Annotated in this window: 97 protein-coding genes and 1 tRNA gene (1 of these 98 running past the window's edge); 38 read left to right on the top strand and 60 right to left on the bottom strand. The window is 45.9% G+C overall.

The window, feature by feature from the left end:
- The 9 genes from QEP07_RS14185 to QEP07_RS14145 form a co-directional block, all read left to right on the top strand.
- Window positions 1-831, top strand: the 3' portion of a protein-coding gene (locus QEP07_RS14185) for an ATP-binding cassette domain-containing protein (RefSeq protein ID WP_285010826.1). Its footprint begins 648 nt before the window's first position; the window shows 831 of its 1,479 coding nt (coding positions 649-1,479); its start codon lies beyond the left edge, outside the window; it ends in the stop codon at window positions 829-831.
- A 10-nt stretch (window positions 832-841) separates the two neighbouring features.
- The gene (gene leuB / locus QEP07_RS14180) at window positions 842-1,933 is read left to right on the top strand and encodes a 3-isopropylmalate dehydrogenase (RefSeq protein ID WP_285010825.1); all 1,092 of its coding nucleotides are present in this window, start codon (window positions 842-844) and stop codon (window positions 1,931-1,933) included.
- 9 nt (window positions 1,934-1,942) lie between these two features.
- Entirely contained in the window at window positions 1,943-3,115 is a 1,173-nt protein-coding gene (locus QEP07_RS14175; RefSeq protein ID WP_256007188.1) for a 2-isopropylmalate synthase, read from the top strand.
- An 11-nt stretch (window positions 3,116-3,126) separates the two neighbouring features.
- Window positions 3,127-4,374, top strand: coding sequence for a threonine ammonia-lyase IlvA (ilvA, locus tag QEP07_RS14170; RefSeq protein WP_256007187.1), 1,248 nt, complete (start codon window positions 3,127-3,129; stop codon window positions 4,372-4,374).
- Between the two features lie 71 nt (window positions 4,375-4,445).
- On the top strand, window positions 4,446-4,859 hold the full coding sequence (locus tag QEP07_RS14165; RefSeq protein WP_285010824.1) for a hypothetical protein: 414 nt from the start codon (window positions 4,446-4,448) through the stop codon (window positions 4,857-4,859).
- A 167-nt stretch (window positions 4,860-5,026) separates the two neighbouring features.
- A complete protein-coding gene (locus QEP07_RS14160) occupies window positions 5,027-5,269 on the top strand; it encodes a helix-turn-helix domain-containing protein (RefSeq protein WP_256007185.1) in 243 nt (80 codons plus the stop codon).
- 16 nt (window positions 5,270-5,285) lie between these two features.
- Complete coding sequence (locus QEP07_RS14155) at window positions 5,286-6,581, top strand: hypothetical protein (protein WP_285010823.1); 1,296 nt, start codon at window positions 5,286-5,288, stop codon at window positions 6,579-6,581.
- A 155-nt stretch (window positions 6,582-6,736) separates the two neighbouring features.
- Window positions 6,737-7,129, top strand: a complete 393-nt coding sequence (locus tag QEP07_RS14150) for a hypothetical protein (RefSeq protein ID WP_256007183.1) — start codon at window positions 6,737-6,739, stop codon at window positions 7,127-7,129.
- A gap of 56 nt (window positions 7,130-7,185) precedes the next feature.
- Window positions 7,186-8,352, top strand: coding sequence for a DUF4934 domain-containing protein (locus tag QEP07_RS14145; RefSeq protein WP_285010822.1), 1,167 nt, complete (start codon window positions 7,186-7,188; stop codon window positions 8,350-8,352).
- Between the two features lies 1 nt (window position 8,353).
- On the opposite strand, the gene QEP07_RS14140 is transcribed toward QEP07_RS14145, so the two are convergent.
- The 14 genes from QEP07_RS14140 to QEP07_RS14075 all read right to left on the bottom strand — a co-directional run bounded on the left by QEP07_RS14140 (window position 8,354) and on the right by QEP07_RS14075 (window position 21,111).
- Complete coding sequence (locus tag QEP07_RS14140; RefSeq protein WP_285010821.1) at window positions 8,354-9,349, bottom strand: ABC transporter ATP-binding protein; 996 nt, start codon at window positions 9,347-9,349, stop codon at window positions 8,354-8,356.
- 29 nt (window positions 9,350-9,378) lie between these two features.
- Window positions 9,379-10,194: an outer membrane beta-barrel protein gene (locus QEP07_RS14135; protein WP_285010820.1), complete on the bottom strand. Its 816-nt coding sequence runs from the start codon at window positions 10,192-10,194 to the stop codon at window positions 9,379-9,381.
- Between the two features lie 22 nt (window positions 10,195-10,216).
- Window positions 10,217-10,927 carry a hypothetical protein gene (locus QEP07_RS14130; RefSeq protein ID WP_285010819.1) on the bottom strand — a complete coding sequence of 237 codons (711 nt, stop codon included), beginning with the start codon at window positions 10,925-10,927 and terminating at the stop codon, window positions 10,217-10,219.
- Complete coding sequence (locus QEP07_RS14125) at window positions 10,917-11,483, bottom strand: RNA polymerase sigma factor (protein WP_285010818.1); 567 nt, start codon at window positions 11,481-11,483, stop codon at window positions 10,917-10,919. The genes QEP07_RS14130 and QEP07_RS14125 overlap by 11 nt, the downstream gene beginning before the upstream one ends.
- A gap of 55 nt (window positions 11,484-11,538) precedes the next feature.
- Entirely contained in the window at window positions 11,539-12,084 is a 546-nt protein-coding gene (locus QEP07_RS14120) for a CopD family protein (protein WP_285010817.1), read from the bottom strand.
- Window positions 12,085-12,092: 8 nt separating this feature from the next.
- Window positions 12,093-13,115: a uroporphyrinogen decarboxylase gene (gene hemE / locus QEP07_RS14115; RefSeq protein WP_285010816.1), complete on the bottom strand. Its 1,023-nt coding sequence runs from the start codon at window positions 13,113-13,115 to the stop codon at window positions 12,093-12,095.
- A gap of 11 nt (window positions 13,116-13,126) precedes the next feature.
- Window positions 13,127-13,642, bottom strand: a complete 516-nt coding sequence (locus QEP07_RS14110; RefSeq protein ID WP_285010815.1) for a tetratricopeptide repeat protein — start codon at window positions 13,640-13,642, stop codon at window positions 13,127-13,129.
- Window positions 13,642-14,346 (bottom strand): response regulator transcription factor, encoded by a 705-nt coding sequence (locus tag QEP07_RS14105; RefSeq protein ID WP_256007174.1) that lies wholly within the window; start codon window positions 14,344-14,346, stop codon window positions 13,642-13,644. Before QEP07_RS14105 ends, QEP07_RS14110 begins: the two co-directional genes overlap by 1 nt.
- Window position 14,347: 1 nt before the next feature.
- Entirely contained in the window at window positions 14,348-15,214 is an 867-nt protein-coding gene (locus QEP07_RS14100) for a sensor histidine kinase (protein WP_285010814.1), read from the bottom strand.
- A gap of 35 nt (window positions 15,215-15,249) precedes the next feature.
- Window positions 15,250-16,623 carry a glutamate-1-semialdehyde 2,1-aminomutase gene (hemL, locus tag QEP07_RS14095; RefSeq protein WP_285010813.1) on the bottom strand — a complete coding sequence of 458 codons (1,374 nt, stop codon included), beginning with the start codon at window positions 16,621-16,623 and terminating at the stop codon, window positions 15,250-15,252.
- 1 nt (window position 16,624) lies between these two features.
- Window positions 16,625-17,590 (bottom strand): porphobilinogen synthase, encoded by a 966-nt coding sequence (gene hemB / locus QEP07_RS14090; RefSeq protein WP_256007171.1) that lies wholly within the window; start codon window positions 17,588-17,590, stop codon window positions 16,625-16,627.
- 11 nt (window positions 17,591-17,601) lie between these two features.
- Complete coding sequence (gene hemC / locus QEP07_RS14085; RefSeq protein WP_285010812.1) at window positions 17,602-19,179, bottom strand: hydroxymethylbilane synthase; 1,578 nt, start codon at window positions 19,177-19,179, stop codon at window positions 17,602-17,604.
- Between the two features lie 24 nt (window positions 19,180-19,203).
- Window positions 19,204-20,433 carry a glutamyl-tRNA reductase gene (hemA, locus tag QEP07_RS14080; protein ID WP_256007169.1) on the bottom strand — a complete coding sequence of 410 codons (1,230 nt, stop codon included), beginning with the start codon at window positions 20,431-20,433 and terminating at the stop codon, window positions 19,204-19,206.
- Window positions 20,434-20,598: 165 nt separating this feature from the next.
- Window positions 20,599-21,111: a DUF2911 domain-containing protein gene (locus QEP07_RS14075; RefSeq protein ID WP_285010811.1), complete on the bottom strand. Its 513-nt coding sequence runs from the start codon at window positions 21,109-21,111 to the stop codon at window positions 20,599-20,601.
- A 114-nt stretch (window positions 21,112-21,225) separates the two neighbouring features.
- Between QEP07_RS14075 and QEP07_RS14070 the strand changes: the two genes are divergently transcribed.
- Window positions 21,226-21,474, top strand: coding sequence for a hypothetical protein (locus tag QEP07_RS14070; protein ID WP_285010810.1), 249 nt, complete (start codon window positions 21,226-21,228; stop codon window positions 21,472-21,474).
- Window positions 21,475-21,478: 4 nt separating this feature from the next.
- Here QEP07_RS14070 and QEP07_RS14065 read toward each other — a convergent pair whose 3' ends face one another.
- The 4 genes from QEP07_RS14065 to QEP07_RS14050 form a co-directional block, all read right to left on the bottom strand.
- Window positions 21,479-22,291, bottom strand: a complete 813-nt coding sequence (locus tag QEP07_RS14065; protein WP_285010809.1) for an alpha/beta hydrolase — start codon at window positions 22,289-22,291, stop codon at window positions 21,479-21,481.
- Between the two features lies 1 nt (window position 22,292).
- On the bottom strand, window positions 22,293-23,159 hold the full coding sequence (locus QEP07_RS14060) for an ROK family protein (protein ID WP_285010808.1): 867 nt from the start codon (window positions 23,157-23,159) through the stop codon (window positions 22,293-22,295).
- A gap of 128 nt (window positions 23,160-23,287) precedes the next feature.
- Window positions 23,288-23,533, bottom strand: coding sequence for a DUF1456 family protein (locus tag QEP07_RS14055; protein ID WP_256007164.1), 246 nt, complete (start codon window positions 23,531-23,533; stop codon window positions 23,288-23,290).
- A gap of 1 nt (window position 23,534) precedes the next feature.
- Window positions 23,535-24,854 (bottom strand): DEAD/DEAH box helicase, encoded by a 1,320-nt coding sequence (locus QEP07_RS14050; RefSeq protein WP_285010807.1) that lies wholly within the window; start codon window positions 24,852-24,854, stop codon window positions 23,535-23,537.
- Between the two features lie 154 nt (window positions 24,855-25,008).
- Here QEP07_RS14050 and QEP07_RS14045 point away from each other — a divergent pair, with 154 nt between their 5' ends.
- Window positions 25,009-25,482 carry a ribonuclease H-like YkuK family protein gene (locus tag QEP07_RS14045; protein ID WP_285010806.1) on the top strand — a complete coding sequence of 158 codons (474 nt, stop codon included), beginning with the start codon at window positions 25,009-25,011 and terminating at the stop codon, window positions 25,480-25,482.
- A 4-nt stretch (window positions 25,483-25,486) separates the two neighbouring features.
- Here QEP07_RS14045 and QEP07_RS14040 read toward each other — a convergent pair whose 3' ends face one another.
- The 3 genes from QEP07_RS14040 to QEP07_RS14030 all read right to left on the bottom strand — a co-directional run bounded on the left by QEP07_RS14040 (window position 25,487) and on the right by QEP07_RS14030 (window position 28,577).
- A complete protein-coding gene (locus tag QEP07_RS14040) occupies window positions 25,487-25,957 on the bottom strand; it encodes a hypothetical protein (RefSeq protein ID WP_285010805.1) in 471 nt (156 codons plus the stop codon).
- A gap of 161 nt (window positions 25,958-26,118) precedes the next feature.
- Window positions 26,119-27,180 carry a porin gene (locus QEP07_RS14035; RefSeq protein ID WP_256007160.1) on the bottom strand — a complete coding sequence of 354 codons (1,062 nt, stop codon included), beginning with the start codon at window positions 27,178-27,180 and terminating at the stop codon, window positions 26,119-26,121.
- A gap of 35 nt (window positions 27,181-27,215) precedes the next feature.
- The gene (locus tag QEP07_RS14030; protein ID WP_256007159.1) at window positions 27,216-28,577 is read right to left on the bottom strand and encodes an ammonium transporter; all 1,362 of its coding nucleotides are present in this window, start codon (window positions 28,575-28,577) and stop codon (window positions 27,216-27,218) included.
- A 313-nt stretch (window positions 28,578-28,890) separates the two neighbouring features.
- Between QEP07_RS14030 and QEP07_RS14025 the strand changes: the two genes are divergently transcribed.
- Window positions 28,891-29,373 carry an SRPBCC family protein gene (locus QEP07_RS14025; RefSeq protein ID WP_256007158.1) on the top strand — a complete coding sequence of 161 codons (483 nt, stop codon included), beginning with the start codon at window positions 28,891-28,893 and terminating at the stop codon, window positions 29,371-29,373.
- Here the strand turns inward: QEP07_RS14025 and mnmL are convergent.
- Complete coding sequence (gene mnmL / locus QEP07_RS14020) at window positions 29,352-30,308, bottom strand: tRNA modification radical SAM protein MnmL/YtqA (protein ID WP_256007157.1); 957 nt, start codon at window positions 30,306-30,308, stop codon at window positions 29,352-29,354. The two genes, QEP07_RS14025 and mnmL, sit on opposite strands and share 22 nt — an antisense overlap.
- A gap of 248 nt (window positions 30,309-30,556) precedes the next feature.
- On the opposite strand from mnmL, the gene QEP07_RS14015 reads away from it, so the two are divergent.
- The gene (locus tag QEP07_RS14015; RefSeq protein WP_285010804.1) at window positions 30,557-31,018 is read left to right on the top strand and encodes a hypothetical protein; all 462 of its coding nucleotides are present in this window, start codon (window positions 30,557-30,559) and stop codon (window positions 31,016-31,018) included.
- Between the two features lie 273 nt (window positions 31,019-31,291).
- On the opposite strand, the gene QEP07_RS14010 is transcribed toward QEP07_RS14015, so the two are convergent.
- From QEP07_RS14010 to surE, 10 genes are all read right to left on the bottom strand, one after another.
- Window positions 31,292-31,795, bottom strand: a complete 504-nt coding sequence (locus QEP07_RS14010; RefSeq protein WP_285010803.1) for a GNAT family N-acetyltransferase — start codon at window positions 31,793-31,795, stop codon at window positions 31,292-31,294.
- A gap of 3 nt (window positions 31,796-31,798) precedes the next feature.
- The gene (locus tag QEP07_RS14005; protein WP_256007154.1) at window positions 31,799-32,176 is read right to left on the bottom strand and encodes a DoxX family protein; all 378 of its coding nucleotides are present in this window, start codon (window positions 32,174-32,176) and stop codon (window positions 31,799-31,801) included.
- 154 nt (window positions 32,177-32,330) lie between these two features.
- Window positions 32,331-33,746, bottom strand: a complete 1,416-nt coding sequence (locus QEP07_RS14000; protein ID WP_285010802.1) for a glycoside hydrolase family 125 protein — start codon at window positions 33,744-33,746, stop codon at window positions 32,331-32,333.
- Window positions 33,747-33,750: 4 nt separating this feature from the next.
- Window positions 33,751-36,015 (bottom strand): GH92 family glycosyl hydrolase, encoded by a 2,265-nt coding sequence (locus QEP07_RS13995; RefSeq protein ID WP_285010801.1) that lies wholly within the window; start codon window positions 36,013-36,015, stop codon window positions 33,751-33,753.
- Between the two features lie 175 nt (window positions 36,016-36,190).
- On the bottom strand, window positions 36,191-37,723 hold the full coding sequence (locus QEP07_RS13990; RefSeq protein ID WP_285010800.1) for a RagB/SusD family nutrient uptake outer membrane protein: 1,533 nt from the start codon (window positions 37,721-37,723) through the stop codon (window positions 36,191-36,193).
- Window positions 37,724-37,735: 12 nt separating this feature from the next.
- Window positions 37,736-40,930, bottom strand: a complete 3,195-nt coding sequence (locus QEP07_RS13985; protein ID WP_285010799.1) for a SusC/RagA family TonB-linked outer membrane protein — start codon at window positions 40,928-40,930, stop codon at window positions 37,736-37,738.
- A 381-nt stretch (window positions 40,931-41,311) separates the two neighbouring features.
- The gene (locus QEP07_RS13980; RefSeq protein ID WP_256007149.1) at window positions 41,312-42,994 is read right to left on the bottom strand and encodes a RagB/SusD family nutrient uptake outer membrane protein; all 1,683 of its coding nucleotides are present in this window, start codon (window positions 42,992-42,994) and stop codon (window positions 41,312-41,314) included.
- 10 nt (window positions 42,995-43,004) lie between these two features.
- Window positions 43,005-46,031 (bottom strand): SusC/RagA family TonB-linked outer membrane protein, encoded by a 3,027-nt coding sequence (locus tag QEP07_RS13975; protein WP_285010798.1) that lies wholly within the window; start codon window positions 46,029-46,031, stop codon window positions 43,005-43,007.
- 284 nt (window positions 46,032-46,315) lie between these two features.
- Entirely contained in the window at window positions 46,316-47,422 is a 1,107-nt protein-coding gene (gene lpxB, locus QEP07_RS13970; protein ID WP_285010797.1) for a lipid-A-disaccharide synthase, read from the bottom strand.
- Window positions 47,422-48,264 carry a 5'/3'-nucleotidase SurE gene (surE, locus tag QEP07_RS13965; protein WP_285010796.1) on the bottom strand — a complete coding sequence of 281 codons (843 nt, stop codon included), beginning with the start codon at window positions 48,262-48,264 and terminating at the stop codon, window positions 47,422-47,424. The genes lpxB and surE overlap by 1 nt, the downstream gene beginning before the upstream one ends.
- A gap of 75 nt (window positions 48,265-48,339) precedes the next feature.
- Between surE and QEP07_RS13960 the strand changes: the two genes are divergently transcribed.
- Window positions 48,340-51,273: a M16 family metallopeptidase gene (locus QEP07_RS13960; protein WP_285010795.1), complete on the top strand. Its 2,934-nt coding sequence runs from the start codon at window positions 48,340-48,342 to the stop codon at window positions 51,271-51,273.
- 90 nt (window positions 51,274-51,363) lie between these two features.
- Here QEP07_RS13960 and QEP07_RS13955 read toward each other — a convergent pair whose 3' ends face one another.
- The 3 genes from QEP07_RS13955 to QEP07_RS13945 all read right to left on the bottom strand — a co-directional run bounded on the left by QEP07_RS13955 (window position 51,364) and on the right by QEP07_RS13945 (window position 54,441).
- A complete protein-coding gene (locus QEP07_RS13955; protein ID WP_256007144.1) occupies window positions 51,364-51,549 on the bottom strand; it encodes a CsbD family protein in 186 nt (61 codons plus the stop codon).
- Between the two features lie 64 nt (window positions 51,550-51,613).
- Entirely contained in the window at window positions 51,614-53,509 is a 1,896-nt protein-coding gene (gene acs, locus QEP07_RS13950) for an acetate--CoA ligase (RefSeq protein ID WP_285010794.1), read from the bottom strand.
- A 71-nt stretch (window positions 53,510-53,580) separates the two neighbouring features.
- Complete coding sequence (locus QEP07_RS13945) at window positions 53,581-54,441, bottom strand: alpha/beta hydrolase (protein WP_285010793.1); 861 nt, start codon at window positions 54,439-54,441, stop codon at window positions 53,581-53,583.
- A 77-nt stretch (window positions 54,442-54,518) separates the two neighbouring features.
- On the opposite strand from QEP07_RS13945, the gene QEP07_RS13940 reads away from it, so the two are divergent.
- Entirely contained in the window at window positions 54,519-55,688 is a 1,170-nt protein-coding gene (locus QEP07_RS13940) for a pyridoxal phosphate-dependent aminotransferase (RefSeq protein ID WP_285010792.1), read from the top strand.
- Between the two features lie 9 nt (window positions 55,689-55,697).
- Window positions 55,698-56,549, top strand: a complete 852-nt coding sequence (locus QEP07_RS13935; protein ID WP_285010791.1) for a prephenate dehydrogenase — start codon at window positions 55,698-55,700, stop codon at window positions 56,547-56,549.
- 204 nt (window positions 56,550-56,753) lie between these two features.
- Here the strand turns inward: QEP07_RS13935 and QEP07_RS13930 are convergent, their stop codons facing one another.
- From QEP07_RS13930 to QEP07_RS13900, 7 genes are all read right to left on the bottom strand, one after another.
- Window positions 56,754-57,872: a TlpA disulfide reductase family protein gene (locus QEP07_RS13930; protein ID WP_285010790.1), complete on the bottom strand. Its 1,119-nt coding sequence runs from the start codon at window positions 57,870-57,872 to the stop codon at window positions 56,754-56,756.
- A 29-nt stretch (window positions 57,873-57,901) separates the two neighbouring features.
- On the bottom strand, window positions 57,902-59,446 hold the full coding sequence (locus QEP07_RS13925) for a PKD-like family lipoprotein (RefSeq protein WP_285010789.1): 1,545 nt from the start codon (window positions 59,444-59,446) through the stop codon (window positions 57,902-57,904).
- Between the two features lie 21 nt (window positions 59,447-59,467).
- Window positions 59,468-60,319: a DUF4843 domain-containing protein gene (locus QEP07_RS13920; RefSeq protein WP_285010788.1), complete on the bottom strand. Its 852-nt coding sequence runs from the start codon at window positions 60,317-60,319 to the stop codon at window positions 59,468-59,470.
- 15 nt (window positions 60,320-60,334) lie between these two features.
- On the bottom strand, window positions 60,335-61,810 hold the full coding sequence (locus tag QEP07_RS13915) for a RagB/SusD family nutrient uptake outer membrane protein (protein ID WP_285010787.1): 1,476 nt from the start codon (window positions 61,808-61,810) through the stop codon (window positions 60,335-60,337).
- Between the two features lie 18 nt (window positions 61,811-61,828).
- Entirely contained in the window at window positions 61,829-65,134 is a 3,306-nt protein-coding gene (locus QEP07_RS13910; protein WP_285010786.1) for a SusC/RagA family TonB-linked outer membrane protein, read from the bottom strand.
- A 205-nt stretch (window positions 65,135-65,339) separates the two neighbouring features.
- A complete protein-coding gene (locus tag QEP07_RS13905) occupies window positions 65,340-66,494 on the bottom strand; it encodes a FecR family protein (RefSeq protein ID WP_285010785.1) in 1,155 nt (384 codons plus the stop codon).
- Between the two features lie 61 nt (window positions 66,495-66,555).
- The gene (locus QEP07_RS13900) at window positions 66,556-67,149 is read right to left on the bottom strand and encodes an RNA polymerase sigma factor (RefSeq protein ID WP_285010784.1); all 594 of its coding nucleotides are present in this window, start codon (window positions 67,147-67,149) and stop codon (window positions 66,556-66,558) included.
- A gap of 318 nt (window positions 67,150-67,467) precedes the next feature.
- Between QEP07_RS13900 and rpmB the strand changes: the two genes are divergently transcribed.
- From rpmB to QEP07_RS13860, 8 genes are all read left to right on the top strand, one after another.
- Window positions 67,468-67,701, top strand: a complete 234-nt coding sequence (rpmB, locus tag QEP07_RS13895; RefSeq protein WP_256007126.1) for a 50S ribosomal protein L28 — start codon at window positions 67,468-67,470, stop codon at window positions 67,699-67,701.
- Window positions 67,702-67,741: 40 nt separating this feature from the next.
- Window positions 67,742-67,924, top strand: a complete 183-nt coding sequence (rpmG, locus tag QEP07_RS13890; RefSeq protein ID WP_256007125.1) for a 50S ribosomal protein L33 — start codon at window positions 67,742-67,744, stop codon at window positions 67,922-67,924.
- A gap of 12 nt (window positions 67,925-67,936) precedes the next feature.
- On the top strand, window positions 67,937-68,098 hold the full coding sequence (locus QEP07_RS13885) for a DUF4295 domain-containing protein (protein ID WP_256007123.1): 162 nt from the start codon (window positions 67,937-67,939) through the stop codon (window positions 68,096-68,098).
- Window positions 68,099-68,169: 71 nt separating this feature from the next.
- A complete protein-coding gene (gene ftsY, locus QEP07_RS13880; RefSeq protein ID WP_256007122.1) occupies window positions 68,170-69,135 on the top strand; it encodes a signal recognition particle-docking protein FtsY in 966 nt (321 codons plus the stop codon).
- A gap of 5 nt (window positions 69,136-69,140) precedes the next feature.
- Window positions 69,141-70,475: a 30S ribosomal protein S12 methylthiotransferase RimO gene (gene rimO, locus QEP07_RS13875; RefSeq protein WP_285010783.1), complete on the top strand. Its 1,335-nt coding sequence runs from the start codon at window positions 69,141-69,143 to the stop codon at window positions 70,473-70,475.
- Window positions 70,476-70,522: 47 nt separating this feature from the next.
- The gene (gene bshC / locus QEP07_RS13870; protein WP_285010782.1) at window positions 70,523-72,118 is read left to right on the top strand and encodes a bacillithiol biosynthesis cysteine-adding enzyme BshC; all 1,596 of its coding nucleotides are present in this window, start codon (window positions 70,523-70,525) and stop codon (window positions 72,116-72,118) included.
- Complete coding sequence (locus tag QEP07_RS13865; RefSeq protein ID WP_285010781.1) at window positions 72,115-73,197, top strand: Ldh family oxidoreductase; 1,083 nt, start codon at window positions 72,115-72,117, stop codon at window positions 73,195-73,197. The genes bshC and QEP07_RS13865 overlap by 4 nt, the downstream gene beginning before the upstream one ends.
- A gap of 21 nt (window positions 73,198-73,218) precedes the next feature.
- A complete protein-coding gene (locus QEP07_RS13860; protein WP_285010780.1) occupies window positions 73,219-73,707 on the top strand; it encodes a hypothetical protein in 489 nt (162 codons plus the stop codon).
- Window positions 73,708-73,760: 53 nt separating this feature from the next.
- On the opposite strand, the gene QEP07_RS13855 is transcribed toward QEP07_RS13860, so the two are convergent.
- The 8 genes from QEP07_RS13855 to QEP07_RS13820 all read right to left on the bottom strand — a co-directional run bounded on the left by QEP07_RS13855 (window position 73,761) and on the right by QEP07_RS13820 (window position 84,687).
- Window positions 73,761-75,665: a SusD/RagB family nutrient-binding outer membrane lipoprotein gene (locus QEP07_RS13855; RefSeq protein WP_285010779.1), complete on the bottom strand. Its 1,905-nt coding sequence runs from the start codon at window positions 75,663-75,665 to the stop codon at window positions 73,761-73,763.
- A 16-nt stretch (window positions 75,666-75,681) separates the two neighbouring features.
- On the bottom strand, window positions 75,682-78,810 hold the full coding sequence (locus tag QEP07_RS13850; protein ID WP_285010778.1) for a SusC/RagA family TonB-linked outer membrane protein: 3,129 nt from the start codon (window positions 78,808-78,810) through the stop codon (window positions 75,682-75,684).
- A gap of 11 nt (window positions 78,811-78,821) precedes the next feature.
- The gene (locus QEP07_RS13845) at window positions 78,822-80,102 is read right to left on the bottom strand and encodes an ROK family transcriptional regulator (RefSeq protein WP_285010777.1); all 1,281 of its coding nucleotides are present in this window, start codon (window positions 80,100-80,102) and stop codon (window positions 78,822-78,824) included.
- 276 nt (window positions 80,103-80,378) lie between these two features.
- A complete protein-coding gene (lepB, locus tag QEP07_RS13840) occupies window positions 80,379-81,578 on the bottom strand; it encodes a signal peptidase I (RefSeq protein WP_285010776.1) in 1,200 nt (399 codons plus the stop codon).
- Window positions 81,579-81,581: 3 nt separating this feature from the next.
- The gene (dapB, locus tag QEP07_RS13835; RefSeq protein WP_285010775.1) at window positions 81,582-82,325 is read right to left on the bottom strand and encodes a 4-hydroxy-tetrahydrodipicolinate reductase; all 744 of its coding nucleotides are present in this window, start codon (window positions 82,323-82,325) and stop codon (window positions 81,582-81,584) included.
- Window positions 82,326-82,340: 15 nt separating this feature from the next.
- Complete coding sequence (locus QEP07_RS13830; RefSeq protein WP_285010774.1) at window positions 82,341-82,958, bottom strand: DUF5683 domain-containing protein; 618 nt, start codon at window positions 82,956-82,958, stop codon at window positions 82,341-82,343.
- Entirely contained in the window at window positions 82,958-83,872 is a 915-nt protein-coding gene (locus tag QEP07_RS13825; protein ID WP_285010773.1) for a ParB/RepB/Spo0J family partition protein, read from the bottom strand. Before QEP07_RS13825 ends, QEP07_RS13830 begins: the two co-directional genes overlap by 1 nt.
- A gap of 11 nt (window positions 83,873-83,883) precedes the next feature.
- Window positions 83,884-84,687, bottom strand: coding sequence for a ParA family protein (locus QEP07_RS13820; RefSeq protein ID WP_256007110.1), 804 nt, complete (start codon window positions 84,685-84,687; stop codon window positions 83,884-83,886).
- A 178-nt stretch (window positions 84,688-84,865) separates the two neighbouring features.
- Here QEP07_RS13820 and QEP07_RS13815 point away from each other — a divergent pair, with 178 nt between their 5' ends.
- Window positions 84,866-85,387: an NADPH-dependent FMN reductase gene (locus QEP07_RS13815; protein ID WP_256007109.1), complete on the top strand. Its 522-nt coding sequence runs from the start codon at window positions 84,866-84,868 to the stop codon at window positions 85,385-85,387.
- Here QEP07_RS13815 and QEP07_RS13810 read toward each other — a convergent pair.
- On the bottom strand, window positions 85,374-85,829 hold the full coding sequence (locus QEP07_RS13810; protein WP_256007108.1) for a substrate-binding domain-containing protein: 456 nt from the start codon (window positions 85,827-85,829) through the stop codon (window positions 85,374-85,376). The two genes, QEP07_RS13815 and QEP07_RS13810, sit on opposite strands and share 14 nt — an antisense overlap.
- A gap of 18 nt (window positions 85,830-85,847) precedes the next feature.
- Between QEP07_RS13810 and QEP07_RS13805 the strand changes: the two genes are divergently transcribed.
- The gene (locus QEP07_RS13805; protein WP_350223379.1) at window positions 85,848-87,506 is read left to right on the top strand and encodes an ABC transporter substrate-binding protein; all 1,659 of its coding nucleotides are present in this window, start codon (window positions 85,848-85,850) and stop codon (window positions 87,504-87,506) included.
- Between the two features lie 8 nt (window positions 87,507-87,514).
- Here the strand turns inward: QEP07_RS13805 and leuS are convergent, their stop codons facing one another.
- Both leuS and QEP07_RS13795 read right to left on the bottom strand, forming a co-directional pair.
- On the bottom strand, window positions 87,515-90,331 hold the full coding sequence (gene leuS, locus QEP07_RS13800) for a leucine--tRNA ligase (protein ID WP_285010772.1): 2,817 nt from the start codon (window positions 90,329-90,331) through the stop codon (window positions 87,515-87,517).
- Between the two features lie 91 nt (window positions 90,332-90,422).
- Window positions 90,423-90,800 carry a hypothetical protein gene (locus QEP07_RS13795; protein ID WP_285010771.1) on the bottom strand — a complete coding sequence of 126 codons (378 nt, stop codon included), beginning with the start codon at window positions 90,798-90,800 and terminating at the stop codon, window positions 90,423-90,425.
- Between the two features lie 91 nt (window positions 90,801-90,891).
- On the opposite strand from QEP07_RS13795, the gene QEP07_RS13790 reads away from it, so the two are divergent.
- The 7 genes from QEP07_RS13790 (at window position 90,892) to QEP07_RS13760 (ending at window position 97,807) form a co-directional block, all read left to right on the top strand.
- The gene (locus QEP07_RS13790; RefSeq protein ID WP_285010770.1) at window positions 90,892-91,770 is read left to right on the top strand and encodes a cell division protein FtsX; all 879 of its coding nucleotides are present in this window, start codon (window positions 90,892-90,894) and stop codon (window positions 91,768-91,770) included.
- A complete protein-coding gene (locus QEP07_RS13785) occupies window positions 91,770-91,994 on the top strand; it encodes a DUF3098 domain-containing protein (RefSeq protein ID WP_285010769.1) in 225 nt (74 codons plus the stop codon). The genes QEP07_RS13790 and QEP07_RS13785 overlap by 1 nt, the downstream gene beginning before the upstream one ends.
- 7 nt (window positions 91,995-92,001) lie before the next feature.
- Window positions 92,002-92,796 (top strand): undecaprenyl-diphosphate phosphatase, encoded by a 795-nt coding sequence (locus QEP07_RS13780; protein ID WP_285010768.1) that lies wholly within the window; start codon window positions 92,002-92,004, stop codon window positions 92,794-92,796.
- Window positions 92,796-93,518: a tRNA pseudouridine(55) synthase TruB gene (truB, locus tag QEP07_RS13775; RefSeq protein ID WP_285010767.1), complete on the top strand. Its 723-nt coding sequence runs from the start codon at window positions 92,796-92,798 to the stop codon at window positions 93,516-93,518. Before QEP07_RS13780 ends, truB begins: the two co-directional genes overlap by 1 nt.
- A 13-nt stretch (window positions 93,519-93,531) precedes the next feature.
- Window positions 93,532-94,467: a bifunctional riboflavin kinase/FAD synthetase gene (locus QEP07_RS13770; protein WP_285010766.1), complete on the top strand. Its 936-nt coding sequence runs from the start codon at window positions 93,532-93,534 to the stop codon at window positions 94,465-94,467.
- 76 nt (window positions 94,468-94,543) lie between these two features.
- Window positions 94,544-96,766: a cation:proton antiporter domain-containing protein gene (locus QEP07_RS13765; RefSeq protein ID WP_285010765.1), complete on the top strand. Its 2,223-nt coding sequence runs from the start codon at window positions 94,544-94,546 to the stop codon at window positions 96,764-96,766.
- Window positions 96,767-96,769: 3 nt separating this feature from the next.
- Window positions 96,770-97,807, top strand: a complete 1,038-nt coding sequence (locus QEP07_RS13760) for a DUF2157 domain-containing protein (protein WP_285010764.1) — start codon at window positions 96,770-96,772, stop codon at window positions 97,805-97,807.
- 4 nt (window positions 97,808-97,811) lie between these two features.
- Here the strand turns inward: QEP07_RS13760 and QEP07_RS13755 are convergent, their stop codons facing one another.
- Together QEP07_RS13755 and uvrA are read right to left on the bottom strand one after the other, a co-directional pair.
- Window positions 97,812-98,393, bottom strand: coding sequence for a LysE family transporter (locus QEP07_RS13755; RefSeq protein ID WP_285010763.1), 582 nt, complete (start codon window positions 98,391-98,393; stop codon window positions 97,812-97,814).
- 71 nt (window positions 98,394-98,464) lie between these two features.
- Window positions 98,465-101,269, bottom strand: coding sequence for an excinuclease ABC subunit UvrA (uvrA, locus tag QEP07_RS13750; protein WP_285010762.1), 2,805 nt, complete (start codon window positions 101,267-101,269; stop codon window positions 98,465-98,467).
- 258 nt (window positions 101,270-101,527) lie between these two features.
- Between uvrA and QEP07_RS13745 the strand changes: the two genes are divergently transcribed.
- From QEP07_RS13745 to recA, 3 genes are all read left to right on the top strand, one after another.
- Window positions 101,528-102,103 carry an RNA polymerase sigma factor gene (locus QEP07_RS13745; RefSeq protein ID WP_256007095.1) on the top strand — a complete coding sequence of 192 codons (576 nt, stop codon included), beginning with the start codon at window positions 101,528-101,530 and terminating at the stop codon, window positions 102,101-102,103.
- A 351-nt stretch (window positions 102,104-102,454) separates the two neighbouring features.
- Window positions 102,455-103,126, top strand: coding sequence for an endonuclease III (nth, locus tag QEP07_RS13740; RefSeq protein WP_285010761.1), 672 nt, complete (start codon window positions 102,455-102,457; stop codon window positions 103,124-103,126).
- Window positions 103,127-103,217: 91 nt separating this feature from the next.
- Window positions 103,218-104,216, top strand: a complete 999-nt coding sequence (gene recA, locus QEP07_RS13735) for a recombinase RecA (protein WP_256007093.1) — start codon at window positions 103,218-103,220, stop codon at window positions 104,214-104,216.
- A 275-nt stretch (window positions 104,217-104,491) separates the two neighbouring features.
- Here the strand turns inward: recA and tsaD are convergent, their stop codons facing one another.
- Window positions 104,492-105,493, bottom strand: coding sequence for a tRNA (adenosine(37)-N6)-threonylcarbamoyltransferase complex transferase subunit TsaD (gene tsaD, locus QEP07_RS13730; RefSeq protein WP_285010760.1), 1,002 nt, complete (start codon window positions 105,491-105,493; stop codon window positions 104,492-104,494).
- A gap of 191 nt (window positions 105,494-105,684) precedes the next feature.
- Here tsaD and QEP07_RS13725 point away from each other — a divergent pair, with 191 nt between their 5' ends.
- The gene (locus QEP07_RS13725) at window positions 105,685-109,992 is read left to right on the top strand and encodes a translocation/assembly module TamB domain-containing protein (RefSeq protein ID WP_285010759.1); all 4,308 of its coding nucleotides are present in this window, start codon (window positions 105,685-105,687) and stop codon (window positions 109,990-109,992) included.
- Window positions 109,993-109,999: 7 nt separating this feature from the next.
- Here the strand turns inward: QEP07_RS13725 and QEP07_RS13720 are convergent, their stop codons facing one another.
- From QEP07_RS13720 to QEP07_RS13710, 3 genes are all read right to left on the bottom strand, one after another.
- On the bottom strand, window positions 110,000-111,211 hold the full coding sequence (locus QEP07_RS13720) for a bifunctional 3,4-dihydroxy-2-butanone-4-phosphate synthase/GTP cyclohydrolase II (RefSeq protein ID WP_285010758.1): 1,212 nt from the start codon (window positions 111,209-111,211) through the stop codon (window positions 110,000-110,002).
- Between the two features lie 110 nt (window positions 111,212-111,321).
- Window positions 111,322-112,743, bottom strand: a complete 1,422-nt coding sequence (locus QEP07_RS13715) for an LptF/LptG family permease (protein ID WP_285010757.1) — start codon at window positions 112,741-112,743, stop codon at window positions 111,322-111,324.
- A gap of 27 nt (window positions 112,744-112,770) precedes the next feature.
- On the bottom strand, window positions 112,771-113,151 hold the full coding sequence (locus QEP07_RS13710; protein ID WP_256007088.1) for an START-like domain-containing protein: 381 nt from the start codon (window positions 113,149-113,151) through the stop codon (window positions 112,771-112,773).
- A gap of 103 nt (window positions 113,152-113,254) precedes the next feature.
- On the opposite strand from QEP07_RS13710, the gene QEP07_RS13705 reads away from it, so the two are divergent.
- Window positions 113,255-113,328 (top strand) — tRNA-Met (locus tag QEP07_RS13705).
- A gap of 53 nt (window positions 113,329-113,381) precedes the next feature.
- Here the strand turns inward: QEP07_RS13705 and QEP07_RS13700 are convergent.
- Window positions 113,382-115,145, bottom strand: coding sequence for a S8 family peptidase (locus QEP07_RS13700; RefSeq protein WP_285010756.1), 1,764 nt, complete (start codon window positions 115,143-115,145; stop codon window positions 113,382-113,384).
- Window positions 115,146-115,343: the final 198 nt, after the last annotated feature.

Below are 115,343 nucleotides of genomic sequence, written 5' to 3'. Positions count from 1 at the left end.
GCGGAGATTGATGGAGGGAGCATTGCGGAGATTTCTGAGCATGAGGCCCGGGAATCTGCCGGGCAGGTGAACCATGATATTGGTCGGCTTCCAGACTTCCTGCGGGTATCACCCAGTAAAATGACCCCTGAGTTCATGATTAAAATGACGGGGGTTAATATTTCCTACGGGGATAAACAGGTGTTGAAAGACATCAGCTGGGAGGTGAAAGCCGGCGAAAAGTGGCTGTTGCAGGGCCCGAATGGTTCCGGGAAGTCGACTTTGCTGAGCCTGATTTGCGGCGACCACCCGCAGGCTTATGCCAACAACCTGTATCTTTTTGGGCATAAGCGTGGTAGCGGTGAGAGTATATGGGACATTAAGCAGCGTATCGGGCTGATATCCCCTGAACTGCATTGGTATTTTGACGGATCGTCTACCTTGGGGCAGAGCGTGGTTTCGGGCTTTTATGACAGTTCAGGCCTGTTTTGCACACCCGGTACGAGCAAGCTTGCGCAGGCCGACGAGCTGATGCGATTTTTCGGAATACTGGAACATAAGCATACCCTGCTGGCCGAACTGCCCTTGGGAACACAGCGTTTGGCGCTGCTGGCCCGGACGGTGATCAAAAATCCGGAACTGCTGATCCTGGATGAGCCCTGTCAGGGTCTGGACAGTCAGCAAACGGCTTATTTTAACAAACTTGTCGACGCCCTGTGCGATCATGGCACCACATTAATTTATGTAGGCCATTTTGAGTCGCACTTGCCCGCCTGCATAGAAAAACGAATTGTATTGGAAAACGGAGCAGTAAAATCCGTTGGAAACTTATTGGCACCTGTGGGTGCATAAATGAAGATATATGAAGAAGAACATTTTAGTAATACCCGGTGACGGAATTGGTCCGGAAGTAACCACCTGGGGTAAGGCTATCCTGGAACAAATAGCTGCTGATTTCGGTCACGAATTCAGCTTTGACGAGGCCCTGATGGGTCACGCCGCCATTGAAGCAACCGGCAATCCGCTGCCCGACGAAACGCTTGAGAAGGCAAAGCAGAGCGATGCCATTTTATTTGGCGCTGTAGGCCATGCGATGTACGATAATGATCCTTCGCTGAAGGTGCGCCCGGAGCAGGGCTTGCTTAAGATCCGTAAGGAGCTTGGCTTGTACGCCAACTTACGCCCTATCCTGCTGTTCGACGAGCTGCTGAACGCTTCGAGCATTAAACCAGCGATCCTGAAAGGAACAGACATCCTGTTTTTCCGGGAGCTGACGGGCGATGTGTACTTCGGGGAAAAGACAAGGTCGGAAGACCGCAACACGGCGTCCGACCTTATGATCTATCACCGCTATGAGGTGGAGCGTATTGCACGCAAGGCTTTTGAAGCTGCCATGCAGCGAAGCAAGCGTTTGTGCTCGGTAGATAAAGCAAATGTTTTGGAAAGCTCGCGTCTATGGCGGGAAACAGTTCAGACTATTGCCAAAGAATATCCGGAGGTGGAAACTGAACATATGTTTATCGACAACGCCGCAATGCAGCTCATCAAAGACCCTAAACGTTTTGATGTGGTGCTTACCGCCAATCTGTTTGGTGATATCCTGACCGACGAGGCTTCGCAGATTGCAGGTTCTATGGGTATGCTGGCCTCTGCCTCTGTAGGCGATGGCACCGGATTCTTCGAGCCTATCCATGGTTCGGCACACGATATCGCCGGAAAGAACCTGGCCAATCCGCTGGCCTCTATCCTGTCGGTATCCCTGATGCTGGAAATTGGATTTGGTATGAAAGAGGAAGCTAAGGTGGTGATCGCGGCGGTTGACCGTGTGTTGAAAGAAGGTTACCGTACCAATGATATTGCCGATGGCGCAACGAGCCCTTACCATGTGCTTGGCACTGCGGAGATGGGAAAACTTGTATTGAAATTTGTTACACAAAATGCTTACAGCAACTAAACCTTAAGAATGATGTTACACGATCCGAATAGAGTTTATGTTTTTGACACCACCCTTCGCGATGGTGAGCAAGTACCTGGCTGCCAGTTGGCCACGCCTGAAAAGATTGAAATTGCCAGGGAGCTTGAGGCACTGGGCGTAGATGTTATTGAAGCGGGGTTCCCGATATCGAGTCCGGGCGACTTCCAGAGCGTGGTTGAACTGTCGAAAGCGGTTTCTGAACCGATCATCTGTGCGCTTACCCGCGCCAACAAGGGTGATATTGATTCGGCAGTTGCTGCACTGAAGTATGCTAAGCGCCCGCGTATACATACGGGTATAGGTTCTTCGGACATGCACATCAAATACAAGTTTAACAGTACTCGCGAGCAGATCCTGGAGCGCGGCGTGGAGGCGGTTAAATATGCCAAGCAGTTTGTAGAGGATATTGAATTCTATGCAGAGGATGCTGGTCGCGCCGACAATGTATTCCTTGCACAGATGATCGAGGCGGTGATTGCTGCCGGTGCTACGGTGGTTAACATTCCGGATACGAATGGCTATTGCTTACCGGAACTGTACGGCTCTAAGATCCGCTTCCTGAAAGAAAATGTGAAGAACATCGATCAGGCGATTATCTCGGTGCATTGCCACAACGACCTTGGTTTGGCTACGGCCAACAGCCTATCTGGCATTATTAACGGTGCACGCCAGGTGGAATGTACCATAAACGGTATTGGCGAGCGCGCCGGGAATACGGCTTTGGAGGAAGTGACGATGATTTTGAAGACGCATCATGACCTTGGACTGCATACCAACATCAATAGCAAACACTTTAGAAGGATTAGCGACATGGTGAGCAGTATGATGCGCATGCCGGTACAGCCTAACAAGGCTATTGTAGGGCAGAATGCCTTTGCGCATAGCTCTGGCATCCATCAGGATGGCTTTTTAAAGCACCGTGAGAATTACGAGATCATCAAACCGGAAGACGTGGGTGTAGGCTCTGCGGATATTGTGCTGACCGCGCGCAGCGGTCGCCATGCCTTAAAGCATCATTTGGAGCGTTTGGGCTATGAGCTCGACCGTCCGGCTTTGGATAAAGTGTATGAGCGTTTCCTGGTGTTGGCCGACGCAAAGGGTCAGATCAACGATGAAGACGTGCATTCACTGGCTGCAACTCTGGAGAAAAGCCAGGCTTAGCGATGCAACATATGAATATAGAAACAACAGAACTGGATTTTGAACGGGCTGCCCTGCGGCTGAAAGGAACCGTACGGCGGACTCCCCTGGAGTACAATGCGGTGCTTTCGGAACGGTATGGTGCAGAGATATACCTGAAGCGGGAGGACCTGCAGGTGGTGCGCTCGTACAAACTCCGGGGCGCGTATAACATGATCAGCAGTCTGCAACCCGCAGAAATGACCCAGGGTGTGGTTTGTGCGAGTGCAGGCAATCACGCACAGGGCGTGGCTTATTCGTGCAAGAAACTGAACATTAAGGGTGTGATCTTTATGCCGGAGATTACGCCTAAGCAAAAGGTGAGGCAAACGGAGATGTTTGGCGGCGACCTTATTGAGATTGTGCTGGTGGGTGATACATTTGACGACTGTTTGCGCGAGGCGTTGCTGTATACGGAAAAGCATGGGATGACCTTTATCCCTCCTTTCGATAATCCGAAAATTATGGAGGGACAGGGTACGGTTGGCGTAGAGATCTATGAAGACCTGCCTGATCTGGACGTCATTGTGATGCCAGTGGGCGGCGGCGGCCTGGCTTCAGGCGTGGGCAGTTATATAAAGGGTGTGAAGCCTGACGTTAAACTGATTGGCGTGGAACCGGAAGGGGCGCCTTCCATGAAGCTTGCACTGGAAAGCGGTGCCCCGGTATTGCTCGACGATATTGATCGCTTTGTTGACGGTGCGGCGGTAAAACGTGTGGGTAATCTGACTTTTTCGTACTGCGCGCAGTTGCTCGACCAGATGTTGCTCGTGCCGGAAGGCCGTGTATGCACAACGATTTTAAAGCTGTACAACGAGGATGCCATAGTGGTAGAGCCGGCAGGTGCGCTTGCTGTGGCTTCGCTGGACTATATTAAGGACGACATCAAGGGAAAAACGGTCGTATGTATTGTAAGCGGCGGAAACAACGATATTGAGCGTATGCAGGAGATCAAGGAGAAGTCGCTCCTCTTTGAGGGATTGAAACATTATTTTATTGTGCGCTTTCCGCAAAGACCAGGTGCACTGAAACTCTTTGTAAATAATGTGTTAGGTCCGCATGACGATATCACCCGGTTTGAGTTCATCAAAAAAACAAATCGTGAGAATGGTCCTGCCCTGGTAGGCATTGAATTGGCCAACAGGGCCGATTATGTGTCGCTCGTAGAACGTATGAAGGCGTTCAAGTTTGAGATCATAGAAGTGAACAACGATCAGACCTTGTTTGAATATCTGGTTTAAGCCCTTGGGTTTAAACCAAATATTTAACTATTGGCAGCAGATTTGCTTTAACATTAAAAAACACGCAAATCATGAGAAATCTAATTCTACTCCTTCTCTGTACCACCACGCTGGGCCTGGTGTCGTGCAAAAAAGACACCATCATTCAGGAAACGTCTAACAGAACAATTATATTTAATATACAGCCTGATGAGTGGGTGGAATCTACGGACGGCGGAACGTATACGGCCACGATTGATGTCCCGGAAATTGATCAGCTAAATGTTGATATAGAGGGTGTATTGGTTTATCTTGATCACCCTGTAAAGAAAAGCAGCTATATCCAGCTTCCGTACACTTACGAAGGTATTGCATACAGCTATGAGCACTATAAGGGCGGTATAAGAATTGACATACAACAATCGGTCTACAGTGAAAATCCGCTAAAACCCGAAGTTCCAATCCGGATGAAAGTGGTATTGATTCCTTCGAGGGACGTGACCTAAACTTATCTGTATTTTTAAGAAGAGCCTGGTATTTGAAATATCAGGCTCTTTTTTTTGTTTAAAAAAAAAAGTTGTAGAACGCAGATTTTCTGCGGTATAGATGCTTAACTTTATACAACCAGTATAAACCTTTTTTGTTAACAGCTCAAAAACTTAATCATTTCCCTATGCCTAAGTATTATTTTGATCGCCTCGACTATTTAAATGAACTTATCCGAAAGCGCAACACCGGATCGCCGGAACAGCTTGCGAAAAAACTCAGCGTGAGCGAACGGACGGTGTTCGAGTACGTGGATATTTTGCGGTCGCTCGGCGCCGATGTGAGGTACTCGCGGACAAGACGCTCTTATTATTATTGCCGGGATGGCACTTTCGATTTTCAGTTTAAGCACCTTGAACAGGTAAGCTAATCTTTTTTTTTAATGTATGACTAAAACGCTGAAGGCTGTGCTTGCACTGGCAGTAGCTGCTGTGCTTGTATATATTCCTGTTTTCTCGCATCAGTTCCAGCTGGCCTGGGACGACCAATGGGTGGTGATTAACCTGTACACGGCGGGTGGCTTTACCATGGAAAATCTGGAGGCGATATTCACTGATTTTTACGAGGGTCAGTATGCTCCGCTAAACCAGCTTTCTTACACAGCTTTGTATGCCTTGTTTGGTTATGATCCCTTCTGGTTTCATACCTTTGGCGTTCTGCTGCACGTAGCCAATGCGGTGCTTACTTATTTCTTTATGCTGAGATTGCTTGGCAAAGCGGAGAGTTTTGAGCGCGCTTCTGTGCAACGCATAGCCATGATCACGGCATTACTGATGGCGGTGCACCCCTTCCTGGTGGAGTCGGTCGCCTGGATATCTGCGTCTAAGATATTAATCTACAGTTTCTTCTACCTGGCTGCCCTCCATGCCTATTTAAGTTATCTTGAAAACAGAAAGGTGGCGTTTTACGTTCTTACGCTTTTTCTTTTCATTTGCTCCTTTGGTGGCAAAGAGCAGGCCGTTACTTTGCCTGTATGCCTGCTGCTGGTAGATTATACGTTGAAACGTGACCTGAAGTCGCGCAGTGTATGGTTAGAAAAAATTCCCTTCTTTGTGCTGTCACTGATCTTTGGATACATCACGCTGCTGTCGCAGGGGGCCGATAAAGTGGGTCTGCTCTCGGATGCCCCTAAATATCCTTTTTATCAGAATGTAATATTTGCCTCTTACTCCATCACGGAATACCTGGTGAAATGTTTGTTCCCGGTGAACCTGAGTTATCTGTATATGTTTCCAAATGCCATGGGCGAGAACGTACCTCTCAGGTTTTGGCTCTATCCGGCGATGCTGCTGATCATCGTGGTGTCTTTTCTGGATTTCTGGAAGAAACGCTGGGTGTTCTTTGGGATTGTGTTCTTTATTATTCACCTGGGTGTGGCCTTGCACATTATCCCAATTTCGAGGTTTGCGATTGTGGCCGACCGCTATGTGTACATGGCATCGATCGGTGTATTTTTTCTCATTGCCTACTTCCTGGATAAGGCTTTACAATATAAAAAGTATAACCGCCTTGCTTTGTCTGGCTTTGTAGTTTACCTCATCATCCTGGGGGCTTACGGTCATCAGCATAGTAAAATATGGCACGACAGCACGATGCTCAAGAAGGAATTAAAAGATCTGCTGAAGCAGCGGAATGATTTTCAAAAACATCAGGCTGCTCCTGGCAATCCGGCAACAAAATGACACAAACCAATACCTATATGACGTATCACTTGTGTATGGCGCCGACCGTAAACGGCAGGCGCTTTAAGCTTCAGCACTGGTGACCCCGCCAGGGGTCTGACATATGTTGCTTTGAAACATCCTAATACTTAATCATTCACATTAAAAAACAAACAATGAAAAAATTATTAAAAATCACAGGCGTGTTAGCCGTTGTATTAACACTTGTTTTTAATCTGCAATACGCAGCGTTTGACTACGATGTAACCACTTCGCCAAGCAAGGCTGTTGCGGCATGGACCGATGGAAACGGAACTAAATATTGTGGCAGTTATCCGGAAACCTGGAGAAGGACTGGTACGTGGACATTTGTAAATGACGACTTCTATGCTAGCTACGGCTGGTATGGTTATGATGACGGCTTTTACTATTTCACTGCTAGTAACTCCGGGACGATGTGCGGGCAGATCGTTACTTACGACCGCAGACCAGGACCGTCTTATCCGGCAGATCCATGGGCCGGGCATGATGTAACCAATATCCTGGGTTCTTATCACTACGACTACTAGCATTCCCTAACCGATCTGCCATCCGTGTAGGATGGCAGGTTTTATCCAGATATTTCATGAGACATTGCCTGTTACTGTTATTTATTGCACTGCTCGCAGCCAGCTGTAATCAAAATAAAGAAGCCAAGACCGTTGAGCCCGCCACTGCATTGGGCGAGAAGATCAGGCTGAACCCTAATGACACGCCTACGGTGTATATTGAAGATATTGCCGCTGAAATGTATCGCGTTAAACTGAAAACTGATTCAGGCTTCTCCATTAAGCATATTTCGAATCTGTTTGTGACTGACAGCGCGATTATTGTGGCCGACAGACTGCAAAGCATGGTGCTTATTTTTGATGAGAAAGGCAGGCCGGCAACCAGGATCCATAACCTGCATGAACGCAATGACAATTATACAAATATCGCTGATGTAGCATTTGACAGTCAGAACGGGCTTATTGAAATATTGGATCTTGATCTTAAAAAGATTTTCCGGTACAGAACCAGCGGGCTGCCGTTTGACACGCTTACTATTGTGGGCATTAAAGACTTCGGACTGACCTTTGCCAAGAGCGGCGATTTTTATGTAAGCGAAATGCTTAATAACAACAATAATAAGTATATGCGACGGATCAGCCTATATCATCGCAGCGGCAATATGCTTACCCCTCAGGCCAAGGAGATGTTTTACTGGCCCATACAGAAGAACCTGGACCTGACCTTTCCTCATCAGTTCGAGAACTACGATAATGATGTCTACTATTTTCCTTTGCTTGATCGCAATATTTACAGCCTGTCGGAAAAAGGCATTAAGCCGGCATACACGGTTGAGCTGCCTGAAAGCATAAAACCGAACATAGACATAAAAACTGAAGCAACACCTAAAGACCATTTCGCGTACTGGAACAGGATGGAGTCTTCTAATCTGATGTATGATAACAACAGTTTGTTTATTAACGACGATTGGGTGACCTTCCGTTACAGTTTTGGCTCGAGGCGTACACCGAGAAATGTATTTTACCATAAGAAGAGCGGAAAGGTGATGCAGGCGGGTGCTTATAAAACCAAATCGGACAGCAGTTTCTTTTCCAAGGGAAGGGTATTAGCGCGCATGGGTGAGTACTTCGTGATGCCGGTACCGATGAAGCCTCCGGGTAAAAAACCGGTATCGGAGATTAAAGACATTCCTGCCCTTCGGAACTTTGAGTTGCTGTATGTGAAGCTGAAGGAACCGGCTTAGATTAATGTATTGCGAGCGTCTTACTGATCTCCGCCTGGACATAATCGTGTCTTCGATGTTCGCCGCGGTTAAGTTGGATAGCCCTGATGTGTACACCGTTGCGGTATAGCAAAAGCTCCTCATAAAATCCTTTGTAATAAACATCTTTAACTTCGTATTTGCGGCTGTTCCAACTGCTTCCAAGATGCACCCACTCTGGATAGAATACCAGGTGTCCTCCGACTGGTTCGAGCTGAAGTTGCCTGGCCTCACTGGTATTAAGCACATTGGCATTGCCCAGTATCCGTGCTGTGTACACGTGTTCAGGGTGGTTATAAAGGTATGATGGCTCGCCCTTCTGAAGCAATTGTCCGTCTTTTACGATTAAGAGCTCGTCGGCCAGAAACAGGCCGTCGGCCGGATCATGAGATACCATGATGACGGTGACGCCCGTTTCGCGCGCAATGCGTTTGATGTCTGCCCTCAACTGGTTTTTAAGCAATGCGTCTACCTGGCTAAAGGGTTCATCGAGCAATAGCACAGCGGTATCGCTGATCAGCGCCTTAGCGATAGCTACACGCTGCTGCTCGCCGCCGCTCAACTGTGTAATCTTTTTGTCTTTCAGGTGAGAGATACGCAGATGTTCCATCATTTGAATGGTCTTCTCGTGCTTTGATTTGATATCGGTGTTGGACAGCATAGACGATATGTTGTCGTACACCTTGGCGTAGATGTTCAGGGAGAAATCCTGGGTAACCATCTTCATTTCTTTATGCCCCGGGATAAGTTGCTCATCGGGTCCTAAGACGCGCTTTCCCTGGAAAAGTACCTCGCCCTCATCCACTTTAACGGCACCATAAATGGCTTTTAAAAGGGTCGATTTTCCGCTGCCGCTTTCGCCTATAATGGCTACAATACTTCCTGCGTTTACGGAAAAGTTTATATGACGAATACCTGCCGGAAGCTCTGGCAGGTATTGTTTACTGAGATTTCTGACCTGAATGATTTCTTCTTGCACAGGTCAAAGATAAAAGAAATTGCGGCTTTCTAGTTCAGTCCGAGTGTGATACCGAAAGACATGTTTTTCAGCCCTTTCTGCGCATCGGTGGCAAACATATCGTTGAAATAGAACTTGGTGAAGAAACCTATACCTGCATAACCGAACCTGGCGGTAGCTCCGTATCGTAGCGCCTGAAAATTATAGTCGTCTTTGAACTTCTGCTTACCGCGCTCGTCGCTCTTTTGTTTAACCTTACCGTTGAGCAGGAAGCTGACCTCGGGGCCTGCAATGAAGTAGAAGCGATTACCTTTGCTGTTTTCAGATGTTCTTAGCTCGAAGTTGAGCGGAATGTGTACATAGCTGCTGGAAAAACGGTTCTTGGAGAATTGGATATCCTCCTCTACGTAGGTTAATTCGCGCTGATCTGGCTGTATGGTAATGTCTTTGTTCAACCGTATATGCGTCCAATCGAAACCTCCGGCAACGTAGATCTTAAAGTTCTGGTTAAACCGGTAGCCCATTTGTACAACATCGAAGGAGAAGGTACTGGTTTTTCCACCACGGTAATCCAGGAACTCGTTTTCGGGAGAAAGTGTAAAGCTGCCGTTGTCGATCAACCGGCTGTATCCGAGATCGATCCGGGTGAAGGTAAGCCCGCCTACGAATCTGCCCTTGCTGGCTTTGGTCCGTCTTGTGCTATCGCTGCTCTCGGTATCACGAATTCCGAGTGTTACGCTGTATTCCTTACGGTCGCGCCACTTGGACTTTTCCTTGGCGGTGGAATCTTGCTGTCCGGCAGCGGTTGAGGCAATGGCACCGGTAAGCCCGCTTACCATGAGTGCTGTTAATATCAGGTTTTTCATTTTTGTGTGTGTTTATAATGTTTTATCTGTCAGATCTTTTGTTAAATTTTATAATACCGATGTTCAAAGAAACCAATGAGGAATTGTCATCTTCGTCTGTTCGAAACTGAATGATCTTTCTTTCCCGCTTGTCAACCTTGCCAACCACATAGTTGATCACATCTCCTGCGTTGCGTATGCCTTTCCTCTCCCCGTCCGATTCAGCTGTCGTAGCCTGAGCCAGGGCTTCCGGCGAGATTCCGGCATCAGCCATCATAACTTCATCTGGCGTGGCAACCGCAGGTTCTGTCGGCTTTATCTCAATTATTTTATCTTTCTTAATATCATGACGCTCAGTTACCGGATTAGGTTGCATGGCTACAAAACTTTCCCGCAATTCATCCTCAGATACTCTGGGTGCAATAACCAGCGGTGTGCTTTGATAAGCAGGTTTTCTCTCACTCGCCGTTTTAACGGGCATAGCTGGAGCTGTTGGCTCTTCCTTCAAAACCTCAACCGGGGTTTCGACAGCAACTGGTCTTTGCAACTGAAGCTTCTCGGTATTGGGCGACAGTAATGCTACGGCGCCTAAAATGATGACTACTGCGGCTGCCACCCAGTATGCCACGGGGGCATTTCTCTTTTTCGGTCCGTCCAAATTCTCCTGTATTTTATCCCAAAGCTGAACCGGCGGCTTTATTTCTACCTGATCGAGCTTAATTTTGAATAGCTCATCGAACTCTTTATCCTGCATATGTTGCATAATTAATACCCTCCAATTTGATAATTTCCTGTTTCAGAATAGACCTTGCCCTGGAAAGCTGTGATTTGCTTGCCCCTTCTGATATTCCTAGCGACTCGGCGATCTCTTTATGAGAGTATCCTTCAATAGCATACATGTTGAATACCATCCTGTAGCCGTCGGCCAGCTTCTGGATCACTTTCATCAGGTCCTGCATCCCGAGGTTGTTAAGGTTAATATTTCCTGACGGCTGTTCAGTTGTCTCTTCGATAGACACGATGTGCATGGAGCGTTTGTTCTTCCTGTAGTGCTCAATCGCAGTGTTCACCATTATGCGGCGTATCCAGCCCTCGAAAGCACCGTCCGACCTGTATTCGCCGATCTTTTGAAATATCTTTATAAAACCGTTCTGAAGAATATCTTCGGCCTCCATCGCGTCCCTGGCATAGCGCATACATACAGCAAGCATCTTGGCCGACATCTGCCTGTATAAGGCCTCCTGCACCCTGCGGTTACCCGCCCTGCAGCCGTTAAGAAGTTCCTCTGTGGTATATTGCGTCAATTTCATGTTATATGGTGGTAAGACGCACGCGCTCGCAGAAACGTTGCACGCTATTCGAAAATTAATTTCCGTGTTTGTTCCGGTAGTGTTTGTACCACTTTACTGCGGCCATAATGATGATGGCAAACAGTAATAGCCCAATAAGTCCGTATATCCAGTTGACCGCACTTTTTAACACAACGGTGAAGACGATGGCCACGAGCAGTATAGTAGCTACCTCATTCCACATACGAAGCTGAAATGCGCTGTATTTAAAAATACCAGTCTGCAGTTGCTTCATGATGCGCTGGCATGTGAAATGATACAAAACGAGTAACAGTACAAAACCGAGCTTTACATGAAGCCAGGGCATTTGCAAAAGTGCCGGGTTCACGACTAACATGCCGATGCCTGCCAGCAAAGTAAGCACCATGGCTGGTACGGTGATGATATACCACAGTTTATGTTCCATACGTCCGTAAGCTTGCTGTAATATGCTGCGCTCAGTATCAGAAAGTTCGTTTGCCTCGGTATGGTAGATAAAAAGCCGGACACTATAAAACAAGCCAGCCATCCAGCTTACCACGAAAGTGATATGGACGGCTAGTATGTAGTAATAGGCCTGCATAATGGGAATTAGTATCTGAATTCTTTTACGACTTCGATAGCGTACTTTACGTGATCAAAGGGAATATCGGGCATGATTCCATGACCCAGATTGAAGATAAAGCCGTTTTGCCCGCGCATGCGCTCAAAGAGTTGCAGGATATGTTTTTTGATAACCGGTTTATCGGCATATAGAATATGCGGATCTAGGTTGCCCTGCACAGCAATACCATTTGGAAGGCTGTTTTTTATGTTCAGCAAATCTGCGTTCCAGTCAACCGACACCACATCTGGATTGGCCTCTGCCATAATCGGAGCAAAGACGGAGCTGCCTTTACAGAATGAGATGACAGGAATATCCTTACGGTTTAAATTGGCTATGATCTCTTTGATATACCGATGGGAAAATTCCTGGTAGTCATTCCAGGACAATGCCAGCGCCCAGCTATCGAATATTTGTACTGCATTGACACCTGCTGCAATCTGCAGATTCAGGTAGTCTGCTGTCACACGCGCAATTTTTGCCAGCAATCGATGGGCAAGTTCAGGTTCATTATGGATAAGCAGTTTGGTAGTTTTGAAGTCCTTGGACGAACCTCCTTCTACCAGATAACTCATTACGGTGAATGGCGCACCTGCAAAGCCGATCAAAGGAATGCTGCCGTTCAGGCGTTGCTGAATAACTTTAATGGCGTCGGCAACGTATTGTAAGCGGTCGAGCACATCAACTTCGAGTGCGTCCACATCTGCTGCAGTGCGAACCGGATTTGCGAATTTAGGACCGATGCCCTGGGTGAAACTCAAATCGCCACCCATTGCTTCTCCGGTGACCAGGATATCCGAAAATAGAATCGCTGCATCGATACCCAACAAGTCTACCGGTAACATAGTTACATCGGCAGCAATTTCAGGTGTCTTACACATTTCCAGGAAGGAATACTTGTTTTTGATCTCCCAATATTCAGGCATGAAACGGCCAGCCTGGCGCATCATCCATACCGGTGGACGTTCTGTTTGCTTTGAAAATGCTGCATCTAAAAATAAGGTATTCATCTGTGTTGTTATTATAAGCGATTTAATTCTCGTTCCAATTTATCTATTAGTTCTTTTGCCTTAGGTGTACTCACCATCTCCCTGGCCTTGGCCAGATATGCTCTGGTTTTATCTCTGTCTAGCTTGCGCAGGGAAAGGTTGGCCAGATGGATCAGGACGAAGGCTTTATCATTTCTTCCCCCCATGGGAAAACGGCTGGCTACCTGGAAATGATACTCCGCGTCGTCGTAAAGTTCTTTCTTTAAGGCAATATTACCACGCATAAATTCGTAATATCCCCTCCTGCTTCTGGCCAAACGGTCAGGATTAGGTACTTCATCCAGCAACCTGGCAGCACGCTCATAGTCACCATTCTGATAAAATCGTGCAGCCATTACTACGGAACTGTGTTTGAAGTGACTCCAGATCACATAACACAAGAACAGTCCGGCCAGCGCGGCAAGCTGCATCTGCTCCATAAAAAAGCATACCACAGCGACACTGATCAGAAGTGCCATTATGGCATACCTGCCTGTATTATTGTACATTAATGCGTATCGGTAAATTTATAACCTACACCCCTGATCGAATGGAAGTATACCGGATTTTTTTGATCCGGCTCGAAGTACTTTCTGAAGGTAAGAATGAAGTTGTCGATAGTGCGCGTTGATGGGTAAACATCATAGTTCCAGACGGTTTCCAAAATCTGTTCACGGGAAACAGCCTCGTTTTTGCGCTCGATGAGCAGTTTCAGCAGCATGGTTTCCTTCTTGGTAAGGGGAACGATGGTACCGTCATCATGTTTAAGCTCAAAAGAGTTAAAATATATGGTCTTATCACCTATTTTATAAGAATTCAGCTCTTTCAGGTCGTCTGCTTTCATACTGCGTTTAACCAGAATACCTACCCGCAAGATCAGCTCCTCCAGGTTAAACGGCTTAACAAGATAGTCGTCTGCACCTTTTTTCAAGCCCATTACGCGGTCTTCACTGGTATTTTTAGCGGTAAGAAACAGGATTGGAACCTCTGTATTCTCCAGGCGGATCGTTTCGCAGACCTGAAAACCATCCATTTCCGGAAGCATGACGTCCAGAACGATCAGATTGAACCGCTCCTCTTTGAAAACTTTTAAAGCAGTTTTACCATCTTTTACAGCATGGACCTTGTACCCCTCCAGTTCGAGATTGAGCTTTATGGCATCCAGTAAGTGGTCTTCATCCTCGACCAGCAGTATTCTTAATTTCTGTGACATATCAATTAAATATAATTTCAAAAATGGCACCCTGCGGCGTATTGTCCTTTACGCTAATGTCGGCACCGTGGTTCTGTAAAACTTCTTTAACAATAAACAGGCCCAAACCTGTACCCTTCGATTTTCTGACATTTTCGTCACCAACGCGGTAAAATTTGTCGAAAATCAGCATCTTTTCTGCGTCAGGTACGCCCGGCCCCCTGTCAGACACACTCATAAACGGATGTCCGTCTCTCATTGTTAATTCTACCCCAACCTCCGCACAAGGCCCTGAATATTTAACTGCATTCTCTACCAGATTAGTGACGACGGAAGCCAGGGCAAACTGGTCTCCGACTAACTTGACTCCGGGTTCTATTTTCTGTTTAATAACCTGCTCGCATCCACAGGAATGAATCTGTAAACGGTCGGTGATTTTTGTAACCAATTCCGAAAAATCGAACTCTTCTTTAGGAAAAGAATAGGATCGGTTCTCAATCTTGGTGGCCAGTAACATGTTTTCAACAAGGTCGTCCAACCGCTCAATATCTTTCAATGAATTATTGAGCAGGGAAACTTGCCTGGGCCGGTCCAAATCGCGTTTAATAATTGTTTGCAGGGACAGCTTGATCGCCGCCAGCGGCGATTTAAGCTCATGCGTGACCGACAAAAGAAAATTCTGCTGCTGTTCCCTCAGGCGATCCTCTTTTTTGATGGCACGATGAAGAAAATATGCGCCCACACAAAGCAGGAACAGGAAAACCGAGCCTTCGCCCATCACCATAGCCATCCTCGACCGCTCAAGCCGCACTACCATCGCACCCCAGGAAATCAGTTGTACAAGGGAATAGAGCAGCAAAAGATAGAAGATGATAATAGATTTCTTCAAAGCAGGGTAATTTCCGTATAAATATATATAATAAATTACTTATTTCGAAACACGATATCCAGACTATCAAAAATCGCACGCTTCGCTTTCTCCAGCTCAATTTTGGTATGGGCAGCCGAAACAAAACCAACCTCGTAACCTGAAGGTCCGATGTAAATACCGCGGTTCAAGAGTTCCCGGTGCAAGTGTTTAAATTTTTCCATGCTTTGCGGGTCAATATCTTCCGCACAACGTATTTGGTCTTTGTCGGTAAATGCAAACCAGAAAATAGAGCCGACACTAAACACCGTTAATTTATAGTTCCGCGCCGTTGCAAACCGCTGGATGCTCGCAGCAAATTCGCCAGCCTTGTTATTCAGCTCTTTATAAAAACCAGAACGCAGCAGTTCGGTGAGTTGAGCTATTCCCGCTGCCATAGCCACCGGGTTCCCAGACAAGGTACCTGCCTGATACACGCCGCCGTCGGGCGATATATGGCTCATAATTTCTGATGAAGCACCGTACATACCTACTGGTAGCCCACCACCGATTATTTTACCATAGGTAACAATGTCAGGTTTTATCCCGTAATAACCGGCAGCGCCTTCAAACCCCAGTCTGAAACCTGTAATCACCTCGTCGAGGATCAGCAACGCCTGGTTATCCCGACATATCTGCTCAAGCGATTTCATATATTCTTCGGTTTGCATCAGCAAGCCGTTGTTGGCCGGAATACCTTCAATAATTACCGCTGCCACCTGATCCTTGAATTGCATGAACGCCTGCTCCAGTGCAGCGACATCATTTAAGGGAATTACCACGGTTTCTTCCGCAAATGATCTCGGCACCCCGGCTGACGAAGTCTCTCCGAAAGTCACCAATCCGGATCCTGCCTTCACAAGCAGGGAATCGCTGTGTCCATGATAGCAACCCTCGAACTTAATGATCTTGTCGCGGCCGGTATAGCCGCGGGCCAATCTGATGGCAGACATTACTGCCTCAGTGCCTGAACTCGTAAACCGGATCTTTTCGACGAAGCGGTTGTTTTTTATGATCAGCTCTGCCAGCTCATTCTCCAGTATCGTCGGGGCGCCGAAACTCATCCCATTCTGCATGACCTCCGTTACCTTTTCCCGGACTTTCGAATGGTTGTGTCCAAGGATAAGCGGCCCCCAGCTTCCGCAAAAATCTATGAATTGATTTCCATCGGCATCCCATACGTAACAACCGTCACCTTTCTGGATGAACAAAGGTGTTCCATACACCGATTTAAAGGCTCTTACAGGAGAATTTACCCCACCCGGAAAGTATTTTTTTGCTCTCTCGTACAGCTCGGCCGATTTTTCACGTGAGATATCGGGCTTAGATCCAGTATTTACTGGTACGTCTCCCTCATTCCCTGAAAAGATTTTTTTTAATGACTCCAACATATTACATCCAGTTCTTCTCTAAAATATCCCTTATATGATAGGTGGTAATTATACTTGCCCCAGCTCTCGCAAAGGCGTGCATTGTCTCCATTACTACCTTTTGCTCATCTATCCAGCCCTTCTCGGCAGCTGCTTTAACCATTGCATATTCGCCCGACACATTATAACATGCAATAGGCAGATCGGTGTGCTGTTTAAGATTATGGATTACATCAAGATATGCCAGTGCAGGTTTCACCATAAGTACATCTGCACCCTCGCTCTCATCCAGCATGGCCTCTCTAACCGCCTCCTGACCATTTCTGAAGTCCATCTGATAAGCCTTGCGATCACCCTTTCCAGGTGCACAATCGGCCGCCTCCCGGAACGGGCCGTAATATGCGGAAGCAAACTTAGTTGCATGAGACATGATTGCGGTGTTTACGTAGCCTTCGCCATCCAGCACACTTCTCATGGCAGCGACCCTGCCATCCATCATGTCTGACGGCGCCAGCATATCTGCCCCAGCCTGAGCATGGGTTAAAGCCATCTTTGCGATAACTTCTACCGTCGCGTCATTCTGTACGTAGTCATTTTCCAGAATACCGCAATGGCCATGCGTGGTATACGAGCAAACACATACGTCGGTCACCACATACAAGTCTTCCCCAAATTGAGTTTTCAGTGCTCTGACTGCAGAAGGCACCAACGAGTCGTCGTGATAAGCCGAGTGTGCATCGGCACTTTTTTCATCGCCAACGCCAAACAGCATAATTTTATTGATGCCCAGTTTCAGGCCTTTTTCTACATCGCGGATTAAAGTGTCTTCAGAAAAATGACTCACCCCTGGCATCGCGCCTATTTCCCTAACCACATCTTTACCCGGAACTACAAAGTAAGGATAGATAAACATATCCTTAGAGACTCTGGTTTCCGCAACCATCTCCCTCACAACAGGGTTCTTTCTCAATCTTCTCGGACGTTGCATAACTTGATTTATTAAATTTCAATGCCGAACACCGCCTCGGCCAAGCCAATTTCATCGGGAGCGAATGGCAGCACATAGCGCACGCCCATTTCTTCCAGTTTCCGGCCCGTAGAATTACCGATAGCAATCACCTTCTGTCCCCGGTCCAGCAGATTATCCGCGAAATAAGCGTCTACGTTACTCGGACTGGTAAAAATGAGCACCTCGGCAGAGGTCGGGTCTATATCTTCTTCTACGACCGTTTCATATATCGGCAGATCAACCACCTTCGTATTTGCCTTTAGCTGACTTTGTATACTTAACAGGGAATCCTGTGCACGTGGAAACAGGATTGTTTTATTTTCGGCCAGTTTCGCGAAATCACGAGCTATCTCATCGATGTCGCCCCCAACCCCCACAAAACCGGCGGTATGGCCATGTCTACGCAATTCGTCCTCCGAACCCCGGCCGACCACACCAAACTGTACTTTTTTGGACAGCAACGGTTTTAAGTTAAAGAAATAGGATACCGCATTTCTACTGCTAAAGAATATCCAGTCAATGTTTTTCAGATAAAAAGGATCAAGCACATTTACGATTGGAAAGGTCCTGATCAAAGACCTTCCTTCGATTTCGATCCCGTGCTTTTCCACGGCTCTTCTAAAATAATTATTCTCTCCTATTTCTCTGGAAATAAATACTTTGGAAGGCCTTCTTCGTTCAACTGAATATTTTGACAATATGCGTTCAGCCAGTCCTTCCAAGCTATTTACGCGAAAGAACAACCGGTCAGGGAAGTGTTCGGCGCTTTCTGCCTTAGATACCCATACCTCATACTCACCGGCTTCCCTCTTACAAAAGCAGCCGAGCGGCATGTGGCATCCGCCTTCAAATAAGTTAAGTACTTTTCGCTCAAGACCAATTTCATCGGCAGTCTCCTGATGATGCAACTGCTGCAGTACATTGTACAACTCATGGTCATTTTCCCTGATCTGAATAGCCAATGCACCTTGTGCAGGCGCAGGAACAAGTTCGGCAGTATCCAGAACTTCAACATGAAATTCCGACAGATCTATATTTAAACGCTTTACACCAGCTCTGGCAAGCATGATGGCGTCGTAATCTTCATCGCGAAGCTTTCCGATCCTGGTAGGCACATTGCCTCTTAAGTCCTCAATGTTCAGATCCGGACGCAATGCCAGTAACTGCGCTTTGCGGCGGTTGGAGGAGGTACCTACCATAGCCCCTGTTTTTAGCGACAATTTCTGTGTAACATCAACGCAGTCCTTAAGAATAAGAAGAAGTTCAGCGGGGTCTTCACGCTCCGGAACAGCAGCAATGATCAGACCGGCCGGATGCACTGTGGGTAAATCCTTATGAGAATGCACAGCGAGATCTATGGTTCCGGCAAGAAGCTCTTCTTCAAGTTCCTTAGTAAAGAATCCCTTCCCTTCCAGCTTATCGAGCCTGAGATTTAATATCTTATCGCCTTGCGTTTTAATGATCTTGATCTCTGCCGGCGCGCCGATCTCCGCCAGTTTATCTTTTATGAAGTTTGCCTGCCATAGGGCAAGTTCGCTACCTCTCGTACCGATAATTAATGTTTTCACGTTGGATGCTAATTTTGGCGTAATTTAGCTATTCTTAACCAATATCTCTTTTGCCATAACCATAGGAACGCTGATATACTTTTTCTCCATGTAGTTGACCACACGCTCTAGTATCAGTCTGGAGTTTTCATCTAATCCGTTGATCTCATCGGCAAAGACACCGTTAATGGCAGTTTGCCTGATCTCCTTGATCTTCTTTGGCACACCACTCATCGCAATTTCAATTTTGCGCTGACGAAGCACAAGTTCAAAATCCTTAATATTCTCTTCAATAATATGCTCTGCGTTTACAAGTTCTGCATAGCGTTCCTGTATGTTCTTACGGGCAACTTCTTTCAGAGACTCGACCTCAATATAATGAATTGGGAAAGCAGCAACCACATCCGGAGCCGTGTCGTTTGGTACCGCAAGATCTACAATGATTTTCTTTCCACTCTCGCCATTAAGCAATTTCTCATATATCGATCTCGTAATAATGGGTTCAGTTGAACCGGTGCAGGTAATGATCACGTCGAAACCTTTGTCATAGCTTTCAAGCGCAGTAAGCGGATAAGCTGTTCCGTTCAACTCCTTAGCGAGGCCTTCGGCATTGGCCAAACTCCTGTTGAATATGGCAAAATTGGTATACTTATGCTTTTTAAGATATTGCGCCAGGTTACGATTGGTTTCTCCGGCGCCTATGATCAGCAAGCGGACATCACTGGAACACATCTTCAGATCGCGCAGTTTACGGTAGGCCAGGGATACGATAGAAACCGGGTTTTTAGAAATATTTGTATGTGTGTATACCTCTTTAGCTGTTTTAACCACGCGATTCATGATCATCCGCATGTAATCACCCGTAAAACCAGCCACCCGACATGCCTCATAAGCTTTACGCACTTGTGCTAAAATCTCTTTTTCACCCACCACAAGACTTTCCAGGGAGCAGGAAGTCCTTAACAGATGATTAAAGGCTTCCGCCTGCTCGTAAACGGACACATTTTTGACAAACTGATCCATATAAGCATCAGGCAGGCCCATATCCAGCACCGTTAGAAACCGGCGGATAAAGTTCTGATCAATCACTTCCGAAGAAGTAAAAATAAACTCCACCCGATTACAAGTACCTACATAGAATATCTCTTTAATTGCAAGTTCAGATTGAATATTTCGCAACCGGTCATCCAGCGTCTGCTCACATATTACCAGCTTTCCCAGCGATTTAAGGTCAATCTGCTTATGCGTAAAAGCAATAATCTTTAAATATTCCAAAATGTAAGACTCTGTTTATTTTTAGCGTAACAAAAGTAACAAGGGAATGCCTTTTGACTGTCATTATGCTGTAATTAAGAACTATTTAGAAAGATTTTAAATACACCTAGCACAATAGAAAAGGCGCCGGTTTCTGCCAGCGCCCTCTCAATAATGCTGTCTAAATTACTTTACGTTAAAAGGCACGGCAAGGTTGCCCCAAAGCAACGTAACTTTTCCCGCTTTGCTTATGGTAAATGTCATCTTCTCGGTAGCGGCAGAAGATTTTTCAGGTCTCACGCTTACCTGAAGGGCATTCTCTGCCTCGTTATACTCTGTACCTGGCTTTTGCCATTTTTTGTTAAATATAAATACCCATTCCTTTTCACCCGGAATTGCATGCAGTGCGTACTTGCCGGCCGGAAGTGCTTTTCCTTCCACCTTCGCGTTTTTGCTGATCTCAAAAATCGTCGCCTCGTTTGCACCGGCCCGCCATACTTTGCCGTAGGGCGCAAGCTCTGTACCAATAGCACGTCCTTTCAGGGAAGGCTGACTGTAATCAATCATAATTGTAAGACCTGAAGCTGTGGTTTCTTTTGTGACAGCAGGGGGACTTGGCCTTTTACTCTTGTCCTGTTGAGCCGACACGCTCAGCGTAAAAAAGGCCGCAATAAAGGATAATACAATGGTTTTTTTCATCGTTATGACATTTTAGTTTGCCTAATATAGGAAAAAATATGTTGTCATAAAAAACTGAAAATAGCAAGAACATTCTGAAATACAGATTGTTAAAAAATAATCAACCCTAAAACTATGGAACAGTTCAAAATACAGGTGGCGGATTCAGCCGGCTACGGACACATCTTCAACATACGAGCGTTAAGTGAGGAAAAATTTCAGATCTATAACGACCACCACGAGCGTATGGCCACGATTGAAATTGATCATGAAGATGATAATTATTGCCGGCAGAGCCTGGATTGCCGGATAGATCTCCCATTGCTAGACGCCATAAAAGAATGCATTTTAATGCACGACGAACTGGTGATCGGCCACGCCTGAGCGTCTACTTTCTGCCGAAAAAATTATTGAAATACATCAGTTGGTATCCTACCGCATTTGTCCAGTACTCCCAGTTATGTGCACCGGGGCGTATGGTAAAATCGTGAGGTATGTTGAGGTAGGCCAATCGCTCGTGCAATTGTATGTTGACCTCATAAAAAAAGTCGTCGCGGCCGCAGTCAATGATCAACGATAGTTTGTTAGGTTCCAGCAGATGGAGCAAGTTCACCACTGTGTTCTCCTCCCAACGCTGAGGGTACTGGCTTTTAGGCCCAAGTCGTTTTGCAATGTCCCAGTTCATCGGAAACGGTCGGATATCTACGCCACCACTCATGCTACCGGCGGCGCCAAACACATCCTGATGCCTTATTGACAAATAAAGCGCACCGTGTCCGCCCATACTTAAACCAGTGATCGCCCTGCCGCTCCGATTTTTAATGGTGTTGTATTTGTTGTCTATCCAGTTAACCAGCTCTGTCGCAACGTAGGTCTCATATTTCCACGTGGGGTCAAGCGGACTATCAAAATACCAGCTGGTAACATTGCCATCGGGGCAAACGATGATCAGATCAAAATCATCCGCATACTTCTTTATTCGCGGAACCTTATTCACCCAACCAGAGAATTTATCACCTGCACCGTGTAAGAGATAAACTGTCGGATATGCCTTCCCCGAGCCGTAAGAATCAGGCTTTATGACAACGGCCTTAATATCTTTTTTCATAGACACACTTCGTGTGACTACCGTATCGACAGTAGCGGCCGAAAGCTGGAGGACTGCAAATGTAAAAGCAAACAGCGCAAATACTCTTTTCATATTATGCCCAGCTACAAGCCGCGCCAACCAGGGCGGCATCCTCCCACATTTTACTTTGGTGGATAACCACATCTTTATTTGTCACCTTATCCTTAAGCTGATCTATAAAGTGGTCCCAGCACCTCGCAATATTTCCGCCGATCACAAGCACCTGCGGATTTTCCTGTGCAATGAATGCATCTAGAAATGCAGCCAGATTTGTAGTAAATTCATCAAACAGCAACGATCTGACCGCCTCGTCTGCATCACAAAGTACCTCTTCCACATTTCTGGCATCTTTACCTGTATGTTCCTTATAACGCTTCAGAAACCAACGTGTAGAAATGTATTCTTCAGCTATGCTATCATGAAACGGCATAAATGCAAGGTTCATATCCTGAACCTTTCCGCTGCAATTGCTGGTGGAGCCAAGGCCTGTGCCCAGTGTTATGCCGATAGCGCGTTCAAAGTCAGCTGCCGCACCAGAGGCAAGTTCACCGCGCAAAAAAGCCTCAGCATCATTTATAAAAACGATATGCTCTCCCGGTATCCCGAGCCTGTCAGCAAGTAAATTCCTTACATTAAGACCGTAAAGAGCATCATATTTTTGCTGGTTTTGCATCAGGGATACACCCTGTTCATAGTCGAAAGGGCCCGGCATGGCAATGCCGACCTGAATATCTCCCTGAGCTGAATCTGGAATAAGTGACGAAAGAGCGCTGACCCACGACTTCAAAATCACTTCGGCGCTGCCCATAGAAGCTACACGTTCTCGTTTCAGCGTGTGATCAATTACTTCATAAGATTTAGGATCGATATGCGCAGCAGTAATATGAGAACCACCTATATCTACTCCGATAAAAGGCAATTCCGATGGTTTTATATTCATTTAGTTTGCGTTTGGTTGGTTGTGAAGTACACTTTCCTTTTCAAATAAAATAATTTAAACCGTTTTAGCAAAATTTATTTGACAAATACGTCTCGTCACCAAGAAAGATTAGCTTTGTTAGCAGGCTACTAGACAGCATTTTCTGACGCTGGCTTTTCCCTGGGTCCACGTTTATATATCACAAGTCCATTCAGAAAATTACGCAGGATCTGGTCGCCGCATTTTTTAAAATTAGGATGATCGTCTCTCCGGAAGATATCTCCCAGCTCGCTCCGCGTAATTTTAAAATTAACCAACGACATAATCTTAATGATATCATCGTTTGTCAACTCAAGCGCTACGCGCAGCTTTTTCATAATATCATTATTACTCATGTTACAAAGCTAACGCTATTTTTATCTTTTTGTTCTTTATTCGCTGACCTGCGAGCGATTTTAATAATCCTTCAGCGCAGGTTCCCTTAACAGCAGCAAAGGCTTGATGTTCTTTTACCACGATAAGGCCAAGGTCTTCTTTTTTTAAACCGCCCTTTTTTAGGAGAAGCCCTGCAATGTCGATCTTATTTATCTTGTCTTTCTTGCCAGCCGAAAAGTACAGTGTCTTCCACATAGGCTCCGCGGGCAGGCAAAATTCATCAGGCAACGTTACGTTCGTTATCTCCGCGCTCAATTCATACGAAATGGACTCACCATCAGCAAGAAGAAGAAACACACTGCCCGCCGCATTCATCCGCGCAGTTCGTCCGTTGCGATGCACAAAAGCTTCCCTGGTAGTGGGCATCTGATAGTGAATAATGTTGTGCACCTCAGCGATGTCCAATCCTCTTGCAGCAAGGTCGGTAGTTAGAAGCACCGTTACACTCCCGTTTCTGAATTTCATCAAAGCCCGCTCACGGTCGTCCTGATCCATACCGCCATGATAGATATCGTGAACAACCCGGTGGCTGCCTAGTGCTAAACTCAGTTGCTCAGTGGTTTCCCGTTGATTGCAAAATACAAGCGAACGCTCACTACCGACTTTGCAGAGAAGCTTGAGCAAGGTTTCCGCTTTACCGGTCAAAGAAGAACGTAATTCATAAAAAGCGAAATGAGGTGTACTCGATGCGTCCTTCAAGAAATCGATAGTTAGCGGGGTTCGAATACCGGTAAATGAAGGGAGTACCTCCATGGCAGTGGCAGATGTCAATATGCGCTGGCGGAGTGATTTCAACATACCGATAATATATGCCATATCGTCTTGAAAGCCCAGCTCGAGCGATTTATCAAACTCATCAAGCACAAGCATCCTGATGTGTGACTCATCAAAGGTTTGCAATTCCAGGTGGTGTGCCAGACGGCCTGGCGTACCAATGAGCACTGCCGGAGCCTGAAATAGAGCGTTTCTTTCTGTCTTGAAATCATGGCCTCCATAACAGCTGACTATTTTATAGCCCGTACCCATCTGCCGCCACACTTGCTCTATCTGCAACGACAGCTCCCTTGAAGGAGAAACGATAAGACACTGCACGCCCTTTGCATTTGCATCAAGCCCCATCAGTACCGGAAGCAGAAAAGCAAGGGTTTTTCCAGAGCCTGTAGGCGCAAGCAACACAACATCCCCGCCTTTCGACACCACTTCAATCGCCTTTTCCTGCATTTCGTTCAGCGCAGCGATTTGCAGACGACCTAGCACTTCCTCCAGATTTACTTGTAACATAATAACGCTGGCAAACATAGCCAAAAAACCCGTAACATGTTGACAAATAAACAATTGTTAAAAAATAAACAACAGAGCAATAGCTATGCTTAACAACAAAGCGTTATATTTAATTACCTGAAACGGAACACTTTACTTAACTGACTACAAGTATATGACCTGGAAAAAATTTAGCGGCGACGTGGTGCATTCGCCGATCGTTCAAGAAATCGAAAATGCAATTGTTCGCGAGACAGGAAAAGGCCACAGACTTAAAGTTTGTATAGGAACAGACTCGCAGGTAAAGGGACACACAACAGACTTTGCCACGGTAATTGTGTTGCTCAGGGAGCACCACGGCGGCTTCATGTACATCCACCAGGAAAAAACAAGCACAAAAATGACCATAAAGGAGCGAATGCTTGTAGAGGTACAGAAATCAATAGAAACAGCCTATTCCATCTGCGACCTGCTCGATTTATATGATGTACATCTAGAGGTTCATGCCGACATCAATACAAACCCGATGTTCAAATCAAACAAAGCGCTAAATGAGGCGATGGGCTATATCTTAAGCATGGGCTTCATCTTCAAGGCCAAGCCGGAAGCCTTTGCAAGTTCCACTTGTGCAGATAAAATGGTTCACTAGATCGTTACCAGCTTTTGGTGGAGATTGTCGCAGGCTTTGAAGTTTCCTTGCTATGATTGCTTTTTAGCGAAGCCTTCAAACTAGTAGTGAGTTTCTTCGACTGGACAATTATGGAAGCCATATTTCTTTGCCAGTCGCCGCGACCTAGCTTATCAGGCTCCCGCTCCAGCGGGACAGCAAGCGTAGTCGGAACAAAATTACCATAGCGGTCGCGCTGGTACGGTGTTACAACAAACTCCGTTAAGATGATCTTGTATTTTCCAGGCCTTAGATCAAGCCTCATTTGATAGCTTGCTTCTGCAGACGGCCGGCCGATGCCGGATGAACCTTTGTATAGCACCATTTTACCGCTGGCCAGAAGAGCAGTGTCTCCTACCACCCCGTCCGATTTCAGCTGTTTGCCATTTCTATCAATAAAAGTCTGAGCGTTAGTGATTGCCTGTTGTACGGGCACACTCAGCTCCTCGACCTCCATATAAGTATATTTTCCAGACTCATTTTTGGGTAATAGCTGCTGGGCGTAGACACCATATACACTGCAGGTGAACAGAAAATAACACAAATAAAATCGCATAAGACTAAAAATATTAAAGGCTGCCTTGTTTGGCAGCCTTTAAATTTAAACAAAACGTTTGACTAAAAGGCGTAAACCACCGCCAATGAAAACTGAGAGGCAGTTTTCGTAAAAGCACCATTGCTCTTGGTAAATGCCCAGATTTGGTCTTCGTCGTTATCGAAGCGAACTTCCGGGATAAAGGTCAAGCCTCCGGACTTGATATTTCCTGAAAGTGTAATCGAAGTTACCGATGCGTCACTGGTAGAACCGTCTGTGCCATCCACAGCATCTTTGAGTGTAAAATATTCACCTCTCAGTCCCAATGCCACTGAAGGCGTAAAAGCATATTGAGGATATAGTGCTGCGCCGGTATAACCGCCGTTGTCGTTAGAAACTGTGTAATCAGCCGCATTCAGCCCTAGTTTAAACTTATCAGTAATCTGATACGCGGTAGTCAGATCAAAAATAGTTCCTGTACCTGGCGCACCTGCAGAGGTACCCGACAAAACATTCAGATAGGCCGACCATCCTTCAACCGGACTTAAAGCGAGCTGAGCACCGATATGAGATACGCCGTTAAAATCCTGATATACGTTCCAGTCGTTGAACAAGCCTACCATCAGACTAACTTTGTCTGAAAACGCATAGGTACCTTTTATACCCGCGTTTTGAAAAGGGCCGCTCCCGAATAGATAGGACGTAGAATAGTTAAAATTAGCAGCCGGCGAAATTACTTCATAACCAATAAATGTCCCCATATACCCTGCGGTCATTGAAAACTTATCAGTGAATGCATAACTCACATAAAGGTTTTGTATGTGAAAACTGTTCGGTCCGGTCTCATCATAACTTCCATCTGAGTTGGGGATCGATTGGAACTGCCCGCGTGGTCCAAAGGACAGTTCCCCGACGAATGAAGCCTTACCGGTGGTCTTCTTCAACGCCAGATCGATCATACCTATTGAAATAGAATTATGCTCGTTAGCAAAGTAAGTCGCAATGTTTGGTCGGTTTGCGAAATCATACTTGTAGTAAGCGTCGACTGAACCTGAGATCTCCAAAGGGGACTCAGCTTCTTCTTGCGCAAAAACAAAGGAAACAGAAGACAACAATGCAGCGGTTAATGCAAATTTTAGTTTCATAAATTTAGGTTTGTGGTTGAGATTGATAGTTTAGATTAAAATGTATTTTCTACTTCACGGCCAGCGACGATAAGTGTTCCCTGAACGTACTTTTCATTGTGCTGCGAAGCATCAAGTCCTTCCATCTCCTCTTCTTCAGATACACGGATAGGCTGTACAAGATTGATTACTTTGAAAACAATAAAGGACATTACGAAACTAAATACAACACTAATCAGCATGCCTTTAAGCTGCGTAACGAAGAACTCTGGATTGCCGTAAAGTAAACCGTCCACACCAGCCGGATTTACTGTTTTCGTTGCAAACACACCAGTAAGCAACATACCGACGATGCCGCCCACGCCATGACAAGGGAACACATCAAGCGTGTCGTCCAAACTGGTTTTCTGTTTCCATGAAACCACCAGATTAGAGATTACCGCAGCAATGGCCCCAATGAATATGCTCGACGGAATACTTACAAAACCGGCACCAGGCGTAATGGCTACAAGACCAACCACAGCTCCTATACAAAAACCAAGAACAGATGGCTTCTTGCCTCTGGCAACATCGAAGAACATCCACGACAGACCAGCAGCACCAGCAGCAATATTGGTAGTAAGAAAAGCTGACACCGCTAAAACGTTGGCTCCTAAAGCAGATCCTGCATTGAACCCGAACCAGCCAAACCAAAGCAAGCCTGTTCCGATCAGTACATAAGGAATATTAGCAGGCGGAACCTCTCTGTGTTCGATGTGCGACTTTCTACGCTTCAGAACCAGTGCACCAGCCAAAGCAGCCATACCTGCAGAAATATGCACTACGGTACCTCCGGCAAAATCCAGCACGCCCATTTTGAAAAGCAAACCTTCTGAGTGCCAGGTCCAGTGTGCCAGTGGCGAATACACTAGCAGCGCAAACAAGACGATAAAAAGAATGTAGGATGTAAAACGGATTCTTTCAGCTACGGCACCTACAACCAAGCCTGGCGTAATAATCGCAAACATTAACTGGAACACGGCAAATAGTGAAAGCGGTATTGTACCCCAGGCAGGTCCCGAATTAACACCTTGGAAGAAAAGGTAAGTGGACGGGCTTCCAATCAAGCCGCCGTTCGACTCCCCAAATGCAAGACTGAAACCGACTACAACCCATAGCACAGTAACAACGCCAGCCGCAACAACACTTTTGATCATGGTAGACAGCACGTTTTTGCGATCAACCATTCCACCATAGAAGAAAGCCAACCCCGGCGTCATCAAAAACACCAGTGCCGCCGCTACTAATATAAATGCAACATCCGCCGCATTATACTTTCCCTCATCAAAGTTTGGAAGTAAGGGAATAAAAAGAGCCAAAATTGCAATTATCATCAAAACTGCAAACGGACCCCACTGTTTAAATAAAACTTTTGCCATAAATGTTAGATTTTACAAGTTTTTAATTATGTGTTTGTTTGATTTTTTTATAAAACTATGAATAAAATTGATAATTCAAACGAATATGATCAACAAAAACATAAAAATCCCGAGATTTTTATAATAAAACAACACTAAAACATGAATTTATAACAAAAAAGGCTATAAAATTTTGTGTTTTTCTAATATTAGCGAGTTTCACACCCATATTTTTTTAGAAAAAAATAAAAATGAGGTCTTTTTGAAAAACTTTCAACAAACATGAGTTTAGCCAGAGTGAAAACAGTATACAGGATGTAACTGTGTATATACTATGAAAGCATACCAGCTCACCTTTACACAGAGCATCCCTGTGCCAATACCTGAAGCATGGGATTTTTTCTCGTCGCCACTAAACCTTGTTAAAATAACGCCGCCAAATATGGCCTTCAACGTAACGTCCGATTACGATCAGGGAACGAAAATGTACCCAGGGATGATTATCACTTATAAGGTCGCGCCGCTTTTCGGAATTCAGCTAAACTGGATGACCGAAATCACCCACGTAATCAACGAGCGGTATTTTGTCGATGAGCAGCGATTCGGTCCTTTCAGGTTCTGGCACCATCAGCACCATTTCAGATCAATCCCCGGCGGCACTGAAATGAAAGATCTCCTCACTTATGGCCTCCCATTAGGCATGCTTGGGAGTGTGGCCAATAGTGCACTTGTAAGGCAACGCCTGCGCGAAATATTTGATTACCGTAAAAGAAAGATTGTTGAGCTCTTTGGCGATTATTTACCTGGGGTTACATAAGCGGAACCTTGGACCACCCCGCGGCGCTCAATCTCCTTGTCGATGTAGGTTTGGACTGCGGATTTAGGAAGTCCCCATTTTGGGGCGATCAGGAGATCCCAATCAGACACGCCAAACAATCTCTGGATGACAATATCTGGTCGCAATAACGGAATTGCACGACACAGGAGATCGGTATACTCATCAAGCGTAAACAGCTTAAATGGATTTCGCTTATACTTTACACCCATAATGGAGCCTTCCACGATGTGAAGGTGATGAAACTTTACGAACTTAATTTGCGGAAAGCGGTTAATTTCATGAATATAGTTAAGCATCATATCCTCCGTTTCATTTGGAAAACCGAAGATCGTATGTACGCACAGATCGAGTTTAGTGTTTTCAAGCAGTTTCACTGCAGCAACAAACTCGCCGTGACTGCAACCCCTGTTGATTTGCTCCAGTGTCTCGTCGTAGATTGACTCCATGCCCATCTCCAGGTCGACATTAAAACGGTCCGCATAACTTTCCAGCAACGCTACCTTTTCAGCATCAATACAATCAGGCCTGGTGCCCACAGCCAAACCGACGATATCTTCTGTATTTACGGACAAAGCCTCATCGTACATCATCTTTAGATAATGTGCCGGCGCATAGGTATTGGTATTGGGCTGAAAATAAACGATGAACTTATCGGCTTTATAAAGCTTTCGCCCACGGTCCATATTCTCAATGAGTTGTTCTTTTAATGTAGGAAGCTTTCGCGCTGTTTCAGGCGTAAACGAATCAACATTGCAATAAGTGCAGCCACCGAAGCCTTTACTACCGTCGCGATTAGGGCAGGTAAAACCTCCATCAACGATAGCCTTAAATACCCGCTGCCCCTGATACTTCTCACGTAGAAAAGTACCATAGTTATTATAACCCTTAATCCCTGTATCCAGTAATGTTCCCAATGCCTTAATATTTATGCAAAAATACGATTTAAGATGAGATGTGACTGCGCCATAGTTTAATAAGGTGGTAATTAGGTGCTAATAGGGTCGTAATAGGGTGCAAACAGGCTCGAAATCTAACCATCATCGGTTTGACATATAATAAATACACTATGCGAAAGGTATTTATCTTAAGCCTAATGTAGACCTTCTTAAAACCAACCATTTTGGCGATTGTTAGATTACCAGTTCTACATAGAAAAGTTGAAATGAATAAAGCGTCACAAATCATCCTTACGGGCGTAGGCGGCACTACCGCAATGACAGCAGGCAGCGAACTTATGTCGCTCATGATGAAAGACAATTACAGCGAACCTGATCACCTTGAAAAGATGATCTCGAGGCTTGCGCCGTTTTTATCGAGCAACGCAAAGAAGATTGCCGGATGGGGAGCACATTACGCTATGGGCTTTGTATTTGCAGCTGTTTTCGTGGAGTTGTGGCAAACGGGACGGATCAAATGTACTTTTAAAGATGCATTGGTTCTTGGTGCCGTAGCCGGAGTATTCGGGCTGCTAATCTGGAAAGGAACCTTTAAACTACATCCATTGCCTCCAAGACAGCACTATGTCGATTTCTACATACAACGTATTCCAGCGCATATCGTATACACCGTATTCGCTGCACTGACCTATCGCTTTTTAAAAACTGGCAACCAGGCAGATGGATAAATTTTCATTTGTTGGCTTGGCATGTATATACAAGTTTCGTATATTTGCTGCCGAGAGCGTTAATTAGATGACGGGGGTTGGTCGCCAGATCAAACCCCGTTTCTTATTTGGTTTCAACAATTGGCCAGACCCACACAGAAAAATAGTCCTCTCGAACGGCAAATCATAAAAAATTTCATTTTACTCTTGACATGTATATACAAGTGTTCGTATATTTGCTCCTGAGAGCGTTAATTATGAACGGGGGTTGGTCGCCAGATCAGACCCCGTTTCTTATTTACAGCCTAAGGTGGCCTTTCGAAGCATCTCAATATGCATGATCCCGTCTTCCATATATGGCGCTCCCTGAGGGAGGAAGCCAAACGAACGGTAATACTCAAGAAGGTAATATTGCGCGCTTATACGGATATCGGACGGGCCGAAATACTGGAAACAGCCACGAATAGCTTCCTTCATGAGCAAACTTCCGATACCCTTGCCACGTACGGACGAGCTGGAAACGACCCGTCCTATGGAAACTTCCGGGTATGACACACCAGCAGGTAAGAGTCGTGCATACGCGACCAATTTATCGTTTGCAAAAATCTGCAGATGTATACTCGATCGATCTTTGTCGTCTATGTCTGGATATACACAGTTTTGCTCCAGAATGAACACGTCGCTGCGAAGCTTCAGCAGGCTGTACAATTCGTCAACGTTCAGTTCGTTGAAGGCTTTCAACGTGTGGTCAATATTGAGGCCCGGTGCAGATTGGCCGGACTCCCCGGTATTATTCATAAGCTATGGATTTGAGACACCTCGCAGTTTATGGTAGGTTAAATAAGAGATTAAAAGTACAAAGAAAGTTACTAAAGGCATAAAAGATGCGGCGATTGGGCCATCCACCGAAAGGTGCCCGATTAATGCACTGATATACACGATACCCAGGGCAGTGTATCCCCATTCTTTGAGGCGCACGGGCAGCCCGGGGATAATTAAAATGAGACCTCCAATGAACTGTCCGATGCCAACAGTCATGGCCAGCCAGTCAGGAATCTGCAAATGAGCAGTCCCTTCTTTTGCCATAGGGCTGTTCATGAAAAAAATACCAGGAAGAATAAATAAAGCAAGCAGACCTGTGCTTACCCAATAAATAATTTTAGTTGTTTTTAGTGCCATGGTTTTATGATTTTGTTTATACCTCAAAGTAAGGTGACTTGAACAATTTCAGCAATACATGGTCGCGACAAAACCGGGGTGTTGATGCGACAGTAAACGGCCATAAATGGTTAAGGCACCTACCGGTGCCTTAATGATAAGATTTACTTGCGGCTCAAGCCAGCAAGTGCGGCTTCTCTTTGTAGACTTTCCAGAGGAACTCTCCAAATATGGTATTAGCCCAGGCAAACCAGGAACGTGTGAAATTCGCCGGGTCATTTTTATGGAACGACTCGTGCATAAACCCGGTTTTGGCGTGGTTGGCCTGCAGGTATTGCAAACAACTTTTGATCTCTTCATCGCTTTGCGCGGTTAATCCTTGCATAACGAGCGCGATAGGCCAGATCTTATCAGCGCCGGTATGCGGACTGCCGATGCCTTTGGCTGCAGTTCCCTGGAAGAAGAACGGATTTTCTGACGATAGGATCAGCTTACGTGTATTCGCATAAATAGGATCGTTGGCTTTTACAGCGCCTAAATATGGCAAGGCCAGTAAGCTAGGCACGTTTGCATCGTCCATGATGTTGAAGCTACCGAAACCGTTGACTTCAAAGGCATATACTTTACCGAACTGCGGATGCTGCACAACGGCATATTTTTTTAACGCGTTCTCCACTTCAGTAGCTAGAGCACGGCACTCATCGGCAAGCGCTCTGTCTTTGTTCACTTCCTGCAAAATTTCTGCTGCTTGCCTTAAACTGACAACTGCAAAGAAATTTGAAGGAACCAGGAAGTTATAGATAGTCGCATCATCACTTGGACGGAAAACAGAGCAGATCAAACCAACTGGTTTGGTTGGATATCCGTAACCGCTCATCGGCACTGTATCCGTCGCGAAGATCGTTTCACGCTGGAAGTGATATGGTCCTGGGCCATCTTTTCTTTGCTGCTCCTTGAAAGTCTTAACGATTAGCGAGATTGCATCTCTCCAGCCGGCATCGAACGGAGAAGTGTCTCCGGTAATCTTCCAGTACTGATAACTTAATCTGATCGGGTAGCATAGAGAGTCAATTTCCCATTTACGCTCATGCACACCAGGTTTCATATCCGTTTTATCAGTGCTCCACTCTCCTTTTTTATTTGGATCGCCATAGAACGCATTGGCGTAAGGATCTTTTTTAATACACTTTACCTGATGGTTGATAACACCTGCAATCAGCTTCTGCAGTTTTTGATCGCCTTTAACCAACGAAAGATATGGTGTTACCTGAGCTGTACTGTCGCGCAACCACATCGCATCGATATCTCCGGTGATTACATAAGTATCGGGTTTTCCGCCCTGCTCGGTGTAGGTAACGGTCGTATCCAGTGTGTTTGGAAAACAGTTCTCAAACAACCAGGCAAGTTCCTTGTTGCCCACATTCTTTTGAAATTCTGCAATTGCGGCTTCTACCGCATCGCTTTGAAAATGCCGCTTAGAAGCTGCTATCCGTACCACGGGGAAGTCAGGTGCCAGCGCAAAGGAGACCTTGCTGGCCATCATGCCGGCTGCAAGAACGCCGGTGCTTTGTAAAAAATTTCTTCTTTTCATATCGTTATTTTGATAAAGAGAATGGCTTGTCTTCAGTCGCCAGGCCTCTTTGGGTATTTGGTTTATTGCTCATTTCAAACTTCAGGGTCCCGCCCTTTATTAAATCCTGATGGGTAATAAAGTTTTTGGTATACGTTTGCCCGTTTAAAGTAGCGTTACTAATATAAACGTTTTCCGGACTATTATCTGCTGCTTCGATCACAAACTTCTTGTTGTTTTCAAGCGTGATGGTGATCTTCTTGAATGCAGGGCTTCCGAAAACATATTCGGCGGTTCCCGGTGTTACACTATAAAAGCCTAATGCACTAAGTACATACCATGATGATGTTTGACCCTGGTCTTCATCGCCGGGATACCCGTTTTCTGTTGCGTCATACAATTTACTCATCACATTTCGCGCATGATACTGGGATTTCCATGGCTGATTGGCATAATTATACAAGTATACCATATGCTGGATTGGTTGATTGCCATGCGCATACTGGCCCATATTTGCCATCACCATCTCCGTCATCTCGTGAATCATGCCGCCATAAGTACCAACTTTCACCTTATTAGGCTCACTAAAAACGGAGTCCAGTTTAGCCGTAAAATTATTCTCGCCGCCCATCAAATTGATCAATCCTTTTGTATCCTGGAAAACAGACCAGTGATAATGCCATGCATTTCCTTCGGTGAACGGTCCGCCCCACTCTATCGGATCAAAGTTCTTGGTCCATGATCCATCTATATCTCTTCCGCGCATAAAACGTGTTGACGGATCGTAGACGTTTTTGTAGTTGTACATCTGGCGACCGAACACATCCATATAAAATTGGTTGCCGGTCATTTTTGCCAACTGGTAACCGCAGAAATCATCGTAAGCGTACTCTAGTGTCTTTGCTGTAGATTCCCTGTATTTCGGATAAGGCACATAGCCCAGGTGGAAGTATTCTCTCCAGCCGTCGCGACCGTTAGCAGGTCCCCACGGACCTTTGTTTGTCGCTTCATGCAGGTAAGCTTCTAAAGCTTCTTTTGGGTCAAAGGTTTTAATCCCTTTTGCCCATGCGTCGGCAAACAGGGAAATAGCATGATTACCGATCATACTTCCGGCCTCGCTCGGAAATGACCAGGATGGCAGCCATCCGCATTGTTTGTATGCATCGAGCATTGCCTGCATGTACTGTCCGTGCATTTCTTCGTGCAACAGCGAGTTCAAGGGGAACTGCGCACGGAAGGTATCCCAGAAACCGGTATCGGTAAACATATGGCCTGGATGTACCTTGCCATCATACGGACTGAAATAGTATGGTTTGCCGTCTTTGTCGAGCTCGTAGAATTTTCTCGAGAATAAGCTTGCGCGGAAAAAGCATGAGTAAAATGTTGCTTTATCAGCTTCAGTGCCCCCTTCTACGAGAATCTTGCCCAGAGATTTATTCCAGATGGCAGCAGCTTTTGCTTTGGTCTGCTCCAGGTTCTTGTCAGGCCCAAGTTCTCTTTTCAGGTTAAGTTCGGCCTGTTCCAGGCTGATGTAAGAGGAGGCTGTTTTGACCTGAACTTTTGCGCCGGCCTTAAATTCGATGTATGCACCTTTTCCTCGGCCTTCTGCTGCTGTTGAATCTGCTTTTATGGTGTTATCGCGGTTTTCCCAGGTTCCGTAGGATTTAATAGGCTGATCGAACTGAACCACGAAATAACTTTTCCAGTCCTGCTTAAAACCTTGTCCGTTGCTTACCCATCCGGTTATCTTACCTTCTTTCGGGTAGATTTTTACACCGCTGGTGCGGGTATAACCATCGAGTACCAGGAAGCTCTTTTTGCCAGAAGGATAGCTGAAGCGTAAATGGGCGCCGCGCTCTGAGGGTGATATCTCTGTGGTGATCTGATTGTCGAAAGTTACCTTATAATAGTTGGGCTTTCCGATTTCATTGGCATGACTGAACTTAGCCTCGCGCTTATTCTCGTCTACAACCAGGTTGTCGATCATTGGCATGAAAGAAAATACGGCGTAATCTCTGGTCCATGAGCTGCACTGATGTGCCTGCTGAAATCCGCGAATCTTGTCGAGGAAATACTGATACTTCCATCCGTCGCCGTTTTTACCAGTCTGCGGCGTCCAGGTATGCATACCGAAAGGCAGTGCAGTGGTAGGATAAGTGTTGCCCCTGGTTAGCTCGTGTTTTGAGTTTGTACCTTGCAGGGTATTGACATACTTCACCAGGTCAGTTTGCTGACCGCTGGCCGTTCGACCGAGCAGCAGCAATGCAAAAATTGTAGTTTTTAATTTCATTTGTGTGTGTGTATTTGGTTTGCATTCCTCTAACCCATGAGGAATATTTTGGTTATTCTAAATCATTTTAGCATTCCAATATTACCAAATAAAATTAAAAAAAGAAAAAGCGGCGCCTGCTTAGGCGCCGCTTCCGGATGGTCTTGTGCGGATTTCGTTAAAAATATACTCCGGCTTAGTAATCCGGGTTCTGTGGTTTCAGATTCGGGTTATTTCGCATTTCCGCAGTCGGCAATGGGAAAAGCAGGTTTCTGCGCTGCAACACAATAGTTGGGTTGGCCGGGAACCGGTGTCCTTCAAACTCCTCGAAGCTGTCGGATACGGGATTATATGCCTTCCTTAAACGCACCATATCGAACCAGGTAATATTTTCGTAACATAGCTCATGCCAGCGTTCCCGCCATACTGCTTCCTCAAACTGATCCTGGCCCAGGCCGGAGAGTTCGTCAAGATCAGCCCGCTCGCGGATATCGTTCAGTGCAGTGTATGCGATATCATTTGGCGCACCGTCTGCCCTGTTTTGCGCTTCGGCATAGACGAGCAGAATATCCGCGTACCTCAGTTGCGTGAAATTAAGATCGCTTTGCGCTGTTCCCGCAACATTGAGCGTACCGTGAGCGGGCACATCGAAGTGCTTGTAAATGTAGGGCGCATTCAATTCTTTCAACGGGCCGTCGCCGCCGTCGTAATAGGAGGTGTAGAAAAAACCTTGACGATCTGCAGCGCGCCGATCTCCGGCTTCAAAGGAATCATAGAACTGCTGAACTGGAACCGTTGATCCCATCTCGTCGGAATACGCAGATACATCCTTGAAGGATGGCAACAAGATCTGTTGAAGCGGGTTTCCGGCGATGGAAGACAAGTATTGAATTTGCCAGATAAACTCTTTCCTGTTTTCGGTCGCTCTGCTATGCAACTCGTCATAAGTTTCAAAAAGGTCATACCCGCCGTTCTGAATCACATCAAGCGCTTTGGAGGCAGCCAATGCATAGTTTTCTGTTTTGTTTAAAGGATACCCAGCCATGGTAAGGTATACCTTTGCGAGCAACGATTTGGCGGCTCCCATGCTTACTCTCCCAGATTGGTCCTGCCAGGAAAGACCTGCTTGTTCAGCCTGAGTCAGGTCGGCCACTATCTGCGCATATACCTGTTCTGCTGCAGTTCTTGACGGATAAAAATCGGGAGATTCGATTGTTTGTGAAGTGAGCACAAGCGGAACATCGCCAAACAGCTGAACCAGGTAGAAATATGCCCATGCACGCAAAAATGCTGCCTCGCCGAGAACCTGCTTTCTGCGGGTTTCGTCCATAAGCGGAATGCCCGGTACTTTGTCGAAAACCAGATTGGTCTGCGCGATAACGTTATATAGCCCGTTCCACCAGTTCCTGACCATAAGATTATCGCCGTTATAGGTCAGCCCCGCGATGTTATTCAGATCGGAGTTCTGTCCGGTTTCTGTCTTTGCTGTACCGGTTACGACTTCCAGCATCGAATAGTTGACAACGAAGATACCTGCGCCGTTTCCTATGAAGCGTGTTTGGGCGTAGGCAGCAGCAATCGCAGCCTCGGCATGCTCAGGAAGCGTATAGTAAGTACCCGGAGCCAGGTTTGATGGATCCTGTTCGTCCAGGAATTTCTTACAGCCGTTTGCCAGTAAGACGAGGGCAACAGCCGCCATCGTACCAATAAATTTTATTTTAAGTTTCATAGTTTCCATGTGTTATAGCCCGATATTTAGTCCCAGTGTATACATTGTGGGCTTCGGATAATCGAAAAATGTTTGTCCCTGCGCAAAAGCGTTTCCATAGGTGGTTACCTCAGGGTCGTTGCCCCTGTACTTGGTAGCCAGGAAAAAGTTCTGCGTGCTTGCGTACACGCGAAGTCTGTTTAGCCGCAGCCGTTGTGCTATACTTTCCGGGAAGGTATAGCCTAGCAACAGGTTCCGACCCCTGATGAAAGAACCGTCCTGTACCCATCTTGTGTCGACGTTGGTGACATATCCGGCCCTTGTATCACGAATTGCAGCGATAGGCGTGTTCTGGTTCTGAGGCGTCCAGGCGTTAAGTACCGACTTATAACTGTTGGCGATCCCTTGCCTGTCTTCTGCTGAGTGCGTACTCATGTCGAGGACGTCATTCCCCTGAGAAAACTGCAAGTCGAGCAACAGTTCGAGCCCCTTATATTTAAAAGTATTGATAAAAGCGCCCCAGTAATCGGGATTACCATTACCAATGATCATGCGATCCGCATCGTTGATCGCAAAATCTCCGTTGACATCCAGGTATTTCACATCTCCGGGCAAAAGGGTATTGCCACCACGATAGGTGTACTGAGCGGCTTGTTCACGCTCAGCCTCGCTCCATGTGCCGAGGCGGACAAGTCCCCAGAAAGAGCCGACCGGTTCACCTACCCTTATGATACCTGTTTCATTGGTAAAACTTGGGTTACCAAGACCAAAGATATCGGCCGGAGTAGCCAGTTCGAGCACTTTGTTTCTGTTGAAAGAAATGTTAAATCCTGTCGTCCAGGAAAAATCGTTGCCTGTAATGTTGACCGTGCTAAGCCCCAGTTCGAGACCCTTGTTTTCCATACTACCCACGTTTCTGGTGATTGACAGATAGCCGCTGGAAGCAGGGACCGGCGCCGCAAGCAACATGTCGGTAGTTTTCCGGTAATACACGTCGGCCTCGAAACTGATACGATTACTGAACATGCCTAACTCCAAGCCTATGTCGGCCTGAGCTGTACGCTCCCATTTCAAATCTGGATTGGCTAGCCTGTTGGTGCCTACACCAGTGATTCTTGTATCGTTGATGATACCGGCATAGTTTGTTCCCAGCAAACTTAGAGAAGAGTAACTGGCGACTTCAGAGTTGCCGGTGACGCCGTAACTTCCCCTTAATTTCAGGTTAGAAACGGTCGTATTCCCTTTAAGAAAATCCTCCTCGGAAATGCGCCAGGCGACCGCTGCGGAAGGGAATAGTGAGTACTTGTTGTTTTCTCCGAACTTCGAAGAGCCGTCTGCGCGCGCGGTAAATGTAAACAGATACCGGTCTTTATACGCATAATTTAAACGGCCAAATACAGATTGAAAAGCGAAACCGGCTCTTCTGGACGAGCCTGGATCTGGCTTGCTTCCGGCACCGAGGTTGTTAGGACCGAAGTAATCCGTTGAAAAATTTTCACCACTGGCGCCGAAACCAAATATGTTAGCCTCCTGCCACGATACACCAAGTAATGCATTGATCGAGTGATTTTCAGCTAGTTCTTTGTTATAAGTCAGATAGTTTTCGAATGACCAGTAGCTCTCCCGGTTATTATCGAGCACGACGCGCCCTCGCTGATCGAAAGCTATACCATACAGACTGCGCCCGTTGACCTCGTTGCGTCCGCGCGTTACAATATTAGCACCGAGCACACTTCTGAACTCAAGCCCTTCCATGAGGTTGATGGTTCCGTAAACATAGCCCAGCGTGTTTTGGGTTTGCAGAATATATTGCCGGTCGGTAAGAATGTGCACCGGATTGGAGCCACCCTCTGCACCCGGGTAATTCTGATTGTCCGCCCAGGTTCCGTCGGCATATTTCACAGGCAAAAAGGAGAAGCTTTCGGTGATCATCCGCACGGCGTTTAAACCGCCCGTGCCGATATCAACCAGGTTTTCTTCCTGATTGGTGTAATTGAGGCTACCCCCTACCTTGAGCCATGGTTTTAGCTGACTGTCCATGACAACGCGGCCCGAGTAACGTTTTAAATAAGAGTTTAATAACAGCCCATTATCGTCGCGATAGTTGAGGAATACGCCATAAGTACTTTCCTCATTGCCGCCTGTAAAGCCCAACTGATGATTTTGCGAAAGCTTGTTTTGCGTAGATTCTTCAAGCCAGTCGGTATCATACAAAGGGTTTCCCTGAGCGTCGAAAAGCCTTGGCAGCGAGAGTCTCTTTATTCTCGGATCGGTATACTCTCCCTTGGCAAAGCCTTCAGGATCATATATTGCGGCATTTTCATAGGCCAGGTTCTCGACCTCCAGATACTCCCGTGCATTTAGCATTTCGAGCCGGTTTGGCCCGATGGTGGGAATACTGAAGTCGGTATCATAAGAAATCCTGGGCCCACTGGCGGAACCTTTTTTGGTGGTGACCATGATGACACCGTTAGCTCCCCTCGCACCATAAATCGCAATGGAGGACGCGTCTTTCAGCACTTCGATCGACGCGATATCTCCGGGGTTGAGGTAATCGATCGGGCTGCTGTTCTGTGTTTGCGTTCCCATGGGAATTGCGATACCGTCGACCACGTAAAGCGGGTTGTTCGTGGTATTAATGGAACTAAACCCGCGGATCCTGACGTTCGTTTGTCCACCCGGCCGCCCCGAATTAACATTGACCTGCACACCGGGTATGCGGCCCGAAATCGCCTGGTTCAGGGATGTGATCGGCCTTTCACGCAGCTGGCTTTCTCTTACCGAACCCACTGCTCCGGTGACGTCCGAGCGACGCTGCGTACCGTACCCGATTACGACCACGTCTTCCAGATTCACGCCCTCAGCAGGGACCATTCGGATGTTTAAAGGTGCGGCACCCGTCCCGGCGGCACGGGTTTGTGTAGCATAACCCACATAGGTAAAGCTAAGCTGTTCGTCGGCAGCATCGACCTGGATAGCAAACTTACCGCTAGCGTCGGTGACGGTAGTACGGTTCGACTTTTGGGACTTGATCCCAACACCGGGTATTGGCTGCGAATTCTCGTCGACCACCAGCCCGGTTATTACAATTTGTTGTGCCCGATAGAAGAAGGCACTGCCTGAACTGGAATAGACTGGTGCGTCTACATCAACAGCAAAGGCGGAGGATGGTATGCTCTGGAGACAGAGCACAGGAATCCCCGCAATGAGGAAATGTTTAATGTTCATCGGCTTTATATTAGTTTAAGTTATAGGATGACTAAACGCTGAACAGTGAAGCATGGCTGCTAACCAGTCGGCGGAAAACATAATATAATCCCCTTTGAAGTCTTAAATGAAGGCTTTTTTATTTGTGCATGGCTTTTTTGATTTAATTGTTTCTACTCATCTTTGGTTAAAATGCAGGTTAATTAAATTCGTAAGCATACATAGAATAAACAGGGATGATTATTATAGGTATGTGTTGCTTTGAGAAAGCAACGGTTTACTAATCAATAATAAGCAAAATATTCCAGATACAAGTGTTTTTTGAACAAATACGGAAGGGTCAAAATATAAAAAGGTGATTGCAACACGCAATCACCTTTTTTTTATCCTACTCAAATCCAGCTATTGCGGATACCCCGTGTTTTGGCTGAGATTCGGATTCAGCGCTCTCTGCTGCTGAGGGATTGGAAACAGCTTCCTGAAGTCGCTGCTAGGTTGGTGATCCCACCAGGAAGCAGTAGTAAACTTATTCCAACGAATCAGATCATTCCTCCTGAAACCTTCGAATACAAATTCACGTCCGCGTTCTGCAAGGAGTTCATCCATAGTCAGCGTCGATACGGTGTAAGCGTTTTCCGCCCTTGTTGCTGGAGTAAATGCGCGCTGGCGGCAGGTATTTATCAACTCTACTGCCTGTTGATTAGCGACACCACCGTTCTTGCGCATGAGGGCTTCAGCCTTGGCAAAGTAAATCCACGTTAACCTGTAAATATGCCAGTCTGTATTGTTATAATTCTGATTGGGTTCTACACTGATTGTATCCTCGCCAACGATCCTTATGCCAGCAACCTGGTTCCCCAGTTTATACTTATTGAACCGGACTCCGCTGTTTTCTTCACCTTCGCTCATGTTCGAAACCGTAGATCCGGTTTTAACACGTTGTATGCTGTCGACGAAGACCAGCTGCTGACCGTCATACTCGTTCCCTCCGGATGCAATCACAGGTTCACCGTTATCAAACCTGAACATAGGACCATGAAGCAACCATTCCGATTTCCTAAGGTCTTGGTTGCTGAATGTGGTATAATTACCAGGAACCATTACAACGCCATCATTACCATTCCGGCTCCCCCCATAAATGAATTGTTGTTGGAAGTGATAAAAGTCGCCAGTCCATGACGGCTGGAAATTTGCACGTTGAAACTCGTAGGCAATCGAAAAAATAGCCTCTTTTGACAAGTCGTTATTAGGCTTAAATGCATCGGTAATATTTGTATCAAGTGCCATTGCGCCATTTAGCCCGCCAGCTTCATTGTTGATCAATTTGTCAGCCGCGGCTATGCAGTCATCCCATCTCGGCGTGCCTATCCAGGCTTCTGCATTAAGATATAGCTCCACCAACATCGCATAGCCGCCAGCTTGCGACATCCTGCCAAGCATTTGCTTGGACAGAACAGGCGCTTTGTCGATATTGTCTTTTATCTCTTTCTCTATAAAAGCAAAAACTTGAGCACGGCTGGCAGTAGCCGGCAACTGATCCTTTGAGACCGGTTGTTCAGGAACCTCTGTAACAATGGGCACATTTCCCCAGAGATCCATTATTTTTAAATAGTGGAAGGCCCGGAATAACTTGAGCTCAGCTAAATATGCATCCTTTTCCTGTTGGGTCATGCCGATATCGGCAGGGTTTTTACCCTCAATTTTCTTGATGGGATCGTTACATAGCCCGACACCCCACCACATGAGCTCCCAGGCATTGTTCAGGCCGCCCTCATCATTCGTCCAGGAATGGTAATGCAGTCGCTTCCATTTTCCCCCGTCTTCGCCATGACGCCCCTTCGTAGGCCAGGCTAACTGGTCTGCAGAAAGTTCGCTGGGTCGCCACCAGCCGTCCTGACCTGAAGGCGTAGCCCATGCGTTCGCATGTGTATAAGGCCTCAGAACAGCAGACAGAATTTCGTTCCTGTTATTATAAAAGTTGTTGCTCTCGGCCGTATCATACAAATTTTCGTCAAGCTTCGTACAGGAGATGCTGACGGTCGCAGAAAGGCCTGCTATAATAAGCGTTTTATATATCGTTTTCATTCGTTGAAGATTAAAATCCAAGATTCAGACCAAAAAGAAGAGATGTGGTACTTGGGTAAGGCCCCCTGCCATCGATACCCGGTGCCAGCCCAGTATCGCTCACGAAATCGGGATCATTGCCTGAATACCCAGTTATTACCGCTAGATTTTGGCCAGTGACATATATTCTAAAATTGTTGAAGGTTTTCGATTTCAAGTTGAAACGATAACCTAATGTTACCTCATCGAGTTTCAGGTGACTACCATTCTCAATGTAATAGTCAGAATACATGTAAGTATCGTTTATCTGCGCATATTTAGTAAACGTAGAGTTTAGCAGGTTGTCTCCAGACACTTTATTACCATAAGAAATAGCTGTGGTATTGAGTATATCGTAGCCGAACTTACCGCGTAGAAACACTCTTAAGTCGAAATTCTTATAGCCGAATGTATTCGTTAGTGACAGATAATACTTAGGAATCCCGTTGCCAATTACCTGGTAATCGGTTACCTCCCGGTCAAATGAATTGTTGATAACATCGTTGCGAACCATCTCCCCGGCCCTGTTATAAAACAACCATTTACCGTCTTCTGTAAATCCAGCAAACTTCTTACCCCAGAATTCTCCAAGTTTTCCCCCCTCATAGGTACGTATAGCATTTCCTAGAGCACCGTATCCGCCTATGTCGCCCAGAGAAAGGTAATCGCGCTGAAATGTCGTATTCGAATAACTGTCGAGTCTGTTTGATGTCGTGCTCCCTGTAAAATCAATATTCCAATTGAAGGTATCATTTTTGATCGCGCTATAACCAAGTGCAATCTCGACACCTTTGGCAGAGATTGTTCCAACGTTGGTGTAGATTAGATCTCTGATATACGGCGGCTGAGGTGAATCATAGTTATCGAGCAAATCTTTCGTTACCCGGTTAAAGATATCGACTGACCCTGATAATTTGTTTTGAAACAGGCCGAAATCTAAACCGACGTTAAATTCGTGCTTCTTTTCCCATCGAAGATCCGGGTTCGGATTGCGGTTTGGACCGTATGTTTCGCGATATTGACCATCCGGATATAAATAAACTCCGCCGGTACCAAGGGTAACCAACGAAGCGTAATTAGCGATTCCGGAGTTCCCGGTCACACCATATCCGGCACGCAGCTTTAAGTAATTGATAAGCTTATTGTCTTTCATAAAGTCCTCTTCCGAGATAGTCCAACCGGCTGACAATGCTGGAAAATCACCCCATTTGTTGTTCACCCCAAACCTAGACGACCCTTCACGACGATAAATCCCTTGTAAGTAGTATCTTCCCTTGAATGAATAATTTACACGTCCGAAAAACGCTATTAAGGTATTATCGTTCTTGTAGCTTCCAAGCCCCGCCTTTCCGGCAGCAAGTTGGTTTCCCGCGTTTAGATTGTTTTCGTTGAAAAGATCATTTAAAAAACCAAGGTTGTTGGCGTCAAAACCTTCAAAAACTTCATACCGATAGCTATATCCACCGACACCTGTAAAACTGTGGTCGCCAAATGTCTTACGGTATTCAAGCGTCGGTTCGACATTAAAATTCTGCTCAAGAACGGTTGCTCTCCGCGCATATCCTCCTCCTTTGTATATGTCGTTCTCTAGAGAATATTCGCCATTGATAGACCGATATTCCCCATCGATATAACTGTTGCGCTGAACGGCGCCAAATACAGAAGCTTTGAGGCCTGGGAGGATATCATAATCGACCTTTGCATCAATCGAACTAGTTTGTTGTTGTCTTTTTAGGCTTTCCTGCTGCAGGCGTGCAAACTGGTTTGTACTTGTATTTTCAAAATAAAATGAACCGTCGTCGTTGTAGTTTGATAAGGTCGGATTGCGCCTGAACTGATCTTCCCAGCCGCCGCCGCCGAGTAGATTCGCACGATTGAAATTAGTAGCAAGATTGATGCTGGCGTTCAATTTTTGATCGAAACCTTTTTGATTCAGATTTAACCGTATTCCATATTCTGTCCGGCCGTTTTCCTTAGCAAAACCCTGTAAGTCGCGGTAATTAATACTCGCTCTGTAACTCGTGTTTTCTCCTCCTCCAGATAAGGCCAGGTTGTGGTTGGTGCTTATGTTATTTCTATCAACCAGGTCATTGAAAAAATCTGACGTATGACCATAGTCGGTCCTGTCAAGCTCCCCTGATGCAATTCTTGCTCGCAATTGTTCCGCAGTCATAAAATCAGGCTTCCTGTATAAATACTCATGTCTTAAATAGGATGAGTAGTTGAAAGTCGGGGGGCCCGCTTTACCCTTTTTTGTCGTAATCAGAATGACGCCTGCATTAGCTCTGGTACCATAGATGGCGGCTCCAGAACCGTCCTTTAATACATCGATTGACGCTATATCATCTTGTTGCAGAAGGTCTAAATTTCCCCCTGGAATTCCGTCGATAACGATCAGGGGACTTTGACTTCCTGTCACTGATGTCACGCCCCTAAGCTGTATATTAACGCCCGAATTTGGATTAGAACCACCCGTCCTGGTAATCTGCAGACCAGCCACTTTCCCCTGAATAAGATCAAGCGGGTTTCTTGAACCGCTCTGTCTGAAGTCGGCCGTGTCTACGTGTGCAACTGCAGAAGTAACTTCTCTCTTATCTAATGTTCCGTAACCCACCCCAACAACGGTTACGGCCTCGAGCGTGGTTGAGCTTGGCTGCATGCGGATGCTTAACGGTGCGGCGCCTGAACCTGCTGCCCGCGTTACAGGTTCATATCCAATGAAGGAAAACGTAAGATTTTCCGTCGGTCCGGTTACCTGAATACTGAATTTACCAGTGGCGTCGGTAACAGTTGTTTTATTAGATGCTGATTTTACTCCTACACCTGGGATTGGTTGAGAATTCTCGTCGACCACGAGTCCCGTTACAATCCGCTGTTGCGTACCTGGCGCGGGCGTTGGTGCTGGAGGAGGGTCCTGTGTTTTTGAGGTGTCCTGCGTTTGTGCCGAAACCTCACTAACATGAACCCCTAAGGTACAGAGCATACATAACCCTATACCAGCTAGTAGTTTAATGTTCATAGACGTTGTTTTTGTTAATAGTTAAATTTTAAGCGAGGCGCCTAAAGATAGATGCTGTTACATCTGAGCAACACGTTCGGGGCATGCTGCTTGTCTGAAACAACTAGTTTTTGAAGGAAATATGTAAGTTATTGGGAGGCGAATTTACAATGGGGCTGCGGCTTGTGGTTTTCATGGTTTAAAACGGGGATATGATCAATTCAAACATATCCATAACGTTTAATTCATAAAATAGTTTTCACTTATTTCAAAATACCGGCATATTTTATGCACAAGTTTGATTATCAATGCTTAAAATATTGCAAAATAAGCTCAGCCGCTCTCTTAGAAGCACCAGGTACCCCCATTTTCTCCGAAAGCTGCTTATATTCCTGTAGCATCTTCTCGCGGCTCGCACCCTGAACGATCTTTTTCAATTCGGCAGTGATCATTACTGGGTTACATTCCTGCTGAATTAGTTCTGTTACCACCTTCTTATCCATGATCAGGTTGACCAGAGATATGAAATGAATTTTGATCAACATCCTTGCTATAGCGATGCTGAGCGTCCCTCCTTTATAAACCACCACCTGAGGCACTTTAAAAAGTGCAGTCTCCAAAGTTGCTGTACCTGAAGCTACAATGGCCGCGACAGATGAATTGAGGAGATCATAGGTACTGGAAAAGACAAGTTTGACATCCTTCCCTGCCGTAAAGCGCTGGTAGTACTGGAGATCGAAGTCAGCTGTAGCAGCCACAGCGAACTGATAGCCAGGAAAATTAGCCGAAACGCTTAACATATCGGGAAGCAACCGTTCAATTTCCTGCCTCCTGCTACCAGGCAGCAGCGCTATGAGCGGCCGGTCGCCCAGATCAAACTTATTTTTAAAGGTCACATCAGGTTCAAAGAGCGAAATCTCATCCAGCAAAGGATTTCCTATATAGTCTACCTCCATCCCCCAGGTTTTATAAAAGTCCACTTCAAAGGGCAAGATGCAGAACAACCTGTCGACAGTGCGTTTTATTTTAAGCGCCCTTTTCTGGTTCCAGGCCCAGACCTTAGGTGATATGTAATAGCATACCTTTATACCTTTCGCCTTTGCGAATTCAGCTATTTTAAGGTTAAAGCCAGGAAAGTCGATCAGTATCAGTACGTCAGGCTGATAACTCAGGATTTGTTTCTTACACTGTTTCAGATTGCGCAGAATGGTACGCAGATTTAGAACTACTTCGGTAAAGCCCATAAAGGCCATTTCAGCATAATGCTTATCCATCATTCCTCCCTGAGCCCGCATCTTATCTCCTCCATAGTACCTGAATTCCGCCTCGGCATCTTCCTGCCTCAGGGCTCTCATTAAATTGGCTCCGTGTAAATCGCCCGAAGCCTCCCCCGCTACCAGATAATACCTCATCAACCTAGGGATGTACCGTCTGCTGTTACGGGCGTCTTAACCGGGGCGGCAGCCTGTGTCGCTGAGTCATCAAAACTCCAGCTGTTTAAGATAGGTATGGCATGATGGGCGGTTAAATCGAATTGTACAGGGACCACCGACACATAGCGATGTTCCAAAGCCCATACATCCGTGTCTTCTCCTCTGTCATTGTTCTGAAAAACGCCGGTAAGCCAGTAATACGGGCGTTGATACGGATCTTTGCGCTCGTCAAACTCTTCTGCCCACTTGGCATTGGCCTGTCTGCATATCTTAATTCCTTTTATGTCGGCACCATTGGGAAAATTGACATTAAGTAATGTGGCGGGAGGCAAACCATGTTCAAGCACCTGGCGGGCAATTGCGCCCACAAATTGCTTACAGTGACTAAAGTCGGCCTCATGCGAAAAATCGTCGAGCGAAAACCCTATTGAGGGAATACCTTCTATAGCGCCCTCTACGGCGGCCGACATAGTGCCCGAATAAATCACATTGATCGAATTGTTTAGACCATGATTGATCCCCGAAACGCACAGATCAGGCTTCTTGCCTTTGAAAATCTTATTTACAGCCAGCTTAACGCAATCTACCGGCGTTCCGGAACATTTATACATCTCCACACCGGGATATAAGTCCACCCGGTCAAACCGCAGCGGCTTGCCGATGGTTATCGCATGTCCCATACCCGATTGCGGGCCATCCGGGGCCACAACCACTACATGGCCTATTTCCTGCATTACTTCAATCAGGTTTTTGATCCCGGGCGCAGTAATCCCATCGTCGTTCACCACCAGGATATTAGGTTTTTGCTGTTGCTTCTTCATGAGCCGTTGTAAATCAATGTATATGGGGTAAAATTACAAGAATCCACCTATATTTACAGCATAACTTAATATTCAATGAGAAACAAGTTTTTATTCATTGCAGCCTTTCTGTTCGTTAGTAGCGGACTATTGGCCCAGAATAGCTACCAGTGGAAAACAGCAAATGCTGGCGGCTACACGTATAAGTACGTCACCGGAGATCCTACCAAAAGCAGGTTCTATACACTAAAGAATGGCCTTACGGTAATCCTGTCGCAAAACACCAAAGAACCCGTAATCGAGTATCGCCTGGCTGTACGCGCCGGCAGTAATACCGACCCAAAGCATGCCACCGGACTTGCGCATTACCTGGAACATATGTTATTTAAGGGAACGGATAAGTTCGGGACGCTTGACTATGCGAAGGAGAAGCCTTTACTCGACAAGATCGACGCCTTGTATGAGCAATACAACAAGACAACCGATACAACCAAACGCAAGGCTATATATGCCGAAATCGACAAAGTATCGGGAGAAGCCTCAAACTATTCTATCGCCAACGAGTATGACAAGATGATGAAAGCACTGGGGGGACAAAGCACCAATGCGCACACCTGGTATGAAGAAACCGTTTACAAGGAAGATTTTCCGTCGAATGCTACCGACAAATTTCTTGCTCTTCAGGCTGAACGCTTCCGTAATCCGGTGTTCCGCATCTTCCATACTGAGCTTGAAGCCGTGTACGAAGAGAAGAACAGGGGGCTTGATAACGATGGGGGAACTTTATATGAAAAGATGTTCGAGCGTGTTTTCCCTACGCACAATTACGGGCAGCAGACAACGATCGGATTAGTCGAACACCTGAAAAATCCTTCCCTGGTGGAGATTCGGAATTACTACAATAAATACTATGTGCCGAACAACATGGTGATCGCATTCTCTGGCGATTTCAATCCGGATGAAATGATCAAAAAGGTAGATAAATCTTTCAGCTACATGCAGCGCAAACCGCTGGAAATGTACAATCCGGCGCCGGAAAAACCGCTCACCAGTGTACAAACCGTTGAAGTGTTTGGGCCAACAGCAGAGAGCGTACTCGTGATGTACCGCGGCTATCCGCAAAACAGTCGCCAGAGCCTGATGCTCGATTTGATTTCCAGCATCTTGTCTAACGGAAAGGCTGGGCTTATAGACATCAATCTGAATAAGCAACAAAAAGTATTGCGCGCCGACGCTGGTTTGCAACAAATGAAAGATTATGGCGTATTCACCCTGTCAGCCCAGCCTAAACAGGGCCAAACACTGGAAGAAGCGCAGCAGCTTTTGCTTAGCCAGATCGACTTGTTAAAGACTGGCACTTTTGATGAAAGCTTGATCAAAGCTACAGTGGCCAATACCAAACTCTCCCTCTTACAGGCATTTGACAGCAACACCTATCGGGTTGAAGCAGTCACCAATGAATTCATCCTTAGCGGTGGAAACGATTGGAACAAATCTCTCGCAGCACCGGATGAAATGGCGAAGGTAACCAAGCATCAGATCGTTGACTTTGCGAACAACTTCTTTAAAGACAATTATGTGGTGGGCTACAAGCGTAAGGGGGTCGACAAGTCTATCGTAAAAGTTGAAAAGCCAGCGATCACTCCTGTTAATACCAATGCGGGGAAAGACTCTGAGTTTACAAAGAACCTTTTGTCGGCACCTCTTAAGCCTATTACCCCTAAGTTTCTGGACTATAAAAAAGACCTGAACTTTGCAAAGGCCGGTATCGCAGACGTGATAACGGTACAGAATACTGAGAACAGCATTTTTAAATTGAGCTATCGCTTCGAGATGGGCGCATGGAACTATAAACTCATGCCTTATGCAGCACAGTATCTGGCGTATTTGTCTACCGACCAATACACCGCCGAAGAGATCAGCAAGCAGTTTTACAACATTGCGTGCAGCTACAGTTTCAACGTAGGGAACGAAATAGCTACTATTAACATAAGTGGATTGCAGGAAAACTTTGACAAAGCTGTAAGCCTGGTTGAACACATCTTTGCAAATTGCAAGCCCAATGAGCAGGCATTAAGCGAGCTGAAGAAAAACATTTTGAAAGCCCGGGAGAACAGTAAGACGAACAAATCTGCCATTATGAACGGGTTAACGGCGTATGCGCAATACGGTTCATCTAACCCCTTCAACTACACATTGAGCAATGATGAAATAAAGGCAATGACCTCTGAGCAACTCTTGTATATTCTCCACAACGTAAACAACTATAAGCACACAATCACTTATTATGGTCCGCAGGCAGCTCCTGCTTTCACGCAGAACATAAGCAAACTGCATCAGTTGCCCTCAGAGTTTACCGATATCGCGCCGGTAAAAACTTTCAGCTACGTGAACCCGGCCAGCAGTCAGGTGTATTTTGCCGATTATGACATGGTGCAGTCTGAAGTTCGCTGGCTGCGTAACGATGGCCTTTATGATCCATCCAACGCTTCCAGAGTGAACCTGTTCAACAGTTATTTCGGCGGTGGCATGGGATCAGTAGTTTTCCAGACCATACGTGAATCGAAAGCACTAGCCTATTCTACTTTTGCCGTCTATTCATCACCCGATAAGGAGGACAAGCAATACACCATGGTTGCATATGTAGGAAGTCAGGCCGATAAAATGAACGAAGCTGTGCAAGGCATGAATGAACTGCTCACCACGCTGCCACGGGCAGATCAGTCGTTTGCGGCTTCTAAAGACAATGCCATGAATGCCCTTGAAACCAGCAGAGTTACAAAAGACGGCATCATTCAAAGCTACTTTGCAGATAAACGCTTAGGTTTAGATAAGGACTCAAGGATCGACGAGTACAACGGACTTAAAACCCTGACGTTTGATGACGTGGCTGCTTTTCACCGCGACCACGTATCGGGAAAAACCTATCACTACTGTATAGTAGCGTCGGCACAGAAGGTTAAAACAGAGGATCTGCAAAAAATGGGCACGGTGAACAAACTGAGCCTTGAACAAATTTTTGGATACTAACACTAAATTCTGTTTGATAAAAAAAGCCTGAACAATTAAGTTCAGGCTTTTTCAATTCAGGTTAGTTAATAATTCTGCTCGGTAGTGTGCCTACAGACCTTTCAGCCAGTCTACCACTTCATCCCGGGTTTTACCGGTCTTTTGTTGCAGGCGGCCGTAAAGCTCGTCATCTTTTCCCTCCTCGTACGCAAGGTCATCATCTGTAAGATCGCCATAGGCTTGCTTTACTTTACCTTTTATCTCATTCCATTTGCCTTTTAACTCTAACTTATCCATGTTTTATAGATTTATGTTTATAATAGGTTCTGTAAATCTACAACAGGACAAAGCAGCAAATGTTTTACACTTCCTTCGACTTCAAGATAATTTCGTCTACCACCGCCGGATCGAGCAAGGTCGTGATGTCGCCCAGATTGCCAGTGTCGCCCTCTGCTATTTTGCGCAAAATGCGTCTCATAATTTTTCCTGAGCGGGTTTTAGGTAAACCTGACACGAATAAAATCTTATCGGGCTTTGCTATAGCGCCAATTACCCGCGTTACTGTTTGCAGAATATCCCGCCGTGTTAAATCCTGATCACTGTGAGCATTCGGGAAAATCACAAATGCATAAATTCCCTGACCTTTAACTTCATGCGGAAAGCCGACGACGGCGCTTTCCACTACCCCTGCATGCATGTTGATCGCATTCTCAACTTCAGCCGTGCCTATACGATGACCCGAAACATTGATCACGTCATCCACCCTTCCGGTGATCCGGTAGTATCCATCCCCGTCACGCAAACAGCCATCGCCGGTAAAATAGAGCCCCGGATAGGTCGAGAAGTAGGTCAGGCGGCAACGCTCATGGTCGCCATACGTGGTACGCAGCATACCCGGCCACGGAAACTTAATACAAAGATTTCCGCTCACGCCGTTGCCTTCTATCTCTTGCCCCTGCTCGTCTACCAGTATGGGCTGTATACCAGGTAAAGGCAGGGTAGCAAAGCTGGGTTTGGTCGGCGTTACATGCGCAATGGGCGATATCATGATTCCGCCCGTCTCCGTCTGCCACCAGGTGTCCACAATGGGTGCCTTGCTTTTACCAATATTTTCATCAAACCAGTGCCAGGCTTCCTCATTAATAGGCTCGCCCACTGAACCCAGAACCTGTATCGAACTCAGGTCGGCCCCCTTCAGCGGATCCAGCCCGAAGCTCATTAATGACCGGATTGCCGTTGGAGCAGTGTAGAGTGTATTTACTTTATGTTTGTCGACAATTTGCCACAATCGCGATGCATCCGGATAGGTTGGGATTCCTTCAAACATCAGTGTTGTTGCGCCCTGCGACAATGGGCCATATACAATATAAGAATGTCCCGTAATCCACCCGATGTCGGCTGTGCAGAAGTACACCTGATCTGGCTGATAATTAAACACGTTGGCGAACGTATATCCGGCAAAAACCATATACCCGGCCGTGGTATGCACCACACCCTTAGGCTTGCCCGTAGAACCCGAAGTGTAGAGAATGAACAACATGTCTTCAGCATCCATCTCCACTGCCGGACAATCGGTGTCGACCAGCTTAATCTCATCTTCCCACCAAATGTCGCGTCCCTTTATCATCGAAACCGGCGTACGGGTGTGTGTCAGTACAATCACTTTGTCGACCGTACGACAGGCAATCAGTGCATCATCAATTACCTCCTTCAATTGTATTTGTTTGTTTCCTCTGAAGGCGCCGTCGGCGGTAATCACCAATTTACATTCGGCGTCGTTAATACGATCGGCAATAGATTTGGCAGAGAAACCGCCGAACACCACTGAGTGGACCGCGCCAATCCTTGCGCAGGCAAGCACGGCAACAGCAAGTTCAGGTACCATAGGCATATAAATACATACGCGGTCGCCTTTCTGTACGCCGTTCTTTTTCAAGACGTTTGCAAAGCGGCACACCTGCTCATGCAAAATTTTGTAAGTCAAGGTAATGCTGTCTCTGGCAGGATCGTTCGGTTCCCAGATAATTGCAGGTTTGTCTGGCTGTGTGGCCAGATGGCGGTCCAGACAATTTTCCGTGATGTTCAGCTTAGCTCCTTCAAACCATCGAATATTTGGCTCAGAGAAGTTCCAGCTCAGGACCTTATCCCATTTCTTCCGCCACTGAAAGTTATTTGCCACCCCCGCCCAAAACTGTTCCGGGTAGTCAATACTGTATTGATAAGTCTCGTTATACTCTTCTATTGAATTGATCTGCATATCTGGCTAATGGTTGATTTACCCAAAAATAGGTTTTAGTGAAAGAAATGACGAGCGCAAAGTTCTAAATCTTAAAACCGACGGTTTATCCAACGAATACAATCGTCGATCCATTGCGCCTGGGCCTGTTTATTATACACCCCATAACCGTGTGCGCCCTTCTCGTACAAGAAAAGCTCCACAGGAACGCCATGCTGCTTTAGCGCCGCCGCAAAATACAGGCTGTTCTCCACCTTAACAGCTTTATCATCCATACCCGAAGTCAGGTAGGTTGGCGGAGTCTGCGCTGTGACATGCAGTTCGCTTGAATAAGCGCTGATCCTATCAGGAGTAATATCAGGACCAATCAGGTTTGTTCTGGAACCTTTATGGGTCAATGAATCGGCAAAGCTGATCACGGGATAAACCAATATCATGAAGTCGGGACGCAACGAAGTCCCCTTCGGATTGCTAAGTTCCGTCTGCCGAAACTTTGTGCCCACAGTCGAAACGAGGTGACCGCCCGCCGAAAAGCCCATTATACCGAGCTTGCGCGGATTTATCTTAAACTTTCTGGCATTCTCCCTCACGTACTGAATAGCCCGTTGCGCGTCTGTAAGCGGCACGACCTCTTTATGCTCCATCCTATCTGCCTTTGGAACCCGGTAGTCCAGCAAAAATGCCGTAATACCGGCTTCGTTTAGCTTTTTACAGGCAGGTATCCCTTCAGTTCCGTTGGCACGGCCCGAGTAAGACCCCCCGGAACAAACAATGACCACCGTACCGTTACTCAAATCTTTTTTAGGAGCATACAGGGTGAGTTTGGGTGTTTCAGAATTTTCCTTCGCGAAAGGAATCTGCCCTTGCCCGTACAACTCAAACTCCGTTTGTGCTATAGCAGAAAATGGCCATATAAAGACGCCTATGATTATGGTAATAATAATTGATTTCATGTCTGCTTTCAAAAAAAACAAAATTTACTGAATTCTATTGAATTTTTTAAATTTATCGCCGGGATAAACATTCTACAATGATAGCAAAGAGACTGGAGGGAATCAGTGAATACTACTTCTCCCAAAAATTAAGGGAGATCGAAACGCTGAACAAACAAGGCAAAGATATTTTAAACCTGGGCATCGGAAGTCCGGACCTGCCGCCCCATCCCGACGTCATTAAGGAATTACAAGATCAGGCGGCCAATCCTAATATACACGGATACCAGGGATACAAAGGAATCCCTGCGCTGAGGCAGGCATTTGCCGAATGGTACAGCCGCCGGTATCGTGTCGACTTAAATCCCGACACGGAGATTCTTCCCTTGATGGGATCAAAAGAAGGCATCATGCATGTCTGCATGACCTATCTGAACGATGGCGACGAGGCACTTATACCTAACCCCGGATACCCAACCTATGCCAGTGCGGTTAAACTTGCGGGAGGTATCGCAATCAACTACGACCTTACACCAGAAAATAACTGGCAGCCAAACCTTGATGCGCTTTCCGAGCAAGATCTGAGCAAGGTAAAACTCATGTTCATCAACTATCCGCATATGCCTACCGGTCAGCCGGCCGACCGGCATTTTCTTCCTAAGGTCATAGAATTTGCGCGGACTCATCGTATCCTGCTGGTACACGACAACCCGTATAGTTTTATACTTACAGATTCTCCGCTAAGCCTGCTGGAATATCCCGGCTCAAGAGAGGTCGTAATTGAATTAAACTCCCTCAGCAAATCCCATAATATGGCGGGCTGGCGTATTGGGATGCTTGCTGCGGCGCCAGAGCGTATTGAAGAGGTACTGCGGTTTAAAAGCAATATGGACAGCGGTATGTTCATGCCGCTGCAACTGGCCGCGGTCAAAGCCTTGAACCTGGACACCGAATGGTATGCAGGTATTAACCGTATTTACAGCGAGCGCAGATCCAGGGTATTTGAAATTCTCGATATGCTTAACTGCAGTTACGATAAAGATCAGGTTGGTATGTTTGTTTGGGCTGAGATTCCTGAACATTACAGCAACGGGTATGCGCTCAGTGATGAGATACTTTATGGGGCAAATGTCTTCCTCACGCCCGGCGGTATATTCGGGACGCAGGGCGACCGCTACATCAGAATTAGTCTGTGTGGCGACCTTTCCAGATTCGATAAGGCTAAAGCTCGCATTGCCCAGCTAAAAAATAAAGCAGATAACGACTAGATTTGCATCATGAAAATAGCAGTAGTTGGTCTCGGACTGATTGGAGGCTCGATGGCCTTAGTGCTGAAGCAAAAGGGCTTTGCTTCTATGGTATATGGCGTTGACAGGAAAGAAGACAATGCCCGGAAAGCACTTGAGCTGGGTATTGCAGATGAGATAACAGATCTGGACCAGGCTGTCGCTAAAAGCGACGTGATCATACTCAGTGCTCCGGTAAGTGCCTGCGCGATACTGCTGCCTCAGGTGCTTGACCAGGTGACACACCAGATCGTCCTGGACACCGGGTCGACTAAAATGTCTGTTCTGGAGGCTGCCAAAGGACACGCCAGGCGCGGAAGGTACATAGCCACCCACCCCATGTGGGGTACAGAGTTCAGCGGCCCTGAAGCGGCAACCAATGACGCTTTTGAAGGCCGGGCGAATGTAATTTGCAACGCCACCGAGAGCGACAAGGATGCATTGGAACTGGCAGAAAAAATCTACAAACTCCTCGGCATGTATAATGTGTATATGAATGGCAAAGACCATGACATACACGTTGCTTATGTAAGCCATATCTCTCACATCACTTCATTTGCACTGGCCAACACTGTGTTGGAAAAGGAAAGAGAGGAAAATGCCATTTTTGAGCTCGCCAGCGCCGGTTTCGAGAGCACTGTAAGGCTTGCAAAAAGTAGCCCTGCCATGTGGATGCCGATTTTCCAGCAAAACAAAGAGAATGTGCTCGACGTGCTGAATGAGCATATCACACAACTTAGAAAGTTCAAATCTTGTATTGAAAAGGAAAATTGGACGTACCTCTCCGAATTGATGGAAAATGCGAATAAGATCAGGAATGTCCTGGACCGAAAGGGATCGTAATGCTTACCAACGCAGTTCGCGGAGCGATTTACAGTTCTAAATATTTCATAGCGATTGGGTTGCTCATGTTCTAACAACAGGATCAACAGATGTCATTGTGAGCGAAGAACGTGCCGAATCATTCAAGGCCTGGCTTAACCGTTAGCGCAAAATAAAAGCCGTCCAACAATTGCTGGACGGCTTTGGAGCGCCGCTTACGCGAGTCTAATTTAATAATTGCTGCACCTTATTAAAAAGCGTCTCTGCCCTCAAGTTAGTGGCTACTATTTTCCCCTCGCTGTCTACCAGCACATTCTGTGGGATTGCGCGAACATTATAGAGCGCAGCCGCCGGCTCTTTCCAGCCCTTCAGGCTAGACACATGGTACCAGGGCATTCCGTCTTTCTCGATCGCTTCTTTCCACTTATCTGCGTTGTCATCAAGTGAAACACTTAGTACGGTAAAACCTTTCTCGCGAAAAGCGTTGAACGTTTTAACTACATGTGGATTCTCCTTTCTGCACGGGCCACACCAGCTGGCCCAGAAATCAACAAGCGTATACTTGTTTTTACTTACGATCTCCTTTAGGCTAAGCTGCTTGCCTTCGGGGGTTGTCGAAACGAAATCTTTGTAAGGTTCTCCTGTCAAAGCACCCTTCGCAGCCATAAGGCGTTCCCCCAGTTGTTTGCCCAAAGGCGTTGCTTTAAGTTCCGGACTAAGCTTATTATAAAGCGGAAAAGTTGTCTCGTAATTTGCAATCCGGCCTTGAGCACTTTTGTCCAGATAATACAGCGATACATAAGACGCCGGGTTTTCACTAACAAATTGATGTACTATTTCCCGTTTCCGAAGATTATACTCGTCGAAGCCCGCCATTAATGATGTCAAATACGCATCCTTTTCAGGGCCTTTAGGCATATCTCTGAAAGTAATCAGACCCCTGACAAATTTGTCGTCTGCAGGACGTAGCTGTCGCGCCAGGCGCTCATGGCTTTCGGCAAGCTTTGTTCCGCGGATGTCCGCATAATGAATAGAGTCTTTTGCCTTTAGGCGGATGGTTCCCTCCGATAGGAACACGTCTATATTGTCTCCTGCGTCTTGATCGCCAAACCCTATTTTAGCAGCTGTTGGCGATTTAACATTGCCCTGTAAAGTAAACTTACCGCTTTGAACGGCTGCACTGTCAACTTTTTTTGTCTCATTCTCGCTGTAGTACAACTTAACGAATTTGCCATTGTGTTTCGCGCTTACCTGCCCTTCTATGGAAAAGTTGCCGCCCTGGCTAAACCCGGCGATTGGCAATATGGCTAGTGCAAGGATAGTTTTGATACTTGTTAAATTCATTGCTTTTTAATCTGTTTAAGTGTATTCGTTTAGTTGGCTGCACGCCAGTTGATATCTTTAACCTTCACGAGGCCGGTCCATGTGCTGTTGTCCTGAATCGTCAGCTCCACAGTATTTGGATCGGTACCTACCCTGAAGCGGCGCAAGGTGCCTTTAGTCGCACTATTATAGGTTGCCACGTAAAGGCTGTTGGTCAGATGGTCGATCTGAGTATCAAACTTGAGCATAGTGATCTGATCTGCACCGACATTCGATATGGTATAATTTTTCTCAAACCCGGGATTATAATCGTAGGCATAAAGGCGGTTGCCCACCGCATAAAACACAACGCTGCGATTAGACGAGAAAGCGTAAAAATCGGCCTTGTGAAAGTCGGTCGCGGTAGACTTGACGGTATAAAAGCCGCGTTTTGCAGGATTAGTGCCATTTGCATAAAACTTATAAATATGACATGTATTATCCGCATCTTTCATAATTGTGAACGAATTACCATTCGTTGAACCACCATCAGTATTGCGTGTATTTTCTGCATAAACAAGTGTCCTGCCTGCCGGCTGGTTCCATGGGAAAATACTACCTGAAGCATCACTTAGTACTGTAGAAGCCGTACCTACACCAATACTTGCAAAATTCATGAAGCGATCGTTCTGCGTATCGTACCACATGATCGAATTCATACTGTTTATCGGATACATGATGTATGGAGCCGCTGGTATTCTGACCTCTTGCGCCGTTGCAATGCGGTTTATAGGGTTGTTGTAAAAGTCCCCACCCATCAACAAGGGCACACTCGCAAACACATCCCCTCCCTTAGTTATCATGGCCCGGTACAGGCTGCTGCCGATAGCACCCGCGGCGGTGCGGATCTGGGGAGCAACAACAACTGGATGAAGCGTTTCCGCATCAAGAGCTTCCGACACATAGGCTAACCTACTTAGGTTATTACTAGCGGTAGATTCCATAGTGGCCCGGTTAAAATAGTATGAACCCGTTTTCGTCATAGCCCAAAGCCTCACATACAACTCGCTGCCACCCGTATGCACCATACTAACCGGTTCCCGAAGGCGAGGCAAACCTGACTTAGACAAAATTTGTTTGATATGGACTGTGTCCGTAAGCATAGAAAGCATTTCAGCTTCTGCAAACCCTTCTTCATCTTCACCCATAATGAGGAAACCCCGGGAGTATGGAGTACTAACAATGATCTTGCTATTGGCTATCCAGGTAACCCCGGTTTTGCTGTCGAGTACCCGATAAAACAGATCATACGGAACTGCGTTTAGACGTACCGGATAAGCCAGGTTCTTGTGATGACCGATTGTGTCAAAAGTAAGCGATCCGGTTTTTAAAATCCAGAGGTAGCTGTAGCGCGACGTATCCGACTCATCCATGCTTGCCGCTATGGTGGGCTGGATGCGAAGCGTGTCTATTCCGGTACGCACGAAGTATTCGTTGCTGACCCCTTTAATAGTTAATTCGTTGATATTTTCGTACGCGTAACTGCCCAAGTCCTTACTGCATGAGCCGACCAGCAGGATTGAGAACAGAGCTAAGATATAGTGGTGTATTTTCATTTCTTTTTCGTTATTTGATGACTAAGGACCAGGTACCCAGGGAACGCCTATGATGGATGTCCAGGGCACGGAGCCCATCCACATCAAGCGGCCATCGTCTTCGAGCACAGGGTTTTTTTCGTTAAAGCGCTTTATCAGAATTGCCGTAGCATCGTTAGCTACGAGAAACATACGAGCCATCGGCATCGTTGTTGTGCTCGAAAAATCCTCGTAGGTTAAGCCCAGGTTTTCCGATAAAAACTCCATTTTCTTTCTGGTAAACACGCCGAACAAGCCCGACTCTCGATTTCCTGGCTGTATTGAACCAGACCATACCGCTGGCTGGATCATCACATCGTTGATCCTTAAGGTATGGAGGCCGGCATCAAATTCTTTTACTACCGTTCCTGCATCAAGACCTGGAATTGCATCCCACTCCGGGAAAGAGAGTGCAAAATCTTCTGTTTCGATAAGTTTCAAACCCAGGGTCACCGGCTTTTCTTCCAGATCTGGAGTTCGGTTCAGCCGAACCGTTACATTTGCAGACACTGAGCCGGCCGGAATAGTCCAGTCTGACTTTACTGCTTCATAATGCTTTCCGGCGATAGCGGTAGTGGAGTCGGGATTCACTTCCATCTTGAATGTCCGCTCATAATCCTTCACAGGTCCAGTGATCATGACCTTAATAGTGAAATCGACCGTGTTCTTGCCTATCCTGACGAAATCTACATCACTGTAAGGCTGGAAAGGCCAGGAATTAGGTAAATGTTGAGCACCATGTTGTACGGCAAAATACACGCCCTCCTTACCCTTGTAGGGCAAAATTTCCTTTTCACAGCTTGCAAAAACCATTGCGAGCTGGAGAAGTACCATATAAATTAATATTCTTCTCATGCTGTTATTCTTGGATTAATATCTTTGAGATGTTTCACTGTCTGGTAGCGGAACCACATAATTGGTCAATACCATCGTCTTTGCAGGATTGATGGAAACGGTAGCGTGATTAGGTACTGTCTGATAGGCGTTTCGCTTATAGAAAAAGAACTGTTGCCCTTCCCCGATCATTTCCCGTCTATATTCTTTACCAATTTCCAGTTTCAATGCGCTGGCATCAGCAGGTGCCAGGTTAACACAGTTTCTGGCTGAACGTAATTGGTTCAGGTAAGCTATTCCGGTTGCCAGATCTGGGTGGCATTCCGCGGCGATCAGCAACACTTCCGACAGACGGACGAGCGGGATCATATAGCGGCCGGGTGCGTCAGGCACATCCGCATATTTCATGTTCGTGGTAGCCGTTATTGTACCAGTAGATGCACTTTGCCAGATTCTCCGGCGGTAGTCGTTAGCGTCATCATAAATAGAATTCACCCGCTGCTCATTTACGTCCCCGGCGCTGAAAGAAAGTTTGCTGTTGACCTGCAGGCTTACATCAAACAATCTGTTGTACATTTGAATCCGCCCGATGTCATATAGCGAAAACATAACCTCGGTGGAAAACATGCGGTCGGGTTTTTCTACACTCGTTGCGGCTGCAAAAGTGACGAATGGAAACACAGTTTTAGTTGGCGTCTGAACTTCCGCCAGCAATTCCTGCGCCTGCGTCAATGCCTCCGTTTTATTGGCCTGCCATAAATAAGCCCGGGCGAGAAGCGCCTTGGCCGCATAATAATTTAGCCGATACTGACGAAAGTATAAATCATTCGGCCCCGCGGCATTGCTACCATTTCTTACACCCTCGGTCCGGATGGGATCGGTGCTCCCCAGTAGATCCAAAGCCGCTTTCAGATCTTCCGTCACATGCAGCATAAACTGCTCTGAGCCCAGCAGTGGGGATACCTCATAGCCCGTTTTATTTACATATGGGATCGCCGGCTTCAACTTGTCGGTTTCAGAATAAATCGGTCCGAACAACCGGAGCATGTCCAGGTGCAGCATAGCGCGAAGAGCGAGCGCTTCACCTTTAATAATACCAAAATAGGGCTGCGGCAATACCTCGCTGGGCGCGGCACCACATTTCTCGAGAATTACATTACAATTTGCAATCAATTCGTAGGCCTTACGCCAGGCATTATCAAAAGTTACCTTTACATCCGCGTCGGTATATGTGAAGATTGTGTATTTCTGATAGGGATGCACGGAACTGTTCAGATAGTAGTACTGTGCCAGTACATCGATTGTTCCTGCAGTCAAATGCTGCCCATACAAAGCGGTATTTGTCATTTCCACATATACGCCGTTAAGTGCTTTTAGATAGCCCTCCTTATTTAAGAAGAGCTGATCTTCGCCTAGTCTGTCGGTAGGTTTCACGTCAACCCACTTGCTGCAGGATACAGACAGCAACACGAACAAAAAGAGGCCTATTTTTATTTTATATATTGATTTCATGTAATACACGGTTTTGTGTTAAAATCGAACTGCTGCGGAAAAAGACACCGAGCGTGCAAAGGGATAGTCTATACCCCGCTCGTTCTTTATAGTCGATATGTGAAAAATATCGTTCATATACGCCCTGAATGTTACCGAGGAAGCGCGGATTGACTTTAGCCAGGCTGCAGTGGAGTTCTCATAGCCCAGGGAAAAAGCTTCACCGATCAGCATATCGTTATCAGCAACAAAGCGTGAGGAGATCGGTGTACTTTCTGTACGGGATATCGCTTTGAAGCGCGCGTTATCTCCCGGCTTTTTCCAGCGGTCGTACAAAGCCCTTCTATCCTGGTTCAGAGCAACCCCAGTGGTCGAAATGTTCTCCACTTTTTCGTACAACGTTTGCATGAAGGCCTGCCCACCTATCCGGTACCTCAGGTTGATGGAAGCTGTAAACCCTTTATAGAAAAGATTTGTGCCCACAATCCCATCGAGGTCGGGCTCGCTGTTACCTACAACAACCTCATCCTGGAAGTTGTGTACAAAGGTTTGTGCTCCGTTCTTATTCAGAAACACCTCTCGTCCGGTAGCCGGGTCGATACCCACAGAACGCACCGCCCATAGATCTGAAGGGCTTCCCCCGTCGTAGTAACGAACCAGGTTTCGGCTTCTGTTCGTTTCATTGAAGTTGCTCAACTGATTTCCCATTTTGCGGTACTCCGCCTTCAGCTGCCGCATATTCAGGTTTACGCGCCAATTGAACTGTTCGCGTCTTAACAGGGTATAGTCTGACGTTACCGTAAAGCCGCGCGTAACCTGGCCGCCAATGTTTTGCGCAACCCTGGATACGCCTGTTGAAGAAGGGAGGCTAACGAACACGAGTAAAGGGTCAGTATCTTTTATGAAGTAATCGGCCGTTAAACGAAAGCGATTATCCCCCATAGCTATGTCCATACCAATATTTCGGTCCAGCGTGGTCTGCCACTGCAGGTTTCTATTACCCATATTACTGATGATGGTACTTGCGCCAAAGGGGTTCCGGTTTTCATTATTGTACCGATAGATGCGCATAGAGATATAGTCGTCGAAGTTCTGGTTTCCAGGATTACCGACCGATCCGCGCAAGCGGAGCTGATTGATCCAGTTGAAACTGTTTTTGACCAGTTGCTCATTATGGATGTTCCAGCCTAATCCCAGCGACCATATGGTGGAAAATTGTCTTTCCGAGCCATAAACAGATGAACCATCTGAACGCATCGTAGCGTCGATGAGATAACGCTGATCGTACGCATAACCAAAATTGGTGAAGAAGCTCGCCTCACGGCGTTTTGATTCCTGATAACCAGCGCGCTGACCTGCCACATAGCCCAAAGCAAAATTTGGATTTGAGAACTCGTCATCAATAAATCCGCTTACGCCAAAAGCGCTTTCTTTCCTGATATATTGCTGCATGCGACTACCGGCAACGGCGTTTACCATATGCTTTCCGGAAAAGAGCTTTCCAAAGGTCAGACTCAGATCACCATCATAATTAATGTCTTTGCCGTTCGTCTCATCATAAGTACCCCGCTGTAAAACGTCGGTATTTTCAAAACCCACGTTAAAAGGCGAACGGAAAATCTCGCCGTGCGTAGAAAGACTTCTGAGACCAAAACGTCCACGTACCCGAAGCGGTTCGGCAATTCGCCATTCTGCCTCCAGGTTATTGGTGAAACCATTAGATTCATCCTGGTTGATATTCAGGTTACTTTGATCATACAAAGGGCTATAGATGGGTGCCAAACTGCTGTTTCCATAAGCAAGGAAATTTTCAAGCACCTTGTTTACACGACCAGATTCGTCATATTTGCGATAATAAGGATTGGCGCGCGAGAAAGCGGAAAAAGGGGTAGATTCCTTATTCGCCAGCACATTGTCAATACTCAGTGAGTTGTTTACCGAAAAGTTACCTTTTCTGTACAGCAAACGGATATTACCGTTGGTTGCTCGCCTGTCTGACCCTTCCATGACACCTTTCGTGAGGCCGTAGTTAAAGGATGCGCTGTAACGCAAGCTTGCATCCCCACCCTCAGCAAATAGTGTGTGCCGCTGTGTTAAAGCCGTTCTGAGCGGTTCATTGGCCCAATAGGTATTTACGCCGCGACGCACCTCTTTTAAACGGTTGTAATAGTTGGCTTCGCTAGCCGGATTGGCTCCAAGGATAATGTTTCCGTCCTGATTGAGTAAACCGTAGAACCCCGACAGTAGCTCAAACTGCAACTTTTCTTCTGCGTTCATGAGGTTGTAATCGGTTAAATCAGCATAACTAACCGAACCGTTCAGGGTATAATTTACCCGCAATTGGCCTGGAGTTGGCCGCCGCGTTTCAACGACCACAACACCGTTAGCAGCCTTCGAACCATAAATTGCGGTGGCCGAGGCATCTTTGAGCAGTGTAATACTTTCGACACGATCCATACTTAAATCGGCAATGATGGCCAGCGTGCTTTCAAAGCCGTCGAGGATAAAAAGGGGCTGATTTGGATTAGAAGCGAACTCATCGGTCAGACCAATTACGCTGCTCTTGCCGCGGATTTCAATATCTGGCATCCGGTTCGGGTCGGAACCAAACGTATTGTTCTCTACGATCGCAAACGACGGATCCAGGGTCTTAAGGCTTTGGAGAATATTCTGGTTACCTACAATTTGCAAGTCTCTCGCCTTATAGGTAACGGAAGAGCCGGTATGCACCTCTCGATTCCGCTGATAGATACCGGTTATGACCACCTCTCCCATGGCATTCTCGTCGGGCTGCAGGTCTACATCAAGCTGTTCCTGCTTCTGATAGGCCAGTTCCAGTCTTTTCATCCCTACGTAACTAAAAACAAGTGTCTGCTTTTTGTCCGATACTGGAATGACCAACCGGTATTGCCCCTTCCCGTCTGTCTGGGTACGAATTTCGGTACCTTTCAGACCGATAGTGACCCCGGGCATGAGTTCTTTAGTCTCGGCGTGCCGGACAATACCCCTAATGGTATGCTGCTGTATAGCGGTTGGCACCTGAGCCACTTCAGCCTTGCCGGTAAGCGAGATCGTTCTGTCCTCTATGGTAAATTCGACAGGCTGGTTTTCTGTAATTCTCTTTAAAAACTGCGCCACAGGCATGTTTTTAGCATCGATGGTAACCGGTTTTGCGGCATCAAATAATCGCTTTGCTCCAAAAACAGTATATCCACTTTGCTTACGGATGGCTTCAATTACCCTGGCGAAAGGTATATTTTCACCCTTTAGTGTAATTTGCTGCGAGTATGTGGTGGCACTCACAGTCATAAAACCAGTGAGCAGTAAACACAAGATGGTCTTCATCACTCGTGATAAGTAAATTTTAATCATTAATTTTAACGTTGGTTTGGTTGGTGCTTTGTTGCTTGTACGTTTTAGTCGACTGCGACCAATCAGGCCTTAAAGGGAAGGATGGCAGTCCTTTCCTTTTTTTTGTCTGGCGCAGTAAAGTTGGCTTGGTAAGGTTCTATGTCATAGGTTAAGGGGTTTAAGGTTTACAATTCTTTCTTTACTTTTTCTTCATGCCTTTAATAAGGACCTGTCTGCGTTTTACATCAAGCTGGTAGTCGATTTCGGCCGACTTTAACACCCTGAGTACAAGTCCGATGTTCTGGTTCCGGTAAGCATCGCCCACAAGCTCAGCTTCAGGAACCTGATCGGTGTAGACAACTTCAAGATCATACCATCGCTCTATTTCAGCGAAGCTTTCTTCGAATGTCTTTCCGTCGAAAACAAATTTGCCATCACGCCACGCAGCGTAACTACCGGCATTAACCTGCTTTATGGTGGTTCCGTCTGGCCCTGTAACCGCCTGTTCATCCGGCCTGAGCACAAACCGCTGCTGTTGATCGCTCACCGAAACTTTGCCTTCTATCAATGTTGTTTTAACTGTTCTTTCTTCCGGGTATGCATTGATGTTAAACTGCGTTCCCAGTACCTCTACCTGATGCTTGCCCGCCGCTACATGGAAAGGAATTTTCTTCCCGCCTTCATAAGCCGGCCTGACATGGAAGTAGGCTTCGCCTTCCAACTCGACAAGCCGTCCCCCGGTTGCAAACCGCGACGGATATTTGAGTTTAGATGCGGCGTTCAGCCACACCTCTGTACCATCAGGCAAGGTAATTTTATATGTTCCGCCCCGGGGCGTGTGCAACGTGAAATACTGCACCTCTCCGTCATTTGCTGTTCCGTCAAAGCTCGTTATGGGCTCACCGTCTGTGTAGGTGATTTGTTGTCCGGCGACAATGCCCGACTGTCTGGTGCTCAATTCAATGGTCTTTCCGTCGGCAAGTGTTAGCGAGGCTCTGTTGCCGCCCGGCTTAATGGCCATCTTGGCATGTTTGGTTTGCACATGCTCAAATATTTCCTTCTCAGCTACCACCCAAAACCCTAAAGCAACAATAATTGCAGCCGCAACTCCGGCCAGCCAGCGCAACGTCTGATATCTTGGCCTTACACGATCAGGATCTATTTTATATAACAAACCGGTTAAAACGCGCGACTTTATCTGTTCTCTGCTTTCCTGCTTTTTCAGGGGGATAATGACACTTTCGTCATCGTGACTGTTATACCAATTGGTCAGAACCTGCAGTTCCGATTCACTGATCGTGCCGCGCTCAAATTTGCTGACTAATTGTTCTATATTATCGGTATTGCCGGACATTCTGTTGCTTTTCTACCTATGTAGACAGAAAAAAATGATGGAGGGGTGAGTCAGGTTAAAATTATTTCTGAAAATAGGCACAAATAATTGCTGCGGCAATAAGAAACTCAATATTGCCCTGTATATCGCGGTCTGCTTTCTTGAGGTGCGACTTCACGGTGTTCTCAGATATATCCAGTTGTTCCGCGATCTCCCGGTTTGAAAACCCTTGCTGCCGGCTAAGCCTGAACACCAGCTGACATTGCGGAGGCAACGCCTTGATTGAATCATCAATTTGCTGCTGCAGTTCACGGACAATCATTTCACGTTCCGGTGAAAGTATATTGATATCGTTTTCTGGCACATAGCTTTCCGACTTTGTTCGTTCGCGATAGCGGCGATCTATGATATTAAAAGCCTGGTTGCGTATACTCCGCGCCAGGTAATTGCCAAGCTCAATTTTAACCAGCGAAAAATCCTTACGCAGCTTCCATAACTTATAAAGGACGTCCTGAACACACTCTTCGGCCTCCTCCAGACTACCCAAACGATTAAATGCGACAGCGAGCATCTTATCCCAGTAACGATTATAGATCTCCATCAACACCCGTTCGTCGCCCGTTTGCATAAGTTGCACCAACTCCTGATCGTTATATGACTTGTAATGTTGCATCATCTGCCCTTATCCTTACAAATATATAGTTTCCAGTATTTTATCCGTGGTGTAATTTACGACTTCTTAAAACTGTGATATTTAAAACCGATTAAGAATTAAGCCTCGGCATCTTCGGGGCTTACAGGCACTAGGACCGCGCTTTCTTCGGGAAAAGGTACCCATTTGCCGAAGAAAGTGCGAAGCAGGCCGGAAAAAGCCCAAGGCAAAGAACCCTCAAAGAAAATATTTCCATTTACCTTGATGGTTACAAAAAAATTATAGATATTTGCAAACTCTTAAAAAATTAAGACGAAGAACAATTAACATATATTAAAAGGCATGTCTAGAGTTTGTGATTTAACCGGAAAAGCGGCAATGACAGGTTTCAATGTTTCTCACTCAAACGTTAAAACCAAACGTAAGTTTTATCCTAACTTACAGCTTCAGAAATTTTATATTCCTGAAGAAGATCGTTGGATAACACTTAAAGTGTCTACGTCAGCTATCAAAACCATCAATAAAATTGGTGTTAGCGAAGCGATTAACCGCTTCATGAAAAAGGGATATTTGTAGAAAACATGGGTTGATGTGAATCGACCATAATTATAAAGAAATGGCAAAAAAAGGTAACAGAGTACAAGTTATTCTAGAATGTACAGAACATAAAACCAGTGGCATGCCTGGTATGTCAAGGTACATTACTACTAAAAACCGGAAGAATACGACTGAAAGATTGGAGCTGAAAAAATTCAATCCTGTATTAAGAAAAGTAACTGTACACAAAGAAATCAAGTAATCTATTTAGATCATGGCTAAGAAAGTAGTTGCGACCCTGAAAACGGGTAAAGGAAAAGAATATTCAAAAGTTATTACAATGACTAAGTCGCCTAAAACCGGTGCTTATTCTTTCAAAGAAATCATTGTTCACAACGATCACGTTCAGGATGCGATTACTGCATCTAAGAAGTAAGTTTAATATTTCACGATATTAAAGCCGTCCCTCATTCTGGGAGGGCTTTTTTTATTTGCTATACATTCATCATGGGGTTATTCGATTTTTTCAAGAAAAAAGAAACTGCACCTGAAGCTCAGGAGGCGCTTGACAAGGGGCTGGAAAAAACCAAGGAGGGTTTCTTCAGTAAGATCACCAAAGCTGTAGCCGGTAAGTCTACAGTGGATGATGATGTACTTGATAATCTGGAAGAAGTACTTGTGACCTCGGATGTGGGCGTAACGACAACCCTGAAGATTATTGAGCGGATACAGGCCCGGGTAGCTCGCGACAAATATTTGTCGACCACCGAGTTGAACAACCTGCTTCGTGATGAGATCCAATTACTGCTGGCCGAGAACAACAGCAACGATTTCCGGAACTTCGAATACGGGAGTGGCAAAAAACCCTATGTGATTATGGTGGTGGGTGTAAACGGCGTAGGTAAAACAACAACCATTGGCAAACTGGCGCACAAACTGAAAGCGGAAAACCTGAAGGTTGTGCTGGGCGCAGCGGATACGTTCCGAGCAGCAGCAGTAGATCAGATCAAACTCTGGGGAGAACGTGTGGGAACCCGTGTTGTGGCTCAGCCTATGGGCTCAGACCCGGCTTCGGTGGCTTTCGACACCTTGCAGTCTGCCGTTGCAAATGGAGAGGATGTGGTGATTATTGACACCGCTGGCCGGCTGCATAATAAAGTCGGTTTGATGAACGAACTCGGCAAAATCAAAAATGTGATGAACAAGGTTGTCCCAGGCGCACCGCACGAAATATTGCTGGTGCTGGACGGGTCGACCGGGCAAAACGCTTTTGAACAATGCAAGCAATTTACCGAAGCCACTGATGTGAACGCTCTGGCTATCACTAAGCTTGACGGCACAGCAAAAGGGGGCGTGGTGATCGGGATATCTGACCAGTTTAAGATACCCGTGAAATATATCGGTGTGGGTGAAGGCGTGAATGACTTACAGCTGTTCGACAAAAAGAACTTTGTGGACAGTCTGTTTAAATAGAAAAGATGAATACAAAAATAATATCCAGACCTGCGGGACTAAAAAAGCCGAAGATCAATGTAATTACCCTTGGTTGCTCCAAGAATACTTACGACTCGGAGGTGTTGATGGGGCAGTTGCGGGGCAATAGTCTGGAAGTGGTGCATGAAGCAGACAGGGTGGGGAAAGACGATATTGTGGTGATCAATACCTGTGGGTTTATTGACAATGCCAAGCAGGAATCTATAGACACTATACTGCAGTACAGTGAACTTAAAGATGCCGGGAAGGTTGGAAAGGTGATTGTAACGGGATGTTTGTCTGAACGTTATAAACCTGAACTTCAGGCGGAAATCACGAACGTAGATGCGTATTTCGGCACAAACGATCTGAACGAATTGCTGAATACACTTGGTGCAAACTATAAGCATGAACTTGTGGGCGAACGCCTGCTCACAACGCCTGCTCACTTTGCTTATTTCAAAATTGCAGAGGGCTGTAACCGGCCTTGCTCTTTCTGCGCGATCCCGCTGATGCGGGGCAAACACGTGTCGCGCGACATGAACGAACTCGTAAATGAGGCGAAAGTTCTTGCGGCCAACGGAACGAGGGAATTGATCCTGATTGCTCAGGATCTGACTTACTACGGCCTTGACTTGTATGGAAAACGTAACCTGGATGAACTGCTGCGCCGGCTGTCGGACGTAAACGGCATTGAATGGATCAGGCTTCAGTACGCCTATCCTTCCGGCTTTCCTATGGAGATTCTGGATGCCATGAACGAGCGGGACAATATTTGTAAGTACCTTGATATGCCTTTACAGCATATCACCGATAATATGCTGAAGTCGATGCGCCGGGGCATCACCAAGCAAAAGACCATAGATATCGTTAACCAGATCAGGGACAAGGTGCCCGGCATCGCGATGCGGACTACCCTGATTTGCGGCTATCCGGGCGAAACGGAGCAGGATTTTCAGGAGATGATGGATTGGGTGGAAGATACCCGGTTCGACCGCCTGGGCTGCTTTACCTATTCCCATGAAGAAAAAACACATGCACATAATCTTATTGATGACGTGCCGGAGGAGCTGAAGCAGGAACGTGTAGACGCTATTATGGAGCTTCAGCAGGGAATTTCTTACGAAATAAACCAGGAGAAAGTTGGCCACACCTATAAGGTGCTGGTAGACCGTAAGGAAGGCGATTTCTTTATTGGACGTACGGAGTACGACTCGCCGGAGGTTGATAATGAGGTATTGATCAGTGCCGCGTCGGGTTATGCACGTGTGGGTGATTTTGTACAGGTTAAAATAGACCGCGCGGAGGATTTTGACCTGTATGGACAGATTGTAAAATAAAAGTGTGATAATGCGGATTCGATATTTAATCATTTAAATTCGCAAAGATGCAGGCTAAATACATCTCATATCAGGATACCGGTGCGTTTTCTCAAATTGTACTGGATTACATCAGCGGCGAAGCGAAGCTTAGCGACTTTTATAGTTTTAAACCGGATACCGACGGCTTTAGCCATGCGATCAGGAACAGGCGTTTTTCGGGCGACCGGCAGCGCCTGGTTACAGTACTGCAAAATCAGTATATCGAGGTGCAGACTACTGCTTTGGTAAAAGATAATATTACCTTGCTTGCAGATGAACGGACGTTTACCATAACAACCGGTCACCAGCTCAACATCTTCACCGGACCACTTTACTTCATCTATAAGATCGTTACCGCAATTAATCTGGCCAAACAATTAAAGCAAGAGTTCCCCGAGTATAACTTCGTACCCGTATATTGGATGGCTACAGAAGATCACGATTTCGCAGAGATTAATCACGTCCGCATCGAGGAAAAAAAGCTTAGCTGGAACAAAGACAACGCTGCCGGGGCTACGGGTCGCATGGGCATAAAAGACATTGCTGAAGTACTAGCGGCGTACAAGGGTTACCTTGGCATCAGCGAGAACGGTCTGGAGCTGGCAGGCATCGTTGAAAAAGCCTATCAGGGCAAACCTGGAAAGCTAAGCGATGCCACAAGGATTCTGGTCGATTCGCTCTTCGGCGAATACGGACTTGTATGTGTTGATGCAGACGTTCCGGAGCTGAAGCAACAGTTTGCAGACATTATCCGCCGGGATATAGAAACCGGAGACAGCTATAAGAAGATCACTAGCAGCAACGAGGCTTTAGAGGCCTTGGGATACAAAACCCAGGTAAACCCAAGGGAGATCAACTTTTTTTATATGCTTGACGGTTTGCGCGAGCGCATTGTAAAAGAAGAGGACAAGTATCAGATTCTCAATACGGAAATCAGCTTTAGTGTTGAAGAACTTGAACGGGAGATTGACGCCAATCCGGAACGCTTCAGCCCCAATGTCGTGATGCGTCCTCTTTATCAGGAAGTTATCCTGCCCAACTTGTGTTACATAGGTGGCGGGGCCGAACTCACCTACTGGCTGCAGCTTAAGGGTAATTTTGATCGCTATAAAATTGATTTCCCTGTCCTTATGCTGAGGAATTCTGCCTTGATCATCGATAAGCGAAGTGCAGAGAAGATGCATATGCTCGGAATTAAAGAAAAGGAACTTTTTACCGACTCAGATCAGCTAAAATCGACCTGGGTGCATGCGCATGCCGAGCATAGGATACTACTGTCGGACGAGCAACGTGCACTTGGAGCGTTATTCGACCAGATTAAATTAAACGCTTACAAGATTGATAAAACGCTATCCGAGACGACAGACATGGCCAAACATAAGGCGCTTAAGCTCATTCATATGCTTGAAAAAAAGATGCTTAAAGCCGAAAAGCGACGTCATGCTACTGCCCTGTCGCAGATCGAGGGTTTGAAACTCAGGTTATTCCCGGGCGGGGTATTACAGGAACGCGTGCTTAACATTGCCCCGATGTACATAGCTCACGGTAAAGATTTTATTCCGGCGCTCATCGCTGCATTTGATCCGATGGAACCAAAATTTACCATTCTTTTTGCTTCATGATGTTCCATACATTTAGTGCAGACCGGCTCCGGGAGTTTACCGTGTCGGTGTTTACAAAAATGGGATGCCCGGAAGAAGATGCCCGTCTTGCTGCCGACGTCCTGCTTCAATCGGACCTCCGAGGTGTAGATTCCCATGGCGTTGCCCGTCTCAGCGGCTATGTGCGCCTTTGGGAAAAAGGGCGGATCAATGCGCAGCCAAACATACAGGTTGTACATGAAACGCCGACCACGGCAACGGTAGACGGCGATGCGGGACTTGGACTTGTCGTGGCTCCTTTCGCGATGAAGGTCGCAATAGAAAAGGCGAGGCAATATGGAAGCGGTTGGGTATCTGTAAAAAACTCGAATCATTTCGGGATTGCCGGATATCACGCACTGCTTGCAGTGGCCGAAGACATGATCGGTATTAGCATGACCAATGCCAGTCCGCTGGTTGCCCCTACTTACTCAAGTGAACGCCTGCTGGGCACCAACCCGATGTGCTATGCTTTTCCAGCCGGAAAATACCCGCCTATGGTGGTAGATATGGCCACCGCGGCCGCGGCCAACGGTAAATTGGAGATCGCGCAAAGGTCAGGCGCGGCTATCCCTGAAGGCTGGGTACAGCGTGCCGACGGTGGTACCTCTACCGACCCTCATCAGCTTAAACAAGGCGGGGCATTATTGCCACTTGGCAGTGATAAAGATCATGGCAGTCATAAAGGCTTCGGACTAGGCGCTACGGTAGATATATTGTCAGCAGTACTTTCAGGCGCGAATTACGGTCCCTGGGTACCCCCTTTTGTAGCGTTCTTAGAGCCTGCTTCCGACCCGGTCGGACAAGGCATAGGCCACTTCTTTGGTGCCATGCGGGTAGACGGCTTCCGTCCGGCCCAGGATTTCAAAGATCACATGGACAACTGGATCAGCAGGTTTAAATCTTCTGCAACCACCGACCCAGATAAGAAGGTAGTCATTCCCGGTGAGCCCGAATACCTATCTGAAATTGAACGCAAAGAAAAAGGAATTCCATTAATAGATGCAGTGGTAAACGACCTGAACGCACTGGCAGAAAGTCTAAACCTGCCTGCTTTATAAAAACAGACAAACGAGCAAAATATGAAGATTTTTGTGGTAACAAGCCTAGTGCTGGTACTCAGCGGCACTGCGTTAAGGGCACAGGTAAGTGAGCGCGGCACACGTATCGGCCTTGGTATTGAAGCATTGAGCGGCGAAAAGAGCCGTGGCATTGGCTATTCCCTGCAAATTCAGAGCCCGGTAAGCGAACGCATAAACTGGACTGTGACACTGGGCAAAACCGACCTGAGAAGCAGCACAAAGGTTTTTCCCCGGCCGAAATATCAGTATCTGCTGCTAAAGGGCGGGGCAAGATATTATTTTGATCAAACTTTCTATCTGGCGGGCGATATCGGCGCGGCTTTCGATCAGGTGAAGCATGGCAATACTTATCTGGCCTTGTCTCCAGGTGTCGGCGCAGAGGTTACCGCTTTCGGCGCAAACCGAGTAGACCTGGGATTTCGATATGAGCGTTATACCACGAACATCAACTTTCTTGCATTTAGACTTGCCCTGAACTTTGGGTATTAAAACTAAAAAAGCCCGGGCCTTACTGCACCGGGCTTTTTTGTGGAACGTCTGGTTTATTGCTTTTGTGCCCACCAAAGAGGTGTCAGTATTGCATCCGCGCCTCCCAGGGCTGCAACGGCTTGAGCGTAGCCGCTAGCGTTGTTATTTTGTAGGTTGGATGGATATTTTAAGCGCTGAGGGATATACTTTGTACTTGCAGTCATATAAGTAGCCTCCGTCAATGCCGGTAACGTATTAATTGGCTGTTCTATTGCTGGATTTTCAAAGAAGGGCAATCCAAGTCGCCGGTGATCACTCCAGGTTTCCAAAGGTAACCATGGCGTTTGAGCAATAAACTTTTGTGTGATAATTTTTGTCAGATGATCGTTCTTCACAGTGCCGTTTTTATATAAATCATTCTTAGGATATGGAACAGACACTGTACCCGCAGCCCCCGACAATCCATCTTCATAATTCATTTGCCGTGTGGTTGGTTCAATGGTATGTGTCCAGCTGACAGAAGTGCCAACTCGGTTATAGTCTGTAGAAGTTAAATAAGACCCCATATTAAGTCCCCAGTATTCAAAGCTCCTGGCAATACCAGTCTCGTAAGCGGTTTGCGCATTAATCGGCACATTCCAACCCCTCACGCCAGCCTCAGCCAATAGGAAATACGTCTCCCAAGGACCAAAGAATAGTCTTTTTTGAGTGCTATTTCTGAACTGCATATTAATTCTCGGCATCGTGCCGCCGTAATTCACTAGTTCATTTAATGCATCCTTAGTACCCCAGTCGCCGTCTACCCTTGCGTTCCATGTATATTTCGCATCTATAGTTTTCGCAATTGCACCCCCCGGAGCTTTAAGATTTCGCACGGTAACGATATCATAATTTCCGTTTTGCTTTGGATAATTTGGATTGTTAATATCACCTGGGATGCTGAACAATTTATACGCCCTCGGATCAATTGAATACGGTAAGCCATTAAACCAATAGCCAGCCATAGGGTCGTTTGTCTTGGTTGCAAAATGATCTGGGAATCTTTGTCCAAGCCAGTTTGCCGGCTTAATGGCGGACTGGAAGTCGGCACCAAGTAGATCAGCGGACTTAATGCCGCCCAAACCTACAAACAGGTTGTTCAATGTGGCTGATAAAGGCTGAGTATCCCATGAACGACTCATTACGCCAGTTAGTGGATCCCAGCCATCCTTTTCCTGCACCTGAAAATTGTCTGCGTTATCGATGATAAAATCATTAGTAGCCGCTGCCGCTTCAAATTCTGTACGGGCTTTGTCCGCGTCCACTTCTGACAGCCGCATTGACAAACGCAGGCGCATTGAAGTGGCATATTTTTTCCATTTGGCATAGTTGTATTGGTATGCAGGATCTTGTTTGCCTAGATCTGTCGGATTTACAACAGAGACATCCAATTTTCCACTGGCATCCTTAAGTTCGTCTAAAATGTAATAGTACACAGCTTTTACATCGGTAAACTCCGGGTTGGCCCCCTCAAAACCTTTGATAGGAATGGGACCAAAGTTGTCCGACATTTCGCTCATCAGGTAGGCGCGCCATATCCTGGCTACCTGTACCAGATTGGGTGTGTATGTTTTAGCGTTGCCCGCTGCAATCTGCTTATTACCTATTTCAATCGCGGTATTTGCCATATTTAACCAGCTTGCAACCTGGTCGTAATAGGCATTTGTCCAGCCGTCATTATAACTGCCGGCCGATATCGCGCCGCCATCATAATCCGACGCCTGTCTCCCCGCGGGCTTCCAGTACAAAACGAACGAGCGTTCCGCGACATCGGGGTTCATCTGTGCAGAAATAATGGAGTTATTTATGAAATATTCAACTTGTACCTGATCTTCACTAGCGGCGACCGGGTTAACATTAATGTCTTCAAACTTCTTGCAGGAAGTTGCCGCAATTGCTACAGCAAAAACGACTAAAGACTGTTTCAGGATATTTTTCATCTTATCAGTTACTAGATTAAAAGCCTAACGTTAAATTAAACAGGAATGTACGAGTTGTAGGAGCACTTGTACCCTCAAAACCCGTGGCATTTCCACCAGTAGCGTACACTGCCTCGGGATCAAGACCACGCATATGGCTTGTTATTAACCACACGTTGTTGCATGAAACACCGATTTTAGCTCTCTGCAACGGCGTATTTGCCAAAAGCTTGGATGATAGATTGTAGCTCAGGTTTACGTTCCTCAAACGAATATTAGTTGCATCGTACAAATTGGCCTCTGTTATACCAAGGTTGTTGGCCCCGGCGACAGCTTCCCAGTATGCCTGCGGTGTTACCGAAATAGTACTTTTTTCATACGTATTACCATTTGCGATGTAACCGTCTACAACAAAACTCTGTCTCTCTCCGTTTACGACCGTATTGGCCGCTACGCCGCTTTGCTGTAAAGACGACAATGTGCTTGAGAATATCTTGCCACCAAAACGGCCATCAACCAAAAACGACAGGTTGAATCCTTTATATCCAAAAGTGTTGGTTATCCCAGCCAAAGCTTTAGCTTGCTGGTTGCCTAGCCTGGAACCCTCTGCTGTAGCCTGAGGCACCCCATTGGCCGTTAGCAGAAGCTGCCCGGCATACGGCCCATCAGGCACTCTTCTAAATGTAGTTCCGTAGATTTCACCATAGCCCTTGCCTACTTCGCTGATCACCTGCACATCATCATATCCGCCTAATGGGTACTTTGTCAGGTCGTCTGTCAAGTATTCAAGCGTATTGTTATTGCGTGAAAAGTTAACAGAGGTAACCCAGTTAAACCCGGTCTGACTTTGGAAAATATTGGCATCCAGCATGATTTCAAACCCTTTGTTTTGAACATCACCCGCATTGATCTTTTTCCGTCTGTATCCGCTTAACGGATCTAGGGAAATTTCTATCAGTTGGTTTGTCGCGTTTGACTTGTAAAAAGACACATCCAAACCAAACCGGCTTTTGAAGAAACGGAGTTCGGCACCGGCCTCATAAGACTTAATCAATTCATTTTTAACGTCTGGATTGTATAAAACGTCGTTCCTGTTTGCCGTCGTATTCCCGTTAGGGTCCTTCCCAATTGTATACGTGTTGTATAGTTCATACGCATTCAGATCGTTTCCGACAGAAGCCGCTGAGGCCCTTAACTTACCATAGCTTAACCATGATGGCATATCTTTACCCATTCTTGTAAGCATCTCGGTAAACACATAGGAAACGCTGACAGAGGGATAAAAGTAAGAGCGGTTTTTAGGACTTAAGGTAGATGTCCAGTCGTTTCTAAACGTACCGTCAACGAAAAGGTATCCGTCCCAACTTAGCTGACCAGTACCATACACCGAGTTGATTTTCTTTTCTGCATACACCTGGGTTACTGTCGGCGCGTTAACGCCGTTGTTAAGCGAGAATAGATTCGGAACAACAAGTTGGCCGGAATTACCCCCTAAAATATTGTTCTTTTGTGACATAAGATTGCCTCCAACGCTGAAAGAGCCACCTAGTTTACCTAACAGATCATCTTTTTGCCCCGAAATTAAGGCACTGAAATTTGTTTCGGTGAACGTCTGCTTGCTAAGGTTATACGACCCATTCGGCGTTGGCCGCCCCCCCGCGTAAAGCTTACCTTCCACAGTAGTTGTGTAATTATCCATACCGCCTTTTACTTCAGCGTTTAGCCAATTGTTAAACTTATATCGCAAAGATCCAGTAAGAATATAACGATCGCGGACGTCACTATTCAGGTTGTTGTTCTTTGCCCAATACGGATTGTACGTACTACCTGTTGGCAGATACCATATCATCTGCCCATTCTCATCCACAGAGTTCCTCAGTTGAGTAATGTCAAGCGATCTGGGAAGATTATAGAGCGTAGCAAAAATGTTATTATAGTTAGCACCATTGTTAGGCCTGTTCTCTGCATTCGAATTATTGTATTGAATCTTTGTATCTGTCGTCCACCTGTCGTCCTTGCCAAAGGTACTCACGGCGCGAGCCAGCAAGTTGGTCCGGTGCAGTTCAGCTCCAGGAATGATACTTTTGTCGTCTAAACGGTTGAATGAGGTATATACTGAGGTTGCGCCAAGCTGCTGCTGAAAAGTAACACTTTGATTGGAATTAATACCTGTTCCGATGTAATTGCTGATATTATCATAGGTGCGCAACGGCAATTGCCTGCCATCCCAGTTAGGAAGAATTTGACCCGACGCTTTCGGACCCCAGCTTAAGTTGGACAATTCATCGTGTTCTCCTTCACTGCCTTGTCCGAAAACATTCTGCATTTCGGGAGTAGTGAATATACTTTCTAGGCCCAGGGTAGATGAAACGCTGATACCCAACCCCTTCTGAGCTTTTCCGCTCTTTGTAGTAATCATTATTACTCCATTTCCAGCTCTGGAACCATAAAGGGCAGCAGCCGATGGTCCCTTTAATACAGAAACGCTTTCTATGTCTTCAGGATTGATATCTCCCAAGCCATTACCCATGTCGGCAGCCGGATTATAGTAGTCGTTGTTTAGTGTTCCAGTACCAGGGTTTACTGCTCCTGTAAAATTGCTTACCGGTATACCGTCTACCACTATGAGTGGCTGGTTATCGCCCGTCAGAGAGTTATTACCTCTCAAAGTTATTCTGGATGATCCTGCCGGCCCATTGCTGGAACGCGTTACCTGCAAACCCGCAACTTTCCCAGAAAGCGTGTTCACCAAATTAGGCTCGCGTGCTTCTACAAGTGTTTCGCCTTTAACTTCCTGTACAGCGTAACCCAGAGACTTTCTTTCTCTGCGGATGCCGAGCGCCGTTACCACAACTTCACTGAGCTGTGTATTGTCTTCCTGCAGTGTAACATTAATTGTTGACGATTCGCCGACGGCAATCTCCTGTGCGGTGTAACCAATTGACCGCACTACCAAAGTAGCACCGGGTTTAACGGTCAGCGCAAACTTACCGTTTGCATCGGTAGACACGCCGTTTGTTGTACCCTTCTCGGTTACGGTCACTCCCGGAATTCCTTCACCTGATGTTTCACTCACCGTTCCGGATACCACCCTCTGCGCATAAGCCGCGAAGGTAATCATCGAAAGTAAGATCATGCCCAGGCATTTAAAATAGATCTGTTTCATCCCTGTTTAAGTTAAGTTGATAATTGATGACTAGTTGCTTTATTGGTATTCTGATTATTGGTATTCTGGTTTTTACTGTTTGTTTCTAACTGAACTTGTATTTCCGCGAATTCACAATTCTCAATAACAAGCAGTGCGGCACCGAGTAACTCCGACTCTGAGCCGAGGGCCGAAACCTTGATATCTGTATACTCCGAAAGCCGGGGTATGCAGAACTCATGTATGGCCTGGTGGACTGGTGCCAGCAGCATCTTACCTGCTTTCGCACCCCTTCCGCTCAATACGATAAGCTCAGGGTTCATGATGTGTATGAGTGTGGCAATACCTTTTCCGATGAGAAATGCAGCTTCAGAAAGCACAGATACCGCAAGCGGATCGCCTGACTTTGCCGCATCCAGCAGGTGATCACCGGGCAACTTCGAGGTGTCTGTGAAAAGCTTCTCCAAACTGGAACTTACTCCGGCATTCATCTGTGCTTGCGCGCGCTCCACGAGTACGAGCAGGGAAGTATCTACTTCAAGGCAACCGCGCTTACCGCAGGAACACAGTTTGTTGCTTTGCGAAAGTGGAATATGGCTGAATTCGCCTGCAAGACCGCTATGCCCCCTGAACAATTTGCCGTTAATGATCATACCTAGGCCGATACCCCACCCGATATTTACCACCAACACCTCTTTAAGGCCTCTGCCTGTACCGAACTTTAGTTCGGCCAGGGCAATAAGACTGGAATCGTTATCAATAAAAACCGGCAGGGCGATTCGCTCATTCAGGTAAGATCTCAGGCTTTTCCCCTTGTAGTTCTTAAAGAAGCTATGGTTGATGCCCTTCGCGGTGTCAACAAAACCAGGCATTCCGATACCGACACCCAACAGTGACTCTGCTGGGATACCGGAGGCCTCAATATTCTCGACAATAAATGTAATCAGCTTCTCGAGCGCATCTTTGTCGCCAGCAATGCTGAGGTCGATCATACATGGGGAAACCTGCGGCTCATTTCTTAAGTTGTAAATATTAAATTGAGCCACCAGTTGGTCCACCGCTACAGCTACAATGTACAGCTGCTTCGCCGGATTGATCAAAAACGCCGCTGGTCGGCGACCGCCTGTAGAAGGCGCCAAGCCGTGCTCTATAAGAAACCCCTCAGCAACCAAATCGTTGACAATGCTCGTAACCAAGGGGAGGCTTTTCTTGCTTAAAGCGCTTAATTCAGTAAGCGTGAGCGCACCGTGATAATATAAACACCGGATAATTTCCTTGCTGAGGTCGTAATTTTTCCTGTTCAATAAAGCCATTTGGTTTGTTCCTATACCCAAACTTATGCATTTATTTTCATAAAAGACAACACTTATTAAATTTTTTTAAAAGTAATAGGATCTTTACAAATCGTGTATATGAAGATCTCAGCCCGAACTGCTTACTTTTTGCTGGATTCCTGATAACACCAAGTCTGTTTCCAGCCGCCAGCGAGTGCGGGCTAATAGAAATTATTAGAAAGTAAAAACGCCTGAAGCGCTAAATGCTTCAGGCGTTTTTTGCGCTTTATGCGCATGATGGTTAAACTCTTTAAACTAGTGAATACCTTTAAGCAGGCGGTTCCACCTGATCTTGCTAAAGAAAGAGCCGTCTGAATTGAAACTCATCCAGATAAATAACGCTTTACCGACGATGTGATCTTCGGGAACAAATCCCCAGTACCTGGAGTCGAGCGATTTATGTCTGTTGTCGCCCATCATCCAGTAATAGTCCATCTGAAAAGTATAGCTGGTTGCCGGCTTGCCATTAATCAGCCAGCCATTTCCTGATTTTTCCAGTTTGTTGCCCTCGTATATCCGGATGCAGCGTTCGTAAAGCGGCATTGTCAGGCTGTCGAGCTGAACCGTCAAGCCACGGGCAGGTATCTTGATTGGGCCAAAGTTGTCAACATTCCAGTTCCTGCGCGTATCGAAAGGAAACACATCCGCATCGGGCTGTCCGGCAGGGGCGGCCGACTCGCGTACAGACTGCACAAAGTCGAGTTGCTTCACTTTTTCCATCATCGGTTCTGTGCCGTTAAACTGGAAAACCGTGGCCGACTGCTGACTAATGTCTTCCTGTATCTTAAAACCAAGATCTTCAAAAACACTAAAATTGACATCGGTCGTTTTAAATTCTACATCGTAGCTAAACTGACCTGTTGATTTTAATTTTTCGGCCTTCCCATTAACGTAGGCCAGTCCGTTTTTCATACTGATTTCATCACCCGGCAAACCAATACAACGCTTGATATAGTTTTCGCGCTTGTCAACCGGCCTGCTTATCACCGTATATTGACTGTTTACCGCATGCCAGCCGGCGTGCCGCACCAGCTGATAGTAGTCAGCGTCCTGCATTTCTAAGGCTACGGTATCACCCTGAGGATAGTTGAACACCACTACGTCATTGTGTTTAATGTCGGATAATCCTGGCAATCTGTGGTATTTCCACTGCACACCTTCCCAGTAGGCTTTGGTACCGGTTATCGGCATCGTGTGATGCGCAAACGGGAATGCAACCGGCGTCATCGGTATGCGTGCACCATAATTAACTTTACTTACAAAGAGGAAGTCGCCGATGAGCAGCGACCGCTCCATAGAGCCGGTAGGAATTGTATAGGCTTCTATGAAAAACACCCTGATAATCGTAGCGGCGATAACGGCAAACACAATCGCGTCGAGCCACTCTCGCCCTTTAGATTTCTTTTTCTTTGGCTTGTCGGTCGCTGTATCTTTCTTCCAGAATTTCCAGTTCATTCCCTATCCTTTAAAATTAAATATATCTGTGATGTTGTAAAAACCCTGACGTTTCTCCAGCCATTCTGCCGCAACAACGGCGCCCAGGGCAAAGCCCGAACGGTTGTGCGCCGTGTGTTTAAACTCAATATCGTCCACTTCAGAACTGTAAAGTACAGTATGCGTTCCGGGCACATTCTCAATACGCAAAGACTCAATCAGCATCTGCTCTTTTTTAATACCTTCCTCTGGCAGCACATCGCCAACGACGTTCACCCACTCACTCTTTCTGTCGAGGTTAGCTATGATATCTTCGGCAATTGTCATGGCCGTGCCGCTCGGAGCGTCTAGCTTTTGCGTATGGTGGATCTCTTCCACCTGGACATCATAAGCAGGATAGTCGTTCATCAGCTTTGCAAGTATCTTGTTCATATGAAAAAAGAGGTTGACCCCTATGCTGAAGTTTGACCCGTAGAGAAGGGTATTGTTACGCAGCAGGCACTCATTCTTCACTTCCTGGAGCTGACCATACCAGCCTGTGGTACCCACCACTACGGGCAGATTGGCATCGAAGCATGCGTAAATATTCGCAATGGCAGCGTCTGGCGCACTAAAATCAATGGCGACGTCAGCTTTACGCAGGTTGGTCTCTGTAAGATCGTCTTTGTTATCGACGGTGATCTTCAAAACTATCTCGTGCCCCCTGTCTACAGCAAAGCGCTCAATAATCTGACCCATCTTACCATAACCAAGTAGTGCTATTTTCATATTGTTCGTTTCTTGTTAAAAATTGAATGTAAGTTTAATACCCGGAGCGGGCGTTGTAAGGCCGTATACCGGACTCGCGTTTATCATATCCGGCGCGATCTTTATGGCAATATCGTCCACATTGAAATATTTGAGCCTGGCATCAATATAGGCCTCAACAATATTAAGCAGATACAACCCCGCCAGCGAAAATATAACCACTTCACGGTTCCTCCGAAAGGTGTCCTTTGCAGGGATCAGTCCTTCGGAAGGATAGTTTCGATAACGTCCGGTAGGCGTAACTTTACCGGGATTTTCAGCTCGGTATTGTAGTTCAGTAAGTACTTCTTTGTAGCTTTTGTTATTATCTATATAGGAAAGGGTTAGCATGGTGGCACCGGTATATATACCGGCTACTTTAGCCAGACGATATACTGTGACGCCGTTTCCGATCTGTCCAAGGCCAGGCACCATCATAGAGCGGAAAGCGGCTTTTCTACCCGCAATCTTTCCCGGGTTTACATAGGCTGCTTTTTTCCTGACTGTATCTGTTCCCTTTACCGTGGAGTCTTTCACAACCGGCGATACAGGATCCTGAGCCCCGGCAATAAAGGCACCACAAAGTAAAATACATAGCAAGACTACATTGCGCATTACCAGTCTAATAACTCTAATATACGGCTAAGATCGTCTTTAGATACGAAAGGGATTTCGATAGCTCCCTTTCCGTTTTCACTAACTTTTAGCTTTACTCTGGTAGAAAATTTAGACGCGAGATCGCGCTGCAGTTTCTGATACTCAGGCAAGGTTTCAGAAGAGGTCCTGGTTTTCGGCTTCACCTCCAGGCTGTTGATGCTGCGTACCAGTTCCTCAACCTTGCGTACCGACAGCCCTTTTTCGATAATCTCGTTATGAATAAACAGTTGCTTATCCTCCTCGTTCACGTTTATCAGGGCACGTGCATGTCCCATAGAGATTTTCTGATCGCGGATGGACACCTGTATAGCAGGGGGAAGCTTTAATAACCTCAGATAGTTGGTTACCGTGCTCCGGTTTTTGCCTACCCGGTCGCCCAATTGCTCCTGCTTTAAATTACACTCCTCGAGCATCCGCTGGAAGCTGAGGGCCACCTCGATCGCATTCAGGTTTTCACGCTGTATGTTTTCAATGAGTGCCATTTCCAGCATCTGCTGATCGTCGGCGGTGCGTATGTATGCAGGTATTTCCGTAAGTCCCGCAAGCTTCGATGCCCGAAGCCGCCGCTCTCCTGAGATAAGCTGATACTTGCCCTGACCCTGCTTTCTGACTGTGATTGGCTGGATCAGGCCTTGAACTTTAATCGATTCCGACAGTTCGTTAAGCGCTACCTGATCGAACTCGGTGCGGGGCTGATATGGATTGGTTTCAACGTCGGCAATGCGAATATGACCAATCGGGTTGCTGCCGTTCGTTTGCTTTGGCTCGGCTACAGGGAGACCTCCGTTCTTTGGCGGATTAACAGCATCTGTATCATCCAGTAAAGCACTTAATCCTTTCCCTAAACCTGTTTTTCGCTGAAAAGACGTCATTAAAATTCTAATTAAATAGTCGCTGTACTCCTGTCCTCAATTTCCTTTATCATGCCGTTGTTCCGAACAATCTCGCGTGCAAGATTAAGATAGTTTATGGCACCTTTACAATTAGCATCGTGCATAATCACGGACACCCCATAACTTGGCGCTTCGCTGAGACGCGTGTTCCGCTGTATGATCGTTTCGAATACCAGGTCCTGAAAATGACTTTTCACTTCCTCTACCACCTGGTTGGAAAGGCGGAGGCGCACATCGTACATGGTTAACAGAATACCTTCTATTTCCAGATCGGTATTAAGCCGGGTTTGAACAATTTTGATGGTATTCAACAATTTGCCCAGTCCTTCAAGCGCAAAATACTCACACTGCACCGGGATGATCACCGAATCGGCCGCAGTAAGAGCGTTTATGGTGATCAGACCTAGAGAGGGAGAGCAGTCAATAATGATAAAGTCATACTGGTCCTTTACACTTTCCAGAACGGCTTTCATTTTATATTCCCTGTTATTAAGATTGATCATCTCGATCTCCGCTCCTACAAGATCTATATGCGCCGGAAGCAGATCAAGATTGGGGGTTTCCGTTTTTTGAATGGCTTCCCGGGGATCAACATCATTAATGATGCATTCGTAAATGCTGTTCTTAATGCTTCTCGGATCAAACCCTATACCTGAAGTAGAATTTGCCTGAGGATCGGCATCAACCAGTAAAGTTCGGTATTCCAACACAGCCAGACTTGCTGCAAGGTTGATTGAAGATGTGGTCTTTCCGACACCACCCTTCTGGTTTGCCAGGGCAATTATTTTACTCATTTATCTTCTTACTAATAACTATTATTTGTTTTGGTCTCAGTACCCGGAGGTATATCCTTAAAAAATGCTATTTTTGCCTACATTCAGGCACATTTTAACGATTAGCTAAGATACAAACTAATTAACAAAACTTGTATGAAAGCGCTATGGGTTTTGCACATCTTATCAACAAAAAGCTATGATTACGATTATATCCGGCACCAACAGACCTTCTAGTAATACGCTTAAAGTGGCCAATTATTACCAGGCTCAGCTGAGAATAAAGGGAGAGGAAAGCCGGGTCTTCGATCTCCAGGATTTGCCCAACAATTTAATTGCGACCGATTTGTACGGACATCGGAGCGCAGCGTTTAAGCCAATCCAGGAAATGGTAGACCGTACCCAAAAGTTTTTGTTCATTATCCCTGAATATAACGGAAGCTTTCCTGGGGTACTGAAAACCTTTGTTGATGCCTGTAACTTCCCAGACAGCTTTTATGACAAAAAAGCGGCATTAGTCGGAGTATCTTCGGGTAAGTATGGCAATGTGCGTGGCATAGATCATTTTGCCGGCGTATGCAGTTATCTTCATCTCCATTTGTTGCCGCTTCGATTGCATATCGCAAACATCAAATCTGAACTAGACAGTAATGGTCAGTTTTTCAAGGAAGATACGCTGAAGTTTACCGAGCAGCAGATCAGCAAGTTTATTGCGTTTTAAAGCTGGTCCAGACCTCCCCTTCTCCGCCAAAGACAAAAAAGCCCGGATATAGCATTTCTGCCAGGTGCTCCAGCGCGGAAACGAGTACCTCAGGTTCGGTTTGTTGGCTGAACTCGTCTTTCCATAAATAAACCCGGCTATACTTCACTGCTGGCCATTGGGCGTCCAGCAGTTGCGGCACAGCCCCCATGAGTTCGGGGATATCCGTCTGATGCTGCCAGTACAGTAAAACCTGGGCCTGTTCCGGAAGCACCGGCTCTCCGCCCACCGCTTCCAGCAAAGGGAATACGGCATCAGCCGGAGTGTTCAGCGTAGTAAGGCATGCCACAGGGACGGTGTCCATAAATTTTATCTTGTGCCGGACAATATCGAGCCTGTCCTGGAACTGTTCACGTAAGTCGAGGTCAGCTATCTCCATGATCGCGGCTTCTAAAAAAGACATATTAATTTATTTAGTATTTTGTACAAAAATAGCATTACGGTACTCATGCCTCGTATTCTTTTAAGGTTTTTTTATTTCATGGTGCTTACAGCCGTGGCAGCCTGCAGTAGGCACGACCGGCATGACGGCAGGAGTGTTTTTCAGATGAATCTGAACCAAAACCTTACCTCGCTTGATCCCGCCTTTGCACGCAACCAGAACGCGCTGTGGATGATCAACCAGATATTTAACGGACTGGTGCAGATTGACAGCAATCTGAATACCGTGCCCTGCATTGCGAAGACATGGCAGGTTTCTGAGGATGGGCTGACTTACAGGTTTAATCTTCGTGACGATGTCTTTTTTCACGAGCACCCTTTGTTTGCCGGAGGAAAGGGCAGAAGAGTGGTGGCGGCCGATTTCGCATACAGCTTTTACAGACTAATCGACCCGGCGGTCGGCTCCTCTGGCGGGTGGATATTTTCGGACAAGATAGCCGGAAAGCATAGTTTAGTGGCGGTCAACGATTCTACCTTTCAAATTACCTTATCTAAGCCTTTCCCGGCCTTTCTCAAATTGCTTACCACACAATATTGTTCGGTGGTTCCTAAAGAAATCGTGGAGCATTACGGGCATGAATTCCGCAGCCATCCGGTCGGGACTGGTCCGTTTAAGTTCAAATATTGGAAGGAGGATGAAGTGCTGGTGCTTTTAAAAAACGAAAATTATTGGGAAAAGGTTAGCGGGACAAAGCTGCCGTACCTGGATGCAGTCAGGGTAACGTTTGTAACGGACAAACAGAGCGCGTTCATGAACTTTCTTAAAAAGGAACTGGATTTCTTTGATAAAGTAGACGGCAGTTACCGGAACGAAATATTGACCAGAGATGGGCGGGTGACCAACAAATACAGATATGCATTTCGTCTTCGTAAGGCCCCTTATTTGTGCACAGAGTATATCGGGATATTGGTAGACACCAATATCGCAGTCACAAGGAATTCGCCGCTCCGCCACCTGAAGGTGAGGCAGGCGATCAACTATGCCATCGACCGCTCCAAACTGGTCAGGTATCTCCGAAACGGTGTGGGTATCCCCGCCACCGCTGGATTTATTCCCAAAGGCATGCCTGGGTTCGACACTGCTGCTGTAAAGGGCTATCATTACAACCCGGAAAAGGCGGCGCAGCTTCTGCGCGAAGCGGGTTTCCCGAACGGGCAAGGGATGCCGCAGGTCACCTTAAGTACATCGACCAACTACAAAGATGTCATTGAATTTGTCCAGGGTGAATTAAATGCCATTGGCATACAGGTTAAAATAGATGTGAGTCCGAGTGCGAGCCTCCGCGATCTGATCGCAAAGAACGGGGTAAATTTTTTCCGGGGTTCCTGGATCGCAGATTACCCCGACGGGGAAAACTACCTCGCCATGTTTTATTCGCGGAATAAGGTGCCTTTCGGACCAAACTATACAGCCTATTACAATAAGGAGTTTGACCGCCTGTTTGAGCAGAGCTACTACGAGACGGACGAAAACCGTCGTTTTAAGCTTCATCAGCAAATGGACAGTATGGTTACCAGCTACGCCAACATCATCCCATTGTTCTACGATCAGTCGGTCACTTTAACCCAAAACAATATTAGCGGATTGAGCAATAATGCCCAGAACCTGCTGATCTTAAAAACGGTTACAAAACGCTGATCGTCGCGTTAGACTACTATATTAATGATCCTGCCTTTAACGAAGACGACCTTTTTGGGCGCCTTGCCTTCGAGGTAACTCTGAATCTGGCTTTGACCAAGCACCGCCGCCTCCACTTCGCTCTGTTCCAGTGTAAGACTTAAATTCAGGTTCATTCTTGTCTTTCCATTAATAGAGATAGGATAACTGAACTCATCTTCCACAAGATGCTCGGGCTTAAACTCAGGATAAGGTGCGTAGGAAAGGCTGCCTGCCTCATAACCAAGCAAGGTCCAGAGTTCTTCGCAGATATGCGGCGCATAGGGCGACAATACCACAACCAGATCTTTAAGGATGGCGCTCTTGTTACATTTCAGCTCTGTCAGTTCGTTGACGGCGATCATAAAGCTGGACACCGAAGTATTGAACGAAAAACGCTCAATATCGTCCTGCACCTTTTTGATGATCTTATGCAGCGATTTAAGCTCTGCTTTGGTGGGTTCGTCTGAACTTACCTGGAATTCCCACGCTTCGTTATGGAACAGTCGCCAGAACTTCCTGAGGAATTTGAACACCCCTTCGATGCCGTTGGTATTCCAGGGTTTGCTTTGCTCTAGCGGCCCGAGGAACATCTCGTACATCCTTAAAGTGTCGGCCCCATAATTCTCTATCAGCAAATCAGGGTTTACGACATTGAACTTGGATTTAGACATCTTCTCGACTTCAACGCCGCAAACGTACTTTCCGTTTTCCATGACAAACTCAGCCTCTTCGAACTCTGGACGAAACGCTTTAAACGCAGCAATATTCAGAATGTCGTTTTCAACAATATTCACGTCGACATGGAGCGCTGAGGTCTTATATTGATTTTTAAGTCCGTACGAAACAAGTTTATTGGTTCCCCTGCCCTGCTCGTCGACTACCCGGTAAACGAAATTACTCCGGCCCTGTATCATACCCTGATTGATCAGTTTTTTAAACGGCTCCTCTTCTTGAGTATAGCCAAGATCCTTTAAAAACTTGTTCCAGAAGCGACTGTACAAAAGATGCCCAGTGGCATGTTCAGCACCGCCTATATAGAGGTCGACATCCTTCCAGTAATCGATAGCCTCTTTGGAAGCGAAATCACTCGTGTTGTCTGGATTCATATACCTGTACCAGTACCAGCTAGAGCCAGCCCAACCTGGCATTGTACTTAGCTCGTATTCATACTTGCCTTCATATTTCCAGTCCTCAGCCCTTCCCAACGGCGGTTCGCCGGTTTCTGTAGGTAAGTACCTGTCAATTTCCGGCAGCATCAGAGGTAACTCCTCTTCCTTGATCAGATAAGGTAATCCGTCTTTAAAATATATCGGTATAGGTTCTCCCCAATAGCGCTGACGTCCGAATATAGCGTCGCGCATCCGGTAATTTATTTTGGCCTTACCAGAACCTTTGCTTTCCAACCATTCGTTCAGCGCGGAGACAGCCTCGGTATAAGTCATACCGTTTATAAATCCGGAATTGATGTATTTACCTTCTTTTGTAGGATCTGCCTGAACATCCAAATCTTTTTGTGCGTCAAGGATCTGCACCACAGGCAAATTAAAGTGACGCGCGAAAAGCCAGTCGCGCTGGTCGCCACTAGGCACGCCCATTACTGCGCCTGTGCCATATCCTGCAAGCACATAATCGGCTATCCACAACTGGATACGCTCCCCGCTCACTGGATTGATGACATAGCTGCCGGTAAACGCACCTGAGACCGTTTTGGTATCGGCCATGCGGTCGAGCTCCGACTTCTTCCTGGTCTGCGCTATGTATTGCTCCACCGCTGCGCGTTGTTCAAGAGTGGTAAGCTTGGCCACCAGTTCATGCTCGGGCGCTAAAACTAAATAAGATACCCCAAAGATAGTGTCTACCCGGGTAGTGAAAACTTCAATATAGTCGGTCTTGAGTTCGGAGAATTCTGAAACCAGACCGGCTCCCTCTATCTTGAACCGGACGGAAGCGCCTGAACTTTTACCGATCCAGTTTCTTTGCATTTCTTTCACAGGCTCTGGCCAGTCGACGGTGTCAAGTCCGCTCAGCAAACGCTCGGCGTAAGCGGAGATCCGCATACTCCACTGCATCATTTTTTTCTGTTCAACAGGATGCCCGCCACGCTCAGAAAACCCGTCTTTTACTTCGTCGTTGGCTAAAACGGTGCCCAGGGCAGCACACCAGTTCACGGTACTTTCTTTAAGGTAGGTAAGTCGGTATTTCAACAGTTCGGCCTGCTTTTGCTCTGCGGTCATTGCTGCCCAGTCGGACGGCAACAATTGTTGAACATCTTCATCGCATACGGCTCTTACACCCTCGGTACCGCTGGAATTAAATTTCTCAATCAAGGTAGAAATATCTTCCGCCCGGTCAGTCTCCAAATTGTACCATGAGCTGAACAGTTGCATGAAGATCCACTGTGTCCATTTATAGTATTGCGGATCGCTGGTGCGGACCTCCCGGCTCCAGTCGAAAGAAAAACCGATCTTATCAAGCTGCCTGCGGTAGGTATTGATATTTGTTTCAGTAGTTATGGCAGGGTGCTGACCGGTTTGTATGGCATACTGCTCGGCCGGTAAGCCAAATGAATCGTAGCCCATCGGATGCAAAACATTATAACCTTTAAGGCGTTTATATCTTGCAAAAATATCGGAAGCAATATAGCCCAGTGGGTGACCCACATGTAAGCCCGCCCCGGAAGGGTAGGGAAACATATCTAACACATAGTATTTAGGCTTTTCCGTATTTTCCGCGACCTTGAAGGTCTGCTTATCGGCCCAATGCTCCTGCCACCTTTGTTCTATTTCTTTAAATTGATAATCCATCGATAAACTTTGTATAGCTGTTTGCGCTTACCGGCGCTCCTGCGATTGCAGGATGCGAAAATAAAGAAATAAACACAACTCTGCGAAGCCCCTATCTTTTCAGGAAAACTTTTTTTGTGACGCTGCCGTCGGAAGCCGAGAATTCCAATCTGCCTGTCTCCAGTACGATGACCTTGCAGGTGTACAGCTTGCCGCCGATCTGCATACTAAAGTCATTACCCACCTGAACAGCGTAGGTGCCCGATTGAAGATTGCCGCCTTCACGAATTTCGACGATATCGTCTTCTCCCTCCTTAAAGTCGTAATAATCACCGGTTGATATATTTAAAGGCACACCTTCGATCCGCGAGACATCCCAGCGACCCGTCATTCTGGGCTTTATTGAAGTAGTATCTTCTTTACCGCAGGAGGTCAAAACAAGATTAACGATGAGCAAAAGCGCAATAGTAAGGATTGATTGTTTTTTCATAACAGGTTTTGTTTTTTTCCAAAAAGCTTCGCAAATACGGTGCCTTTTGTGAACATTTACTTATTTTCGCAGAAAACTCAGACTAAAGCGTATGGAAGAATTTGAAGTAAGCGACGCTTCTAAGAAGACAAAAACGATCTACATTTCTACGATATTCAGTATTGCTCTTGTTCTGTTGATGCTTGGAATGCTCGGACTGATTTTGGTTCATGCCAAGAATCTGTCTAATTATGTTAAGGAAAACATCGTTTTAAATATTATTGTTGATGAGGGCGCTAAAGAGACGGATATTTTACAGTTCCAGAAGGACCTGAACGCCAACCCGGCTATCAAATCTACGCAGTACGTGAATAAGGAGATGGCAGCGAGAAACCTGACCAATGATCTGGGTGAAGACTTTGTGAATTTCCTTGGGTATAACCCACTACTCTCTACGGTAGACGTTTATTTGAAAGCGGACTATGCCAACAATAAGAGTATAGAGTCACTGAAAGCAAGTATCGGTCAGAATCCGGTCGTTAAAGAAGTGATCTATCAGAGCTCGCTCATCGACATGGTCAATAAAAACATCAACACGATCGGACTGATTATTTTAGGCTTTGCTGCCATACTGCTGGTGATTTCTGTGGCACTGATTAACAACACCATACGCCTGGCCATCTATTCCCAGCGTTTTCTGATCAAAAGTATGCAACTGGTGGGTGCTACCCGCGGCTTCATTCGCAGGCCGTTTGTATTGATTGCAGCCCTGCATGGGCTGATAGCAGCCTTTATTGCGATCCTTATCCTGCTTGGCATTTTATATTACACCCAGCGGGAGATTCCTGAAATTGTTATCCTCAGAAACTACACCGAATTCGGCATCGTACTTATTGGCCTTGTTGGTATTGGCATTTTCATCACCGCTATTAGTACATCAATGGCGGTTAATAAATATTTACGTTTAAAAATATACGATCTTTACAGATAATGGCAGAAAAAAAATCCGCTTCCCCGAACCCGGAAGCAAAATCGGAACTGGTTTTTACGAAGAAGAACTATCAATTGCTTTTATTGAGCATAGCCATCGTAGTTGTAGGTTTTATCCTTATGATGGGTACTACAGACATTTATGATTTCAGGAAAACCCTACTTGCTCCGATGGTAGTGCTTGCTGGTTTTGGACTGGGCGTCTATGCTATCCTAAAGAAATAGCCGGTAAATGGATTATTTACAAGCTTTAATTCTCGCCGTTATAGAGGGCCTGACGGAGTTTTTACCAGTGTCTTCAACCGGCCATATGGTGATCGCCAGTTCTTTTATGGGTATTGGTCATGATGATTTCGTAAAATTATTTGAAGTAGCCATCCAGCTTGGGGCCATATTGGCAGTCGTAGTCTTATACTGGAGAAAATTTATGGATTTCAGCAAATGGCAGTTTTATCTTAAACTTGTTATTGCTGTTATTCCTGCTTTGTTTTTTGGCTTTATCCTGAACGACTTTATCGACAACACCCTGGGCAATCCTTTGTTTATAGCCGTTGTGCTTTTATTGGGTGGTATCGTATTGTTGTTTATCGATAAACTGTTTAAGAGTCCGGCAATAGATAAAGAAACCGATATCAGTAATCTGACTGCTTTTAAGATTGGATGTTTTCAGGTGCTGGCGGTGGTTTTTCCAGGATTGAGCAGAAGTGCCGCTACAATTATCGGAGGCATGCAACAAAAGCTTACCAGACAGGCCGCTGCGGAGTTTTCGTTTTTCCTGGCGGTTCCAACCATGTGCGCTGCCACCGGATATAAGCTGCTGAAGGGCTATGACTTGCTCAATGCAGAAAACGTAAAACTTCTTCTTTTTGGTAACGTGGTCGCTTTTATCGTGGCGATCATCGCCATCAAATCATTTATCGGCTTTTTATCCAAACATGGGTTCCGTATTTTTGGATGGTACAGGATCATTATAGGCGTTGTCCTTATCGCCTTATATTACTCCGGTGTGGAAATGAATGTTTTGTAATGACTGAAGAGATTAAGGAGCAATCTATAAAGGAATTTCCAGAGTTTAATTTTGCTGAGGGCGAACTTCTGCTGATCAACAAGCCTTACAAATGGACAAGCTTTGATGTTGTAGGCAAAATCAGAAACTCCCTTAAACCGCTTAAACTGAAGGTAGGCCATGCCGGGACACTTGATCCTTTGGCTACCGGGTTGCTTATTGTTTGCACCGGCAAGCTGACCAAGCAAATCGATTCGTTTCAGGCTGAAGAAAAGGAATATACCGGCACGATGGTCCTTGGAGCTACCACCCCCTCTTACGATATGGAAACCGAGCCTGATCAGCATTTTGATCTAGAGGGCCTTAGCCACGAGGCTATACATGATGCCACAAGTGCATTCATGGGCGATATACAGCAGTATCCTCCTGCGCATTCTGCCATCAAAGTAAACGGGGAACGTTTATATCTCAAAGCAAGACGGGGTGAGGAAACGGAGCTAAGATTGAGAAACGTGAGCATTTCCCTTTTTGAGATTACTTCAATCAGACTCCCCGAAGTTGATTTTAGGGTGATATGCAGCAAGGGAACCTACATCCGTTCGCTGGTTGCTGATTTTGGAAAAAAGCTCAATAACGGGGCTTACCTGTCCAGGCTCACAAGGACAAGAAGCGGTAATTTTCTGCTGGAGAATGCTTTTGAGGTGAGCGACTTGGTGACGCACCTGCGCAGTAAAAAAGTTTAGTAAATTTACAGTCTTGAAGATATACCATCAGCTTTCGGAGTTCAACAAACTGAGCAATGCGGTTGTGACCATCGGCACTTTCGATGGTGTCCACTACGGGCATCAAAAGATTGTAAAGCAGTTGTGCGACAAAGCCAAGGCACTGCGTGCGGAAAGTGTGATCCTAACCTTTTTCCCCCATCCGAGGTTAATCATTGATCCGGAAAATCAGGACCTTAAGATGATCAATACCATCCAGGAGAAGGCCAATATCCTGGAAACCCTCGGAGTGGACCATCTGATCATCATTCCTTTTACCCGCGACTTTTCGAATTTATCGCCCGAAGACTACATTAGAAACATTTTGGTTGACACCATTGGAGTTAAGCATTTAATTGTTGGCTACGATCATCGTTTTGGAAAAGACCGGCAGGGTGGCATGAAGGAACTGGAGTTTTATGCAGATCTGTTCGGGTATAGTATTGAACAGATTCCAGAGCAGGATATTAATGATGTCGCCGTAAGTTCCACCAAAATCAGAAAAGCTTTGCTGGATGGGGATGTAGCTTTGGCGGCGAAGTACTTAGGCTATCATTTTTCCCTGCGTGGCCGGGTGATCAAGGGTGATAAGATCGGACGTACGATCGGTTTTCCGACGGCCAATATTTTTATAGAGGAAACTTATAAGCTGATTCCGTCTGACGGCATATATGCCGTTACCGTTTATTTAAACGAAAGCCTGTTTAAGGGCATGGCATATATAGGGCAGCGGCCTACAATAAACGGCATGACCAGAAATATCGAAGTGAACATCTTTGATTTTGAGAAGGAAATATATGGCCAGGAAATCACCATGAACTTCATGGAGTTCCTGCGGCAGGATGAAAAGTTCACAGGACTGGAAGCCTTGAAATTGCAATTGGAGAAGGATAAAACGGCTACTCTGGCCTATTTCCGAAAGGCGTTTTAACCTAAAAAACTCGCGCCTTTCTGCTAAAAACACCTCTTTTTTTCGTATATTAGGGCAAATTGATTTTTCGTACGATATGATACATCTGCCCGTTCTTATTACCGACCTGGGGCTCATACTTGCCGCTGCTGCTATAACAACATTACTATTCAAAAAAATCAGACAGCCTATTGTACTGGGCTATATTCTTGCTGGTTTGCTCGTTGGGCCACACGTTGACTTTCTGCCTACGGTTACCGACAATGCCAGTATTCATATCTGGGCAGAAATAGGTGTTATTTTCCTTCTTTTTAGTCTGGGCCTGGAATTCAGTTTTAAGAAGCTTGTAAAGGTTGGCGGCTCGGCTTCCATTACAGCCATTGTAGAAGTGGTATTTATGCTGGCCATAGGGTTTACGGCTGGAAAATTAATGGGCTGGTCTACGATGGACAGCATCTTTCTGGGCGGAATCCTTTCCGTATCCTCTACAACAATCATTATCCGTGCGTTTGAGGAACTCGGAGTAAAGCATAAGAAGTTTGCGGGACTGGTTTTCGGGGTGTTGATTGTGGAAGATTTAGTAGCAATCCTGCTTCTTGTATTGTTGTCTACCCTGGCTGTAAGCCAGCAGTTTGCCGGTGCAGAAATGCTGACCTCCATTTTGAAACTTTGTTTCTTCCTGATCCTCTGGTTTATAGGGGGCATTTTCCTTATCCCCACTTTCTTAAAGGCGACAAGAAAGCTTATGAACGACGAGACTATGCTGGTTGTATCGATAGCGCTCTGCCTCATTATGGTCCTGCTGGCTGTCAAAGTCGGTTTCTCCCCGGCGTTGGGCGCTTTTATCATGGGTTCCATACTTGCTGAGACTACCCAGGCCGAGCGGATAGAACATCTGACCAAATCTGTAAAGGATCTTTTCGCGGCTATCTTCTTTGTGTCTGTGGGTATGCTCATTGAACCCCGCATTCTTGTGGAATATATCGTACCTATATTGATCATTACCCTATCGACGGTATTAGGAAAGTTTTTGAGTTCAGGCCTGGGTGCGCTGGTATCAGGGCAGCCACTTAAGACGTCGGTGCAGACAGGCATGAGTCTGGCACAGATCGGTGAATTCTCTTTTATTATTGCCACGCTGGGACTTACACTGAAGGTAACCAGCGAATTTTTATATCCCATTGCTGTGGCGGTTTCCGCCATCACAACGTTTACCACGCCTTACCTGATTAAGGCTTCGGAGCCCTTTTACGTTTTTCTGGAACGCAAACTGCCAAACCGGTGGACGGAAGGTATTAAGCGGTACAGTTCGAGTACTGCCGGAATTACAACGATGAGCGACTGGAAAATCCTGCTCAGGTCGTACACCTTCAACACCATCATACACAGTGTAATTTTAATCGCCCTGGTTTTCTTAGGCTCACGATTCCTTCAGCCCTTTATTACCACCTCTATCATCAACGGAAACTACGGGATCATCATCAGCCTGGTGCTTACTCTTGCTGCAATGACACCGTTTTTATGGGCACTTGCCATCAGACGCATTGAGCGAAAGGCATATTCTCATCTTTGGCTCAATAAAAAGTATACAAGAGGCCCGCTTGTCGCGCTCGAAATTCTGCGTGTGGCCATTGCCATCTTTTTCGTTGGCTTCCTCATTTATCAATTTTACAGCACCTGGATCTCGGTGGTCTTTGCGGTAGCCCTTATTGTATGCGGAATGTTTATCTTCTCCCGGAAACTGCAAAGCTTTTATAACCGACTGGAGAGCCGTTTCCTCCGAAACCTGAATGCGAGGGAAGCGCAAAACGCACAGCATGAGATATTGCCCTGGGACGCTCACCTTGCCGATCTTACGGTGGCACCTGAGTCGTCTCTAATCGGGAAAACACTCGCCGAGTTATCGGTGCGCGAGAAGTACGGTGTAAACATCGCCCTTATTGAACGGGGCAAGATCATGATTCCTACACCGGGACGTGATGAACGGCTATATCCCAATGACAAGGTGATGGTGATTGGTACTGACGAGCAACTGGCTGCGGTGAAGGTACTTTTTGAAGGGATGATTGACGAGAACTTGGAATCATCATTCCCGAAAGAAGATATGGCTCTGCAAAAAGTTGTGATAAACAGCAGCTCTCCTGTCTATGGCCAAAGCATCCGGACATCGGGCATCCGCGAATCAACTCAGGGACTCGTGGTCGGCATTGAGCGCTCCGGAACGCGTATTCTGAATCCGGATTCTGATTTTGTGTTTGATAACGGTGATATCGTTTGGATTGTAGGCAACAATAAAAAAGTGCCTGCTTTATTGGCATAGCATATGAAGATCGACCAGGAGAAAAGCGATTTCCTTGATGACATGATTCGTCATTGGCAAGAACAGAACCTCCTGACGGAAGAGGATGCAGGGAGGCTAAAAAGCAGTTACGAAGCCAAGACCTTTGACTGGCGCAGACTGGCGCAATACTCCTTTTGGATCGCGATGGCTTGTGGCGTCATTGCCTTAGGCTCCCTGCTCGTGGACAATAAAATACTGGCCTACCTGGAACGGCTGCTCGATGCGTCCGACCTGCTGATCAGTATATTGTCTGCCGCAGCTGCAACACTTCTGTACTATTTCGGGTTTAAACGGAAGCGGACCCAACCGCTCCGTGTGTTTAGCAACGAAGCTTTAATATTTACAGCGGTTATGCTTACAGCGAATGCTGTCGCTTATTTAGGCAAGTCATTGGGAAAGGATAGCGATCATTTTAGCACCCTAATTCTGGTCTCCGCACTCGTTTACGGTGTGCTGGCCGTAACATTTAAATCAAGGCTAATATGGATATTTACGCTGATTTCCATCGGCGCCTGGTTCGGTACGGAGACGGGGTATCTCTCCAGGGATAACATGTATTTCTTAGGAATGAACTACCCTTTACGCTTTACAGTGTTTGGCCTCTTCTTAACCGCCTGTTCATTTCTACTGAAAAGGAATGCCCGCCTAGCCATGTTTTTTCAGGTCAACTATGTCAGCGGGATGGTGTATCTGTTCGTGTCGATGTGGCTGCTATCCGTATTTGGTAATTTTGGTTCGCTAGAACAATGGTATAGCGTTTCTCAACTGAGTCTGTTTTATTGGGGACTCATATCTGCCGCCGCCTGCGTGATCAGTATCTTTATCGGACTTAAATACAGAGATGAAATTGCCCGCGAATTTGGCATCACCTTTTTATTTATAAACCTGTACACAAGGTACTTCGAGTATTTCTGGGACAGCTGGCACAAAGCATTGTTCTTTGCCGTACTGGCTGGTTCGTTCTGGCTTATTGGCCGGCGGGCAGAGAAGATCTGGAATCTGGAATTCTTAAAAAAATAGTTACTTATCTGATCAGGTAGATATATACCAGTTTGAAGATATGGTACGCCGAAAGTACGAAGAAAAGTATGGCGATACTTTTACTGATCAGATAACTGCTTAGCTCAAACTTTTCCTGGACGTATTGTGCAAAACGGGCAAAGCCATACAAGGCCAGGGCTGCGCCCAGACCGGATCCAATACTGAATATCGTTAATGAAAGGTAACCGATATCTATCCACTCATGTGATATCAGGTAAGTGCCCACGAAAAGCCAAAACGGCACCTGCATAGGGTTAATTACGCCCAGTAGCATTCCATACTTTATGCTGTCTTTCTTGGAGTAGTCTGCTTTAGGCATCTGTTTGCGTGAGCGCCAGGTAAGCACGCCCAATATGGTGAACAACAGGATCATTGCAACGTCAATCGTGTATCCAAGGTCGATCTCACTTGACAGCCACTGCACGAAACGCATGATAGCGAATGTGAACAGCACCTCTACGGCAGAGAATGCGCAGATGAAATATATCGCCTGTCTGATTCCTCTGGTGATGGTGATCTGAACCACGGTCAGATTGATGTTGCCAGGCGGAATATAGCCGATCATGTTTAAAACGATCCCTAGAAAAAACGTTAAAAAAAGCATTGCCGAAGATAGCTGAATTTATCTTAAACCTGCTATGCCTGCAAACGTGCTTTCAGATACTGCCCTGTATAGGAATGCGCTACGTTGACCAGGTCTTCCGGCATACCTTCGAATACAACGTTACCACCCTGATCTCCACCTTCCGGACCAATATCGATCACCCAGTCGGCGCATTTGATCATATCCATATTGTGTTCTATAACCAGCACACTATTACCCTGCTCTATCAGCGTGTTAAGTGCAATCAGCAGTTTCTTGATGTCATGGAAATGCAGTCCTGTAGTGGGTTCATCGAAAATAAAGAGTGTCTTGTGGGTGTTGTTGCCCTTGATCAGAAACGAAGCGAGCTTGATGCGCTGGGCCTCACCGCCCGACAGCGTATTTGACGACTGCCCAAGATGAACATAACCCAGTCCCACATCCACGAGCGGCTGCAGCTTCGCTAATATCTTCGGCTGCCCCTCAAAAAACGTTACGGCTTCCTCGATAGTAAGATCCAGGATATCGGCCACATTCTTGTCCTGATAGGTTATGTCGAGCACCTGCTGCTTAAACCGCCGGCCGCCGCAGGCTTCGCAGGGCAGAAAGATGTCGGCCATAAACTGCATCTCAATCTTTACTTCCCCTTCACCCTGACAAACCTCGCAGCGGCCTCCTTCTACATTGAAAGAAAACGCAGCGGGCTTAAGTCCGGCAGCTTTAGCCGAAGGAAGTGCCGAAAATAAGGCGCGGATATCGTCCCAGGCCTTCACATAAGTCACCGGGTTCGATCTTGAAGATCGCCCGATTGGATTTTGGTCGACCATCTCAACCTGCGCAATCAGATCAAAATTGCCCGACACGCCATTGTGCGCACCGGTCTGCTCGCCGGCATAGTTGCCTATCGCTTTTTGCAATGCCGGATAAAGGATTTTTTTAACCAGACTAGTTTTTCCCGATCCGGATACGCCTGTAACTGCGGTGAACACGCCCAGCGGGAATTTTACATCGATGTTTTTAAGGTTATTCTCCCTCGCTCCCTGAATCAGGATGTGGTCGTTCCACTTCCTGCGGTATTTCGGGACTGGAATAGTTTCCTTGCCCGACAGATATTTACCGGTCAAACTTTTCTGATCCTTAACAATCTGGTCATAGGTGCCACTGAAAACCAGCTCCCCCCCGTGGGTACCTGCCTCCGGACCGATGTCTATGATGTAATCTGCAGCAAGCATCATCTCTTCCTCATGCTCTACGACGAGCACAGTGTTGCCAACATCTCTCAACGAAAGCAGCACACCGATCAGCTTGTTCGTATCTCGCGGATGGAGTCCTATACTCGGCTCGTCGAGGACGTAAATAGAACCGACCAAACTACTCCCGAGTGAGGTTGCAAGGTTGATCCGCTGCGACTCACCTCCAGACAGTGTATTGGAAAGACGATTTAGTGTAAGATAGCTCAATCCGACATCGTTCAAATACCGCACCCGGTTTTTTATCTCGGTGAGCAGTCGCCGTGCAATTTTTTCGTCTGTCTCGTTAAGGGACAACTCATCGAAAAATATCAGGAGGTCTGACAATGACATTAACACCAGGTCAATGATGGACCTGTCTTTAATTTTTACATAGGAGGCATCCTTTCTGAGTCGTGATCCTTTACAATCCGGACATGTGGTTTTCCCGCGGTAGCGCGACAACATCACTCGGTATTGTATTTTATAAGTCTGCTCTTCCAGGTCCTTAAAAAAGGCATCAAGCCCCGCAAAATATTTATTACCTGTCCACAGCAAGGCCTGCTCGCTCTCCGTCAGTTCGCTATAAGGCCTGTGAATGGGAAATTTAAACTTATCGGCGTTGGCTATCAGGCGATTCAACCACTCGCGCATCTTCTCTCCTCTCCAAGGTGCTATGGCGTTATCGTATATACTTTTGCTTTTATCCGGTATTACGAGATCGGCATCTATACCAATCACATTGCCATATCCTTCACAGCGCTTACAAGCCCCGTACGGATTGTTAAAGCTAAAAAAATTCGGAGTAGGCTCTTCAAAGCGGATACCGTCAAGCTCAAACCGGTCGCAAAAGTGATGAAACTGGCTGTCGTGTTCCAGGTAGCAATCACCTTTACCCTCAATAAAGGCTGTTTGAACAGAGTCAGCTATACGGCTTACTGTTTCATCATCCCGGTTCACCACGATGCGGTCCACCAATATCCTCACGTCCGTTTCATCGCTGAACCGGAAGTCTTCAAATGATGGGTCTTCCAGGATTTGTTCAATCTTTTTGATTTCATTCTGATATAAAATCCTCAGGAAGCCCTTCTGCAGCAAAACGGCAAGTTCTTCCTTTATAGACCGATCATTGTGGGGGTGAAGCGGGCAGTATACGGTCACAACTGCCGACTCATTTAATGTCAGTATGTAATCCACAACCGTACTAACGGAGTCTTTTTTTACCAGTTGTCCAGATACAGGGGAATAGGTTTTGCCGATTCTGGAGAACAGGAGTTTAAGGTAATCGTAAATTTCCGTTGAAGTACCTACTGTAGATCTGGGATTAGAGGTGACCACCTTTTGTTCTATTGCAATAGCCGGCGCAATACCCTTGATGTAGTCAACCTCCGGCTTGTTCATCCTGCCCATAAATTGTCGCGCGTAGGAAGACAAACTTTCCACATATCTTCTCTGGCCTTCGGCATATAATGTATCAAAAGCAAGCGAGGATTTGCCAGAGCCCGACATCCCGGTGATAACGACAAGCTTATTTTTAGGAATGGAGACGTCAATGTTTTTTAAGTTATGAACCCTGGCACCTTTTATGATGATGTTTTTATGTGGATCGCTCAAATTTTCGTGATTCATTAGCATGATGATAGAATATACAAATATACCTCGAAAAAACTTAACATGCTTTTTGTGCCAGTGGCAAAAAGGCATAACCCCGGGTATTTAAGATTTTTTAACATTTTTAAAGTTGCATTGTTATAAAAAAAATGCTTCTTTTGAATAAAGAACCAAAATAAAGTTTACCACTTAAAGACATAGGAGAACACGTATCGAAACAAACTCTACTAAATAATTTTTAGCAAACAGGGGAAGGGATTTAGTAAGGATACACCTATGAAATTACAACAGCAAACGGATCAGGATTTAATAAAATTATATCTGGGGGGCAACGAATCTGTTCTGGAGGAATTGCTTAGACGGCACAAATCAAAAATATATACATCTATATATCTTCTGGTGAAGGATCAATACCTCGCCGAGGATATTTTTCAGGACGCCTTTATCAAGGTAATCAACACGCTGCGTTCCGGCAGATACAATGAAGAGGGGAAATTTCTTCCATGGGTTATGCGAATTGCACATAACCTCGTTATCGATTATTTCAGAAAAGAGAAACGGGCCCCTGCAATTACGAGCGCCGATGGTACTGACGTACTAAATATGCTTCAGTTTCATGAGGAAAGTGCTGAGGACCGGATGCTTCGCGAACAGACGCATGTCGACCTTAGGGCGATGATACAGCTTCTTCCTGACGACCAGAAAGAGGTGCTCATTATGAGGCACTATGCCGACTTGAGCTTTAAAGAAATCGCTGAACTGACCGACGTAAGTATTAACACTGCGCTGGGCCGCATGAGATATGCCTTGAATAACCTGCGGAAAATGATGAAAGTGAAGGAAGTATCATAACTTATACAATAAATTGTTTTTATTTATATTTCGTTTAAAATAAAACCAGATTGGTGGCGTTTATAAACTAAAAACAATACAACTAAAATGCTTATGATAGAAACCTCTACTTTATTTAATCAATTGAATTGCGAACAATCAAATCAGCATGCTTTGGAAACTCAGGAATTACAATCAAACGATTTGACGTTCTACAATACGATCAGGGGCCAGTTGGACAACCTAAAAAAAGAACCGTCCGATGAAACTGTCGCAAAAATTCTTGCTTACTCCCGAGGGATGTAATCTTAACTTTAAAGCTGCCACTTTCCGGCAGCTTTTTTTATTACCACGATTTGGCTAAGTTTGTCCATGCGCAGGATTGACCGGTATAAATTATTTGTATCCCATTTTTCAGCCAGGCAGCCCAATGCTGAAACCGAGCTCCATTACAATAACCCTTTCCAACTGCTTATTGCAGTGATCTTATCAGCACAATGTACAGACAAAAGAGTGAATCAGGTTACGCCCGACTTATTTTTACGGTTTCCTACGCCTGAAAGTCTTGCCGACACAACACCTGACGTAGTTTTCGACTATATAAAAAGCATAAGTTATCCGAACAATAAGGCTAAACACCTTGTTGGAATGGCAAAGATGCTGGTACAGGATTTTGGGGGCCGGGTACCGGAGAGTGTTACAGATCTGCAGAAGATGCCCGGGGTAGGCAGAAAAACAGCAAACGTTATTGCCTCCGTAATATATAATGCGCCTGCAATGGCCGTAGATACGCACGTATTCAGAGTAGCTAACCGGATTGGCCTGACCAACGGTAAGACTCCCCTGGCAGTAGAAAAAGACCTGGTCAAATCACTGCCGGAAGAGACCATCCATGTGGCACACCATTGGCTTATCCTGCACGGGAGATATGTTTGTGTGGCGAGATCACCGAAATGTGATATCTGCGAGATTACATATTTTTGCAGGTATTATCAGAAAGTTAACAAATCCGCTAATATTTTTAGTCACGAAAACGGTGTCTAAAAAAATATTTGCGCAAACTTTATATCTAATTTAATTATTTACCTATATTTGCTAATATAATTAGTATAGCATTTAAAAAGTTAACACTGACATGAGCACAAACGCAGATAAATTGAAGGCTTTACAGCTTACCCTTGATAAACTGGAAAAATCTTACGGTAAGGGAACCATAATGAAATTGGGAGACAACGCTGTTGAACCTATAGAATCAATTTCCACAGGATCTATCGGTTTAGATATTGCCCTTGGAATCGGAGGCGTGCCAAAAGGCAGGATCATAGAGATTTACGGTCCTGAATCTTCTGGTAAAACCACACTGGCAACACATATTATCGCTGAAGCCCAAAAAAAAGGTGGTCTGGCTGCAATTATCGATGCTGAGCACGCTTTTGATACCAGTTATGCGAAGAAGCTAGGCGTTAATGTAGAAGACTTATTCATTTCACAACCTGACAATGGCGAGCAGGCGCTGGAGATTGCGGACAACCTGATCAGATCAGGAGCTATTGATGTTCTTGTTATTGACTCCGTAGCTGCGCTTGTACCCAAAGCGGAAATAGAAGGCGAAATGGGTGATTCCAAAATGGGGCTTCATGCGAGATTAATGTCTCAGGCACTTAGAAAGTTAACCGGAACTATATCGAAAACGGGATGCTGTTGTATATTTATTAACCAGTTGCGTGAAAAGATTGGTGTGATGTTCGGTAACCCAGAGACCACCACGGGCGGTAATGCCTTAAAATTTTATGCATCAGTCCGCTTAGATATTCGCAGAACGTCTCAAATTAAGGATGCCGACGAGGTATCAGGAAACCGGATCAAGGTAAAGATTGTCAAAAACAAAGTAGCACCTCCATTCCGCCTGGCTGAATTCGACATTATGTTCGGTGAAGGCATCTCGAAAGTGGGAGAAATTATTGACCTTGGTGTAGAGTTTGCCATTATCAAGAAATCTGGATCCTGGTTCTCTTATGGAGAAACGAAACTAGGTCAGGGCAGAGATGCTGTAAAACAATTATTGCTGGACAATCCTGAATTATCAGAAGAAATTGAAGCAAAAATACGTGCTGAAGTAACAGAAAAACTATAGTTAAATAAGACTTATGGCCGGACAGTCTTCATCCGGCCTAAGTTTTATTTATAACTTGGCACCTGATGACCAGGCGAAGTTCTTGACTGATTCTCTAAAAAGATCGTGTCATACCGTATGATAGCATAAGTCGCCACTATGACCATGATTAGTAGCACAACAAGCCCAATATAATTCTTTCTGCGGTCCTTTTTAATAAGCCATATCAGAAAAATCACCAGTGGCAGGAGCATAAGGCCAAAAAAAACAAAACTCATTATATTCATAGTCGACAGTTAAAATTCCATTCTGGATAAAGGCGCCACACGCTGATCTGTGAATTTACCTTCCATATATTTGAAGTGACCTGCAATGGCTATCATTGCAGCATTATCGGTGCAATATTGAAATGCAGGTATGTATACGTTCCAGCCGAGTTGATCAGCGACGTTCTGGAGCTCACGACGGAGGCCGGAATTCGCAGACACGCCACCTGCAATTGCGATCTCCTTAATGCCAAAGTGCTTCGCCGCAAGCTTCAGCTTATTTAAAAGTATCTGCACGATACTGTGCTGCACAGATGCACATATATCATTTAAGTGTTTGGCCACAAAATCCGGATCTTCCTGTTCCTTCGATCTGATAAAGTAAAGGATCGAAGTTTTAAAACCGCTGAAGCTATAATCAAAATCTTTAATCTGCGGGACGCCGAACTGATATTTCCTGCCATCTCCCTGCTGTGCATACTTGTCGATAAGCGGTCCGCCCGGGTAAGGCAGATTCAGCAATTTTGCCGTTTTATCAAAAGCCTCACCGGCTGCGTCATCTAACGTCTCCCCTACTATTTGCATATCGAAATAGCTCTTAACCAGCACAATCTGGGTATGGCCGCCCGAAACCGTTAGGCAGAGAAATGGAAAGTCCGGTCTGGGTTCTTCGATAAAATGAGCGAGAATATGCGCATGCATATGATTCACAGCGATCAACGGCAAACCCAATGCAAGGGCGAAAGATTTCGCGAACGAAACACCCACCAAAAGCGATCCCAAAAGTCCGGGTCCCTGGGTAAACGCAACTGCGCTAACCTCGCTCTTTGAAAGTCCTGAATCACGCAGGGCCTGATGTACAACCGGAATGATATTTTGCTGGTGAACACGGGACGCCAGCTCCGGAATCACACCGCCATAATTTTGATGAATTGTTTGGTTTGCAATAACATTGGCCGTAATTTTGCCGTTATTGCAAATAGCAACCGAGGTTTCATCGCAAGAAGATTCTATAGCTAGTATTACAGGCACAACTTTTATTAATAAGATACAAAACTATTAAAAAACTATTAAAAATACTTCTTTGGATTGTTGCATCGGTAGGCATATTGGTTGCGGTAATTCTTGTATCGTTCCAGTTTAAGCCTGTTCAAACTTTTTTCGCGAAAAAAGCTGCCGCTTATCTATCTAAAGAGCTCAACACAACCATATCATTAACGAGCTTGTACGTTAAGCCCTTCAAATCGCTCGTTCTGGAAAACTTCATTGTGCTGGATTTACAAAAGGACACGCTTTTGAGTACGCCGACTTTAATGGTGGACGTTAGTGAATTTTCACTGAAGCGACGGGTTATTGACATCAATGCGGTTCAGATCAATCGAGGTTCTTTTTTTTTAAAATCATATAAAGACAGGTCGACCAACCTTGATTTCATCATCAACTATTTTGATTCGGGCTCACCTAAAAAGAAGGCTAAACCCGGCAAACCGTTTAGGGTAAATCTGCAAAAGGCCATACTGAACGACATTAGCTTTAAGTATAAAAACCTCCGGGTAGATACGCTGATCAACGGAGTCAATTTCGACGACGTACATTTAAGCAGGCTAAATGGTATATTAGAAAACATCAACACGGCCGATTATATCTTCCAGGCTGAAATAAAGAACCTGTCTTTTGCAGAAAAAAGCGGCTTTAAACTAAAAGAACTAACAGCATTTGCTACCGTAGATACCAATTCCATAAAGTTGGAGCGACTAATGCTCACTACGGAGAAAAGTAAACTGAGCAACTATTTCGAGATGAGTTTCTCGAAATATAAGGATTTCAGTGACTACGTAAACAAAGTGCGGATGAGGGCAAAATTTGCCAACAGCCATATCGCATCCAGTGATGTTGCCTTCTTTGCTCCCCAAATCGGCAAGATGAATCTCCGGCTTGAAGTGGACGGCCAGATCAGCGGCACGGTAACTAATCTCAGGGCTAAAAAGCTGCTGGTAAAAACAGGAAAGGCTACCTATGTGAAAGGCGACTTTTCTTTGAGAGGGCTACCCTATATTAAGGAGACTTTCATGGACCTTAAAATTGACATGGCCGGCACCAACAAGTCTGATCTGGACCAGATTGTTCGAAGCTTTGGCTTTAAAGATAAGGGAGTCATCCCTTCCATTGTCTCTAAATTTGGCAATGTTAATTTCAATGGCTCGTTTACGGGTTTTCAAAACGATTTTATTGCCTTCGGAGAATTTAAAACAAAACTCGGACGGGTCGTCTCAGATGTCAACATGAAGATAGACCCAAGAGGCACACCATCGTATACCGGGTATGTCAAAAGCTACGACTTCAATCTGGGCGAACTGGTCGACGAGCCGCAACTTGGCAGGCTCACCGCCTCCTTGTATGTTAAAGGCCGGGGCTTTGAGGTTAAGGACCTTTCGGAAACGATCAGGGGCGACATCGACTATATCGATTTTAACCGGTACCGCTATCGGAATGCTAAGATCGACGGGACGTTCGATAAACGATATTTTAATGGCAATCTAAGTGTAAACGACAAGAACGTTAAACTTATGTTTAGCGGAGGGGTAAACCTCAATCCCGTACTGCCGGTTTTCAACTTTGAGGCAACGATCAGTAAGGCCAAACTGAAAGCATTGCATCTCCATAAGGACTCGCTCATGATCGACGCCAAGTTCAAGACGAACTTTTCCGGTAACAATCTGAACAACATTCAGGGTGATCTGCTTATTCAGGAAGTGAGGTTAGACAATGTTAAAGGAATCTATCACATCGACTCCGTGAAACTGTCGGCAAGCGGTACGGGTCGCGACAGAAACCTGACTATTACCTCTGATGTACTGGAAGCCAGCGTGAAAGGCCAGTACGATTTAAATGCCATACCGTCCTACTATAAGGCGCTCGCCAAAAAGTATATCCCATCGCTGCAAACCGACATTAAGCCTTATGGCGATCAGATCTTTAATTTCAACCTGAAACTGAAGCGCTTTGAGCCAATTGCACAGCTATTTATTCCAGGCCTTGAAATCACTGATCATGCCATATTTATCGGCAATTTTGATTCGTCAAAGAACATCGCCACAGTAAATGGATTTGTTACTAAGCTGACCTACAAGGGAATCATTGCGCACAATATCATCGTCGACGAAAACACTTCTGAAAACCAGTTGCAGGCAATTATCACTACTGACCGTGTCGACCTGAATGATAGTCTGTATATTAAAAACGTCAACATCTCCAACATCCTGAGGAACGACAGTTTATCGCTCAACGTCAAACTGGCCAATGCTGATGATGCCAACCAACTGGATCTAAACGGCCTGGTCGAATTTACGAATGATACCACGGCCAAGATCAGCATCCTGCCGTCCGACCTTAAGATTAACAGCGAGGACTGGAAAATCCAGGAGAAGGTACGTATAAGTCTTAACGAAGGCAAAACTGAGATACGTAATTTTGATCTGAGTAACGGTGGACAGTTGCTGACTGTAGACGGTATCTTATCGGACGACCCGGCAGACCTACTTGTAGTAGGTTTTAAAGACATCGACCTTCAAAGTCTAAATCCATTTGTCAAGACTCTCGGGATCACGCTGAAAGGACGCCTAAACGGCGATACTAAACTTAGAAATGTTCTTAAAGCACCACGGATTTCTGATAATATCATCGTTGATTCATTGACGTTTAATGATACTTACATCGGTCGGCTCACCGACACCTCATCTTACGATCAGCTGAATAAGGCGGCGAACATTTATACAACGATACGTGCCGAAGGCAGGGAAAGCTTGAGCGCTGTGGGAAATATAGATCTGGAAAAAAGTGAGATCGACCTTGGGGTAGAACTTAACGACAGTGAATTAGCTGTACTCGAACCTTTCCTGAGCAGGCTTGTTTCAGACCTGGGAGGGCATATTTCTGCCGAACTTAGTGTTAAAGGCAACCTTACTAAGCCCGACATTAACGGCGAAATCTCGTTTGATGAAGGCAAGATGACCGTCAATTATTTAAAGACAACATATATTCTCTCAGACGAAGTAGCGGTAAACAGCAGTGTTATTGATCTCAACAGCCTCAAGCTTCTTGATGTGGAAGGTCACGAGGCGGTTGCGACCGGAACAGTAGATCTCAATAACATAAACAATCCAACGCTCGATGTGACCATAAATGCCGAAAACATCATGGCGCTCAACACTACTGAAAAAGATAACTCCATCTACTTTGGCAGAGCCTACGGATCGGGGACTTTCAAGTTTAAAGGCCCTACCAACAACATGTTTATTGATATAGATGCGAAGACTGAAAAAGGTACTGTTTTTAACCTGCCGCTAAACAATTCAGAGACCGTGGCAAGCAAAGACTTCATTACCTTCGTAAGTAAAGACACGTTGAGAACCGTTAAAAAACCCACAACTTTCGATGGTCTCACGATGAACCTGAAACTGGTTGTAGACGCTAACAGTACGGCGAATATTTATACTACGCTGGGTAACCTGAGTGGTCGCGGTTACTCCAAGAACCTTGAACTGAACATCAACAGTCTTGGCGACTTTGAGATGTCGGGCGACTACATTATCGAATCCGGGAGCTTTGATTTTACAGCTCAGGAAATCATCAATAAGAAATTTACCATACGCCAGGGTGGAACCATCCGCTGGACAGGTAATCCCAATAACGCTCAAATTAACCTGAAGGCAATATACGCACTACGGGCAAGCCTGAACGATCTGTATACTGCGGCAAACCGTGATGCGGGAAGTGCTGTAAATGAACGTGTGCTTACCGAGGTTGAAATGGGATTATCGGGACTTCTTCTGAAGCCAGACATTAGACTGGACATCTTCTTTCCATCAAACCCCGCGATTAAAGAAGAGCTTCAGTCATACTTTAACGATGACAACAACAGAAACCTCCAGGCGCTAAGTTTGATCATACGGAGGAGCTTTGCTCCGGGCACCGGTGCAGAGGGCCTTGGAAAACAGCTTACCTCCGGCGTAGCGAGTACGGCAACAGAACTACTGTTTAATCAGTTCAACAACGTGCTGTCCTCGTTAAACCTTGACTTCGTGGACATCAATATCAGGTCGCTCAGTGAAGCCAACGCATCTTTCCGGTTCTTCAACAACCGCGTCGTCTTAAATGCAGGGATCGTCGACAGGAGAAGTACGAACGATTTGTCGCCCATAGGGTTTACGAGAGACAATGTTGGCGGAGAAGTAGAGATATTAACACTTATAAAGAAGGACGGAACGTTGATTGGGAAACTGGCCAACAAGCCTCCTACACAACAGGGTCTGTTTCTGAATACACCTCTGGGTGGCAGCCAGAACAACAATGTAACGTCACTCGGACTGATCTACACACAGCAATTTGACAGCTTCAGGGAATTTGTAAAGCGCCTTACAGGAACCTATAAACCGAGCAAACCGACCGATACACTGAAGTCCAATCGCCCGGACAGCACAAGCTACCAGCGTTCACCGGTTATGCTGAAGGAGAAAAAGAACAACAAATAGGAGACATCTAGCCCTTCATAATCTGGTGACCCATCTTATCGCGCTTAGTTTTAAGGTAAAGTTCATTATGAACGTTGCTTTTGATCTCAATAGGAATATTCTCAACGATCTCTAAGCCGTATCCTATCAATCCAGCTCTTTTCATCGGATTGTTAGACATCAGCTTCATCTTCATAACCCCCTGGGCACGAAGAATCTGTGCGCCTACGCCATAATCGCGCTCGTCACTTTTGAAACCGAGTTTAATATTCGCCTCCACCGTGTCAAAGCCAGCATCCTGCAGGTTATAAGACCTCAGCTTATTGATAAGACCAATACCCCTGCCCTCCTGGTTCATATAAACAATCACGCCTTTACCCTCCTTTTCTATCATTTCCATCGCCTTATGGAGCTGGGGTCCGCAATCACAACGGCAGGAACCAAAAATATCCCCGGTTACGCAAGATGAATGTACACGGGCCAGTACCGATTCATCTTCCTGCCACTCACCTTTACTGATGGCAAGGTGGGTAGCATTGTTATCCAGTTGGGTATAAGCGGTCATCTTAAAATCTCCCCATTGTGTAGGAAGATTAACGGTAACCTCCTGATGAATCAGGCTTTCCTTAGTTAGTCGATACGCGATCAGATCTTTGATCGATATGATCTTTAACTGATGCTGAGCCGCAATTTTGACCAGATCCGGTAACCTCGCCATCTCCCCGTCGTCTTTCATAATCTCAACAAGCACACCGGCTGGTTCCATACCCGCCAACCTGGCAAGATCTACCGCCGCCTCCGTGTGTCCCGATCTTCTCAGCACACCTCCGTCTTTTGCCCTCAAGGGGAAAATATGTCCGGGCTTGCCAAGTTCAGCAGGATTGGTTTTCGGATTTATAAGCGCTAAAATAGTCTTGGAGCGGTCAGAAGCGGAAATACCTGTTGTGCACCCGTGTCCCAGCAAATCGACAGACACGGTAAAGTTCGTCTCATGGGCAGCGGTATTCTTGCCGACCATCAGTTCCAGACCAAGCTCATCGCAACGCTCCTCCGTAAGGGAAGCACAAATTAAACCCCTGCCATACGTAGCCATAAAATTGATTACCTCGGGTGTGGCGTTGGCTGCAGCCGTTAAAAAATCGCCTTCATTTTCGCGGTCCTCATCATCTACAACAATAACCACCTTACCCGCTTTTATCTCCGCAATAGCTTCTTCTATAGCGTTTAATTTTATTTCCATAGCAATAAATAATCCCGCAGAAACAATGAGGTCTTGCAGGCACCCTGCAAAGTTACGAAGTTAGGCATCAAAAAACCGGAATAAACTATCATGAATACGTAAGGAATACATCAGGACTCCTTTTTCCGCAAAATCTTAGCCGTCAGTTGCTTAAAGTAATCCAAGTCAAACAACACCGAATCCACCGTAGCTTTATAGGTTAGAAATGCCCCTAAGGGCGACAAGACAAATATAGCTAGCCACATCCCGAAGAATGGCCGGAGCGAGCCCGTAGTGGCCGACTTCTCAGAAACCGTAGCGATGATATGATAGATCAAGAAGAATATAATTGCCATCACCACAGGGAGGCCAAGCCCGCCCTTTCTGATAATTGCACCAAGCGGAGCTCCTATAAAGAACAGCAGCAGACAGGAAGCTGCAAGCGTGAATTTCCGCTGATATTCCAGTTCGACCTTCGTAATGTTTTTGATCTTATCTTCATACTCGGAGATTCTGCTCGAAGTAACCTGCTTAACCGAGGTCGCCATATCCATCGCAGCCTGTACAGAAGCAAGCCGATCAGGTTCCGGTATGGTAGCCAGCAAAGTGCTCTTAATAGGCTTTGGAGCTGTCTTAACTTTCGAGTAGCCTTTGGTGTAATTGTTCTGCTTATAGTACGAACTTACATTCAGCGCGGCAAACTTATTCAGACTATCCAGATCCCTGTTCAAAGAATCGCCTTTCTTTGTCAGCCCCTTCAGGTTCAGCATCGCCGTGTTGTTCCGGAAAAACTGCTCATCCGTGCGGTTCATATTGAAGCTCGAAATATCAAATTTCTGATCCGTTTCCTTAAAACGCATACGCGTCAGTTCCTGTCTCGGGTTACCATAGCTATTTCGCCCTCCCGACTCCTCATAACGCACACCATCTTTCAGCTTCAGAAAAAGATACTGATCGTTACTTGACATCGTACCTTCACGTGCGAGAATGATCTTCGGAACACCGCTGGTGGAGGTATGATCATAAATCATCACATCGTATAAGGATACCCCATCATCACCTTTTTTGTCTACCCGGATAGAATAACCCGGTATACTGTTATTAAACACGCCTGGTTTAATCAGAAAGGAAAGCTTCTTATTTGTGATGTCCCATAAAAGCGACCCATACTTTAAATTTGCTTTGGGCAACATATAATCTGAGAACAAAAATGAGCCTATTGCTAAAAAGATGATCAGCACAAAAAGCGGCGTCATCGCCTTTTGCAACGATACACCGGCCGACTTAATCGCAACCAGCTCGTAATTCTCACCCAAGGTACCAAAGGTCATGATAGACGAAAGCAGGATAGACAGCGGCAAGGCCATGGAAACATTGGCCGCCGATGCATAATACATCAGTTCCAATATCACATACCACTCGAACCCCTTCCCTATTAAATCATCTACATACTTAAAAAGGAAGAGCATCAATAAGATAAACATCACAATAAAAAATGTGACGAAAAAAGGTCTTATGAATGCTTTTAATAAAAGTAAATGAATCTTTTTCAACGTACAAATATACGGAAAAACTTGCTATTACGCCCCTATTACGCTGTGGAGGTAATCAATCTGATTGTCCCAGATCAACGTTCTTTCAGACAACGTTTCATCTGTCGCAAAGTCGGTTATGGCAAGCGCCACATCATTGGTCAGTTCGTCCTGCAAGATCTCCATCTCGAAGTAGCAATGCGGGTCATCATCAATCCATTTAAACTTAATGGATTTGTTTTCCTTAATGCTTAAGAGCTTGGCACGTTGCTCTTCATCATCCCATTTAAAGGTATAAACCTGATCCCGGAAAACAACGTCATCAGCAAACCATTGAGACAAACCGTTGGGCTCGCTAATAAAACTGAACAAAATACGTGGGGATGACCTGATCTCATACTCCAGCGTAAATTTTTTCTTTTCCGACATTATAGACTTGTTAAATCCTGACTGATTAGACTATTTTTTTTAATTTGTTTCTAAAGAAAAGTAAATTATTCTATATTTGCAACTCTTAAAAAATAAGAATTCCGGCGGGGTAGCTCAGATGGTTAGAGCGCAGGATTCATAACCCTGAGGTCGGCAGTTCGATCCTGCTCCCCGCTACTAAAAAGCCCCTTTTCTATCAAGAACAGGGGCTTTTTCTATGTAGTGAGTTATTATTTTACCGAATAGCTTTCAGCCAGCTTAAGCGCATCGTAAGCATTTACAATACCACCACTTACACAGAGTTCAGACAAGGGCACACGTATACTTTCACCGCGACTATTTACATGCTTTACTTTGCGGTCGACCTTCCTTACTGACTTCATAATAATCTCCCTGATTTGCGGCGCTTTAAGATCGGGATAGCGCGACCATATAAGCGCAGCCAGGCCAGAGACAACCGGCGCCGCCATACTGGTCCCGTCAAATTCCTCATACTTATTATCCGGCACTGTCGACTTAATCATAAAGCCAGGTGCAAATACATCCACCGTATACTTGCCATAATTAGAGAAAGAAGCCTTCAGATCAGCATTATCATGATAGGCGCTGGCCCCTACTTCAATCCAGTTCGACGCGTGCGGAAAACTAAATTTTACCGTATCAATAGGTCTAGGCTTCAGCGGATTCATACCCACCCTGCTTTGCTGAGGAGCGCCCCGCTCAGGTATACTGTTGATATCAAACTTGACAGGCAATGCCGCTATAGAGTCGGCACGTTTCTTATGAGCCCTTGCTTCAGGAGTATCATAAAACTTGTTAGGATAGTTCTCCACGACATCGTTATCAGAATTGTCGTTGCCCGCCGCATGAACAAGCAACACCCCCTTCTGCTCCGCATATTTAACCGCCTTATCAACCACCGCCTTATCCCACTTAAAACCTTTTCCGAAACTCATGTTGATAATCCTGGCGCCATTATCAACTGCATACCTGATCCCATTGGCCACGTCCTTATCACGCTCATCGCCCTCCGGAACCACGCGGATAGCCATAATACTGACGTGGTCGGCCACCCCATTAATACCGATAGCGTTTGTACGATCGGCCGCAATAATACCCGCTACATGCGAACCGTGGTCGGCATTAGGACCCTGAACATCATTGTTGCCATATAGACGTTCCGAGGAGTCCTCATAATTGTCGCCCACAAGCTTCTCGCGTTCGTCATACTTAGGATTAAGATTATATCTGATCATCACGTCGACCTGTTTATAACCATCCATGATCTCCTTATAGAATTTCTCAAAAGACCCTTCCTGACGCGTGCCCGACCGGATAATCTTCTTAATTTGTTCCTCCTGTTCATCATCTGCAACATACCGCTCAATCTGCTCTAAGTTTGGTACCGCAACCTTGTTGACAACGGCTACCGAATCGAGCACCTTTTTGATGGCACTCAATACACGAAAGTTTTCATCAGCATTGTTGTAACGCTTTCCAAACTCCCTCACAGCACGGTTGTACTCCGCATACTCCTGCTTCTCAGTGCTGTCCAATACGGTGGAACGGATCGCAGACTTATACTTATCATGGTATTTTCGATAAATACGGATCAGTTCAAGATTATCATAAGCAAGATTGCCATTCTTAGAACCAATAAAATTCCAGCCATTGACATCATCTATGTAGCCATTCTTGTCATCATCGATACCATTCCCGGGAATTTCCTTCGTGTTCAACCACATCACCCCCTTCAGATCCTCATGGTTAACCTGCACACCACCGTCAATAACCGCTACAACAATACGCTCTTTAGCTCCCTTGCCATTAAGCAACTGAGCATAAGCCTTCTCTGTACTTATACCGAAAAAACCATCAGCAGCCAGATCGAGATTATACCAGTTCGGAGGCAGGACAATTTTTTTATCCTGAGCATGTACGGTTAGATTAAACAACAACAGGCAGAATACAACCCCAACTAATTTCAATTTCATGTGCGTGCAATTTATGTACTATAACGTATTTACTAAAATACGGTTTTTAGAAGTGCCTAAATTCAATTTAGCACATTTTAACATTTGACCTGTATGTCTACCTGTAGCGGATATCTGATGCTGTACCAAGAAGCAGGGAGTTAAAGATAGCAATGGGGTTATCGGAAGCCGGTTTGGTTCATAAAGACAAGAACTCCG

This window comes from Pedobacter faecalis, from assembly GCF_030182585.1.
In the GTDB taxonomy this organism is placed as follows: Bacteria; Bacteroidota; Bacteroidia; order Sphingobacteriales; family Sphingobacteriaceae; genus Pedobacter; species Pedobacter faecalis.
The sequence above is the reverse complement of the archived record's forward strand: the minus strand, read 5'-3'. Positions and strand labels throughout refer to the sequence as shown.

Bases quoted from the DNA above. Each gene is read 5' to 3' on its own strand.
- leuB (WP_285010825.1), top strand. From the start codon at position 842: ATGAAGAAGAACATTTTAGTAATACCCGGTGACGGAATTGGTCCGGAA.
- QEP07_RS14175 (WP_256007188.1), top strand. From the start codon at position 1,943: ATGATGTTACACGATCCGAATAGAGTTTATGTTTTTGACACCACCCTT.
- ilvA (WP_256007187.1), top strand. From the start codon at position 3,127: ATGAATATAGAAACAACAGAACTGGATTTTGAACGGGCTGCCCTGCGG.
- QEP07_RS14165 (WP_285010824.1), top strand. From the start codon at position 4,446: ATGAGAAATCTAATTCTACTCCTTCTCTGTACCACCACGCTGGGCCTG.
- QEP07_RS14160 (WP_256007185.1), top strand. From the start codon at position 5,027: ATGCCTAAGTATTATTTTGATCGCCTCGACTATTTAAATGAACTTATC.
- QEP07_RS14155 (WP_285010823.1), top strand. From the start codon at position 5,286: ATGACTAAAACGCTGAAGGCTGTGCTTGCACTGGCAGTAGCTGCTGTG.
- QEP07_RS14150 (WP_256007183.1), top strand. From the start codon at position 6,737: ATGAAAAAATTATTAAAAATCACAGGCGTGTTAGCCGTTGTATTAACA.
- QEP07_RS14145 (WP_285010822.1), top strand. From the start codon at position 7,186: ATGAGACATTGCCTGTTACTGTTATTTATTGCACTGCTCGCAGCCAGC.
- QEP07_RS14135 (WP_285010820.1), bottom strand. From the start codon at position 10,194: ATGAAAAACCTGATATTAACAGCACTCATGGTAAGCGGGCTTACCGGT.
- QEP07_RS14130 (WP_285010819.1), bottom strand. From the start codon at position 10,927: ATGCAGGATAAAGAGTTCGATGAGCTATTCAAAATTAAGCTCGATCAG.
- QEP07_RS14125 (WP_285010818.1), bottom strand. From the start codon at position 11,483: ATGAAATTGACGCAATATACCACAGAGGAACTTCTTAACGGCTGCAGG.
- QEP07_RS14120 (WP_285010817.1), bottom strand. From the start codon at position 12,084: ATGCAGGCCTATTACTACATACTAGCCGTCCATATCACTTTCGTGGTA.
- hemE (WP_285010816.1), bottom strand. From the start codon at position 13,115: ATGAATACCTTATTTTTAGATGCAGCATTTTCAAAGCAAACAGAACGT.
- QEP07_RS14110 (WP_285010815.1), bottom strand. From the start codon at position 13,642: ATGTACAATAATACAGGCAGGTATGCCATAATGGCACTTCTGATCAGT.
- QEP07_RS14105 (WP_256007174.1), bottom strand. From the start codon at position 14,346: ATGTCACAGAAATTAAGAATACTGCTGGTCGAGGATGAAGACCACTTA.
- hemL (WP_285010813.1), bottom strand. From the start codon at position 16,623: ATGTTGGAGTCATTAAAAAAAATCTTTTCAGGGAATGAGGGAGACGTA.
- hemB (WP_256007171.1), bottom strand. From the start codon at position 17,590: ATGCAACGTCCGAGAAGATTGAGAAAGAACCCTGTTGTGAGGGAGATG.
- QEP07_RS14075 (WP_285010811.1), bottom strand. From the start codon at position 21,111: ATGAAAAAAACCATTGTATTATCCTTTATTGCGGCCTTTTTTACGCTG.
- QEP07_RS14070 (WP_285010810.1), top strand. From the start codon at position 21,226: ATGGAACAGTTCAAAATACAGGTGGCGGATTCAGCCGGCTACGGACAC.
- QEP07_RS14065 (WP_285010809.1), bottom strand. From the start codon at position 22,291: ATGAAAAGAGTATTTGCGCTGTTTGCTTTTACATTTGCAGTCCTCCAG.
- QEP07_RS14060 (WP_285010808.1), bottom strand. From the start codon at position 23,159: ATGAATATAAAACCATCGGAATTGCCTTTTATCGGAGTAGATATAGGT.
- QEP07_RS14055 (WP_256007164.1), bottom strand. From the start codon at position 23,533: ATGAGTAATAATGATATTATGAAAAAGCTGCGCGTAGCGCTTGAGTTG.
- QEP07_RS14050 (WP_285010807.1), bottom strand. From the start codon at position 24,854: ATGTTACAAGTAAATCTGGAGGAAGTGCTAGGTCGTCTGCAAATCGCT.
- QEP07_RS14045 (WP_285010806.1), top strand. From the start codon at position 25,009: ATGACCTGGAAAAAATTTAGCGGCGACGTGGTGCATTCGCCGATCGTT.
- QEP07_RS14040 (WP_285010805.1), bottom strand. From the start codon at position 25,957: ATGGAGGTCGAGGAGCTGAGTGTGCCCGTACAACAGGCAATCACTAAC.
- QEP07_RS14035 (WP_256007160.1), bottom strand. From the start codon at position 27,180: ATGAAACTAAAATTTGCATTAACCGCTGCATTGTTGTCTTCTGTTTCC.
- QEP07_RS14030 (WP_256007159.1), bottom strand. From the start codon at position 28,577: ATGGCAAAAGTTTTATTTAAACAGTGGGGTCCGTTTGCAGTTTTGATG.
- QEP07_RS14025 (WP_256007158.1), top strand. From the start codon at position 28,891: ATGAAAGCATACCAGCTCACCTTTACACAGAGCATCCCTGTGCCAATA.
- QEP07_RS14015 (WP_285010804.1), top strand. From the start codon at position 30,557: ATGAATAAAGCGTCACAAATCATCCTTACGGGCGTAGGCGGCACTACC.
- QEP07_RS14010 (WP_285010803.1), bottom strand. From the start codon at position 31,795: ATGAATAATACCGGGGAGTCCGGCCAATCTGCACCGGGCCTCAATATT.
- QEP07_RS14005 (WP_256007154.1), bottom strand. From the start codon at position 32,176: ATGGCACTAAAAACAACTAAAATTATTTATTGGGTAAGCACAGGTCTG.
- QEP07_RS14000 (WP_285010802.1), bottom strand. From the start codon at position 33,746: ATGAAAAGAAGAAATTTTTTACAAAGCACCGGCGTTCTTGCAGCCGGC.
- QEP07_RS13995 (WP_285010801.1), bottom strand. From the start codon at position 36,015: ATGAAATTAAAAACTACAATTTTTGCATTGCTGCTGCTCGGTCGAACG.
- QEP07_RS13990 (WP_285010800.1), bottom strand. From the start codon at position 37,723: ATGAAACTTAAAATAAAATTTATTGGTACGATGGCGGCTGTTGCCCTC.
- QEP07_RS13985 (WP_285010799.1), bottom strand. From the start codon at position 40,930: ATGAACATTAAACATTTCCTCATTGCGGGGATTCCTGTGCTCTGTCTC.
- QEP07_RS13980 (WP_256007149.1), bottom strand. From the start codon at position 42,994: ATGAAAACGATATATAAAACGCTTATTATAGCAGGCCTTTCTGCGACC.
- QEP07_RS13975 (WP_285010798.1), bottom strand. From the start codon at position 46,031: ATGAACATTAAACTACTAGCTGGTATAGGGTTATGTATGCTCTGTACC.
- lpxB (WP_285010797.1), bottom strand. From the start codon at position 47,422: ATGAGGTATTATCTGGTAGCGGGGGAGGCTTCGGGCGATTTACACGGA.
- surE (WP_285010796.1), bottom strand. From the start codon at position 48,264: ATGAAGAAGCAACAGCAAAAACCTAATATCCTGGTGGTGAACGACGAT.
- QEP07_RS13960 (WP_285010795.1), top strand. From the start codon at position 48,340: ATGAGAAACAAGTTTTTATTCATTGCAGCCTTTCTGTTCGTTAGTAGC.
- QEP07_RS13955 (WP_256007144.1), bottom strand. From the start codon at position 51,549: ATGGATAAGTTAGAGTTAAAAGGCAAATGGAATGAGATAAAAGGTAAA.
- acs (WP_285010794.1), bottom strand. From the start codon at position 53,509: ATGCAGATCAATTCAATAGAAGAGTATAACGAGACTTATCAATACAGT.
- QEP07_RS13945 (WP_285010793.1), bottom strand. From the start codon at position 54,441: ATGAAATCAATTATTATTACCATAATCATAGGCGTCTTTATATGGCCA.
- QEP07_RS13940 (WP_285010792.1), top strand. From the start codon at position 54,519: ATGATAGCAAAGAGACTGGAGGGAATCAGTGAATACTACTTCTCCCAA.
- QEP07_RS13935 (WP_285010791.1), top strand. From the start codon at position 55,698: ATGAAAATAGCAGTAGTTGGTCTCGGACTGATTGGAGGCTCGATGGCC.
- QEP07_RS13930 (WP_285010790.1), bottom strand. From the start codon at position 57,872: ATGAATTTAACAAGTATCAAAACTATCCTTGCACTAGCCATATTGCCA.
- QEP07_RS13925 (WP_285010789.1), bottom strand. From the start codon at position 59,446: ATGAAAATACACCACTATATCTTAGCTCTGTTCTCAATCCTGCTGGTC.
- QEP07_RS13920 (WP_285010788.1), bottom strand. From the start codon at position 60,319: ATGAGAAGAATATTAATTTATATGGTACTTCTCCAGCTCGCAATGGTT.
- QEP07_RS13915 (WP_285010787.1), bottom strand. From the start codon at position 61,810: ATGAAATCAATATATAAAATAAAAATAGGCCTCTTTTTGTTCGTGTTG.
- QEP07_RS13910 (WP_285010786.1), bottom strand. From the start codon at position 65,134: ATGAAGACCATCTTGTGTTTACTGCTCACTGGTTTTATGACTGTGAGT.
- QEP07_RS13905 (WP_285010785.1), bottom strand. From the start codon at position 66,494: ATGTCCGGCAATACCGATAATATAGAACAATTAGTCAGCAAATTTGAG.
- QEP07_RS13900 (WP_285010784.1), bottom strand. From the start codon at position 67,149: ATGATGCAACATTACAAGTCATATAACGATCAGGAGTTGGTGCAACTT.
- rpmB (WP_256007126.1), top strand. From the start codon at position 67,468: ATGTCTAGAGTTTGTGATTTAACCGGAAAAGCGGCAATGACAGGTTTC.
- rpmG (WP_256007125.1), top strand. From the start codon at position 67,742: ATGGCAAAAAAAGGTAACAGAGTACAAGTTATTCTAGAATGTACAGAA.
- QEP07_RS13885 (WP_256007123.1), top strand. From the start codon at position 67,937: ATGGCTAAGAAAGTAGTTGCGACCCTGAAAACGGGTAAAGGAAAAGAA.
- ftsY (WP_256007122.1), top strand. From the start codon at position 68,170: ATGGGGTTATTCGATTTTTTCAAGAAAAAAGAAACTGCACCTGAAGCT.
- rimO (WP_285010783.1), top strand. From the start codon at position 69,141: ATGAATACAAAAATAATATCCAGACCTGCGGGACTAAAAAAGCCGAAG.
- bshC (WP_285010782.1), top strand. From the start codon at position 70,523: ATGCAGGCTAAATACATCTCATATCAGGATACCGGTGCGTTTTCTCAA.
- QEP07_RS13865 (WP_285010781.1), top strand. From the start codon at position 72,115: ATGATGTTCCATACATTTAGTGCAGACCGGCTCCGGGAGTTTACCGTG.
- QEP07_RS13860 (WP_285010780.1), top strand. From the start codon at position 73,219: ATGAAGATTTTTGTGGTAACAAGCCTAGTGCTGGTACTCAGCGGCACT.
- QEP07_RS13855 (WP_285010779.1), bottom strand. From the start codon at position 75,665: ATGAAAAATATCCTGAAACAGTCTTTAGTCGTTTTTGCTGTAGCAATT.
- QEP07_RS13850 (WP_285010778.1), bottom strand. From the start codon at position 78,810: ATGAAACAGATCTATTTTAAATGCCTGGGCATGATCTTACTTTCGATG.
- QEP07_RS13845 (WP_285010777.1), bottom strand. From the start codon at position 80,102: ATGGCTTTATTGAACAGGAAAAATTACGACCTCAGCAAGGAAATTATC.
- lepB (WP_285010776.1), bottom strand. From the start codon at position 81,578: ATGAACTGGAAATTCTGGAAGAAAGATACAGCGACCGACAAGCCAAAG.
- dapB (WP_285010775.1), bottom strand. From the start codon at position 82,325: ATGAAAATAGCACTACTTGGTTATGGTAAGATGGGTCAGATTATTGAG.
- QEP07_RS13830 (WP_285010774.1), bottom strand. From the start codon at position 82,958: ATGCGCAATGTAGTCTTGCTATGTATTTTACTTTGTGGTGCCTTTATT.
- QEP07_RS13825 (WP_285010773.1), bottom strand. From the start codon at position 83,872: ATGACGTCTTTTCAGCGAAAAACAGGTTTAGGGAAAGGATTAAGTGCT.
- QEP07_RS13820 (WP_256007110.1), bottom strand. From the start codon at position 84,687: ATGAGTAAAATAATTGCCCTGGCAAACCAGAAGGGTGGTGTCGGAAAG.
- QEP07_RS13815 (WP_256007109.1), top strand. From the start codon at position 84,866: ATGATTACGATTATATCCGGCACCAACAGACCTTCTAGTAATACGCTT.
- QEP07_RS13810 (WP_256007108.1), bottom strand. From the start codon at position 85,829: ATGTCTTTTTTAGAAGCCGCGATCATGGAGATAGCTGACCTCGACTTA.
- leuS (WP_285010772.1), bottom strand. From the start codon at position 90,331: ATGGATTATCAATTTAAAGAAATAGAACAAAGGTGGCAGGAGCATTGG.
- QEP07_RS13795 (WP_285010771.1), bottom strand. From the start codon at position 90,800: ATGAAAAAACAATCAATCCTTACTATTGCGCTTTTGCTCATCGTTAAT.
- QEP07_RS13790 (WP_285010770.1), top strand. From the start codon at position 90,892: ATGGAAGAATTTGAAGTAAGCGACGCTTCTAAGAAGACAAAAACGATC.
- QEP07_RS13785 (WP_285010769.1), top strand. From the start codon at position 91,770: ATGGCAGAAAAAAAATCCGCTTCCCCGAACCCGGAAGCAAAATCGGAA.
- QEP07_RS13780 (WP_285010768.1), top strand. From the start codon at position 92,002: ATGGATTATTTACAAGCTTTAATTCTCGCCGTTATAGAGGGCCTGACG.
- truB (WP_285010767.1), top strand. From the start codon at position 92,796: ATGACTGAAGAGATTAAGGAGCAATCTATAAAGGAATTTCCAGAGTTT.
- QEP07_RS13765 (WP_285010765.1), top strand. From the start codon at position 94,544: ATGATACATCTGCCCGTTCTTATTACCGACCTGGGGCTCATACTTGCC.
- QEP07_RS13760 (WP_285010764.1), top strand. From the start codon at position 96,770: ATGAAGATCGACCAGGAGAAAAGCGATTTCCTTGATGACATGATTCGT.
- QEP07_RS13755 (WP_285010763.1), bottom strand. From the start codon at position 98,393: ATGATCGGCTATATTCCGCCTGGCAACATCAATCTGACCGTGGTTCAG.
- uvrA (WP_285010762.1), bottom strand. From the start codon at position 101,269: ATGAATCACGAAAATTTGAGCGATCCACATAAAAACATCATCATAAAA.
- QEP07_RS13745 (WP_256007095.1), top strand. From the start codon at position 101,528: ATGAAATTACAACAGCAAACGGATCAGGATTTAATAAAATTATATCTG.
- nth (WP_285010761.1), top strand. From the start codon at position 102,455: ATGCGCAGGATTGACCGGTATAAATTATTTGTATCCCATTTTTCAGCC.
- recA (WP_256007093.1), top strand. From the start codon at position 103,218: ATGAGCACAAACGCAGATAAATTGAAGGCTTTACAGCTTACCCTTGAT.
- QEP07_RS13720 (WP_285010758.1), bottom strand. From the start codon at position 111,211: ATGGAAATAAAATTAAACGCTATAGAAGAAGCTATTGCGGAGATAAAA.
- QEP07_RS13710 (WP_256007088.1), bottom strand. From the start codon at position 113,151: ATGTCGGAAAAGAAAAAATTTACGCTGGAGTATGAGATCAGGTCATCC.
- QEP07_RS13700 (WP_285010756.1), bottom strand. From the start codon at position 115,145: ATGAAATTGAAATTAGTTGGGGTTGTATTCTGCCTGTTGTTGTTTAAT.